This is a genomic window from Acidovorax sp. 1608163 (assembly GCF_003669015.1).
Lineage (GTDB): Bacteria > Pseudomonadota > Gammaproteobacteria > Burkholderiales > Burkholderiaceae_C > Acidovorax.
This window is the reverse complement of record NZ_CP033069.1, coordinates 285,215-370,000: the sequence shown is the minus strand read 5'-3', so window position 1 is coordinate 370,000 and position 84,786 is coordinate 285,215. Positions and strand designations below refer to the sequence as shown.

At 65.7% G+C, this 84,786-nt stretch carries 79 protein-coding genes and 1 pseudogene (2 of these 80 only partly in view); 30 read left to right on the top strand and 50 right to left on the bottom strand.

Translation table 11 applies throughout. The features are described 5' to 3' along the window. From EAG14_RS01615 to EAG14_RS01590, 6 genes are all read right to left on the bottom strand, one after another. Positions 1-587 carry the 5' portion of a benzoate/H(+) symporter BenE family transporter gene (locus EAG14_RS01615; protein ID WP_121727873.1) on the bottom strand. The gene continues 607 nt to the left of window position 1, outside the view, so only the first 587 of its 1,194 coding nucleotides appear in the window; its start codon is at positions 585-587; the stop codon falls past the left edge of the window. 68 nt (positions 588-655) lie between these two features. Beyond that, a complete protein-coding gene (locus tag EAG14_RS01610; RefSeq protein ID WP_121730246.1) occupies positions 656-2,569 on the bottom strand; it encodes a potassium transporter Kup in 1,914 nt (637 codons plus the stop codon). A gap of 155 nt (positions 2,570-2,724) precedes the next feature. Then, positions 2,725-4,020, bottom strand: a complete 1,296-nt coding sequence (gene gshA, locus EAG14_RS01605) for a glutamate--cysteine ligase (protein WP_099656960.1) — start codon at positions 4,018-4,020, stop codon at positions 2,725-2,727. Positions 4,021-4,153: 133 nt separating this feature from the next. Further along, positions 4,154-5,620, bottom strand: coding sequence for a TrkH family potassium uptake protein (locus EAG14_RS01600; protein WP_121727872.1), 1,467 nt, complete (start codon positions 5,618-5,620; stop codon positions 4,154-4,156). A gap of 18 nt (positions 5,621-5,638) precedes the next feature. After that, entirely contained in the window at positions 5,639-7,102 is a 1,464-nt protein-coding gene (gene trkA, locus EAG14_RS01595) for a Trk system potassium transporter TrkA (protein ID WP_121727871.1), read from the bottom strand. Positions 7,103-7,204: 102 nt separating this feature from the next. Further along, on the bottom strand, positions 7,205-8,485 hold the full coding sequence (locus EAG14_RS01590) for a glutamate-5-semialdehyde dehydrogenase (protein WP_121727870.1): 1,281 nt from the start codon (positions 8,483-8,485) through the stop codon (positions 7,205-7,207). Positions 8,486-8,550: 65 nt separating this feature from the next. Here EAG14_RS01590 and EAG14_RS01585 point away from each other — a divergent pair, with 65 nt between their 5' ends. Both EAG14_RS01585 and EAG14_RS22585 read left to right on the top strand, forming a co-directional pair. Further along, positions 8,551-8,841 (top strand): hypothetical protein, encoded by a 291-nt coding sequence (locus EAG14_RS01585; protein WP_121727869.1) that lies wholly within the window; start codon positions 8,551-8,553, stop codon positions 8,839-8,841. After that, positions 8,838-9,161 (top strand): hypothetical protein, encoded by a 324-nt coding sequence (locus EAG14_RS22585; RefSeq protein ID WP_143226001.1) that lies wholly within the window; start codon positions 8,838-8,840, stop codon positions 9,159-9,161. The genes EAG14_RS01585 and EAG14_RS22585 overlap by 4 nt, the downstream gene beginning before the upstream one ends. Before the next feature lie 265 nt (positions 9,162-9,426). On the opposite strand, the gene EAG14_RS01580 is transcribed toward EAG14_RS22585, so the two are convergent. From EAG14_RS01580 to EAG14_RS01570, 3 genes are all read right to left on the bottom strand, one after another. After that, positions 9,427-10,800: an FAD-binding oxidoreductase gene (locus EAG14_RS01580; protein ID WP_240456901.1), complete on the bottom strand. Its 1,374-nt coding sequence runs from the start codon at positions 10,798-10,800 to the stop codon at positions 9,427-9,429. Continuing rightward, complete coding sequence (gene holA / locus EAG14_RS01575; protein WP_121727867.1) at positions 10,773-11,828, bottom strand: DNA polymerase III subunit delta; 1,056 nt, start codon at positions 11,826-11,828, stop codon at positions 10,773-10,775. Before holA ends, EAG14_RS01580 begins: the two co-directional genes overlap by 28 nt. A 143-nt stretch (positions 11,829-11,971) precedes the next feature. Further along, a complete protein-coding gene (locus EAG14_RS01570; RefSeq protein WP_121730245.1) occupies positions 11,972-13,663 on the bottom strand; it encodes a methyl-accepting chemotaxis protein in 1,692 nt (563 codons plus the stop codon). Positions 13,664-14,005: 342 nt separating this feature from the next. Here EAG14_RS01570 and rocF point away from each other — a divergent pair, with 342 nt between their 5' ends. Then, positions 14,006-14,977 (top strand): arginase, encoded by a 972-nt coding sequence (rocF, locus tag EAG14_RS01565; RefSeq protein WP_099656966.1) that lies wholly within the window; start codon positions 14,006-14,008, stop codon positions 14,975-14,977. A gap of 125 nt (positions 14,978-15,102) precedes the next feature. Here the strand turns inward: rocF and EAG14_RS01560 are convergent, their stop codons facing one another. Together EAG14_RS01560 and EAG14_RS01555 are read right to left on the bottom strand one after the other, a co-directional pair. Further along, a complete protein-coding gene (locus EAG14_RS01560; protein ID WP_121727866.1) occupies positions 15,103-16,083 on the bottom strand; it encodes a sugar kinase in 981 nt (326 codons plus the stop codon). Positions 16,084-16,086: 3 nt separating this feature from the next. Beyond that, a complete protein-coding gene (locus tag EAG14_RS01555) occupies positions 16,087-16,476 on the bottom strand; it encodes a RidA family protein (protein ID WP_010466576.1) in 390 nt (129 codons plus the stop codon). 117 nt (positions 16,477-16,593) lie between these two features. Here EAG14_RS01555 and EAG14_RS01550 point away from each other — a divergent pair, with 117 nt between their 5' ends. From EAG14_RS01550 to EAG14_RS01515, 8 genes are read left to right on the top strand one after another with little or no spacing between them, the layout of a single operon-like run. Then, complete coding sequence (locus EAG14_RS01550) at positions 16,594-18,204, top strand: ABC transporter substrate-binding protein (RefSeq protein ID WP_121727865.1); 1,611 nt, start codon at positions 16,594-16,596, stop codon at positions 18,202-18,204. 18 nt (positions 18,205-18,222) lie between these two features. Continuing rightward, on the top strand, positions 18,223-19,173 hold the full coding sequence (locus EAG14_RS01545; protein ID WP_099656969.1) for an ABC transporter permease: 951 nt from the start codon (positions 18,223-18,225) through the stop codon (positions 19,171-19,173). Continuing rightward, a complete protein-coding gene (locus tag EAG14_RS01540) occupies positions 19,170-20,033 on the top strand; it encodes an ABC transporter permease (protein WP_121727864.1) in 864 nt (287 codons plus the stop codon). The genes EAG14_RS01545 and EAG14_RS01540 overlap by 4 nt, the downstream gene beginning before the upstream one ends. Continuing rightward, the gene (locus tag EAG14_RS01535) at positions 20,030-21,097 is read left to right on the top strand and encodes an ABC transporter ATP-binding protein (RefSeq protein WP_121727863.1); all 1,068 of its coding nucleotides are present in this window, start codon (positions 20,030-20,032) and stop codon (positions 21,095-21,097) included. Before EAG14_RS01540 ends, EAG14_RS01535 begins: the two co-directional genes overlap by 4 nt. Beyond that, the gene (locus tag EAG14_RS01530) at positions 21,094-22,116 is read left to right on the top strand and encodes an ABC transporter ATP-binding protein (RefSeq protein ID WP_205603485.1); all 1,023 of its coding nucleotides are present in this window, start codon (positions 21,094-21,096) and stop codon (positions 22,114-22,116) included. Before EAG14_RS01535 ends, EAG14_RS01530 begins: the two co-directional genes overlap by 4 nt. Then, a complete protein-coding gene (locus EAG14_RS01525; RefSeq protein WP_121727861.1) occupies positions 22,113-23,399 on the top strand; it encodes an amino acid deaminase in 1,287 nt (428 codons plus the stop codon). Before EAG14_RS01530 ends, EAG14_RS01525 begins: the two co-directional genes overlap by 4 nt. A gap of 2 nt (positions 23,400-23,401) precedes the next feature. Continuing rightward, entirely contained in the window at positions 23,402-24,364 is a 963-nt protein-coding gene (locus tag EAG14_RS01520) for a MurR/RpiR family transcriptional regulator (protein WP_121727860.1), read from the top strand. A 1-nt stretch (position 24,365) separates the two neighbouring features. Further along, complete coding sequence (locus EAG14_RS01515; RefSeq protein ID WP_121727859.1) at positions 24,366-25,847, top strand: amidohydrolase family protein; 1,482 nt, start codon at positions 24,366-24,368, stop codon at positions 25,845-25,847. Between the two features lie 103 nt (positions 25,848-25,950). On the opposite strand, the gene lptE is transcribed toward EAG14_RS01515, so the two are convergent. The 4 genes and pseudogenes from lptE to EAG14_RS23630 all read right to left on the bottom strand — a co-directional run bounded on the left by lptE (position 25,951) and on the right by EAG14_RS23630 (position 30,535). After that, on the bottom strand, positions 25,951-26,454 hold the full coding sequence (gene lptE, locus EAG14_RS01510) for an LPS assembly lipoprotein LptE (protein ID WP_121727858.1): 504 nt from the start codon (positions 26,452-26,454) through the stop codon (positions 25,951-25,953). A gap of 92 nt (positions 26,455-26,546) precedes the next feature. Then, complete coding sequence (gene leuS, locus EAG14_RS01505; RefSeq protein ID WP_121727857.1) at positions 26,547-29,240, bottom strand: leucine--tRNA ligase; 2,694 nt, start codon at positions 29,238-29,240, stop codon at positions 26,547-26,549. Positions 29,241-29,490: 250 nt separating this feature from the next. Further along, a complete protein-coding gene (locus tag EAG14_RS01500; protein WP_099656977.1) occupies positions 29,491-29,919 on the bottom strand; it encodes a biopolymer transporter ExbD in 429 nt (142 codons plus the stop codon). Continuing rightward, positions 29,916-30,535 (bottom strand): annotated as a pseudogene (locus EAG14_RS23630) (MotA/TolQ/ExbB proton channel family protein). The gene EAG14_RS01500 and the pseudogene EAG14_RS23630 overlap by 4 nt, the downstream one beginning before the upstream one ends. On the opposite strand from EAG14_RS23630, the gene EAG14_RS23035 reads away from it, so the two are divergent. Next, positions 30,480-30,617: a hypothetical protein gene (locus tag EAG14_RS23035; protein WP_205603479.1), complete on the top strand. Its 138-nt coding sequence runs from the start codon at positions 30,480-30,482 to the stop codon at positions 30,615-30,617. The pseudogene EAG14_RS23630 and the gene EAG14_RS23035 overlap by 56 nt on opposite strands. A 25-nt stretch (positions 30,618-30,642) precedes the next feature. Here the strand turns inward: EAG14_RS23035 and dapB are convergent, their stop codons facing one another. Together dapB and EAG14_RS01485 are read right to left on the bottom strand one after the other, a co-directional pair. Then, the gene (dapB, locus tag EAG14_RS01490) at positions 30,643-31,488 is read right to left on the bottom strand and encodes a 4-hydroxy-tetrahydrodipicolinate reductase (RefSeq protein ID WP_121727856.1); all 846 of its coding nucleotides are present in this window, start codon (positions 31,486-31,488) and stop codon (positions 30,643-30,645) included. Between the two features lie 159 nt (positions 31,489-31,647). Continuing rightward, on the bottom strand, positions 31,648-32,220 hold the full coding sequence (locus EAG14_RS01485) for an outer membrane protein assembly factor BamE (protein ID WP_121727855.1): 573 nt from the start codon (positions 32,218-32,220) through the stop codon (positions 31,648-31,650). A 104-nt stretch (positions 32,221-32,324) separates the two neighbouring features. Here EAG14_RS01485 and fur point away from each other — a divergent pair, with 104 nt between their 5' ends. Further along, positions 32,325-32,741, top strand: coding sequence for a ferric iron uptake transcriptional regulator (gene fur / locus EAG14_RS01480; protein ID WP_099656981.1), 417 nt, complete (start codon positions 32,325-32,327; stop codon positions 32,739-32,741). Positions 32,742-33,080: 339 nt separating this feature from the next. Here fur and hprK read toward each other — a convergent pair whose 3' ends face one another. The 4 genes from hprK to EAG14_RS01460 all read right to left on the bottom strand — a co-directional run bounded on the left by hprK (position 33,081) and on the right by EAG14_RS01460 (position 36,513). Further along, on the bottom strand, positions 33,081-34,040 hold the full coding sequence (gene hprK / locus EAG14_RS01475; RefSeq protein WP_099656982.1) for an HPr(Ser) kinase/phosphatase: 960 nt from the start codon (positions 34,038-34,040) through the stop codon (positions 33,081-33,083). A gap of 71 nt (positions 34,041-34,111) precedes the next feature. Further along, positions 34,112-34,579 (bottom strand): PTS sugar transporter subunit IIA, encoded by a 468-nt coding sequence (locus tag EAG14_RS01470; protein ID WP_099656983.1) that lies wholly within the window; start codon positions 34,577-34,579, stop codon positions 34,112-34,114. 112 nt (positions 34,580-34,691) lie between these two features. After that, positions 34,692-35,027: a ribosome hibernation-promoting factor, HPF/YfiA family gene (hpf, locus tag EAG14_RS01465; protein ID WP_099656984.1), complete on the bottom strand. Its 336-nt coding sequence runs from the start codon at positions 35,025-35,027 to the stop codon at positions 34,692-34,694. A 247-nt stretch (positions 35,028-35,274) separates the two neighbouring features. Next, on the bottom strand, positions 35,275-36,513 hold the full coding sequence (locus tag EAG14_RS01460) for an MFS transporter (RefSeq protein ID WP_121730244.1): 1,239 nt from the start codon (positions 36,511-36,513) through the stop codon (positions 35,275-35,277). Positions 36,514-36,742: 229 nt separating this feature from the next. Between EAG14_RS01460 and EAG14_RS01455 the strand changes: the two genes are divergently transcribed. Then, positions 36,743-37,663: a phosphoribosylaminoimidazolesuccinocarboxamide synthase gene (locus EAG14_RS01455; RefSeq protein WP_121727854.1), complete on the top strand. Its 921-nt coding sequence runs from the start codon at positions 36,743-36,745 to the stop codon at positions 37,661-37,663. Between the two features lie 234 nt (positions 37,664-37,897). Here the strand turns inward: EAG14_RS01455 and trxA are convergent, their stop codons facing one another. Then, entirely contained in the window at positions 37,898-38,854 is a 957-nt protein-coding gene (trxA, locus tag EAG14_RS01450; protein WP_121727853.1) for a thioredoxin, read from the bottom strand. A gap of 196 nt (positions 38,855-39,050) precedes the next feature. On the opposite strand from trxA, the gene purE reads away from it, so the two are divergent. The 4 genes from purE to EAG14_RS01430 all read left to right on the top strand — a co-directional run bounded on the left by purE (position 39,051) and on the right by EAG14_RS01430 (position 42,767). Then, the gene (purE, locus tag EAG14_RS01445; protein ID WP_121730243.1) at positions 39,051-39,545 is read left to right on the top strand and encodes a 5-(carboxyamino)imidazole ribonucleotide mutase; all 495 of its coding nucleotides are present in this window, start codon (positions 39,051-39,053) and stop codon (positions 39,543-39,545) included. Then, a complete protein-coding gene (locus tag EAG14_RS01440; RefSeq protein WP_121727852.1) occupies positions 39,542-40,711 on the top strand; it encodes a 5-(carboxyamino)imidazole ribonucleotide synthase in 1,170 nt (389 codons plus the stop codon). Before purE ends, EAG14_RS01440 begins: the two co-directional genes overlap by 4 nt. 2 nt (positions 40,712-40,713) lie before the next feature. Next, positions 40,714-41,730, top strand: a complete 1,017-nt coding sequence (locus EAG14_RS01435) for an L-threonylcarbamoyladenylate synthase (RefSeq protein WP_121727851.1) — start codon at positions 40,714-40,716, stop codon at positions 41,728-41,730. 83 nt (positions 41,731-41,813) lie between these two features. Next, the gene (locus EAG14_RS01430; protein WP_099656990.1) at positions 41,814-42,767 is read left to right on the top strand and encodes an SGNH/GDSL hydrolase family protein; all 954 of its coding nucleotides are present in this window, start codon (positions 41,814-41,816) and stop codon (positions 42,765-42,767) included. A gap of 90 nt (positions 42,768-42,857) precedes the next feature. Here EAG14_RS01430 and EAG14_RS01425 read toward each other — a convergent pair whose 3' ends face one another. The 5 genes from EAG14_RS01425 to dacB form a co-directional block, all read right to left on the bottom strand. Continuing rightward, entirely contained in the window at positions 42,858-43,541 is a 684-nt protein-coding gene (locus EAG14_RS01425; RefSeq protein WP_121730242.1) for an OmpW family protein, read from the bottom strand. A 31-nt stretch (positions 43,542-43,572) separates the two neighbouring features. After that, positions 43,573-44,715 (bottom strand): SGNH/GDSL hydrolase family protein, encoded by a 1,143-nt coding sequence (locus EAG14_RS01420; protein WP_099656991.1) that lies wholly within the window; start codon positions 44,713-44,715, stop codon positions 43,573-43,575. A gap of 147 nt (positions 44,716-44,862) precedes the next feature. Further along, the gene (locus EAG14_RS01415) at positions 44,863-46,161 is read right to left on the bottom strand and encodes a lipase family protein (protein ID WP_121730241.1); all 1,299 of its coding nucleotides are present in this window, start codon (positions 46,159-46,161) and stop codon (positions 44,863-44,865) included. Between the two features lie 152 nt (positions 46,162-46,313). Next, a complete protein-coding gene (locus EAG14_RS01410) occupies positions 46,314-46,583 on the bottom strand; it encodes a SemiSWEET transporter (protein WP_099656993.1) in 270 nt (89 codons plus the stop codon). Between the two features lie 107 nt (positions 46,584-46,690). Beyond that, positions 46,691-48,151: a D-alanyl-D-alanine carboxypeptidase/D-alanyl-D-alanine-endopeptidase gene (gene dacB / locus EAG14_RS01405; RefSeq protein WP_121727850.1), complete on the bottom strand. Its 1,461-nt coding sequence runs from the start codon at positions 48,149-48,151 to the stop codon at positions 46,691-46,693. A 210-nt stretch (positions 48,152-48,361) separates the two neighbouring features. On the opposite strand from dacB, the gene EAG14_RS01400 reads away from it, so the two are divergent. The 5 genes from EAG14_RS01400 to corA all read left to right on the top strand — a co-directional run bounded on the left by EAG14_RS01400 (position 48,362) and on the right by corA (position 53,667). Beyond that, positions 48,362-50,140, top strand: a complete 1,779-nt coding sequence (locus EAG14_RS01400; RefSeq protein WP_121727849.1) for a methyl-accepting chemotaxis protein — start codon at positions 48,362-48,364, stop codon at positions 50,138-50,140. 161 nt (positions 50,141-50,301) lie between these two features. Further along, a complete protein-coding gene (gene tsaB, locus EAG14_RS01395) occupies positions 50,302-51,051 on the top strand; it encodes a tRNA (adenosine(37)-N6)-threonylcarbamoyltransferase complex dimerization subunit type 1 TsaB (RefSeq protein ID WP_121727848.1) in 750 nt (249 codons plus the stop codon). Next, positions 51,048-51,551, top strand: coding sequence for a ribosomal protein S18-alanine N-acetyltransferase (rimI, locus tag EAG14_RS01390; protein ID WP_121727847.1), 504 nt, complete (start codon positions 51,048-51,050; stop codon positions 51,549-51,551). Before tsaB ends, rimI begins: the two co-directional genes overlap by 4 nt. A 37-nt stretch (positions 51,552-51,588) precedes the next feature. Further along, the gene (locus tag EAG14_RS01385) at positions 51,589-52,413 is read left to right on the top strand and encodes a uracil-DNA glycosylase family protein (RefSeq protein WP_162995872.1); all 825 of its coding nucleotides are present in this window, start codon (positions 51,589-51,591) and stop codon (positions 52,411-52,413) included. A 264-nt stretch (positions 52,414-52,677) separates the two neighbouring features. Continuing rightward, positions 52,678-53,667: a magnesium/cobalt transporter CorA gene (gene corA / locus EAG14_RS01380; RefSeq protein WP_099656999.1), complete on the top strand. Its 990-nt coding sequence runs from the start codon at positions 52,678-52,680 to the stop codon at positions 53,665-53,667. A gap of 191 nt (positions 53,668-53,858) precedes the next feature. On the opposite strand, the gene EAG14_RS01375 is transcribed toward corA, so the two are convergent. From EAG14_RS01375 to EAG14_RS01330, 10 genes are all read right to left on the bottom strand, one after another. Then, entirely contained in the window at positions 53,859-54,608 is a 750-nt protein-coding gene (locus EAG14_RS01375; RefSeq protein WP_121727846.1) for a 5'-methylthioadenosine/adenosylhomocysteine nucleosidase, read from the bottom strand. Between the two features lie 174 nt (positions 54,609-54,782). Further along, the gene (locus tag EAG14_RS01370; RefSeq protein ID WP_121727845.1) at positions 54,783-56,462 is read right to left on the bottom strand and encodes a long-chain-fatty-acid--CoA ligase; all 1,680 of its coding nucleotides are present in this window, start codon (positions 56,460-56,462) and stop codon (positions 54,783-54,785) included. Positions 56,463-56,592: 130 nt separating this feature from the next. Beyond that, positions 56,593-58,017 carry an NAD(P)(+) transhydrogenase (Re/Si-specific) subunit beta gene (locus EAG14_RS01365; RefSeq protein WP_121727844.1) on the bottom strand — a complete coding sequence of 475 codons (1,425 nt, stop codon included), beginning with the start codon at positions 58,015-58,017 and terminating at the stop codon, positions 56,593-56,595. Positions 58,018-58,029: 12 nt separating this feature from the next. Further along, complete coding sequence (locus tag EAG14_RS01360) at positions 58,030-58,359, bottom strand: NAD(P) transhydrogenase subunit alpha (RefSeq protein WP_099657003.1); 330 nt, start codon at positions 58,357-58,359, stop codon at positions 58,030-58,032. Between the two features lie 23 nt (positions 58,360-58,382). Beyond that, on the bottom strand, positions 58,383-58,934 hold the full coding sequence (locus EAG14_RS01355; protein ID WP_121730239.1) for a phenylacetic acid degradation protein: 552 nt from the start codon (positions 58,932-58,934) through the stop codon (positions 58,383-58,385). 78 nt (positions 58,935-59,012) lie between these two features. Then, the gene (locus EAG14_RS01350) at positions 59,013-59,801 is read right to left on the bottom strand and encodes a hypothetical protein (protein ID WP_240456900.1); all 789 of its coding nucleotides are present in this window, start codon (positions 59,799-59,801) and stop codon (positions 59,013-59,015) included. A gap of 14 nt (positions 59,802-59,815) precedes the next feature. After that, on the bottom strand, positions 59,816-60,931 hold the full coding sequence (locus EAG14_RS01345) for a Re/Si-specific NAD(P)(+) transhydrogenase subunit alpha (RefSeq protein WP_121727843.1): 1,116 nt from the start codon (positions 60,929-60,931) through the stop codon (positions 59,816-59,818). A gap of 420 nt (positions 60,932-61,351) precedes the next feature. Then, the gene (fba, locus tag EAG14_RS01340; protein ID WP_121727842.1) at positions 61,352-62,416 is read right to left on the bottom strand and encodes a class II fructose-bisphosphate aldolase; all 1,065 of its coding nucleotides are present in this window, start codon (positions 62,414-62,416) and stop codon (positions 61,352-61,354) included. A 113-nt stretch (positions 62,417-62,529) separates the two neighbouring features. Then, on the bottom strand, positions 62,530-63,936 hold the full coding sequence (locus EAG14_RS01335) for a histidine kinase dimerization/phospho-acceptor domain-containing protein (RefSeq protein WP_121727841.1): 1,407 nt from the start codon (positions 63,934-63,936) through the stop codon (positions 62,530-62,532). Further along, positions 63,933-64,625, bottom strand: a complete 693-nt coding sequence (locus EAG14_RS01330) for a response regulator transcription factor (protein WP_099743628.1) — start codon at positions 64,623-64,625, stop codon at positions 63,933-63,935. Before EAG14_RS01330 ends, EAG14_RS01335 begins: the two co-directional genes overlap by 4 nt. Positions 64,626-64,766: 141 nt before the next feature. Between EAG14_RS01330 and EAG14_RS01325 the strand changes: the two genes are divergently transcribed. Then, positions 64,767-65,519: a phosphatase PAP2 family protein gene (locus tag EAG14_RS01325; protein ID WP_121727840.1), complete on the top strand. Its 753-nt coding sequence runs from the start codon at positions 64,767-64,769 to the stop codon at positions 65,517-65,519. Further along, entirely contained in the window at positions 65,506-66,087 is a 582-nt protein-coding gene (locus EAG14_RS01320) for a phosphatase PAP2 family protein (RefSeq protein WP_121727839.1), read from the top strand. Before EAG14_RS01325 ends, EAG14_RS01320 begins: the two co-directional genes overlap by 14 nt. Here EAG14_RS01320 and pyk read toward each other — a convergent pair. Together pyk and EAG14_RS01310 are read right to left on the bottom strand one after the other, a co-directional pair. Further along, complete coding sequence (gene pyk, locus EAG14_RS01315; RefSeq protein WP_099657008.1) at positions 66,020-67,456, bottom strand: pyruvate kinase; 1,437 nt, start codon at positions 67,454-67,456, stop codon at positions 66,020-66,022. The genes EAG14_RS01320 and pyk overlap by 68 nt on opposite strands. A gap of 114 nt (positions 67,457-67,570) precedes the next feature. Further along, a complete protein-coding gene (locus tag EAG14_RS01310) occupies positions 67,571-68,962 on the bottom strand; it encodes an aminopeptidase P N-terminal domain-containing protein (protein WP_121727838.1) in 1,392 nt (463 codons plus the stop codon). A gap of 162 nt (positions 68,963-69,124) precedes the next feature. Between EAG14_RS01310 and EAG14_RS01305 the strand changes: the two genes are divergently transcribed. Then, on the top strand, positions 69,125-70,000 hold the full coding sequence (locus EAG14_RS01305) for a hypothetical protein (protein WP_205603477.1): 876 nt from the start codon (positions 69,125-69,127) through the stop codon (positions 69,998-70,000). A 30-nt stretch (positions 70,001-70,030) separates the two neighbouring features. Here EAG14_RS01305 and EAG14_RS01300 read toward each other — a convergent pair whose 3' ends face one another. Together EAG14_RS01300 and speD are read right to left on the bottom strand one after the other, a co-directional pair. Beyond that, on the bottom strand, positions 70,031-70,759 hold the full coding sequence (locus tag EAG14_RS01300) for a nucleotidyltransferase family protein (protein WP_121727837.1): 729 nt from the start codon (positions 70,757-70,759) through the stop codon (positions 70,031-70,033). A 71-nt stretch (positions 70,760-70,830) separates the two neighbouring features. After that, positions 70,831-71,259 (bottom strand): adenosylmethionine decarboxylase, encoded by a 429-nt coding sequence (gene speD, locus EAG14_RS01295; protein WP_121727836.1) that lies wholly within the window; start codon positions 71,257-71,259, stop codon positions 70,831-70,833. Between the two features lie 139 nt (positions 71,260-71,398). Between speD and tkt the strand changes: the two genes are divergently transcribed. After that, positions 71,399-73,492, top strand: a complete 2,094-nt coding sequence (gene tkt / locus EAG14_RS01290; RefSeq protein WP_121727835.1) for a transketolase — start codon at positions 71,399-71,401, stop codon at positions 73,490-73,492. 91 nt (positions 73,493-73,583) lie between these two features. Further along, the gene (gene gap, locus EAG14_RS01285; protein ID WP_099657013.1) at positions 73,584-74,582 is read left to right on the top strand and encodes a type I glyceraldehyde-3-phosphate dehydrogenase; all 999 of its coding nucleotides are present in this window, start codon (positions 73,584-73,586) and stop codon (positions 74,580-74,582) included. Between the two features lie 189 nt (positions 74,583-74,771). Here gap and EAG14_RS01280 read toward each other — a convergent pair whose 3' ends face one another. Then, a complete protein-coding gene (locus EAG14_RS01280; RefSeq protein ID WP_121727834.1) occupies positions 74,772-75,782 on the bottom strand; it encodes an aldo/keto reductase in 1,011 nt (336 codons plus the stop codon). 644 nt (positions 75,783-76,426) lie between these two features. On the opposite strand from EAG14_RS01280, the gene EAG14_RS01275 reads away from it, so the two are divergent. Together EAG14_RS01275 and EAG14_RS01270 are read left to right on the top strand one after the other, a co-directional pair. Next, positions 76,427-76,735, top strand: a complete 309-nt coding sequence (locus tag EAG14_RS01275; RefSeq protein ID WP_099657015.1) for a luciferase family protein — start codon at positions 76,427-76,429, stop codon at positions 76,733-76,735. Between the two features lie 97 nt (positions 76,736-76,832). Next, a complete protein-coding gene (locus tag EAG14_RS01270; protein ID WP_121730237.1) occupies positions 76,833-78,146 on the top strand; it encodes a flavin-dependent oxidoreductase in 1,314 nt (437 codons plus the stop codon). A gap of 110 nt (positions 78,147-78,256) precedes the next feature. Here the strand turns inward: EAG14_RS01270 and EAG14_RS01265 are convergent, their stop codons facing one another. From EAG14_RS01265 to EAG14_RS01230, 8 genes are all read right to left on the bottom strand, one after another. After that, positions 78,257-79,219: a Gfo/Idh/MocA family oxidoreductase gene (locus EAG14_RS01265; RefSeq protein ID WP_099657017.1), complete on the bottom strand. Its 963-nt coding sequence runs from the start codon at positions 79,217-79,219 to the stop codon at positions 78,257-78,259. Between the two features lies 1 nt (position 79,220). Then, a complete protein-coding gene (locus tag EAG14_RS01260) occupies positions 79,221-80,111 on the bottom strand; it encodes a class III extradiol dioxygenase subunit beta (protein ID WP_121727833.1) in 891 nt (296 codons plus the stop codon). 2 nt (positions 80,112-80,113) lie between these two features. Continuing rightward, positions 80,114-80,554 carry a protocatechuate 4,5-dioxygenase subunit alpha gene (ligA, locus tag EAG14_RS01255; RefSeq protein WP_099742328.1) on the bottom strand — a complete coding sequence of 147 codons (441 nt, stop codon included), beginning with the start codon at positions 80,552-80,554 and terminating at the stop codon, positions 80,114-80,116. 4 nt (positions 80,555-80,558) lie between these two features. Continuing rightward, a complete protein-coding gene (locus EAG14_RS01250) occupies positions 80,559-81,485 on the bottom strand; it encodes an amidohydrolase family protein (RefSeq protein ID WP_121727832.1) in 927 nt (308 codons plus the stop codon). A 120-nt stretch (positions 81,486-81,605) separates the two neighbouring features. Then, positions 81,606-82,640 carry a tripartite tricarboxylate transporter substrate binding protein gene (locus tag EAG14_RS01245; protein WP_240456899.1) on the bottom strand — a complete coding sequence of 345 codons (1,035 nt, stop codon included), beginning with the start codon at positions 82,638-82,640 and terminating at the stop codon, positions 81,606-81,608. A 4-nt stretch (positions 82,641-82,644) separates the two neighbouring features. Then, complete coding sequence (locus tag EAG14_RS01240) at positions 82,645-83,673, bottom strand: tripartite tricarboxylate transporter substrate binding protein (protein WP_121727831.1); 1,029 nt, start codon at positions 83,671-83,673, stop codon at positions 82,645-82,647. A gap of 61 nt (positions 83,674-83,734) precedes the next feature. Continuing rightward, a complete protein-coding gene (gene ligK / locus EAG14_RS01235) occupies positions 83,735-84,418 on the bottom strand; it encodes a 4-carboxy-4-hydroxy-2-oxoadipate aldolase/oxaloacetate decarboxylase (protein ID WP_121727830.1) in 684 nt (227 codons plus the stop codon). A gap of 2 nt (positions 84,419-84,420) precedes the next feature. Next, positions 84,421-84,786, bottom strand: the final stretch of a protein-coding gene (locus EAG14_RS01230) for an amidohydrolase family protein (RefSeq protein WP_121727829.1). It continues 669 nt past the right edge of the window; 366 of the gene's 1,035 nt are visible here — the last part of the coding sequence; its start codon lies off the right edge, out of view; the stop codon is at positions 84,421-84,423.

Here is an 84,786-nt window from a genome sequence, read left to right as displayed (position 1 = left end):
GGCCCCATGGACCACGCCACCTGCCCCGAAGCCGCCACCCAGGCGATGGCCGCCGCCAGCGTGATCACCACGGCATAGCGCGGCAACAAACGGCGTGCCACCAGATAGGAACCCACCATGAGCAAGACCAGAGGCAGCGCGGTCTGCAGCGCGGCAAAGGTCTGGATGCCAAACCGGGTCAATACCCCGGCCAACAACGCCGAGGCAATTTCGGAAGGAATGCGATCGGCCACACGCTCCAGCAGGCCGGTGACACCCACCAAGACCACCAGCACCGAGCACACCATGAACGCACCCACCGCCTCGCCCATGGAGAAACCACCCGCCACGCCTGCCGTCGCCAGCACTGCGGCGCCAGGGGTAGACCACGCCACCATTACCGGTTTGCGCAGAACAAGCGAGGGAAGCAATGAACACAGGCCCATCCCCAGGCCGAGGGCCCAGATCCAGGAGGTGATTTGGGCAGGCGTTGCCCCAAAACCTTGGGCCGCTTGAAACACGATGGCGACCGAACTGGTGAAGCCCACCAGCACGGCCACAAAGCCTGCGACAAAGGCCGACAGGCTGATATCTTTGAAAAATTGCATGGGGGCGCATTCTGGCACCCCGCTGCGGACCACCCGGCCCGACAGCCGGAGGACCGAGGCAAACGGTGTCAGATTTCGATTTTGGAGCCCAGCTCCACCACCGAGTTGTTGGGCAGGTGCAGGAAGTCGGCGGCGCCGCTGGCGTTGTGGTGCATCTGGGCAAAGAGCTTTTCGCGCCAGTGGGCCATGCCGCTGCCAATGGTGGGAATGACGGTATCGCGCGACAGGAAGTAGCTGGTGGTCATGGGCTCCACATCGCAGCCCCGCCCCCGCAGCGCCTCCAGCGCCCGGGGCAGGTCGGGGTCATTTTTAAAGCCGTAATGCACCACCACCTGCCAGCAATCGTGCCCCAGCGACTCCACCTGCAGCCGCTTGTCCAGGCCGATCCAGGGCACCTCATGGTTGCGCACCGTCACAAACAGGTTTTGCTGGTGCAGCACCTTGTTGTGCTTGAGGTTGTGCAACAGCGCATTGGGCACCGCGCCGGGCTCGGCCGTCAAAAAGATGGCCGTCCCATCCACCCGGGTGGGCGGGCTGATGAACACGGACTCCAGGAAGTCCTTGAGGTCGATGGCATCGGCGCGCAGCTTCTCATTGAGCAGGCGGCGGCCCTCTTTCCAGGTCATCATCAGCGTAAACACCGCGCCACCAATCATCAGCGGGAACCAGCCGCCCTGCAGCAGCTTGAGCAGGTTGGACGCGAAGAACGCCAAATCCACAATGAAGAAGCATCCCGTGGCCGCCACGCACAGCGCCAGCGGGTACCCCCAGCCGTAGCGGATCACGAAAAACGTCAGCGTGGTGGTGATCAGCATGTCCAGCGTCACCGCAATACCGTAGGCCGCGGCCAGATTGCTCGACGAGCGGAACATCACCACCGCCAGCACAATGGCCACAAACAGGCCCCAGTTCACCAGCGGCATGTAGATCTGGCCCGTGTCGCGCACGCTGGTGTGCTGGATGTTCAGGCGCGGCAAGTACCCCAGCTGAATGACCTGCTTGGTCACACTGAAGGCCCCGGTGATCAAGGCCTGCGATGCAATGACCGTGGCCAACGTAGCCAAGCCCACCAGGGGGATCAAAGCCCAATCGGGCGCCATCATAAAGAAGGGGTTTTTGACGGCCTCTGGCTCGGCCAGCAGCAGAGCACCCTGGCCAAAGTAGTTGAGCGTGAGCGAAGGCATGGCCACGCTGAACCAAGCCAGGCGGATGGGACGCTTGCCAAAATGCCCCAAGTCGGCATACAGCGCCTCGGCACCGGTCACGCACAAAACCACGGCGCCCAAGATGATGAAGCTGGTGCCTGGCTGGTGCCACATGAACAGCAGCGCGTGGTGCGGGCTCATGGCCCACAGAATTTCAGGGTGCCCCTGGATGTGGAAGACCCCCAAGACCGCCAGCGTCAGAAACCAGACCAACGTGATGGGCCCAAAGAACTTGCCAATACCGCCGGTGCCCCGCTTTTGCACGGCAAACAGGCCAAACAACACGACCAGGGTGATGGGGATGACGTACTGTTTGAAGTGGGGAGAGACCACCTCCAGCCCCTCGACCGCAGACAGCACCGAGATGGCCGGTGTGATCACCCCATCCCCATAGAACAGCGAAGTGCCAAAAATCCCCACCGCCAACAACACACCGCGCAGCTTGGGCTTGTCTTTGACCGCTTGCGAAGCCAGGGCCAGCATGGCGATCAGCCCGCCTTCGCCGTTGTTGTCGGCCCGCAGCACCAGCACCACGTACTTCAGCGAGACGATGACCGTGAGGGTCCAGAAGAAAATCGAGAGGATGCCGTAGATGTTTTCGTGCGTGAAGGGCACATGCCCCGAGCCGAACACCTCTTTGACTGCGTACAGCACGCTGGTGCCGATATCGCCATAAACGACGCCGATCGCGCCCAGCGTCAGGGCTGCGAGCGAGGATTTGGAAGAGCTTTGCACTGGAGCGACCCCGCCGCACTCGTGCGCCGGACAGGGTTCCATAATTTGGGAGAGCGCTATTTTGCGCTGCATGGCTACGCCCCCCATCAAGGCGTATCCAGATGTTGCACCGCAGCAACTGCCCTCTGGCGCCTGCCGTCAAACAATGGCAAGCATTTGAAGCGGGCACGCCACAGCGGCCCCTTCACACCCCAGCGTCAGTCGTAGACCTCGGCATCCGGGTCGGTGGCCTCCAGCTCGTAGCTGGCCGCCAGCATGGCCAGGCGGGCCACCACTCCATACATATAGAAGCGGTTGGGTGCGCTCACCCCAGGGCGCACGCCAGGCTGGGGCATGTGCGTGCTGTGCTCAAAGGCCAGCGGCACAAAGCTGGCGCCGGGGGAGTTGAGGTTTTCGTCCACGCCGCGCTCAGCGTGCATGCGGTAGAAGCCGCCCACCACATAGCGGTCCATCATGTAGACCACGGGCTCGGCCACGGCATCGTTCACCCGCTCCTGGGTCAGCACGCCTTCCTGAATGATCACGTCCGAAACCGTCTGGCCGTCTTTGATGACGGCCATCTTGTTCTTGGTCTTGCGGTTGAGCGCATCCAGCTCCTTGGCGTCGCGCACCGTCATGATGCCCATGCCATAGGTGCCGTTGTCCGGCTTGACCACCACAAACGGCTTTTCGTTGATGCCGTATTCCTTGTACTTGCGGCGCACCTTGGTCAGCAGTGCATCCACTGACGCCTGCAGTGCGTCCATGCCCGAGTCTTCGGCAAAGTTGAGCCCACTGCACTGGCTGTACATCGGATTCACGAGCCAAGGGTCGATGCCCAGCATCTTGCCAAAGCGCTTGGCCACCTCTTCGTAGTTCTTGAAGTGCGTGCTCTTCTTGCGCACGCTCCAGCCAGCGTGCAGGGGCGGCAGCAAATACTGCTCGTGCAGGTCTTCCAGAATGCCCGGGGCACCGGCCGAGAGGTCGTTGTTGAGCAAGATGGTGCAGGGGTCAAAGTTCTTGAGCCCCAAGCGCCCCTTGTTGCGCACCACGGGCTCCAGCGTCACCGAATCGCCGTTGGGCAACTCGATCAGCGTGGATTTCTTGATCTCCGGGCTGATGGAGCCCACCCGCACATTCAGGCCCGCCATGTTGAAGATGCGCTGCAGCTGCACCACATTGGCCAGGTAGAAGGTGTTGCGCGTGTGGTTCTCGGGAATGATCAGCAGGTTGCGCGCCTCGGGGCAGATCTTCTCGATGGCCGCCATGGCCGCCTGCACCGCCAGCGGCAGCATTTCCTTGGTCAGGTTGTTCCAGCCACCAGGAAAGAGGTTGGTGTCCACCGGGGCCAGCTTGAAGCCCGCATTGCGGATGTCCACCGAGGTATAGAACGGGGGCGTGTGCTCCATCCACTCCAGGCGAAACCAGCGCTCGATGGCGGGCATGGAATCCAAAATGCGCTGTTCAAGCTCGTTGATCGGCCCGGTGAGGGCCGTGATGAGATGCGGAACCATAAAAGCCCTCGGGGGACACAGTTGAAACCGATTGTAGGGAGGTGGGATTTCGGGATATGGGGACGCCCGCCACTTTCGCAATGCCAACCCCTGGCATCCTGCGCAAAAAATGCCGGTGCCCTGCCGCCAGCGATCAACGCCGCCAGAACGCGGGGGTGAGCACCGCCATGAAGCTCAAAATCTCCAGCCGCCCCAGCAGCATGGCCAGCGTGCACACCCAGATCTGAAAATCCGTCAGCACCGCAAAGTTGGACGCAGGCCCCACGCTGCCCAGCCCTGGCCCCGCACAGTTCACGCTGGCCAGCACAGCAGAAAACGCGGTCAACGGGTCCAGGTCGGTCAGCAGCAGCACCATGCTCAGGCCGATCACCGTGGCGCCGTACACCAGCATGAAGGCCAGCACCGAGAAGATCACCCGGTTGTCCACCACCGCATCGCCCAGGCGCACCGGCTGCACCGCGCGCGGGTGCACCAGCCGCGTCATCTCGCGGCGGGCCTGTTTGACCAAAATGAGCATGCGCACCATCTTGATGCCGCAGCCAGTGGAGCCCGCACTGGTGGCCACGCCCGACATGAGCAGCATCAGCACCGGCGCAAACACCGGCCAGCCCAGGTAGTCCACCGTGGCGTAGCCCGTGGTGGTGGCCAGCGACACGGTGTTGAACATGCCGTGCCGCAGGGCGGCCAGCGGCTCGTACACCCCCTTGGCCCACAGCAGCAGCGACACCACCAGCCCGCCGCCGATCAGCGTGCCCAGCGTGGCGCGCAGCTCCGGGTCGCGCCAAAAGCCGCGCCAGTCGCCCTTGCGCAGGGCCACAAAGTACAGCGCAAAGTTGCAGCTGGCCACCAGCATGAAAACGATGGCAATGGCTTCGAGCAGCGGCGACTGAAAATGCCCAAAGCTCGCGTCGTACGGCGACAGGCCACCCAGGCTCACCGTGGTGAACATGTGCATCACCGCATCCAGCGGCGCCATGCCGCCCAGCCAGTAGGCCAGCGCACAGGCCACCGAGAACAGCGCATACACGCCCCACAGCCCCTTGGCGGTGCCAGTCATGCGCGGCGTGAGCTTGGCATCCTTCACCGGCCCGGCGGCCTCGGCCTTGAAGAGCTGGCTGCCGCCCACGCCCAGCAGCGGCAGCACGGCCACCGCCAAAATCAAAATGCCCATGCCGCCCAGCCACTGCAAAAAGGTGCGCCAGATGTTGACGGACACCGGCAGCGCGTCCAGCCCGCTCATCACCGTAGAACCGGTGGTCGTGAGGCCCGACACTGCCTCAAAGTACGCGTGCGTGAACGACAGCGGCCGCCCGATGAAATGCCCCGCCAGCGTCAGCGGCAGCGCGGCAAACAAGGGCAGCAGCAGCCACACCAGCGAGACCAGCATCACCCCGTGGCGCGGCTGCAGCTCGCGCCGAAAGACGCGAAAGCTCCACCACAGCCAGCCCCCGGCAAACGCCGTGGCAGCCATGGACAGCGGGTACACAAACCAGATGCCGTCCTGCATCCACCACGACACGGCCGTGGGCAGGGCCAGGGACGACGCAAAGATCATCACCAAAATGCCCAGCACGCGCAGGACGGGAAACATGTCGGTCATGGTCGTCGCCCCACTGCGTCAGAAAAACGTCGCACTCACGCGAAACAGCTTTTCCACCTCGCGCACCAGGCGCTTGTGCGGCAGGAAGAAGACCACATGGTCGTTGCTCTCCAGGACCGTGGCGCTGCGCGGGATGATCACCTGCGGCTCGGGCAGCACAGCGCCGCCCTCGCCCGCAGGCGCCGTGGCGTCCGGCAAGCCCCGCACGATGAGGCCGATGTGCACATCGCGCGGCAGGTGCAGCTCGCTCACCTTGCGGCCCACCACGCGCGAACTCTTGCGGTCGCCGCGCACCACGATCTCCAGCGCCTCGGCCACGCCCCGGCGCAGGCTGTGCACGGCCTGCACATCGCCCTGGCGCACAAAGGCCAGCAGCTCGCCCAGCATCGCCTGCGCGGGCGACAGCGCAATGTCGATCTGTGTGCCGTGCATCAAATCGGCATAGCTGCGGCGGTTGATGAGCGCCAACACCCGCTGTGCGCCCATGCGCTTGGCCAGCAGGCAGGACATGATGTTGTCCTCATCGTCATCGGTCACGGCCAGGAACAGGTCCACCTCTTCCACGCCTTCGTCGCCCAGCAGGTCTTCATCGGTGGTGTCGCCCTGCAGCACCAGCACGTCGTGCGGCAGCACCGAGGCCAGCTCCACGCAGCGCTGCGGGTCCGACTCGATGACTTTGAGGTGAAACCGCCCCTCTTGCTGGCCCAGCTGCTGCGCCAGGCGCAGGCCCACGCGCCCGCCCCCGGCAATCATGATTCGGCGCACGGGGTGCGCATGGCGCGCATCGCGCCGGTGCAGGGCCGACAGCACATGCGCAATGTGCTCTTGCGCGGCCAGCACAAACACCTCATCGCCGGGCTCAATGCGCGTGTCGCCCGCACAGGCCACAAAGCGATCGGGCTCGTCAGGAAAGCGGCGGTAGATGGCCACCAGCCGCACCGCCACCTCGGGCGCACTGGCGCGCAACGCGGCAATGGTGCCGCCCACCATCGGCGCCCCGTGGCGCGCACGCACGGACACCAGGCATGCGCGGCCGCCCGCAAACTCGCGCACCTGCATGGCCTCGGGGTAGTCAATGAGCTTGCCGATGTAGCGCGTGAGCGATTCTTCGGGGCAGATGATGCGGTCCACCGCAAAACCCTCGGCGCCCAGCAGGCGCACATCGCCCTCCAGCCCCGTGGAGCGCACCCGCGCAATGCGGGTGGGCACGTTGAACAGCAGCTGCGCAATCTTGCAGCACACCAGGTTGGTCTCGTCCTGCGCCGCGCAGGCGATCAGCAGGTCGGTGTCGCGCGCCCCGGCCTCGGCCAGCACGGCGGGCTCGATGCCGTTGCCCACCACACCGCGCAGGTCAAAGCGCGACTCCAGATCGCGCAGGCGCTCGGCATCGGTGTCGATGACGGTGATGTCGTTGCGCTCGGACACCAGGCTGTCGGCCACGCTCTCGCCCACACGGCCCGCCCCGAGGATGATGATTTTCATGAGGGGTCAGCGATTGAGGCGAAAAAGGCCGCTAGCGCTTGATGGATAAGCGCAAGCAGCTACAAAAACAGGAGCAAATGCCACACACCGGCCCAGCGCCGCTCAGGCGCGCACTTCGCCTTCGCCCAGCACCACGTACTTGAGCGAAGTCAGGCCCTCAATGCCCACCGGCCCGCGCGCGTGGAACTTGTCGGTGCTGATACCGATTTCCGCCCCCAGCCCGAACTCAAAGCCATCGGCAAAGCGTGTGCTGGCGTTCACCATCACGCTGGCCGAATCCACCTCGCGCAGGAACTGCTGGGCGTGCATGTGGTCGCGCGTCAGGATGGCATCGGTGTGGTGGCTGGAATAGTGGTTGATGTGCGCAATGGCTTCATCCACACCCGCCACCACCTTCACACTGATGATGGGAGCCAAGTATTCCTCGCTCCAGTCCTGCTCCGTAGCAGGCACCAGCTTGGCACCAGCCACCGATTGCAGAATCGCCAGCGACTCGGGGCAGCCGCGCATCTCCACGCCCTTGGCGGCATACACCGCGCCGATCTTGGGCAGAAAATCTGCCGCCACACCGCGCGCCACCAGCAGGCCTTCGCTCGCATTGCAGGGGCTGTACTTGTTCGTCTTGGCGTTGTCGGCCACCTTCACCGCCATAGCGATGTCGCAGGGGTCGTCCACATAGGTGTGGCAGTTGCCGTCCAGGTGCTTGATGACGGGCACCTTGGCATCGCGGCTGATGCGCTCGATCAGCCCCTTGCCGCCACGGGGGATGATCACATCCACAAACTGCGGCATGGCAATCAGCTGGCCCACGGCCTCGCGGTCGGTGGTCTGCACCAGCTGCACCGCATCTTGCGGCAGGCCCGCCTCGGCCAGCGCCTGCTGCACCAGCTTGGCGAGGGCCCGGTTGGAATCAATGGCTTCGGAGCCGCCGCGCAAGATGCAGGCGTTGCCGCTCTTGATGCTCAAGGACGCGGCCTCGATGGTCACGTTGGGGCGGCTCTCGTAAATCATGCCGAACACGCCAATCGGCACGCGCATCTGCCCCACGCGGATGCCGCTGGGCTGCTGCTTCATACCAATGATCTCGCCAATCACATCGGCCATGGCCGCAAGCTGCTCACAGCCCTGGGCGCAGGTCTCCAGCACCTTGGGGCTGAGCTTCAAACGGTCCACCATCGGCTCGGCCAAACCCGCAGCGCGCGCACGCTCCAGATCGCGGGCGTTGTCCACCTGCAGCGCCTCGGTCTGCTCGCGCAACAACCGGGCCAGGGCCAGCAATGCTTTGTTTTTGATAGCTGCCGGCGCTTTCGCCATCAGCGCAGAGGCCGTTTTTGCCTGGAAACCGAGGGTGTGCGTGTATTCAGCGACGTTGAGGGCATTCATCCTGCGATTTTGCCGCAGTTGGCTTTACCCTTGCGCCCTGCCCCGCTGCACACCACCGCACCACCATGACCGACACCGCATCAGCCCAGCTCACCACCCTGGCCCAAGCCCTGCAAGCCTTTGAACGCGGCGACCACACCGCCGCCGCCCTGAGCACCCTGGCCCGCCAGCAAACCACCTTGCTCACCACCCTGCCCCCACGCTACAGCGAGGTGCTGCTGAACCTGCTGGACCGACTGGAATCGAGCGCGCTGTTCTCAGAAGAAAGCTGCTCATTCAGCCAAAAAGACCTGGTGGCGAACTTAACGGTGTGGGTAGAAAAAGCCCAAGGCACGCTAGACGTCATTGCACGATGAACCATAACCTACTCTTGTGGCGCTGGTCAGAAGCCTTTGATACGCCTGCGAAGCGAAAACAAGCGAAATTGAAGTTCGGTGATATCACCGAAAGTTTTGCGACGCACGGCCACCATCCGGCCATTGGTCATGCAGATATCAATGATTTCAAAAATGAGATTGAGGCGGTATTTGGGTCGGATGAAGTTGCTCGTCCGTTTGTTCTAGAGCTGTATGAACAATGTGCGGTCATAAGCTATTCATCATCAGTACGGTTTGATCTTGTTCCCAAGGTGGCAGGCATCGGGAAGAAGTTTGGCCTGAACGCATCGGAGTTTTAAGTTGAAAACCATGCGTCAAATCACCCAACCGTGTAGGTCGGGTTAGCGCAGCGTAACCCGACATCAACTCCGCTTCCCACGGGGGCGTCGGGTTACGCCCTTGCGGGCTAACCCGACCTACGACGATGTCTGGGCGGAGCGCCCGAACTTGGACGAGCCCAGCCCGAACGGATGGGGTGTGACCGAGGGACAAGAAACAAGGGCAACCACTACCAATTTCATAGCTGCTAGCGCTTATTCCACAAGCGATAGCAGCCAAAACCCATCAAACCTCCGCCCGCCCCAACCACTTCTCCCGCGCAATATAAGCCCGCACCCCCAGCCCCATGAACGGCTGCGGCGGCATGCGCGTCGGCCCACCCAACGCCAACGCATGCGCGAGCAACGGGTGGTCCTGCCCCAGCGCCAAATCTGCCGCCAACGCCCCCAGCGCAGTGAACTTCACCACCCCCGCCCCATTGCACCCGGCGACGCCATGCACCTGCGGGGCCACCCGCCCCCAACGCGGCGCGCCATTGCGGGTGATGGCAATCGAGCCTTCCCAGAAATGCTCCAACGCCACATCACCCAGCTGCGGAAAACGCGCCGCAAACACGGCCGCATGCTCGCGCCGCACCCGCTCGCGCACCGCAGGGCTGACGCGGAACTGCGGCGCATATTCAAAGCCCTGGCGCACCAGAATGCGGTGGTCGTCCGTGTAGCGCAGCGTGGCCCCCGTGACGGCGCTGGCGGGCGTCACGCCCCAGCCCTCGGGCGCGCCCAGGCGGCTGCGCTGCTCGGGCGTGAGCGGGGCTGTGAGCGATCCAAAAGTGACCAGCGGAAACGTCTCCGCCCCCCAGGCGCTGCCAAACAAGCCCAACTGCTGCGCAAAGCCATTGGCCGCCAGCAACAGTTGCGGCGCACGCACACGGCCCTGCGGCGTGTGCACCACCACCTGGCCGCCCGACAGATCCAGCCGCTGCACGGGTGTGTGCTCGTGCAGGGTGACGTTGGCAGGCAGCGCATCGGCCAGGCCCCGGCACAGCGCGGCGGGGTTGAGCAGCACGGTGCCCGGCGTGTAGAGCCCGGCCGCAAAGTAGCGGGTGCCCAGGCGCGCGGCCAGGGCGTTGCGGTCCAGCAGCTCGTGCGGCGCACCCAGGGCGCGCAGCTCCTGCACATGGTGCTGCAGCGTGCGCTCGGCGGCAGGCGACACGGCGCAGTGGTACTTGCCTGCGCGGCGCCATTGGCAGTCGATGCGGTGCTGCGCCACCAGCAGCTCCAGGTCGTTCATGCCCGCCGTGAGCAAGGCCTGGTAGTGCGCGGCCTGGCGCAGTTCTTCGAGCGAGCTGCCGATGTTGTGCGGCACATCGATCGCAAAGCCCGAGTTGCGGCCCGATGCGTTGTCGCCAACACTGCCTGCATCCACCACCACGATGTGGGCGTGGGGGCGCAGCTCGGCCAGGCGGCGCGCGGCGGCCAAGCCCGCAAAGCCCGCGCCCAGCACCAGCCAGTCGGCCACCACCTCGCCCTGCAGCGCAGGGCGCGGCGTGCGCGGGGGCAGGATGGCGGACCAGCCGTTGGTGGCGTCGTCGTTGGGCAGGCGCAAAGGCTGGGAGGCAGCAGCGGCCGCCATCACCGTGCCGCGCTGGTCAGGCGGCACAGCTGAAAGGCCAGGCGCTGCAGGGCCTGCCAGCCGTCCTGCGGCCAGTCGGGCTGCTTGAGGCCTTTGACGATGCCGTCCACCGTGTGGGCCGACTGCAGCAGGCGAGCCAAAGCGGCGTCGCTGGCCTTGGGCAGGATGCGTTCAAACAGCCGCTCCTTGGGGCCCCAGATGCGGTTCTCGCGCAGCGCCATGGGCAGGGGGCGGCCGGCGTTCATGGCGTCTTTCACGCGCTTGAGGGCCCGGATGTCTTCGGCCAGCGCCCAGTGCACCAGCACTTCGGCCTCGCCCTCGGCCTGCAGGCCGTCAAGCATGCGCTGCACGCGGGCCGTCTGCCCGGCCAGCACCGATTCAGACAGCTTGAACACGTCGTAGCGCGCCACGTTGAGCACGGCGGCTTCGACCTGGGCCTGGGTCAGTTCACCCGCCGGATGCAACAAAGCCAGTTTCTGGATTTCCTGGTGCGCGGCCAGCAAATTGCCTTCCACGCGGTCGGCAAAGAACTGCAGCGTGCGCTGGCCTTCCTCGCCCGCCACCACGCGCTGGCCTTGCTGGGCCAGGCGCTGAGCAATCCATTGCGGCAGCATGCCGCGCTCGATGGGGTCGATCTGGATCGATGTGCCGCTGCCCTCCAGCGCGGCAAACCAGGCACCGGTTTTGGTGGCTTTATCAAGGCGCGGCAGCATGACGATGGTGAGCGTGCTGTCGTTGCCCCGGGCCGATTCGGCCACATGCTGCAGGGCCACGCTGCCGTCTTTGCCGGGCTTGCCCGAGGGGATGCGGATTTCAACAATCTGCTTGTCGGCAAACAGGCTGAGTGAGCCGCCTGCGGCCAGCACGGCGCTCCAGTCAAAGTGGGCACCGGCCACGGTGTAGCTGCTGCGCTCGGTGTAACCCTGGGCTCGGGCGGTGGCGCGGATGGCGTCTGCGGCTTCCTGCTGCAACAAGGGCTCATCGCCGTGCAGCACGTAAAGCGGCGACAGGGCCCGTTGGAGGTGGGTGGAGAGTTGGGCCAGGGCGACTTGCATGGGCAAAGTTTATCGCCCTGGCTGGCCGGGCAAGGCGGGCGCCGGGCCCGTGCGGCCATTTCATAGAAAAAACAGGCTCCAGCGCTTTATTTATAAGCGCTAGCAGCTATCACTTCAATAGCAAACCCTTGCCCCGCACTGCCTCAGAAGCTCTCCCACTCATCGTCATTGCCCTTGGCTGCCGCTGGCGCCGCCTTGCTGCCCGCCACTGCGGCCCGGGCGGGGGCCGGAGCAAAGCGCTGGGCAGGCGCAGGCCGGGGGGCCGGGGCGCTCGCGCTCGCGCGGGTGCTGGCGCCCACGTTGAAGACGCTCACCACTTCGGCCAGCCGCTGCGCCTGGTCGCGCATGGAGGCGGCGGCTGCGGTGGATTCCTCGACCAGCGCGGCGTTTTGCTGGGTCATCTGGTCCAGGTTGGCCACGGCTTGGTTGACTTGGCCGATGCCGTCGCGTTGTTCGGTGGACGATGCCGTGATTTCTCCAATGAGGTCGCTCACGCGGCGCACGCTGGCGACGATTTCGTCCATGCTTTTGCCTGCCTGGGTGACTTGTTCGGAGCCGCTTTCAACGTTTTCGACCGATTTGCCGATGAGGGTTTTGATTTCCTTGGCGGCTTCGGCGCTGCGCCCGGCCAGGCTGCGTACTTCGCTGGCCACCACGGCAAAGCCTCGGCCTTGCTCTCCGGCCCGGGCGGCTTCCACCGCTGCGTTCAGCGCCAGGATGTTGGTCTGGAAGGCGATGCCGTCGATCACGCCGATGATGTCGCTGATCTTGCGGCTGCTTTCGGTGATCTGCTGCATGCTGGTGACCACTTGGCCCACCACTTCTCCGCCGCGGGCTGCCGCCTGGGCGGCGGTGCCTGCGAGCTGGTTGGCCTGGCGGGCGGTGTCGGCCGATTGGGTGACGGTGGCTGTGAGCTCTTCCATGCTCGATGCGGTCTCTTCCAGGTTGGCGGCGGTTTGCTCGGTGCGGGCCGAGAGGTCGTGGTTGCCGTTGGCGATCTGTACCGAGGCGCTGGAGACGGAGTCCACGCCCTGGCGCACTTCGCTCACCACGCCGCGCAGGCGCGCAGACATGTCCGAGAGGGCACGCAGCATCTGGCCGAGTTCGTCTTTGCGGGTGGATTGCAGCTCGCGGGTGAGGTCGCCTGCGGCGATGGCGTTGGCGGTGTCTACCGCTTGCTGCAGCGGCGCGGTGATGGAGCGCACCAGCCACCAGGCCAGCAGCGTGCCCACGCCAAACACCAGCAACGCCGTGATGGCACCGATGACCCCGGCGCGGATGCGCTGGGTGGTGGCGTCTTCACGCACCGCGTCGCGGCGGCGTTCCAGCAGGGCGATGAACTCGTCTTGCGCACCTTCGTACTGGTTGATCAGCGCGGTGAACTCTTCCTTGGCAAAGCGCTGCGAAGCGGCGATATCACCCGCCCCGCGCAGCTCGCGGATCTTGCCAACACCGGCCAGCACGCGTTTGCGGATTTCCTGGATCTTGTCCATGGCGGCTTTGTCCGCCGGGTCGGAGATACCGGCACTGATGCCCTCCTGGATCTTCCCGATCCCGGCGATGGCCTCTTTGAGTTGCGCGCCGTATTGCTTCTCCAGCGCCTCGTCGGTGGTGATGGCGATGCCATGCACCATCAAATTGGCCGTACCGGTGGCACCGCGCCAGCGGATGACCGAGGCCAGGCGCCCATCGATGTCGGCCACGGCGTCAATGGCGCGCGACATGGCCGTGTTGCTGCGGTTTTGCGCCAAGCCCGACACCACGGCCATGGCCACCATCAACCCCAAAAACGCAAACCAAAGCTTGCGAGAAACGCGGATATTGTCGAGCTGCATGTTGTCTCCTGCGGTGTGCTGCGCTTCGCGGAATGCTTGCCGGGCCATGCGCCCTTGCTGAAACATTCCATTACAAACAGGTGACAAGCCTAAGCGAGACGGCGGCCCAATGGCACCTGCCAGGCACGGGGACAAACCCTCAGCCCCGGCAGGCATTCGTGCAGCCCCCCGCAGTCAACAGAGCCCCATGGCGGCATGTGGCGTCAACTGCGCAATCTGCCGCACTAGGCTACACAAATTGTGCGCCAGAGCATGCAAAGTGCGCAGCCTGGGCGCTGTTCTTTGGCGGGGCAGTGCAGGACAATTCCACGACTCCTCCCCCAACACACCCCAGAGCCCGCAATGACCCAACAGCCCCCGCCCCCCCACCCGGCCCTGCGTCCCGCCCACCCCACCAGCCTGATTGGCGCGCCCACCGACATTGGCGCGGGCGCACGCGGCGCATCCATGGGCCCTGAGGCCCTGCGCGTGGCGGGGCTGCAGGCGGCGCTGGAGTCGCACGGGCTGCAGGTGTTTGACCGGGGCAACCTGAGCGGCCCCTCCAACCCCTGGCAGCCCCCGGTGGACGGCTACCGCCACCTGCCCGAAGTGGCACAGTGGAACCGGCTGGTGTACGACGCCGTGTATGCCGAGCTGCAACTGGGCCACCTGCCCATCCTGCTGGGCGGCGACCACAGCCTGGGCCTGGGCAGCATCAGCGCCGTGGCCCGCCACTGCGCAGAAAGCGGCAAGAAGCTGCGCGTGCTCTGGCTCGATGCGCATGCCGACTTCAACACCAGCGAACTCACCCCCAGCGGCAATGTGCACGGCATGCCCGTGGCCTGCCTGTGCGGCTTTGGCCCGGCCGAGCTGACCCAGCTGGCGGCCATGCCCGGCGGCGGCCCGGCGCTGCACCCTTCGCAAATCCGACAGATTGGCATCCGCAGCGTGGACGAGGGCGAAAAGCGCTTTGTGCACGAGCAGGGCCTGGAGGTGTTTGACATGCGCGCCATCGACGAGGTGGGCATGCGCCAGGTGATGGAGCGCGCGCTGGCAGGCATGGACGCACACACCCACCTGCATGTGAGCTTTGACGTGGATTTTCTGGACCCCGACATTGCGCCCGGCGTGGGCACCACCGTGCCCGGCGGCCCCACCTACCGCGAGGCGCAGCTGTGCATGGAGATGATCGCCGACAGCGGCCGCCTGGCCTCGCTCGACATCGTGGAGCTGAACCCCGCGCTGGACGTGCGCAACAAGACCGCTGTGCTGGCGGTGGACCTGGTGGAGTCGCTGTTTGGCAAGAGCACCCTGATGCGCACGCGGCCTGTGTGATGGCCTGCGTGCGTGCTTAGACAGTACAAATCACTATCAAAACAATAGCTTCTAGCGCTTACCTCATAAGCGCTAGCAGCTATTTTTACTTCAATCCCCGCTTACACAGGGCAAAGCAAGGCTTGTCAGAGCCCCGGCATTACCGCCCGCACCTGCTGCGCCGTGGGCAGCGGCGCCACGGCGCCAAAGCCCTGCACGGCCAGCGATGCCGCCGTGTTGGCATAGGCCACCGCAGCGGCCAGGTCGTCGCCCAGCGCCAGGCGCGCGAGCAGGTTGCCGTCAAAGCAGTCGCCCGCGCCGGTAGCATCCACCAGCACAACACTGCGGCCCGGCACCCGCTGGCGCGGCACGGCGGGGTCGGCACTGCTCAGCAGCACGCCATCGGCCCCCAGCTTGACGACCACCGTGGCCGCGCCCTGCGCGTGGCCCCAGTCGGCAATCGCATCGGCATCGTGCAGGCCCAGCAGCGCAGCCATGTCATCGAGCCCCGGCAGGAAGATGTCGCACAGCGACACCGCATGCGCAATGCAGGCCCGCGCACGCGCCAGGGGCCAGAGTTTCAGGCGCAGGTTGGGGTCGAACGCCACGCGCGCACCGGCCGCCCGGGCCACGCGCATGGCCTCGTAAGCCGTGTCGCAGGCCGAGGCCGACACCGCCAGCGAGATGCCCGACACATGCAGGATGCGGCACTGCTGTAGCACGGCAGCGGGCCCATTCGCCGGTGCATCCGTCGACGTCTGTTCCAGCCACGCCGGTGCCATGCGGCTCGCGGCCGAGCCCGCGCGCAGGTAGCTGAACTCGTGCCCGGCCGCACCGTGCGCCACAAAGTAGATGCCCGTGGGGTGCTGCGCATCGCGCTCCACCGCCGAGGTGTCCACGCCCTCACGCGCCCACAGGTCCAGCAGCGCCTGGCCAAAGGCATCGCTGCCCAGGCGCGTGAGGTACGCGGTGCGTGCGCCTGCGCGGGCGGCGGCAATCACCGCGTTGCTGGTGTCGCCCCCAAAGCCCTGCAGGTACTGCGGCTCGCCAGGGCGCGTCTGGTTGAACTCCACCAGCGCCTCGCCCAACGCCACCACGTCCCACACGGGTTGTTTGGCCGCAGTCATGGCTCAGCCGCGCGGCTTGTAGGCCGTCACGTCGATCTCGACCTTGGCGTCGATCATCAGGCGCGATTCGACCGTGGAGCGTGCGGGGCGGTGGTCGCCAAAACACTCCATGTACACGCGGTTGAAGCTGCCAAAGTCCCGCGCATCGGCCAGCCAGACGCTGACCTTGGCCACATCGGCCAGGGTGCAGTCGGCCAGGGCCAGGGCGTCCTTGACGCGTTGGAACACCTGGCGCGTCTGCGCCTCGATGCCACCAACAACGACCTGGCCCTGGTCGTCGGTGGGCACCTGGCCCGAGACAAAAACGAAGTCGCCTGCGCGGGTGGCGGGCGAGAGGGGGCGTGCGAGGCGATCGGACGCGAGCGGCGCTTGGCCGAGGGTTTCTACTGGCATGGAAAACGCTCCTTTGAGTAAAGATATTACACAATTCCTTCCAGAAATGCCCATCTCGTTCGCAATTCTGGCATCGAATGTGCTTATTCGTGTAATCCTATTACTTCGAGGTGTGCAATGCAAACGTCTGGAACCAACCTGGTGCAGCATCCGCTGCCAACGCTTGAACTGCGGGGCCGCCGCAACCTGCTGGGTGCAGCGGCGCTGACCGCCGCCCTCACCCTGGCCTGCAGCGCCAGCTGGGCCCAAACGGCCCCCGCCACCCCGTCCAAGGGCGGCGCCGCCAACCTCGCCATGGTGGGCGAGCCCCAGGGCCTGGACCCCATGGTGAGCACAGCCGACCTGGTGGGCACCATCATGCAGCACGTGTACGAGCCGCTGTACACCTTCGATGCCAACTGGGCCATCGCCCCCATGCTGGCGGAGGGCCTGCCCACCGTCTCCAAAGATGGGCTGACCTACACCATCCCCCTGCGCAAGGGCGTGAAGTTCCACAACGGCCGCGAGATGACGGCCGATGATGTGGTGGCCTCGCTGCAGCGCTGGATGGAGCTGAACCCCCGTGGCAAAGCCGTGGGCAAAGAGGTCGCCTCGCTCACCGCCAAGGGCGCACTGGCCGTGGAGCTGAAACTGAAAACCCCTTACGCACCGCTGCTGGCCCAGCTGGCCCTGCCCAGCGGCATGGCCGCCATCATGGCCAAGGAGAGCATTGCGCCGCAGCTCAAGGACTTCGTCGGCACCGGCCCCTACCAGTTCAAGGAACGCCGCCCCGACCAATTCACCGTGCTGGTGCGTTTTGACGGCTACGCCAGCCGCAAGGAAGCCGCCAGCGGCTACGCAGGCAAGCGCGAGGCGCTGCTTGATGAGCTGCGCTTTGTGCCCGTGCCCAGCGCCAACACACGCGTCGAAGGCGCGCTCTCGGGCCAGTTCCAGTACGCCGACCTGCTGCCCGTGGAGGCTATTGGCCGCATCGAAAAAGGCGCCCCTGCCGTGGTGCCCATCGTGACCAAGAACTTTGGCTTTCCGTACATCGTGTTCAACACCAAGGAAGGCGTGCTGGCCTCGCAGCCGCTGCGCCGCGCGGTGCAAACCGCCGTGGGCACGGGCGAGCTGCTGGCCGCAGGCTTTGGAGACAACCGCTTCTTTGTGGTGGAACCCAACTTCTTCCCCAAGGGCACGCCCTACTACTCGGACGCGGGCAGCAAGCTCTACAACGAGCGCAACCCGCAAGCCGCCAAAGAGCAGGCGGCCAAGGCCAGCTACGGCGGCCAGCCCGTGCGCATCATGGCCAGCCGCCAGTACGAGTTCCACTACAACATGGCGCTGGTGATGTCCGAGCAGCTCAAGAAGGCGGGCTTCAAGACCGAGCTGCAGGTGGTGGACTGGGCCACGCTGGTGCAGCGCCGCAACGACCCCAAGCTGTGGGACGTGTACTTCACGCACTCGGGCCTGTTCCCCGAGCCCATGCTCTCGCCCCCGCAGCTGGGTGACGGTGCGCCCGGCTGGTGGGAGTCTGACGCCAAGAAATCCAGTCTGGCCGCCTTCAACCAGGAGACCGACCCGGCCAAGCGCGGCCCGCTGTGGGGCAAGGTGCAGCAGGTGGTGTACGACGAAGTGCCGTTCATCGAGGTGGGCAAGTTCAACGGCCTGTCGGCCCGCTCGGCCAAGCTGCAAGGCTACACACCGGCCATCTGGCCGTTCTTCTGGAACACGGGACTGGCCAAGTAAGCAGGGGCAGACAGCACCATGATGCGATTTCTGTTGAAGCGCCTGGGCGGCGCCGTGGTGGTGCTGGCCCTGGTGGCGGTGCTGGTGTTCTGCCTCACGCGGCTGGCCTCTGGGGACCCCGTGGCGCTGCTGCTGGGCGACCAGGCCACCGCCGCCGACATTGCCCAGGCCCGCGCGCAGTATGGGCTGGACAAACCCCTGCCCGTGCAGTTTGGGCTGTGGGTGGGCGAGCTGCTGCAGGGCAACCTGGGGCAGTCGCTGTTCCTGCAGCGCCCCGTGGCCCAGGCCCTGCTGGAGCGGGCGGAGCCCACGTTGTTCCTCGCGCTGTTTGCCGTGGGCATTGCGGCGCTGGTGGGCGTGCCCTGCGGCATGGCCGCCGCTGTCTGGCGCGGCAGCGCCACCGACCAGGCCGTGAGCGGCGTGGCCATGCTGGGCGCCAGCGTGCCCAGCTTCTGGCTGGGCCTCATCCTCATCCAGCTGTTTGCGGTCAAGCTGGGGTGGTTTCCGGCCTCGGGCTACGGCGACCCCACGGCCACGCTGGGCGAGCGATTGCAGCACCTGATGCTGCCCGCGCTGGTGCTGGGCCTGCTCAACTCGGCGCTCATCATCCGCTTCACGCGCGCCTCCATGCTCGACATCCTGGGCGAGGACTACGTGCGCACCGCCCGCGCCAAGGGCCTGCCCGAGGGCACCATCATGGTCAAGCATGTGCTGCGCAACGCGCTGGTGCCCATCGTCACTGTGCTGGGGCTAACCATGGCGCTGATGATTGGCGGCACCGTGGTGACCGAGACCGTCTTCAACCTGCCCGGCGTGGGCAACCTGGTGGTGCGGGCCGTGCTGCGGCGCGACTACCCCGTGATCCAGGGCACGCTGCTGGTGATTGCCGCCATCTACGTCTTCATCAACCTGGCCATCGACTTTCTCTACACGCTGGTGGACCCCCGTATCCGCCTGGAAGCCCCATGAACCCGAGCCCTTCCTTCTGGCACCGCCTGCGGGCCGTGCTGCGCCGCCTGTTCGCCCGCAAGGTGGTGCTGGCCTCAGCCATCGTGATTGTGCTGGTGGCCAGCATCGCTGTCGTCTTCCCCTGGGTGTCCGATGCGGACCCCAACGCCCTGTCGATCAGCGAACGGCTGCACGCGCCTTCGGGCACGCACTGGGCGGGCACCGACGAGCTGGGCCGCGATGTGCTGCTGCGCATCGTGCACGGCGCGCGCTACTCGCTGCTGATTGGCCTGGTCACCGCCGCAGGCGCCGTGCTGCTGGGCACGCTGCTGGGCATGTTTGCGGGGTTCTTTCGCAAGCTGGATGCACCGCTGATGCGCGTGGTGGACGCGATGATGTCCTTCCCCGACATCCTGCTGGGCATCGCCCTCGTGTCCATCCTCGGCGTGTCGCTGTGGAACGTGATGCTGGCGCTGGTCATCGTCTACACCCCGCGCGTGGCGCGTGTGGTGCGCGCCACCACGCTGGTGCTGCGCGAGCTGCTGTTTGTGGACGCGGCCCGCGCCCTGGGCGTGCGCACGCACCTCATCCTGTGGCGCCATATCCTGCCCAACCTCATGTCGCCCATCCTGGTGCAGGTGACCTTCATCTTTGCCTACGCCATCCTGGCCGAAGCGGGCCTGTCCTTCCTCGGCGTGGGCGTGCCGCCTGATATCCCCACCTGGGGCACCATGATCGCGGGCAGCCTGGACTATGCCGACAAGGCCTTCTGGACCATTTTTGCCCCCGGCGTGGCCATCGTGCTCACGGCCCTGTCGCTGCAAATGCTGGGCGACGGCGTGCGCGACCTGCTCGACCCCAAACTGAAGAAGACCGTATGACCTCCCCCACGATGAGCGCCGCGCCCCGGCTCGAAGTCAGCGGCCTGTCCACCTCTTTTGCCACCGATGCGGGCCGCATCCAGAGCGTGGCCGATGTGTCCTTTGCCATCCACCCCGGCGAGACGCTGGCGCTGGTGGGCGAGTCGGGCTCGGGCAAGTCCGTCACCAGCCTCACCCTCATGGGCCTGCACGCCCGCACCTCGCAGGCGCAGGTCACGGGCCAGGCCTGGTTCGTGCAGCGCGACGGCCGCAAAGTCGATTTGCTGGCCATGCCCGAGGCCGACAAGCGCACGCTGCGCGGCAACGAGCTGGCCATGATCTTCCAGGAGCCCATGACCAGCCTGAACCCGGTGCTGACAGTGGGCGAGCAGATTGCCGAGTCGGCCCGCCTGCACCTGAAGATGGACCGCAGCACCGCGCTGGCCCACGCCCGCCGCATGCTGGAGCTGGTTGAGATTCCCGCCGCTGCGCAGCGCGTGCATGAGTACCCGCACCAGCTCTCGGGCGGCATGCGCCAGCGCGTGATGATCGCGCTGGCCATGGCCTGCAACCCCACGCTGCTGATCGCCGACGAGCCCACCACGGCGCTCGACGTGACCATCCAGGCGCAGATCCTCGCGCTGATGGGCCGGCTGCAGAAGGAGACCGGCATGAGCATGCTGTTCGTCACGCACAACCTGGGCGTGGTGGCGCAGTACGCCGACGCCGTGGCGGTGATGTACGCCGGCCGCATAGTCGAATCAGCCCGCGTGCACGACCTGTTCGCGCGGCCCGAGCACCCCTACACGCGCGGCCTGCTGGCCTGCCTTCCCGGTGTGGCGCGGCGGCAAGCGCAGGCAACTGACCATGCAATAGCTGCCGGGCGGCGCAAGCTGGTGGCCATTCCGGGCCAGGTATCGAGCCCCCTCGCGCCCCCGCCCGGCTGTGCCTTTGCGCCGCGCTGCACACGCCAGCAGGCCGACTGCACCCACGCCATGCCTGCGCTGGAAGCCACCGGCCCGCGCCGCATGGTGCGCTGCCTGCACCGCGAGGAACACGCCGAACCCACCGAGGTGAGCGCATGAACGCCGTCCTGAACACCCCACAGCCCATGGCACCGACCGACACCGCCGCACCGCTTTTGGAAATTGCCCACCTGCGCAAACACTTTGGCAGCGGCCCGCACCCCGTGCGCGCGGTGGACGATGTGAGCTTCACCATCCGCCGGGGCGAGACCCTGGGCCTGGTGGGCGAATCGGGCTCGGGCAAGAGCACCATTGGCCGCCTGCTCACGCGCCTGGTGGACCCGACCAGCGGGCAGATGCGCTACCACGGCGGCGCCGCACCGCAAGACCTGGCTCAGCTCTCGCAGTCGCAATACCGGCCGCTGCGCTCGCAGATCCAGATCATTTTTCAGGACCCCTACGCCAGCCTGAACCCGCGCATGCGCATCCGCGATGTGCTGGCCGAGGCGCTGGATACGCACGGCTTGGCCAAGGGCGCCGCGCGCCTGCCGCGCATCCACCAGCTGCTGGAGCAGGTGGGCCTCAGGCCCGAGCATGCCGAGCGTTTTCCGCACGAGTTTTCGGGCGGGCAGCGCCAGCGCATCGGCATTGCCCGCGCGCTGGCGGTGGAGCCCCAGTTCATCGTGGCCGACGAGCCGCTGTCGGCGCTGGATGTGTCCATCCAGGCACAGGTGGTGAACCTGCTGGGCGAACTGAAGGAGCAGCTGGGCCTCACGCTGCTGTTCATCTCGCACGACCTGGATGTGGTGGAGTACCTGTGCGACCGCGTAGTGGTGCTGTACCTGGGCCGGGTGATGGAGATCGCCCCCACCGAGGCGCTGTACGCCCAGCCCCAGCACCCCTACACCCAGGCCCTGCTGGCCGCAGCACCCATCCCCGACCCCGCCCAGCGCCGCAGCATTGCGCTGCTGCAAGGCGACCTGCCCAGCCCGGCCAACCCGCCCTCGGGCTGCGTGTTCCGCACCCGCTGCCCCCAGGCCGAGGCGCGCTGCGCCAGCGCCGACATGCAGCTGCGCGAAGTGGCCCCCGGCCACCTGCACGCCTGCTGGAAAACCGCACCCTCTCACCCCGCACCATGACCGAAGAATTCCTGCTTGACCACCGCTGCAAGGGCTACCCGCTGCACGCAACGCCCTGCCGCCCCGCCGACCTGGGCCAGCGCGGCTGGAACGTGCTGGCGGGCGACCTGCCCTTGCCCATCGCCGTCATCCGCGAAAGCGCCCTGGCCCACAACCTGGCCTGGATGCAGGCCTATGCCGAGCGCAAGGGCGTGGCCCTGGCGCCGCACGGCAAGACCACGCTGTCGCCCGAGCTGTTTGCCGAGCAGCTGCAGGCGGGCGCCTGGGGCCTGACCTTTGCCACTGTGTACCAGCTCAGCGTAGGGGTGGAGGCCGGTGCGCGCCGCGCCATCATTGCCAACCAGGTGCTGTGCGATGCTGACCTGGACGGGCTGCACGCGCTGCTGCAGCGCCACGCCGACCTGCGCGTGTGGTTCCTCATCGACAGCCTGGCGCAGCTGCGCTGCATTGAAGACTGGGCCGAGCGACGCGGCCACACTGCGCGCGGTGAAAAGCGCCTGGACACCCTGCTGGAGATGGGCGTGCCCGGCCAACGCACCGGCTGCCGCACGCTGGAAGAAGCCCTGGCGCTGGCCCAGGCCATGGCCCAATCGCCCGCCGTACAGCTGGGCGGTGTGGAATGCTACGAAGGCGGCGTGGCCCGCTGCGACAGCGAGCACGATGCACGCGAAGTCACGGCCCTGGTGCGCCGCGTGACCGAAGTGGCCCGCGCGTGCGATGCGCAGGACCTGTTTGCCGATGCGGAGATCCTGCTCACCGCAGGCGGCTCGGCCGTGTTCGACCTGGTCATCCCGCTGCTGCGCACCCAAGGGCTTTCCCAGCCCGTGCTGGGCGTGCTGCGCTCGGGCTGCTACGTCACGCACGACCATGGCAACTACCAGCGCTTTTTGAAGCATGTGGAGCAGCGCGAGGGACTGGACGCCTCGCTGCGCCCCGCGCTCGAAGTCTGGACCATGGTGCAATCGGTGCCCGAGCCCGGGCTGGCCCTGCTCACTGGCGGGCGGCGCGATGTCTCGTACGATCTGGAGATGCCCGTGCCCGTGCGCTGGGCGCCGCGCCACGAGCGCCGCGCTGCCAGCACCCCCACCGGGTGGACGGTGAGCGCGCTCAACGACCACCACGCCTACCTGCGCTACGACCCTTCGGCAGGCCCCGCCCCCGCCGTGGGCGACCGGGTGGCCCTGGGCATCTCGCACCCCTGCACCACTTTTGACAAATGGCGCTGGCTGCCGCTCGTGAACGACGAAGGCACCATCACCCGCGCCATCAGCACCCGTTTTTGACCATGTCCAAACCAACCCCTACCAGCCTGCTACAGCAACTGCGTGAGCGCCAGCCCGACCTGCCCGAGGCGCAGCGCAGCGTGGTGCGCGTGGTGCTGGACGACCCACGCGCCGCCGTGGTCGCCACCGTGGAGCAACTGGCCCAGCAGGCGGGCGTGTCCATGCCCACCATCGTGCGCACCTGCCGCAGCTTTGGCCACGACTCGGTGCGCGAATTCATGGTCGCCCTGGCGCAGGATCTGGCTGTGTCGGGCTCGCACCTGCACCGCAGCGTGCTGGCCGATGACAGCGCGCAGGACGTGGCCAGCAAGATCGTGCACGCGGCCGTGTCGTCGCTGACCGAGCTGGGCCGCAACCTCGACGCCGAAGTGCTCGACCGCGTGGCCGAGCGGCTGGCGCAGGCGCGGCGCATCGACTGCTACTCGGTCGGTGCCGCCTCCACCTTCATGGCCAGCGAGCTGCAAAGCCGCCTGTTCCGCCTGGGCTGCACGGCCAACGCGATTTTTGATGCGCACCAGCAGCTCGTGTCGGCCAGCACGCTGGGGCCCGATGGCGTGGCCTTTGTCATCTCGCACGTGGGCCGCATGCCCTATGCACTGGAGGCGGCCCGGTTTGCAAGATCCCAAGGCGCCACCGTGGTGGCGCTGACGCAGCCCGGCACGCCGCTGGCGGAGGTGGCCGACCTGGTGCTGGCCGTGTCGGTGCCGCAGGACGCCGTGATGCGCGTAGGCACCGAGGCCTATCTGGCCCACCTGGTGGTGATTGAAATCCTGACCGTGCGCCTGGCGCAAAAGCTGGGCCCCGTGGCCACCCGCGGGCTGCAGCAGTTCAAGCAGCTGCTGCACAAACACGGTTTTGACAGCGCCGAGTACGTCGGTGCCTTTGACAGCCACGCGGGCCAGAGCCACTCCAGCGCCGCCAGCCAAGCCCCTAACCCATCGCGCGGCCTGGCCGCAGAGGAATGACATGGCGCACGCAACGCTGCTGAGCAATGGCCGCATCGTGGACGGCACCCCCCGCCCGGGCTGGGTGGGTGATCTGCTGATCGAAGGTGACCACATCACCGCCCTGGCCCCGCACGGCCAGATCGACCCCGCCGCCCTGGCCCGTGCGCGGGCCTGCGAACACTTCACCGAGGTGGACTGCACCGGCCGCGTGATCGCCCCCGGCTTCATCGACGTGCACACGCACGACGATGCTGCCGTGCTGGACGCGCCCACCATGCTGCCCAAGCTCTCGCAGGGCATCACCACCGTGATCGTGGGCAACTGCGGGATCTCGCTGGCGCCGGTGGTCACCGACAGCCCGCTCGCCCCGCTCTCGCTGCTGGGGCGCCTGCAGTTTCGCCACGCCAGCATGGCCGACTACGCCCGCGCCGTGGACGCCGCCCTGCCCGCCGTGAACGTGGCCGCGCTGATGGGCCACACGGCCCTGCGCATGCGCCACCTGGCCGACCTGCGCCAGACGGCCACCACCAACGAGCGCGCCGCCATGGCCGCCGACATGGAAGAAGCCATGGCCGCCGGGGCCCTGGGCCTCTCGTCGGGCATCTTCTACAGCGAGGCCTATGCGGCCGATGTGGAGGAGTTGGTGGCCGTGGCCTCGGTGGCGGCGCGCCACGGCGGCGTGTATGCCACGCACATCCGAGACGAGCTGGCGGGCATCCTGCCTGCGTTGCAAGAGGCCGCGCTCACGGCCCGCCAGTCGGGCCTGCCGCTGGTGATCTCGCACCACAAATGCGCCGGGCCCGCCAACTGGGGCCGCACGCGCGAGACCCTGCCGCTGATCGACCAGTTGGCACAGGGCCAGGAGATTGCGATGGACGTGTACCCGTACACCGCTGGCTCCACCGTGCTGCGCGAGGACCTGGTGGACGGCATCATCGACATCCTCATCACCGGCAGCCAGCCGCACCCTGAGATGGCCGGGCGCTACCTGGCCGACATTGCGCGCGAGTGGGGCGTGCCCCAACAGGAGGCCGCCGTGCGCCTCAAACCCGGCGGGGCCTGCTACTTTCAGATGCGCGAGGACGATGTGGAGCGTGTGATTGCGCACCCGCTGTCCATGATCGGATCGGACGGGCTGCCACACGACGAGCGCCCGCACCCGCGCCTGTGGGGCGCCTTTCCGCGCGTGTTGGCCTGCTACTGGCGCGACAAGGGCCTGCTGCAGCTCGAAGAGGCAGTGCACAAGATGACAGGCTTGTCGGCCCAGCGCTTTCGCCTCGGCGGGCGCGGCCTGCTGCAGGCGGGGCACATGGCCGATGTGGTGGTGTTTGACCCCGAGCGCGTGCGCGACCTGGCCACGTTCGAGCAGCCCCAGCAGTTCAGCGAAGGCATCGAGCAGGTGTGGGTGAACGGCGTGCTGAGCTACACCGCTGCGCAGCGCGCCACGGGCGCGCGGGCGGGCCGATTTGTGCGGCGGGCCCACAGCACAACAGCCCCCTAATATGCGCCCAAGAAAGAACAGACAGCTATCAAAACAATAGCTGGCTGCGCTTTATGAATGCGCCCTAGAGGCGTTTTCTATAGAGAACCGAGACACCGCACCGTCACTGCGGCAGCTTGGCCACCGACAGGCGACGCAGCAGTTGCTGCACGATGTCGGTCTGCATGTTGCGGTACAGCAAGGCTTCTTCGGCCTCTTTCGACAGCGCCTGGGTTTCGCTGTACGTCATGTCGCGCTGCTGCTGGATCTCGGTCTCGGGGATCATCTCCACGCTGCCCGGCGTGCGCAGGCGAAACTTCACCCTCAATCGCAACTGCACTTCGCGCACCTGGCCCGAGGCGTTCTGCCCCACCACCACGCGATCGCGCTGCTCCGAGAGGAGGTCGATCACCACCTGCGCGGTGGGCAGGTCGGCCGCATTGCGCAGCACCTTGAGCTGACTGCCCGAGCCATCGAGCGTGCGCTGCAACTCGCGCGCCAGCGACGAGCCCGTGGGCGCCGCAATGTAGAGCGACGAGAAAGCGAACTCCGGCACGCCACGCAGGCGAAAGCCGCAGCCCGCCAGCACGGCAGTAGGAACCAGGGTCAGCAGAGTGCGTCTTTGCATATCAGTTGTTTGTTGCGTTGGCTGGGCCCGCAGGCCCCTCATGGAACGCAGCCCGCAGCGCCTTTCTTTTGGAGAGCGCGGGCTGCTTCACCTCACACGACCACGTTCACCAGGCGACCTGGCACCACGATGACGCGCTTGGGCGCGGCACCGGCAGCCTGGGCGATAAAAGCCTCGCTCGCCAGGGCCACGCGCTCGATCTCGGCCTTGTCGGCTTGCGCGGGCACTAGGATCGAGCCACGCAGCTTGCCGTTGACCTGCAGCATGAGTTCGATCTCGTCCTGCACCAGCGCATTGGCATCCACCTGGGGCCAGGCGGCGTCCAGCAGGTCACCCAGGGCACCCGCGTAGCCCAGGCTTTCCCACAGGCTGTGGGCGATGTGCGGGGTGGCGGGGTACAGGCTGCGCAGCAGGATGCCAAAGCCTTCGATCAGCGCCACCTGGGCGCCGGCCGAATCGGTGGCCTTGAAGTCTTCGAGCGCGTTGATCATCTTCATCGCGCCGGAGACCACGGTGTTGTACTGCATGCGCTGGTAGTCGTAGTCCACCTGCTTGAGCACGTTGTGGATCTCCAGGCGCAGGGCCTTGGCTTCCTTGCCAAACTGCACGTCTTGCAGGCTGCTGGCACCGGCCACGCTGGCGATGGCGGCATCGCGGTCAATGGCGGCGAGCTTGACGCCGAAATTCCACACCCGGCGCAGGAAGCGGTAGCTGCCTTCCACGGCGGCGTCGTTCCACTCCAGGGTGGCTTCAGGCGGGGCGGTGAACATGGTGTACAGGCGGGCCGTGTCGGCGCCGTACTTCTCGATCAGGTCCTGCGGGTCCACACCGTTGTTCTTGGACTTGGACATGGTGCCCACACCCTCGTACTCGATGGGCGTGCCCACGGGCAACATGCCGTCGCCGCTGGTGGCTTCGTTCTTGAGCTTGGCACCGATGATCTTGCCGCCTTCATCGAGCACATGCTCCACGTCGTGCGGCCAGAAGTAGTCCTTGCCGCCCTTGGCGGTGCGGCGGCTGTAGATGTGGTTGAGCACCATGCCCTGCGTAAGCAGCTTGGTGAAGGGCTCGTCCACTTTCACCAGCCCCAGGTCACGCATGACCTTGGTCCAGAAGCGCGCGTACAGCAAGTGCAGGATGGCGTGTTCAATGCCGCCGATGTACTGGTCCATCGGCATCCAGTAGTCGGCACCACCGGCCACCATGGCGTCCGCATTCTTGGGGTCGCAATACCGCATGAAGTACCACGAGCTGTCCACGAACGTGTCCATGGTGTCCGTCTCGCGGCGCGCAGCCTTGCCACACACGGGGCAGGTCACGCCCGCGTGGAAGCCTTCGTGCTTGTGCAGCGGGTTGCCCGAGCCGTCGGGGATGCAGTCTTGCGGCAGCACCACGGGCAGGTCTTTTTCGGGCACGGGCACGGCACCGTGCTCGTCGCAGTGGATGATCGGGATCGGCGTGCCCCAGTAGCGCTGGCGGCTCACGCCCCAGTCGCGCAGGCGCCAGGTGGTCTTCTTCTCGCCCAGGCCCTTTTGCTCCAGCGCATGGGCCACGGCGTTCACGGCTTCCTTGTACGACAGGCCGCTGAAGCTGTCGGAGTTGATGGTCACGCCGCGTTGCTTGTCGCCATACCAGTCGTTCCACTGGTGGTAGTCAAAGTGCTCGCCATCGACCAGCACGACCTGCTTGATCTCGATGCCGTACTTCAGGGCGAATGCGAAGTCGCGCTCATCATGGGCAGGCACGCCCATCACGGCGCCGTCGCCATAGCCCATCAGCACGTAGTTGCCGACCCAGACCTCGACTTTTTCGTCGGTCAGCGGGTGCGTGACGAACAGGCCCGTGGGCACGCCCTTCTTCTCTTGCGTGGCCAGCTCGGCTTCGGTGGTGCCGCCGCTCTTGCATTCTTCGATGAAGGCCTTGAGCGTAGGATTGGTCTTGGCGGCATGGGCGGCCAGCGGGTGCTCAGGCGCCACGGCGCAGAAGGTCACGCCCATGATGGTGTCGGCACGCGTGGTGAACACGTACATCTTGCCTTCGCCGATCAGCGCGCCGTCATCACCCCGGATGTCGTGCGGGAAGGCGAAGCGCACGCCTTCGCTCTTGCCGATCCAGTTTTCCTGCATCAGCTTCACACGCTCGGGCCAGCCGGGCAGCTTGTCGCCGGTCACAAAATCGAGCAGCTCTTCGGCGTAGTCGGTGATCTTGAGGTAGTAGCCAGGGATCTCACGCTTCTCGACCGTGGCGCCGGTGCGCCAGCCTTTGCCGTCAATCACCTGCTCGTTGGCCAGCACGGTCTGGTCCACCGGGTCCCAGTTCACGACCTGGGTCTTGCGGTAGGCAATGCCCTTTTCGAGCATTTTCAGGAACAACCACTGGTTCCACTTGTAGTACTCGGGGTCGCAGGTGGCCACCTCGCGGCTCCAGTCAATGGCCAGGCCCATGGCCTGCATCTGCTTTTTCATGTACGCGATGTTTTCGTACGTCCACTTGGCCGGGGGCACACCGTTCTTCAGCGCAGCGTTTTCGGCGGGCAGGCCGAAGGCGTCCCAGCCCATGGGCATCAAGACGTTGTGGCCGTTCATGCGCAGGTAGCGCGTGAGCATGTCGTTGATGGTGTAGTTGCGCACGTGGCCCATGTGCAGCTTGCCGCTGGGGTAGGGCAGCATGGAGCAGGCGTAGAACTTCTTCTTGCTGGTGTCTTCCGTCACGCGGTAGGCGTCGCGGGCAGTCCAGTGGCTGTGCGCGGCGCGTTCAACCTCTTGGTGGGAGTATTTGTCTTGCATGGGAGCTTGAAGGTGAGAGAACGGAGCAAGCCCACTCTGGGCTGCAATCGGTGGATTTTAGGCGGTGAAGCGGACCGACACGGGGCAAACGGCACGGCGAGCGAGCAGTGTCAGGGCCAAGCCGCTCCTGCACCTGGATGCCCAAGCGGTCTCGCTGCTGGCAGATCAAAGCCCTACCCGAAGCCTTATTGGGCCGCAGCGCTTGACTGATAAGCGCAAGCAGCTACAAATTAAATAGCAACCAAGAACACTAAGGCGCACCGGCCTTGGCAGGATCGGCCACAAAGCCAATGCGCTGCAGCCCGGCCTGGTGGGCTGCGCCCATGACTTCGACCACGCGGCCATAGGGTACGGTGGCATCGGCGCGCAGCTGCACTTCGGTGTCGGGCTGGGCCGCGCCAATGCGCTGCAGGCGCACGGCCAGGGCTGCTTGCGACACGGGTTGGTCGTCCAGATACGCCTGGCCTGCGGCGTCCACCACCACGGTCACAAACTCGGGGGCCACGGCAGGGCCGGTGCCCTCGGCCTTGGGCAGATCGAGCCGGATCGAGCTGGCCAGCAGCGGCGCAGTCAGGATGAAGATCACCACCAGCACCAGCATCACATCCACCAGCGGGGTCATGTTGATGTCGCTCATGGGCTGGGCGCCCGTGGTGCGTTCGAGCCGACCGAAGCTCATGGCTGTGCGCCGTCAGAGGACGAAGGCCCGGCCTGGGGAGAGGAGATGCCCGGGCTTGCCAGCAGCTCACGCAAATCCAGCGCAAAGCCTTCCAGATCGGCCTCGATGCGGCCAATCAAACGGCCAAACACGTTGTAAGCCAGCACAGCCGGAATGGCCACGGCCAGCCCGGCGGCGGTCATGACCAGGGCCTCGCCCACAGGGCCGGAGATGCGGTCGATGGTGACGGGGCCGCCCCCACCCAGCGCCGTGAGCGCATGGTAGATGCCCCACACCGTGCCCAGCAGGCCCACGAACGGGGCCGTGGCGCCCACGGTGGCCAGCAGCACCTGCCCGTATTGCAGGCGGCCCAGCACGCCGTGCAGTGCATCGCGCAGCACGCGCGTGAGTTGTTGCGACAGGGGGCCTGCCGAAGCCAGGGTGGCTGCAGAGCTTGAAACCGCAGGAGACTGGGCCACGCCCTGCGCGGCCACCACCAGGGGAGCACCAGCGCCTGCGGGTCCAGCGCAGCCAGCCGTTGTGCGGCCACGTCAAGCGAGGGCGACTGCCACACGGCAGCGGTGCAGCGGGCCACATCGCTGCCTGCGCGCAGCACCAGGCGCGCCTTCCAGAGCATGACCACCCAGCTGGCCACCGACATGGCCAGCAGCAGCACGGCGGCGCCCTGGGTCACGGCATCACCCTGGCGCCACCAGTGAAGGGCGTCCATCGCGGGGGCCTGCGTCAGTTCTTGAGGTTCAGCACGTCGAACATGTCGAACATGCCAGTCTTGTGGGCCGCCAGGAAGCGCACGGCACGCAGGGCGCCCTGCGCATAGGTGGCGCGGCTGGAGGACTTGTGCGTGACCTCGATGCGCTCGCCAATGCCCGCAAACAGCACGGTGTGGTCGCCCACGATGTCACCACCGCGAATGGCGGCAAAGCCGATGCTCGACGGGTCGCGCTCGCCCGTCACACCTTCGCGGGCGTACACGGCGCAGTCCTTGAGGTCGCGGCCCAAAGCCTCGGCAATCACCTCACCCATCTTGAGCGCGGTGCCCGAGGGCGCATCGACCTTGTGGCGGTGGTGGGCTTCGATGATTTCGATGTCGTACCCCGTGGCCATGGCCTTGGCGGCCATTTGCAGCAGCTTGAGCGTGACGTTCACGCCCACGCTCATGTTGGGCGAGAACATGATGGCCGTGCGCTGTGCGCAGGTGTCGAGTTCGGCCTTTTGCGCATCGGTGAAGCCGGTGGTGCCGATGACGGCCTTCACGCCCAGTTCTGCGCACACCGCCAGGTGGGCCAGGGTGCCTTCGGGGCGGGTGAAGTCGATGAGCACGTCGGCGTTTTGCAGGCCTGCCTTCAGGTCGGCCGTGATGGCCACGCCGCTGGCATAGCCCAAAAAGGCGCAGGCATCCGAGCCCACGGCGGGGCTGGAGGCCTGGTCGAGCGCTCCGGCCAGCACGCAGTCGTCGCTGGCACGGATGGCTTCGATCAGCATGCGGCCCATGCGGCCCGAGGCGCCGGCCACCGCAATGCGGCAAAGGGTGGAGGGGGTGGCCGCAGTGGCAGAGGGGTTCACGGACATGTCAATCCTGCAATAAAGGCTGCCATCAAAACGGCAGCAAGTCTGGCCAACGCAGGGGCTGCAAGCGGCAGCGCGGCGCGCGGGCACTGGGCAAAAGGCGGGGCCCGTTCAGGCCGGGCCCGCGCGGGCAATCAAGTCAGCGCCGGGGTCTGCGCCCCATCAGCGGGCAGTCGATTCCAGCGGTGGGTAGCGTGCGGGCTGTGGCTCGGACGGCATGGCCGCAGCCGGTGCCTGGGGTGCCGCTGCCTCGGCCTTGCGGGCGGGGTAGCGGGCCAGTTGGGCTTCGGTGGCCTCCAGCGTGGGCACCTTGGGCTTGCCTTTGTGCGAGCCCAGCGTGGCCACGAACTCCGTCTCCGACGGCATCTCGTCGCCCTCATGGCGCGCCAGGGCATCGCCCTGGAAGAACACGGTGAGCTTGCGCGACTCCATCTCGGCCGAGGGGCGTTTGATGGTGAAGACGTACTCCCAACGGTCCGCGTGGAACAGGCTGGTCATCAGGGGCGTGCCCAGCAGCTCGCGCACTTGCTGGCGGCTCATGCCGGGCTGCAAGGCCTGCACCTGTTCGCGCGACACGAAGTTGCCCTGCACGATGTCGATCTTGTAGGGGGTGACGACGCTGGCCACACGGCGGCTGGCGCCGTCCAGGCTGCCGCATGCCGCCAAGGCAGCGAGCGCAGCGCTGGCCAAAAGAATGCGACCCAGGCGGGCGTTGCAACAAGCTTTGTCTGGCATGGGGAAAAGGGCAAAGGATATGATCAAACCATTGTAGCGGCAGCCTTCCCTTGCATGGGCGGGCCCCTCTCCCGCAACCGCACAGCCGCAAGGAGCCAGCAGCCATGACCAACATCGACGAACTCAAGAGCACGGGCCTCAAAGCCACCCTGCCCCGCCTGAAGATCATGGAGATCTTCCAGAAGGGCGCGCAGCGCCACATGACGGCGGAAGATGTGTTCCGGGTGCTGCTGGAAGAGCGCTCGGACATCGGGCTGGCCACGGTGTACCGCGTGCTCACGCAGTTTGAGCAGGCGGGCATCCTGATCCGCAGCAACTTTGAAAGCGGCAAGGCCGTCTACGAGTTGAACGAAGGCCAGCACCACGACCACTTTGTGTGCACTGCCTGTGGCAAGGTGGAAGAGTTTTACGACGCTGAAATCGAAAAGCGCCAGCAGGCCGTGGCCAAGTCCAAGGGCTGGGTGGTGCAAGACCACACCATGGCCTTGTACGGCCAGTGCGCTGCCTGCGCTAGCAAATAACTCCCCCCTGAGTCGCCTTCGGCGCCTTCCCCTCAAGGGGACGCACCCGGTGGCCCGGCGGAGCCGGTTCCACGGGTGCACTGGCGTTGGGGGAGCGCCAGTATTTACGGCCTCGGGGCGCAAATGGGTTGTGACGCTTGGGCACTCTGGGCACTCTGGGCACTCTGGGCGCTCTGGTGCTGGTGTCTTCGCGCTGGGGGTGGGGATGTCCTGTTTCAGCGAATCCCGGGGCGAGGGTTCGGTGGGCAAAGGCACTCTGGCAGGCCCGATTTGAGCCAAAACAGGCTCTACCGCTTGTCCATCAAGCGCAAACAGCTACCAAATCAATAGCAATCTGATTTAGCCACCCGTGTCGCGTTCCATCGCACGGCGGTGGCGGTCGACAAACTCCTGGTAGGTGTCGATGCCGCGCAACTGCAGGATGGTGTTGCGCACCGCGGCTTCGACCAGCACGGCGATATTGCGACCGGCCACCACCTGGATGACGACCTTGAGCACGGGCACGCCCAGCACATCCTGCGTGAGCGGCTCATAGGGCAGGCGTTCGTAGTCGCGCTCCAGCGTCTCTTTGCGCACCAGGTGCACGATGAGCTTGAGGCGCATCTTGCGGCGCACCGCCGTCTCGCCAAAGATGGCGCGGATGTCGAGCAGGCCAATGCCGCGCACTTCCAGCAGGTTTTGCAGCAGCTCGGGGCACTTACCCTCGATGGTGGTCTGGTTGATGCGAAACAGGTCCACGGCATCGTCGGCCACCAGGCCATTGCCGCGCGAGATCAGCTCCAGGCCCAACTCGCTCTTGCCCAGGCCTGACTCACCCGTGATCATCACGCCCAGGCCCAGAATGTCCATGAACACGCCATGCATGGTGATGCGGTCGGCAAAATGCTTGGACAGGTAGGCACGCAGCACATCGATGACGAAGGCCGAGGACTCGTGCGTGGAGAACATTGGAATCTGCGCGCGCTCGCACATGGACACCAGCGCATCGGGGGCCACCTGGTTGTCGGCCAGCACCAGCACGGGCGGCTCCAGCGTCACGATGCGGGCAATGCGGCGCTTGCAATCGTCGGGCGATTCGCTGCTGCTGAGGTAGGCGACCTCTCGCTCACCCAGAATTTGAACCCGGTAGGGGTGGATGTAATTGAGGTAGCCCACCAAATCGGCGCCCGAGCGCGCGGAGCGCACAGCCACCTCATCGAACCGGCGCTCAGAGGCGCCCAGGCCTGCGACCCACTCCCATTTGAGGGAGCCGCGAAATTCTTCAAACAGGACGTCGGCGCTGACTACGTTAGGTTTCACGGCAACTCACAGCAGTTCACAGCGACAGGGCGCTGGGTGGAACGAGAAACGCGCCGGGCAGATCGGAAGGATCAGGCGGTCTGGGTGGATTGCCATCCGGCAATCATGCCGTGCAGCTCGGCCGCATCGGTCGATGCCTTGAGCCGCTCGCGCAGGGCAGAGTCGCTCAGCAACTCGGCAATTTCAGAGAGGATTTCCAGGTGCTTCTGGGTGGCCGCTTCAGGCACCAGCAGAAAAATCAGCAGATTGACCGGCATTTCGTCCGGGGCATCAAAGCCGATGGGCTGCAGCAACTGGAACACCGCCGCCATAGGCGCCTTGAGCCCCTTGATGCGACCGTGGGGGATGGCCACGCCATGACCGAGGCCGGTAGACCCCAGGCGCTCACGGGCAAACAGGCTGTCCGTGATGAGCGCCCGCGAGAGGCCGTGCTGGCTCTCGAAAAGCAGCCCCGCTTCTTCAAAAGCACGTTTTTTGCTAGTAGCGTCCACGCTCACAAGGACTTGAGCGGCGGGGAGGATGGAGGCGAGTCGGTTCATGGAGGTAACAATTATGCACACACTGGCGAAAACCCTGAGTAAAGCCGCGTGGCCCAGAAAAAAACCGCCCCCATGGGGCGGTTGCTGTGTGGGCACCTGACGGGCAGGTGCATCAAGCGTGCAGTTCGCGCTTGGCCGCTTCGTGGTGGTGGTCTTGCAGGCGATCCTTGTGACGCACTACCTGGCGGTCCATCTTGTCGACCAGCTCATCCACAGCGGCGTAGAGGTCAGAGTGCGAGCTTTCGGCAAACAGGTCGCTGCCCTTGACGTGGATGTTGCATTCCGCTCGTTGGCGCTTTTCCTTTTCCTTTTGCTTCTCAACTGTCAGCAGTACCTTGACATCAACCACTTGGTCAAAATGGCGCGTGATCCGATCGAGCTTGGTGGTGACGTAGTTGCGCAAGGCAGGGGTAACTTCGAGGTGGTGACCGCTGATCGTCAAATTCATAGGTAAGTCTCCTGTGGCTCTCGGTGAAAAACATTTGCCGCACTGGATCAGAGTGGCGGCCCGGCGAACTGGATGCATCCGTTGACGTGACTTCACTATGCCCCTGGACTGTGCTAATTGCAATCCCATTCCGATGTGCATCGGCGGGTTATCGGGCCGAAGGTGCCAAACGGCCAAAAACCCCTCACAATGCGTGAGTCAGCACAGTTCTGAAGGGGCGTGAGCCGCTGCAGCACCCCCTTTGTGCTCAAGGGCGCACAGCCCCCGGCGCCCCATGCAAATGCAGGCGCCCCGCCACCCACACGGCCCCCAGGCTGGCGGCCATGCCCACCACGGCGGCCATCCAGTAGTTCTGCACCAGGCCCTGTGCGTCGCGGCCAATCAGCACCCCACCCACCAGAGACGCCACGCCCATGGCAGCCGACTGCACCGAGGCATTGAGCGTCATGAACGTGCCGCGCAGCGCAGGCTGGGCGGCCGAGGTGACCAGGGCCATGCCGGGGATCATGCGGCCGCTCATGAAGGTGAACATCAGCGTGGACACCACCAGCACCGCCCACAGCGGCACGCCCCGCACAAGGGTGATGCCCAGCAAGGTGGGCATGACGGCAAAGGCCAGCCAGCGGAAGGTGATCACCTTGCCCCGGCGGTCGGTCAGGTGGCCAAAGAAACGGGCGGTAAAAAGCGTGACAACCCCGCCGCACAGGTACACCAGCGGCATCTGGTCGGCCCGCACGCCCGCATTGGCCTGCAGATAAATGGTGATGTACGGAATCACCGTGAACCCGGTGAACATGAGCAGCGCCGAGAACAAAAACGCCCAGCGGTGGTTCACATCGCGCAGCACCTGCCCGATGCCTCCGAAGGCGGTGCGGGCCTGCCCTGCCGCCAGGTGGTGGTCCATGGTGGGCAAAGAGCGGGCCGCACACACCAGCAAGACACCGCACAGCACGGCAATCGACACAAACGGCATGTGCCAGCCCCAGTGCTCGGCCAGGATGAGCCCCAGCGGCACGCCCGCCACGGTGGAGACAGAAAACGAGGTCATCACAATGCCCATGGCCCGGCCGCGCCGCTCAAACGGCACCACGTCGGCCACGATGGTCTGGCACAGCGCAGACAGCACCCCGCCAAACGTGCCCGCCAGCACCCGCGCCACCATGAGCGTGGCATACGTGGGCGCCACACCGCAGGCCAGCGTGGCCAGCCCGAACAGCGCATACAGCACCAACAAAAGGCGCTTGCGGCCAAACCGGTCGATGTAGGTCGATGCCAGCAGCCCCGACACCCCGGCCGACAGCGTGTACGCCGACACCAGCAGCCCGAACTGCGCATCGCTGATGCCAAACAACTGGGTGAACTGCGGCCCCAGCGGCATCATGATCATGAAGTCCAGGATGTGGGTGAACTGGATGCCGGCCAGGGTCAGCAACAGCCAAAGCTCGCGCCGCGCAGTGAGGGGGGTGGGTGTAGAAGGTGGGTTCACAAACAGTGCCTGAGCCAAAGCAGAGAGGGGCGCCCAATGTGCCACAACGGTGCCACAGCGGCTGGCTGTTCGCTGGTCGGGGCGCGGGCGAGCAAGCCAAGTAAAATCCTGCTGCTGCGGCACATGCCACGAACACCCCGGCCCGCCCGCCGTGCACCGCTGCAGCGACCGACCCTCCGTTGCCTTCGTATGCTGCGCGCCCACCGGCGCAGATTGCCCAACCGACACCATGACACAGCCCAGCAACCCCGCCCTGCACACCTCTGCCCTGACATCGCTGCCCCTGCTGGCACGCGGCAAGGTGCGCGACAACTACGCCGTGGGCGACGACCGCATCCTGATGGTCGCCAGCGACCGCCTCTCGGCCTTTGACGTGATCATGGGCGAGCCCATTCCGGGCAAAGGTGCGCTGCTCACGCAGATGGCGCTGTTCTGGTTCGACAAACTTGGCCACATTTGCCCCAACCACCTCACAGGCGACGCCCCCGAGAGCGTGGTGAGCCCCGCCGAGGTGGAGCAGGTGCGCGGCCGCTCAATGCTGGTGCAGCGCCTCAAGCCCATCCCGGTCGAAGCCGTGGTGCGCGGCTACCTGGCCGGCAGTGGCTGGAAGGAATACCAGGAGTCGCAAGCCGTGTGCGGCGTGCCCCTGCCTGCCGGACTGACCAACGCGGCCAAGCTGCCCGAGCCCATCTACACCCCCGCCGCCAAGGCCGCGATGGGCGAGCACGACGAGAACATCACCTTTGAGCGCACCGTGGAGATGATTGGCCTGGACTTGGCCACCCGCATCCGCGACCTGAGCATCGCCATCTACAAGGCCGCCGCCGAGATTGCGCTGACCAAAGGCATGATCATTGCCGACACCAAGTTCGAATTTGGCCTGGCGCCCGACGGCACGCTGGTGCTGATGGACGAAGTGCTGACCCCTGACAGCTCGCGCTACTGGCCCGTGGAAGGCTACGAAACCGCCCTGACCGCTGGCGCCAACCCACCCAGCTACGACAAGCAGTTTGTGCGCGACTGGCTGGAGCAAGCCCAGGTGAACGGCAAGCCCTGGGACAAGACCGCCCCCTCGCCCCGCCTGCCCCAGGCCGTGATCGAAAAAACCGCCGCCAAGTACCGCGAAGCGCTGGAGCGGCTGACGGCCTGATCAAGCCCCGCCAGGCGCTATGCAAAAGATAGCTGCCTGCGCTGATTGCACGATGCATTCAGCCTAAAAAGGCTTGAAACTGCCGCCAAACAAGCGCAAACAGCTATAAATACAATAGCACCACAGAGCGATGCAACCGCACACAAAAAAAAGGAGGCCCTGCCTCCTTTTTTTGTGCCCGCCCCCAGCGCATGCCTGGGTGCTCAGGGATCGGTGCAACGGCCTTACTGCTGCTCAGTTCAGCGCCATGCTCAGCTTGCGGCGGTAGCCGTTGAGCATCACGGTGACCTCGTCCTGCTCCAGGGCGGCCTTGCCCATCACTTCGATGCCACCCGCCGTTTTGCCCGCAGCCGCCGGGTCGGCCTTGGGCTGGGGTGGGGTGAGCAGCTCCAGGATGGCCACATAGGTCTTGCGCGGCGCCTCGGCATTCCAGGCCTTGTCGCGCATGATGATCTCCAGCAACTCTTCCATGGCCGGGGCCCATTCGCCTTCGGCCATGAGCACGCGGGCCTTGGCAAAGCGGGTGTCAAAGTCGCGCTTGTTCTGGGCGATCAGCGCATCGAACTGCTCCAAAGGCCAGTTGCCCCGGTCGTCGTTCTGCACAAACTGCAAGGCGTCCAGCCAGCGCCACAGCGCATCAAAGCGCAGCGGCTGTGGAATGCGCTTGAGGGGTTCTTGCAGCAGGGCTTCGGCCTCTTCGTAGCCGCCGGTGGCAATCAGCAGGCGCACATAGTCAAAGCGGGCATCGTCGTTGGCCGGGTCGGCGGCCAGGGCGTCGGCCATCTTGGCCAGCGCGGCCTGGGTGTCGCCGGATTCGAGCAACTCGTGCGCCTCGTCCACCTCGGCCTCGGCCACCAGTGCGCTCTCGCTGGGCACATGCTTGTCCAAAAAGGCACGCACCTGGCCCTCGGGCAGCGCGCCCATGAAGCCGTCCACGGGTTGGCCGTTTTTGAGCAGAACGCAGGTGGGAATGCTGCGGATGCCGAACATGCCCGCCAGCTGCTGCTCCTGGTCTGAGTCGATCTTGGCCAGCTTGAAGCGGCCGGCGTACTCCACTTCGAGCTTTTCCAGCACCGGCCCGAGGGACTTGCAGGGGCCGCACCAAGGCGCCCAGAAGTCCACCAGCACGGGCACGGTCATCGAGGCGGCAACCACCTCGGCTTCAAAATTCTCTACGGTGATGTCGATCATGGGAAAAGCGGGCCGGGTAGGCCTGTGAAAGGCTCGTCAAGAGCGCCGTTGAAGGGCAAGTTCGCGCTATTTTGGCGCATCCCCATGACCCAATGCCCCGCACGGCAAAGCAAAAAGTAAAATCGCGGGTTCCACCCATTGCGGGCGGATGCCCGGGGCCGGTCCCCAGGGCCACCGCTTCGCCACCCCACACACCATGAAACCCATTCAGATCGGCGTCGTCATGGGTTCCAGCAGCGACTGGGACACCATGCAGCACGCAGTGCAAATTCTTGAGCAGTTCGGCATCGCCCACGAGGCCCGCGTGGTCTCGGCCCACCGCATGCCCGACGACATGTTTGCCTACGCCGAAGCCGCTGCAGGCCGGGGCCTCAAAGCCATCATCGCGGGCGCCGGTGGCGCCGCCCACCTGCCCGGCATGATCGCCGCCAAAACCACCGTGCCCGTGCTGGGCGTGCCCGTGGCCAGCCGCCACCTGCAAGGCGTGGATTCGCTGCACAGCATTGTGCAAATGCCCAAGGGCATTCCCGTGGCTACCTTTGCCATCGGCACCGCAGGCGCTGCCAATGCCGCCCTGTTTGCCGTGGCCCTGCTCGCCAGCGAGAGCCCCGAGCTGCGCCAGCGCCTGGAAACCTTCCGCGCCGAGCAGACCGAGGTGGCCCGCAACATGACCCTACCGCCCGCCGCATGACCGACGCGACACAGCCCCTCCTGCCGGGATCCACACTGGGCGTGCTCGGCGGCGGCCAGTTGGGCCGCATGTTTGTGCACCAGGCGCAGGCCATGGGCTACTTCACCGCCGTGCTCGATGCCGACCCGACCAGCCCCGCCGGGCTGGTGAGCCACCACCACATCCAGACCGGCTATGAAGACCCCCAGGGCCTGGCCGAGCTGGCCCGTGTGGCCGATGCGGTGACCACCGAATTCGAGAACGTGCCCGCTGCCGCCCTGGCCGCACTGGCCGCGCAGCGCCCTGTGTCGCCCGCCGCCAGCGCAGTCTCAGTGGCACAAGACCGCGCGCGGGAGAAGGCGCACTTTGTGGCCTGCGGCGTGCCCTGCGCGCCGTATGCGGTGATCGAAACGGCCGGCCAACTCGAAGCCGTTTCCGCTGATTTGCTGCCGGGTATCCTGAAAACCGCCCGCATGGGCTACGACGGCAAAGGCCAGGTGCGCGTGAAGACGCCCGCCGAGCTGGCCGCCGCGTGGGATTCCGTCGGCCAGGTGCCTTGCGTGCTGGAAAAAATGCTGCCGCTGCAGCTCGAATGCTCCGTGCTGGTCGCCCGTGGCCACGACGGTGCCATGGTGCACCTGCCCGTGCAGCGCAACCTGCACCGCGATGGCATCCTGGCGGTGACCGAAGTTTATGAAGGAAATCTGCCCCCAGCGCTTGCCACACAAGCGGTAGCCGCTGCAAAATCTGTAGCAGAGGGCCTGCAGTACGTGGGCGTGCTGTGCGTGGAATTCTTTGTGCTGCAGGACGGCAGCCTGGTGGTCAACGAGATCGCCCCCCGCCCGCACAACAGCGGCCACTACAGCCAGAACGCCTGCGACGTGTCGCAGTTTGAGCTGCAGGTGCGCACCATGGCCCGCCTGCCGCTGACGCAGCCGCGCCAGCACAGCCCCGCCGTCATGCTCAACCTGCTGGGCGATTTGTGGTTTGCCCACGGCAACGCCGCGCAGACTCCGCCCTGGGCCGAAGTGCTGGCCTTGCCCGGCACCCACCTGCACCTGTACGGCAAGCACGACGCCAAGCGCGGCCGCAAGATGGGGCACCTGAACATCACCGCCGCCACGCCCGAAGCCGCACGCGCCACAGCATTGCAGGCGGCGGCGCTGCTGGGCATTGACCCGTTTTGACCATGATTCTTGACGGCACCCAGCCTGCTTCCATTGCCGCCGCCGCACGCGCGGTGCGCAGCGGCGCCCTGCTCGGCCTGCCCACCGAAACGGTGTACGGCCTGGCCGCCGACGCCAGCAGCGACACGGCCGTGGCACAGATTTTTGCGGCCAAGGGCCGCCCCAGCGACCACCCGCTGATCGTGCACGTGGCCGACGCCGCAGGCATTGCCCACTTTGCCAGCGAGGTGCCCGCATTTGCGCAAAAGCTGGTCGATGCCTACTGGCCCGGCCCGCTCACCCTTATCCTGCCGCGCCTGCCCGGTGTGGCCACGGCCGCCACCGGCGGGCAGGACAGCGTGGGCCTGCGCTGCCCGGCCCACCCGGTAGCGCATGCGCTGCTGGTGGCCTGCGCCGCGCCAAGCGATGCCGCCGTGCCCGGAGATGCCCCCGTGTGGGGTGTGGCCGCGCCCAGCGCCAACCGCTTTGGCCGCGTGAGCCCCACCACCGCCCAGCATGTGCAGGACGAGTTAGGCGAAGCCCTGCTGGTACTCGACGGCGGCCCCTGCCAGGTGGGCATTGAAAGCACCATCGTCGATTGCACCCGGGGCGTGCCCGTGCTGCTGCGCCCCGGCGCCATCACGCGCGAGCAGATCCAGCAGGCCTGCGGTGTGGCGCCGCTGTCCAAAGAAGACCTGCCCAGCCACACCCCGCGCGCCTCAGGCACGCTGGAGGCGCATTACGCCCCTGCTGCCAAGGTGCGGCTGATGGACGCCAAGGCGCTGCAAACCGGGCTGGACCTGCTGGGCGCTGATGCGGCCCACATTGCGGTGTACGCGCGCGCTGCGCTGCGCACCCAGTCCTCCAAGCTGGTCATGCGCCGCATGCCCGACGACGCCAGCGCCACGGCCCAGCAGCTGTTTGCGGCGCTGCGCGCCTTTGACGACCAGGGCGTCAAGCTGATCTGGATTGAAACCCCGCCCGCCACCCCCGACTGGGAAGGCGTGCGCGACCGGCTGCAACGCGCAGCGGCGGCTTGAAGCTGCTTTGGGCACCACAACGGCGGTTTACACGGCTTTACTTTCGCATCGTTAAACTACCCCCCACTTTTCTGGAGAAATACATGGCAGCAAATTGGATGCGCCGCACCTTCATGGTCGCCGCATGTGCGTCGGCCGCGTTGCTCGCGGCTTGCGGTTCCAGCACCACCGAATCGGCCATCTCGCCCCAGCGGATGGTTGCCTTCGGCGACGGCATGAGCGATGTGGGCCAAAAAGGCACACGCTACACCGTCAATGACGGCACCGTGAACAACTGGACGCTGCAAGTGGCCGCTGGCTACAGCAAGGGCCTGACCGCTTCGTCGGCTGGCGGCAAGAGTTACGCAGCAGGCAATGCCCGCATCACGGCCAAACCCGACGCAGCAGGCAACAGCAGCACGCTGACGGTGAAAGAGCAGATCGACAGCTTTTTGGCCAGCAACACCTTCACCAATGACGACCTGGTGATGGTCAACGGCGGCATCAGCGACGTGATCGCCAACATGGCCGCTGTGAACGCAGGCACCATGACCACCGAGCAGATGGTCACCGCCTCGCGCCAGGCAGGCACAGACCTCGCCGCACAAGTGCGTCGCTTGGTCAATGCCGGCGGCAAGTACGTGATGGTGGCGGGCACTTACGACCTGAGCAAGACCCCCTGGGCAACCGAAATTGGCCGCACCACGGTGCTGAACCAGGCCAGCAGCGCCTTCAATGAGGGCCTGCTCGTCGGCATTGTGGACCTAGGCTCCAACGTGCTGTACGTGGACCTGGCCTACTACGTGAACCTGTACACCAGCAGCCCGTCGAGCTACGGCTTCAGCAACGCTACGGCAGCGGTGTGCAACTCGGTGGACTCCACGAACGGCATCGGCATTGGCACCGGCAAGGTGAACTCCTCGCTGTGCACCACCTCGACCCTGCTGTCTGGCGCCAGCCAGGACAAGTATGCGTTTGCTGACTCGGTGTACATGACGCCCTCGGCGCACCGCCAATTCGGCACCTACGCCTACGACCGCCTGCGCGCTCGCTGGTAATCAGCCCTCTGGGCACCACAAAAAAACCGACCCAAGGGTCGGTTTTTTTATGCCTGCTCGGCGCAGTATTTAGCGCAGCGTGCTGCAGCCTCAGAACCGGTAACCAATGCCCACCGCCAACACGTTGGGGTTGAGCTTGATGTGGATCGACTGGCCCGAAGACAGGTGCGTGGTGGTCTTCAGGAAGCTCTTGTAGTACGCCGCGTCCACAAACCAGCGCTCATTGAAGTTCCAGACAAAGCCCACCTGGGGTGTCAGGCCCCATTTGTTGTCGATGGATGCAGTGGTGGGGTTGGCTGGGTTGCCGCCGGTCACGGCCGTCAGCGCGGCGGTGGAGCGGTTCTTGAAGAACCGGCTGTACGTCACGCCCAGGCCCAGGTATGGGCGGAACTGCGCATTGGCTTCGCCAAAGCGGTACTGGGCAAACAGCGTGGCCGGCACGACCTTGGTCTCGCCCAGCTTGCCCGTGCCTGCAATGGCGCCATCGCCGTAGAAGTTGTGCTTGAACGGCAGGCCCACGGGCAGGTCCACCGCCCAGTGGTCGGTGACCATGTAGTTCAGCCCGCCAGTCAGGGCGCTGGCCGAGCCCACGTCCACCGTGGTGCCCGGAAAGCTGGGGGTCGACAGGTTGCCACTGGTGACCTGGGGCGCAATGTGGGTGACCCCAGCGCGGGCGCTGAAAGTGCCCGCCACCTGGGCGCTGGCACTGGCGCCCACCAGCACGGCGGCAAGGGTCAGAGAGGCCGTCAGGACGGTCTTGGAGAAATGCTGCATGAAGCTTCCTTGGTATGGTGCTGCGGCCATCTCAGAGCCAGCCTGCCTGGGACAACGAGCGCGAGACCAATTGGCCCATCAGCTGGTGCACGTAGGGCGAGGGGTGAAAGCTGTCCGAGAAGCCGTAGAACTTCCACCAGTCAGCCCCACCCGTCACACCCACCGGCGGCGCAGCCGACAGTGCGGCGGCCGTGCAGGTGGGGAAGCTGTAGGTGGGCAAACCGTCGCTGCCACGGCCAGTCGCTGGGCAGGCAGGCGTGGTGGTGTTGCTCAGCTGGTACTGGGCTGGGTGGTCTGCCTGGTCTTTGGAAGATTCGTTGAAGTTGACGATGGCCACACGGCTGTCGCCCGCAAAGCTGGCGCTCAGCTGGGTGTTGAAGGCCTGGATCCAGGCGTCAAACACCGCCGTGGCCTGCACGCTGGCCGCTGTGCCCTGGGCGGCGGCAATCGAAGCCACCACCAGTTTGAAGCGCGGGGTCTTGAGGATGTCAGGCACGTTCAGCACGGCGATGCGCGTAGCGCCCTTGTCCAGGGCGTTGGCCTTGAGCGTGGCGGCAAACTGCGCGGCCAAGGCCTTCATGTACGCACCACCGACTTGCGCCAGGCCAGACGAGCCCCCTGCCAGCGCGGCATTGACGGTAGCGGCGTCCAGCACCGTGCCCAGCAGCGCCTTGTAGGTAGCACCGCCGTCGGTGCCGGCACGCAGGTAGGCACCAATCAAATCTGCCGCATCGTTGGAGCCGCCATCCACCAGCAGCAGGTCGGAAGCGACGTAGCCCGCAGCGCCCGCGTCCTTGATCTGCTGGGTGATCGACACCGGCGATGTGGGTGCGTTGACGTTGTTGATGCGCCCGCCGCCCACTGCGTAGTTGGTGCAACCCGCCTTGGTGGCAAAGCTGACGCCGTCGGTCGATGCGTAGCGTGCGCACAGCGTCTGGCTGTAGCTGGCGGCCACACGGTCCACCCACAGGGCCGTGGCGCCGGTGCCGGTGGGCGCAGTGCCCTGCACGGTGAACTTGTAGCCAAACGTGCCGCTGTCGGCCAGGCTGTCGCCCACCACCTTGATGCCCCGGATGGGAGCCACAGGGGTCGTGTCTGCCCCGCCCCCGCCACACCCTGCCAGCAGCGCTGCCGCTGCCAGTGAAACCCACAATGCCTTGCGCTGGAAATTCATTGGTATCTGTCCTGCTATAAACAAAAAATAGAACGACCGTTCTATTTTCAGGCGATTCTACGCAGGAATAAAAAAAGGCCTCACCGGGAAAACACCGGTAAGGCCAGGGTCGTAAAGTGGGCCCGGCTGACGCAGGCCTGGGCCGGGCTACTTCACAGCATCAAACACGCCACGCGCCTGCGCATGGCACAGCGGCGGCTCGTACGTGCCGTGGTAGTTGCCGTAGTACGTGGCAAAAGCCGCCGAAGTCGCATCGGTGGGCGCCTTGCCGCCGGGGCCGTAGGTGGTCTGGATGGCCGCATCCACATCCACCGAGGTCACATTGGTCACGCCGCGTTTGTCAAAGTCGGCCTTCATCACCACCTGGTGCACGGCAGGGGGCACGGTGGGGTCGCCCGCACCGCCGCACAGCAGCACACGGGCCTTGGGCGTCCAGCCCAGCAGGTCGTTCTTTTTGCCTGCCAGGTACAGCGGGTTGTTGCCGCCCTGCTGCGCCGAGGCCAGGAAGGCGGGCTGAAACAACGCATCGCGCGCCTGGGTGGGGGTGCCGCCGGGCAGGTTGCCGCTGGTGACCAGGGTGGTGTAAGTCAGCGTGGGGTTGGGCAGCAGGGCTTCGATGTAGCTGGCGTAGGGCGCCTTGAAGGCCTCGGCCGGGGTCAGGTAGATGTTGCCGTACACCTTTTGCCAGGAGGTGACGATCATGGGCAGGAAGAACTGCACCCCGGCAATGGCGTTGGGCACCTGCAGCGAGCCCGACAGGTTGTACGGCCCGGCCAGGTGGGCGCCCGCCACCACGTTGAACTCGCCCGCGTGGTCGCGCTCGGCCGCCCGGTGGGCGGCCATGGAGGCATGCCCCCCCTGCGAGTACCCGGTGAACATCACCTTGCCCGAGAGCTTGGCGCCCACGGTGTCGGCTGCGTTGCGCGCAGCGCGTGCCGAGTCGATGATGGTGGTGGCCTGCGAGTCTGCGTGCAGATAGGGGTGAAAGCCGTAGGTGGACTTGGCATAGCCCAGGTAGTCGGTGGCCACCACGGCATAGCCTTGGGCGGCATACATGGCGACCAGCAAAAAGGTTTCGGGGTCTTGCGGGTTGGCCAAGGTGCGGGTTTTCAGCACCTCGGTGCCCCGCGCGTTGACCACCAGTGGCGCAGCGGCAGCGCAAGCCCCCGCAGGCACCAGCATGGCTCCGGAGGCGTTGCTCATCTCGCCGTCCTTCACGCCCGGGGTGCGGTAGTTCAGTGCCACCACCTTCACATCGCACTTGGCCTTGCCGCTCAGGGCCTGCAGGCCGCTGGCGGCCGTGGCAGCGTCGATCTGCGCCACCGTGAGCGTGGTGAGCACCGTGGGCGGGTCGATGAGCTCGCCCCGCACAGAATCGTCAGAGCCGCCGCAAGCAGCAAGCAAGGCCGCCGCCGCGGCCACACAGGTAAGGCGCAATGGAGTCATGGACATTCCCTCTCATGGATGGTGGATGGGTCACGCAGACCGCGCATGGTGCGCGCACCTGCGCTGCAGCATCCATAGGGGATAACGAGGCACCCGGGCCCCAGGTGACACCTAGGCGACAAGGCCACGCACGGCCTGCCAGTGCCGCGGGCTCAGCCCGCCGGGCGATCGCCAAAGCGCAGCTTCATCCCCAGGATGGCACTGGCCAGCACCAGGGTGATGGCATTGGCGATGACGATGGGCCAGGCCTGCAGCACCACGCCGTAGGCCAGCCACAGCGCCACGCCCGAGGTGAACACGCTGTACATGCCCAGCGAGATGCCGCTCACATCGCGTGTGCGAAACGTGTGCAGGGCCTGGGGCAGAAAGCTGCAGGTGGTCAGCGTGGCGGCAAGGTAGCCAATCAGGTCAGACAAAGGCATGGGAGGAAGTGGCGTAGAGCAACAAGGGGCAGCGCCAACCACTTTGAACCAAATAGGGCTCTAGCGCAATCAGATAAATCGCTAATAGCTATTAATTTAATAGCAAATCAATCCCGGGCCGCCCAGTCTGTGAGGGCGTCCAGCACAGGCCGGGCGGCATTGGCGTTGGGGTGGTTGACGATGGCCACCAGCACATAGCGCTTGCCGCTTTGGGCGTGCACGTAGCCCGCCACGGCCATCACGTCGCGCAGGCTGCCGGTCTTGAGGTGGGCGGCGCCCCGGCTTTGGCTGCGGCGCAGGGTGCCATCGACCCCGGCAATGGGCAGCGACGCCACCAGCTCGGGCATGACGGGCGATGCCCAGGCGGACTGCAGCATGCGCCCCAACCCCAGGGCTGTCACGCGGGCCTCGCGGCTCAGGCCTGCACCGTTGTCGGGCACGGGGGCGTCCACATCGGCAAAGCGGGCCTGCCACCACTTGCGCAGCGCCTCGCGGGCGCCGTCCATGGTGGCCACGCCGCCCTTCTGGCGGGCCAGGGCCAGAAAGACATGCTGCGCCATCACGTTGTTGCTGTATTTGTTCACATCGCGCACCACCTCGGCCAGCGCGGGCGAGGTGCTGACAAACGCGGGCTTGAGCCCAGCGGGCACCTTGCCGTCGCGCACGGTGCCGGTGATCTTGCCGCCCAGTTCGCGCCACATGCCCTCGACCGCACGGGCGGCAAAGTCACGCGGCGCCGGGTAGGCCACGGGCCACACGCGCTCGCCGCACGACGCGGGGTACGCGCCCTGAAAGCTCACCTTGAGCGGGTCGCCCAGCTCGGCCCGCAGCGCGCCGCGCCAGTCGCCGCACTCGGCCCCAGCGGCAGCCAATGCCACCGTGGCGGGCCGCTGCACCCCTGCCAGCGGCGGGTCGTACTGGATGCGTGCCACCCCGGCAGGCCCATCGGGCACAAAGGTCATGACGCTGGACTTGTAGTTCAGCAGCAGAGCGTCGGGCGACGCGTTGTAGGGCCGCAAGGGCTCGCCATCGAAGCGGCCGGGGTCTTGCTCGGGCACGTCAAAGGCCGAGCGGTCCAGCACGATGTCGCCCACGATGACCTGGATGCCCTGCGTCTGCAGGCGCCGCATCAGCAGCCACAGGCGCTCCACCACCAGCTTGGGGTCGCCCTGGCCCTGGATGTAGACGTTGCCCTTGAGGCTGCCGCCCTGCACCGGGCCCTCCACAAACACCGGCGTGCTCCAGGTGTAGGCGGGGCCCAGCTGGTCCAGCGCCGCGTAAGTGGTGACCAGCTTCATCACCGAAGCCGGGTTGACCGGCACCTGCGCCCGGTAAGACAGACGCGGCGCGGTGCGCGCACCACCCTGTGCGTCGGCCACCAGCACGCTGATGGCGTCGCGCGGCAGCTTGCTGCGGGCCAGCGCCGCCTCGATCTCAGGCGGCAGCCCCCCAAGCGCTGCCCCCACCGCCTGGGCCTGTGCCCCCACGCCCCAAGCAGCCCCGCAGGCCAGGGCACCGCACACCAACCCCTGCCGCACGGTGCGGCGCCAGGGGGCTTTGTCTGTCATTCGTTGGCTCATGCTCCGAGTCTAGAAGTTCACATTGAGCCCCCACGCGGGCCGCCAAATATTTACACTAAGCAACAAATGACCCGGCGCTTCGGAGACCGCGCGGGCCCTGCAGTGCATCGGTGAAGCCGGCCCCCAGCCGTCCACGCGGTAAGCAGCAATAGGGCCAGTCATTCCCCACAAAACCAACTGATACCACAGGGTGCCTCGATGAAACAGCTTTCCAACCTCTCCGTCGCCAAGCGCCTTGCGCTTGGGTTTGCCCTGGTCCTGCTGCTGTCCATAGGGGTGATTGCGCTGAGCATCTCGCGCCTGAACGCCCTGGCCGACGCGACCGAAGAAATGGTGCAAAACCCAGTGAAAACCGAGCGTCTGGTCAGTGACTGGTCGCGGAACCTGCGCACCGGCATCACGCGCACCGCCGCCGTCGCGCGCAGCAGTGACCCGTCCTTGGCCGACTTTTTTGCCGAGGACAGCAAGGCATCATCCAAAAGCTCGGGCGAGCTGCAAAAGGCCGTCGAGGCGCTGATGTTTCTGGACTCTGAAAAGAAGCTGTTCCAGGAAATTGGCGAGCTGCGCACGATTTACCTGAAGAACAGGGACACCATCTTTGCCCTCAAAAAAGAAGGCAAGGTGGACGAAGCCAATGCGCTGCTGGAAAAGCAGTTCATCCCCGACGCCAACAAATACGCCGCCAAGATGGACGAGCTGCAGCGCAACCAGCGCGAGCAAGTGGACCAGCTGGGCCAGGCCATTCAAGACAACCGCACCACCAGCCGCCGCCTGCTGGTGGCCCTGGGGGTATTGAGCGTGGCGCTGGGTGCGCTGTTTTCGTGGCTTCTGGCCCGCTCGGTCACGGTGCCACTGGCCCAGGCGTCTGACCTGGCCAAGCGCGTGGCCGAAGGCGACCTCACGGCCAAGGTGCCCGCGCACGGCAAGGACGAAGTGGGCGAGCTGATGTCGTCGCTAGCGCTCATGCAGAACAACCTGGCCAATGTGGTCAACAACGTGCGCCGGGGCTCGGAGTCTGTCTCCAACGCCAGCGCCGAAATCGCCCAGGGCAACAACGACCTGAGCGCCCGCACCGAGCACCAGGCCAGCGCGCTGGAAGAAACCGCCGCCAGCATGGAGGAGCTCAACTCTGCCGTGCGCAACAACGCCGACAACGCCCGCCAAGCCAACCAGCTGGCGCTCACGGCCTCGAACGTGGCCGTACAAGGCGGCGCGGTGGTGGGTGAGGTGGTCGAGACCATGAAGGGCATCAACGACGCCAGCCGCAAGATCAGCGACATCATCAGCGTGATCGACTCCATCGCCTTCCAGACCAACATCCTGGCGCTGAACGCGGCCGTGGAAGCCGCCCGTGCCGGTGAGCAGGGACGCGGGTTTGCCGTGGTGGCCTCTGAAGTGCGCAGCCTGGCCAGTCGCAGCGCCGAGGCCGCCAAGGAGATCAAGAGCCTCATCAACGCCAGCGTGGAGCGCGTGGAGCAAGGCACCTCGCTGGTCGACAAGGCGGGCGCCACCATGAACGAAGTGGTCAGCAGCATCCGCCGCGTGACCGACATCATGGGCGAGATCAGTGCCGCCAGCAACGAGCAAAGCGCAGGCGTGGCACAGGTGGGCGAGGCCGTCACGTCGATGGACCAGGCCACCCAGCAAAACGCCGCCCTGGTCGAAGAAATGGCCGCCGCCGCCAGCAGCCTGCGCAACCAAGCCCACGACCTGGTGCAGGTGGTGGCCGTGTTCAAGCTCACGGCAGACCAGAGCCACACTCCCATGGCTCACAGCAGCGCCCCTGCAGCGCGCAGCCTGCCCACCCCGGCACGCCCCGCTACCAGCACCAAAGCCCCTAGCAAGGCAGCAACCCCCAAGGTGACGCAACCCCAGGCAGCCAAAGCGCCCGCCCTGGCCGCAGCACCCAAACCCGCCGCCAAGCCCGCCAGCCGTGCGCCGCAGCCTGGCAACGACGACGAGTGGGAATCCTTCTGATCCCAGGCTGAGTCAGAGGGCGGGCGGCGGCCCTCTGCCGCCGCAGGTATCCTGTCGGATGTTTTGCAGGCACACCAGGGGGCTGAGGGCAATGGGGGACAATCCACCGCCTTCTGCCCATTTTGCGGTGCGCCACGCACCCGCCCTGACCGCCCCGGCCCATGAACCTGCTCGCCTTTGACTCCAGCACCGACACCCTCTCCATCGCCGTCCAGCGCGGCGATGCGGTGTGGCAGCACACCGCGCCCGGGGGGCCGCAAGCCTCTGCCGCGCTGATTCCGGCCATTCAGCGGCTGCTGGCCGAGGCCGGTCTCAGCTTTGACACCCTGGACATGATCGTTTTTGGCCGGGGGCCGGGCTCATTCACCGGACTGCGCACCGCCTGCGCCGTGGCCCAGGGCCTGGCCTTTGGGGCACGCCACGGCCAGGGCGTGCCGGTGCTGCCGGTCGACACCCTGCTGGCCGTGGCCGAGGAAGCCCGCCGCCAGCATGGCTGCACCCAGGTGCTGGCGGTGCTGGATGCGCGCATGAACGAGGTCTACAGCGCCCGCTGCACCTGGAGCGACGCCACCCAGCGCTGGCAGGCCGACGCCGACTTTGGTCTCTGCGCCCCTGAGGCCTTGGCCCTGCCCGATGCCGACCTGGCCACCTGGGCCGTAGCGGGCAACGCCCACACCCCGTACGGCGAGCGCCTGCTGCCCCAGGCCCGCCATGTGCTGGCCCTGCCCACGGCCGCCGCCTTGCTGCGCCTGGCCCCCGCCCTGCTGGCCGCTGGCGGCGCCGTGCCTGCCAGCGAAGCCCTGCCGCGCTACATCCGCGACAAGGTGGCCAACACCACGGCCGAGCGCGAGGCGATGCGCGCCCAGGCCAGCCTGGCCGCCAGCACCCAACCCAGCCCGCCTGCCCCATGAGCGCCGTGCCCGCCTCCCTGGCCTCCCCTGCCGCCGAGGCCCCCCCGGCGCCTGTGGAAGTGCGCTTTGAAAAGCTCACGCTGGCGCACCTGGACACCCTGCTGGACGTGGAGTTCAGCGCCTACTCGCACCCCTGGTCGCGTGGCAACTTCACCGACGCCATGGCCTCGGGCTACGAATGCCAGTTGCTGATGGCGGGTGAACACCTGCTGGGCTACTTTGTGGCCATGCTGGGGGTGGAAGAGGTGCACCTGCTCAATATCACCGTGGCCCCCACCTACCAGCGCCAGGGCTGGGCCCGGGTGCTGCTGGACGCCCTGGCCCTGTGGGCCCGGGGGCGCCAGGCCCAATGGCTGTGGCTGGAGGTTCGCGCCAGCAACCTGCGCGCCCAGCATGTTTATGAAACCCACGGCTTTCGGCGCGTGGGCGAACGCAAGCGCTACTACCCCGCCGCCCAAGGGCAGCGGGAAGATGCCGTCGTGATGAGTCTGCCGCTGTGAATGATCGCCGTAAGCCCGTTGTTGTGAGCCTGCCTGTATGAGCCTGAACCTCGATGCGCGCCAGCGCGCCATGCTGCAAGAGATGGGGGTGACCGTGTGGGCCCGCGCAGAGGCGGCCACGCCTGTGCCGGTGGCCACCCTGCCCCCCACCGCTGCGGCCAGCACGGCCCAGCCGCCTGCACCACCCCCATCGGCCACCGCACTCCCGCCTGCGCAGCACCCTCCGGCCCAGCGGCCGGAGGCCACAGCCACCCCAGCGGCCCGCGCTCCCATGGCCCCCAGTGCCGCGCCCGCAAGGCCTGCCGCTGCACCCGCCGCAGCCGCTGGCCTGGGCGCACCCGCCACCGCAGCCCCGGCCCTGCGCCTGCATGCCCCGCAGCCGCTGTACCCCACGGCCGACCCAGCGCAGACCCCAAGCACCCTGGGCGCCAGCTGGCTGATCGTGACCGAAGGCGTATCGGCCACCGAGCCCCTGGGCGGCGACACCGGCAAGCTGCTGGACAACATGCTGCGCGCCATGCAGTTGCACCGCCACCCCCGGGTGTTTCTGGCCGCCCTGGCCCGCCCCACCCCGGGCGCACGGGCGACCGAAGACGATGCCCCCACAGATGTGGCGCAAGCGCTGGAGCAAGCGGTGCACACGCTGCAACCCGCCATGGTGCTGGTGCTGGGCCACGTGGCTGCACGTGCGGCTCTGGGCCGCACCGAACCCCTGGGGCGCCTGCGTGCCGTGCCCCACACCGTGGGCGGACGCCCGGCCGTGGTCACCTATGACCCGGCCTTCTTGCTGCGCTCGCAAGACGCCAAGGCCGCCACCTGGGCCGACCTGTGCCGCGCGCTGGCGCTGGTGCGCAAGGGTTAAGCACCGGTAAACGGTCTCGCAAGGGAGCGCCCACAGGCACGTGGAGCCCCGTCCACTCCTCGCTTTTTTTGCGGCCAGGCCGCCGCAGGCCATGGGCGCGCGCGGCCGTCGGGTGCCATAATCGCGGGCTCAATCAACAAACGGAGACAGCTCCTTGGAAACCTACCCGAGTTGGTAGCTTTCAGCTCCCTGGCACGCCGCGTGGGGTTGAAAGCAACCCTATCCCCCCACACCGCAGATGCCATATGACAAGGGAGTGAGCCTATGCTCAACATCTTCACGCTCGCCAACGGCCGGCTGTTTCAGGAAGAAATTGAATCGCTGGAAGAGCTGACCAAGTTCCAGCCGATCTGGGTGGACCTGGAAGCCCCCACGCTCGAAGAAAAACGCTGGATCAAGCAGCACTATGGTCTGTCCATCCCCGAGGATGCGATGGACGAAGACATCGAAGAATCCGCCCGCTTCTACGAAGAAGACAACGGCGAGCTGCACATCCGCAGCGACTTCTTGATCGACGACGACGAGGACCCTCGCTCGGTGCGCGTGGCCTTCATCCTGAACCAGCACAACGCCAACCTCAAGAGCCGGGGCGTGCTGTTCTCCATCCACGACGAAGACGTGCCCGTGTTCCGCCTGCTGCGCATGCGCGCACGCCGCGCGCCCGGCCTGATCGAAGACGCCAAGGAAGTGCTGCTCAAGCTGTTCGACGCCGACGCCGAATACTCGGCCGACACGCTCGAGAACATTTACGACGAGCTGGAAACCGTCAGCAAGCAGGTGCTGGCCGGCGACGTGACCGACGCCCTGGCCGGTGAGGTGCTGGGCGCCATCGCCCGCCAGGAAGACTTGAACGGCCGCATCCGCCGCAACGTGATGGACACGCGCCGCGCCGTGAGCTTCATGATGCGCTCCAAGATGCTCAACGCCGAACAGTTCGAGGAAGCGCGCCAGATCCTGCGCGACATCGAGTCGCTGGACAACCACACCGCGTTCCTTTTCGACAAGATCAACTTCTTGATGGACGCCACGGTCGGTTTCATCAACATCAACCAGAACAAGATCATCAAGATCTTCTCAGTGGCCAGCGTCGCCTTGCTGCCGCCCACGCTGATCGCCAGCGTGTATGGCATGAACCTCAAGTTCCCTGAACTGGAGCTGCTGGGCGCTGCGGCCTACCCCTACGTGCTGGCACTGATGGTGACCAGCGCGCTCGGCCCGATGTGGTACTTCCGCAAGCGCGGCTGGTTGAAATAAGAAGCCCCCCTGTGGCGCTGCGCGCCTTCCCCCCTAGGGGGGACGCCTCCAGTGGACTGGCGAAGCCAGATCCACGGTGGCGCTGGTGTGGGTGCGCGCCAGTTTCTACGCCTGGCTTTCTTTGGCAGTGCCAAAACATCCATCAAAATGATCGCTAGCGCCTGCTGAATAAGCGCTAGCAGCTATTAATTTCATAGCTTTTGCAGAAAACCCAGCATGATGTGTTCGGCGTAGCGTGTTGCCACGGTGTTCACAAACGCGGGGAAGTCCACGTGCGCGGTGTCGTCGGCGCGGTCGGAGATGGTGCGCATGGCGGCAAAGGGCAGGCCGTAGTCGTGGCAGACCTGGGCGACGGCGGCGCCTTCCATTTCCACGGCCAGCACATCGTGGCCAGCGTCGCGCAGGGCGGTGCGCAGGCCCTGGGCCTCGGCGGCGGCGCTCACAAAGCGGTCGCCGCTGGCCACCAGCCCGTGGTGCACCCTTGGCTGGCTTGTTATCAATCTGGAATCAAATAGGCCCCTAGCACTTTCTACATAAGCGCTGGCAGCTTCCAAAAGCATAGCAGTCAGTGCTGCATCACAGCCCAGGCGGGTGCGGGCGTAGCCGGGCAGCTCCCAGCGCGGAAAGATGGGCGAGGCGTCCATGTCGTGCTGCACATAGTCTTGCGCCACCACCACGTCGCCCACCTGCACGCCATCGCCCACACCCCCGGCCACGCCGGTGAACACGATGCGCGCCACGCCAAACCGCTCTGCCAGTGCGGTGGCCGTGGTGGCCGCGGCCACCTTGCCAATGCCAGACAGCGCCAGCACCACGGAGCGCCCCTGCCAGTCGCCCCGCCAAAAGGCCCGCCCCGCATGCACGATGCGCTGGGGCTGCGCCAGGTGCGGTAGCAGGGAGCTTTGTTCTTCGGGCAGGGCGCTGAGGATGGCGGTGGTCATAGAGGAAATGTTCCGGGATAGGTAACGGCGCAAGCCACTGCGCCATGACAAACGGCCCCAGCGGGGCCGTTCCTTTTTCAAACGATGTGCATGTGCAACCGCTTGTGGCTGCGGCCGCTACGCTTCACGTTGCTACGCAACATGAGCCTTCGCCGCAAGAAGTGCCCCTTCGGGTCACTTCTTGTCGCGCAGCTCTCTGCGCAGGATCTTGCCCACAGGCGTCTTGGGCAGCTCGGTGCGGAACTCGATCACGCGGGGCTGCTTGTAGCCGGTCAGATTGGCCTTGCAGAATTCCTTGACCTGGGCTTCGGTCAGGGCCTGGTCTTTCTTGACGATGACCAGCTTCACGGCCTCGCCGGTCTTCTCGTCGGGCACGCCCACCACGGCGCATTCGAGCACACCGGGCAGGGCTGCCACCACTTCTTCAACCTCATTGGGGTACACGTTGAAGCCGCTGACCAGCACCATGTCCTTCTTGCGGTCCACGATCTTGAAGTAGCCGCGCTCGTCCATCACGCCCACGTCGCCCGATTTGAAATAGCCGTCTTCGGTCATGACCTTGGCGGTTTCGTCAGGGCGCTGCCAGTAGCCCGCCATCACCTGCGGGCCCTTGATGGCGATCTCGCCCGACTGGCCCAGGGTGGTGACTTCGCGGCCCTCGTCGTCCAGCAGCTTGATGAGCGTGCTGGGCAGGGGGGCGCCGATGGTGCCGGTGAATTCCTTGGCGGTGACGGGGTTGCAGCTGACGATGGGCGAGGTCTCCGACAGGCCATAGCCTTCGCAGATAGGGCAACCCGTCTTGTCCAGCCACAGCTTGGCCACCGCGCCTTGCACCGCCATGCCGCCGCCCACCGACACCTTCAGGTTCTTCCAGTTGACGGTGTTGAAGTCGGGGTGGTTGGCCAGGCCGTTGAACAGCGTGTTCACCGCAGGCAGGCTGTGGAAGGTGTGCTTGGACAGCTCCTTGAGCACCGCAGGCAGGTCGCGCGGGTTGGGGATGAGGATGACTTTGCCGCCCGTGCGCATGCCCAGCATCATGTTCACCGTGAAGGCGAAGATGTGGTACAGCGGCAGCGCGCACACGCTGGTGGGCTGCTCGCCTGCGGCCAGCGACTTCATCACCGGCTCGTTCCAGGCCTCGGCCTGCAGCACGTTGGCAATCACATTGCGGTGCAGCAGCACCGCCCCCTTGCTCACGCCGGTGGTGCCGCCGGTGTACTGCAGCAGGGCAATGTCGTCGGGCTTGATGTCGGCAGGTTTGAAGCTGCCGCGCTCACCCTGGGCGATGGCGTCGTTGAAGCGCACCGCGCCGGGCAGGCTGTACTCGGGCACCAGCTTCTTGACGTTGCGCACCACGTAGTTGACCAGCATGCCCTTGAGGAAGCCCAACTGGTCGCCCATGGCGCACAGCACCACGTGCTTGACGGGGGTGTTGGCAATGCACTGCTGCAGCGTGGAGGCAAAGTTCTCGATGATGACGATGGCCTTGGCGCCCGAGTCCTTGAGCTGGTGCTCCAGCTCGCGCGGGGTGTACAGCGGGTTCACGTTGACCACCACAAAGCCTGCACGCAGCACGGCGGCCACCACCACAGGGTACTGGGGCACGTTGGGCATCATGATGGCCACGCGGTCGCCCTTGGCCAGGCCCTGGCCCTGCAGGTAGGCGGCAAACGCACGGCTCAGCGCGTCGGTCTGCGCAAAGCTGATGTCCTTGCCCATGAAGCTGTAGGCCACACGGTCTGCGTAGCGGCCAAAGGCCTCGTCCATCAGCGCCACCAGGGAGGCGTATTGGGTGGGGTCAATGTCAGCGGGTACGCCTTGCGGATAGGCGGCCAGCCAGGGGCGGTCGGTCATGCGTGTCTCTCCAAACTTCTCTGTCGGTGGAGCCCGGTCTTGTGGTGGCCGGTGGTGCTCCGTGGTTGCTAAAAAACTCTGTGATGTCGCCCGAAGGCCATCCCTGCGGGCGGCGCTCTCGGGGAGGGCCTTACTCCAAGGCCTTTCCAATGTCTTCGACCACCTTCTTGGCGTCACCGAAGACCATCATGGTCTTGTCCATGTAGAACAGCTCGTTGTCCAGGCCCGCATAGCCCGCGGCCATGGAGCGTTTGTTCACGATCACCGTTTTGGCCTTGTAGGCTTCGAGGATGGGCATACCGTAAATCGGGCTGCCCTTGGTGTGGGCAGCGGGGTTCACCACATCGTTGGCGCCCAGAATGATAGCCACGTCTGCCTGCCCGAATTCGCCGTTGATGTCTTCCATCTCAAACACCTGGTCGTAGGGCACTTCGGCTTCGGCCAGCAGCACATTCATGTGGCCCGGCATGCGCCCCGCCACGGGGTGGATGGCGTATTTCACGGTAATGCCTTTTTCGGTGAGCTTGGCCGCCAGCTCTTTGACGGCATGCTGCGCGCGCGCCACCGCCAGGCCGTAGCCGGGCACGATGACCACGGTCTCGGCATTGCCCAGCACAAAGGCCACATCGTCGGCGCTGCCCGTCTTGACGCTGCGCTGCACCTGCGCGCCCGCCGCCGCGGTGGCGGTGTCGCCGCCAAAGCCGCCCAAAATCACGTTGAAGAACGAGCGGTTCATGGCCTTGCACATGATGTAGCTCAGGATCGCGCCCGAGCTGCCCACCAGCGAGCCCGCAATGATCAGCATGGAGTTGTTCAGGCTAAAGCCAATGCCCGCTGCCGCCCAGCCCGAGTAGCTGTTGAGCATGGACACCACCACCGGCATGTCCGCCCCACCAATCGGGATGATGATGAGCACGCCCAGCACGAACGACAGCGCCAGCATGGCGAAGAAGGCTGTCCAACTCTCGGTGGCCACAAACAGCAGCCCCAGCCCCACGGTGGCTAAACCCAGCACCAGGTTCAGCAAATGCTGCCCGGCAAACTGCACGGGGGCACCTTGAAAAAAGCGGAACTTGTACTTGCCCGAGAGCTTGCCAAACGCAATGACCGAACCACTGAAGGTGATGGCCCCGATGGCCGCACCCAGGAACAGCTCCAGCCGGTTGCCCACCGGGATGGGCTGGCCCTTGGCCACGATCTGGAACGCCCAGGGCTCGGCCACGGCGGCCACGGCAATGAACACCGCCGCCAGGCCGATCATGCTGTGCATGAAGGCCACCAGCTCGGGCATCTTGGTCATCTCGACGCGGTTGGCCATCACCGAGCCCGCCGCGCCGCCCACCAGCAGCGCACCCAGCACATACACCATGCCCTCGGCCTTGCCGCCCGACAGCTCCACGATCAGCGCCGCTGTGGTGAGGATGGCAATGGCCATGCCCACCATGCCAAAGAGGTTGCCCCGGATGGAGGTGGTGGGGTGCGAGAGCCCTTTAAGGGCCTGGATAAAGCAGACGCTGGCGACCAGGTACAGCAGCGTGACAAGGTTCATGCTCATGCCATCTGCTCCTTATTTGATAGCTTCTTGCGCTTTATCCACGGGCGCTTTACGCTCTTTTTTCTTGAACATCTCCAGCATGCGCCGGGTGACCAGGAAGCCGCCAAACACATTCACCGCCGCCAGTGCCACGGCCAGCACCCCCATGGTTTTGCCCAGCGGCGTCTCGGTGAGCGCCGCCGCCAGCATGGCCCCGACGATGACGATGGCCGAGATGGCATTGGTCACCGCCATGAGCGGGGTGTGCAGGGCAGGCGTCACCGTCCACACCACGTGGTAGCCCACATAGATGGCCAGCACAAAGATGATGAGGTTGATCAACGTGGGCGAGACAGCATCCATGGGGTTCTCCTGTGGGGACGGGGTTAACCGGGATTGGCCGAAGACCAGGGGCTTGAGGCCGCTTTCCTTTTGGCAAAGTAAGCATCCACGGCGTCCAGCAGCTTTCGCTGGGCGTCGTTGATGGGGGGCTCAATGTCGGCGGCGGCGCGCATCACAGCCTGCAGGGTTTGCACGTGGTAGTCGGTGAACTTGTCCGCACTGCGGGCCAGCACATCCGGCAATTCGCTCAGCGCCAGCGCCCGGCTGCGCAGCAAGTGGGCGCTGGCCACCCATAAATTGGCGGCATCGGACTCGTTCATTTGCAGGTGCTGCTGCAGCAAGGACTGCACACCCGCCTTCTGGGCCGTGGTGATGGCACCCGTGGTCTGCACCGTGGCCAAGGCCAACACGGCCACCACGTCTACAGGGTGGTCCAAGGCATACAGGGGCGGCGTGCTCACCTTTTTGCGCCATGCCCGGCGGTGGAAAAAAGTCAGCGGGTTGAGCCACCCCACATCAATGCCAAAGCGGCGCAAGGCCTCCATGGCCATGGTGAAGGTGATGACCAACCCCAGGATCTGCAAAATAACTCCCACGTTCCAACCCTCCGCTTTTTGATTGTTTGTTTTCTTGTGGTCCACACCGCTGCCCACCAGGGCAGCACCCCGGCACGCCTACAACTTCGACTCGGGAATCGGGAACGCTGGCAGGGCCAGGTACCCGTCCATCATGCTGACGCTCTGGCGTGCGGCCTGCGCCACTTTCTGGGCCCAGTCTTGCGCGGGGTAGCCAGCGCGCAAAAACTCTTCGTTGTTGATGGTCTTGGGGCGCACCAGGCGCTGGTCGGCGACGATGTTCACTTCCACATACGCGCCGCCTTGGGTGGCGTAGCGGTAGTTGAGGTGCGACACCGGGCGCGTGAAGGCCACCTTGTGGTCGGCCATCCAGCGCACCAACTCGGGCTGGTTCTTGTCCAGCCAGTCGCGGTTGTTGGCCCAGCGCTTGAGGCGCAGGCAGTCCACACGCACCGGGCTGGCCTGGGCGGCGTCTTCCACCCACACACCGTCCTGGCGCGGGCAGGTGCCAGTCCACAGCGTTTGCTCACGCGGGTAGTTGGTGCTGTTGGTCTGCACCAGCGCCACCGCCAGCAGTTCCTTGTCGGCACCGCGCAGCCCCACGGCACGGGTCTGCAAGGGGATGGTGCCCGGGGCGGGGCGCACGGGCAGGGCCACGGTGCTTTGGCCCAGGTCTTCCCAGGTGCCTTCCGGCAGGGCCAGCCGCGCACGGCCTACGGGGTATTCAGGGGTGGCTGCAGGCTTGACGGGGGCACAGGCCACCGTGGCCAGCACGCCCGCCGCCACCACGGCACGCAGGCCCCACTGGCGCAGCGCGCCCACAGCACGGGCGGGCTCAGAAAAAAGGGAGGCAGTGTTCAAACGGGTCAGCCGGGTAAATAAGGTCATGCGTGTCGAAAGGGTCATGCGCGTTTCAGGGTGCCTTCGTGGGCCATCAGGCAGGCGGCCACGATGTCGTCCTGCATGTCCACATGCAGGGCACCTTCCTTGTTGATGATGAGTTTCAAAAAATCCAGAACGTTGCGAGCGTACAGCGACGACGCATCGGCCGCGACCAGGGCGGGCAGGTTGGTCTCGCCCACCAGCGTCACGCCGTGCTTGACCACGGTGCTGCCGGGCTCGGTCAGCGGGCAGTTGCCGCCCTGCGGCGCGGCCAGGTCCACGATCACCGAGCCAGCCTTCATGGCCTGCACCATCTCGGGCGTGACCAGCACGGGCGCCGGGCGGCCTGGAATGAGCGCCGTGGTGATGACCACATCGGCCTGCGCCACGCGCTTGGCGACTTCCATCTTTTGCCGCTCCAGCCAGCTGGGGGGCATGGGCCGGGCATAGCCGCTCACGCCTTCGGCGGCCTCTTTTTCTTCGGCCGTTTCGTAGGGCACATCGATGAACTTGGCGCCCAGAGATTCCACCTGTTCCTTGACGCTGGGACGCACGTCCGACGCCTCGATCACCGCGCCCAGCCGCTTGGCCGTGGCAATGGCCTGCAGGCCCGCCACGCCCACACCCAGCACCACCACGCGCGCGGCTTTCACCGTACCGGCGGCCGTCATGAGCATGGGGAAAAAGCGCTGGTAGCGGTCGGCCGCGATCATCACGGCCTTGTAGCCCGCAATGTTGGCCTGGGAAGAGAGCACGTCCATGCTCTGGGCACGGGTGGTGCGTGGCGCGGCCTCCAGGGCGTAGGCCGTGACACCCGCCGCCGCCAGCCGCTGCAGACCGGCGGCATCAAAGGGGTTGAGCATGCCCACCAGGGTGGTGCCGCTGCGCAGCCAGGGGGCTTCGGCCTCTGACGGGCAGCGCACCTTGAGCATCAAAGGGGCCCCCCAGGCGCCTGCGGCGTCGGTGATCTCGGCCCCTGCGGCCTCATAGGCCGCATCGGTCACGCTGGCGGCCAGGCCCGCCCCCGACTGCACACGCAGGCTGTGCCCCAGGGCGGTGAGCTTTTTGACGGTCTCGGGCGTTGCCGCGACCCGGGTTTCCCCGGCCACCGTCTCTGCTGGCACTCCTATGAACATGTCATCTCCTCACGTTGGGGAACCCGGTGGTCGTTCAGATTTCTGAACGGCAGCTTACATGAAGTTGTTTTGGCGGCATGGGGGGTTTACCGCACTTGGCGGCGACTTTGCTGCGTTGTGTCAGCCAATGAACGCAAGGAGCCTGTCGGGCTTGGAGCGTCGACAGCGAAAACCAACGGTTTCGACAAAAGCGGCCCCAGCGAGGACAGTTTTTGCCGAATTTGCAGCCCCATAGCCGAGCTATGGGGCAAAAAGGCGGTAAAAAATGGACCGCTGTGGTCGGTTTGCAGCCGACGATTTCCAAGTCCGACAGGCTCCTGGCCCCCAAAGAAAAAGCCCGAAAGCACCAGGTGCTTGCGGGCTGTGCGGACGGGCAGACCACTGCGGGTAGCGCCCCGGCGCCTCACCCGCGTGTCCCCATCAGTTCACCACCTGGGCCAGAGCGCCCGAAGCGTATTGCGCGGCAATGGTCTGCAGGCTCAGGCCCTTGATCTTGGAGCCCTGGCCTTCGCAGCCGAACTCCAGGTAGCGCTGCTTGCACACCAGCTTGGCGGCTTCGCGGGCGGGCTTGAGCCATTCGCGGGCATCGAACTTTTCAGGGTTCTCGGCCAGGAACTTGCGCACCGCGCCGGTCATGGCCAGGCGGATGTCGGTGTCGATATTGATCTTGCGCACGCCGTGCTTGATGGCTTCCTGGATCTCGGCCACGGGCACGCCGTAGGTTTCCTTCATCTTGCCGCCGTACTGGTTGATGATGGCCAGCAGCTCTTGCGGCACGGAGGACGAGCCGTGCATCACCAAGTGGGTGTTGGGGATGCGGGCGTGGATTTCCTTGACGCGGCTGATGGCCAGGATGTCGCCTGTGGGCGGACGGCTGAACTTGTACGCGCCGTGGCTGGTGCCGATGGCAATCGCCAGTGCGTCCAGTTGCGTGGCCTTGACGAACTGGGCGGCTTCCTCAGGGTCGGTCAGCATCTGGCTGTGGTCGAGCTTGCCTTCGGCGCCAATGCCGTCTTCTTCACCCGCATCGCCGGTTTCCAGGTTGCCCAGGCAACCCAGCTCGCCCTCGACGGTAACGCCGTACTGGTGTGCCAGCTCCACCACCTTGCGGGTCACATCCACGTTGTAATCGAAGGACGAAGGCGTCTTGCCGTCTTCCATCAGCGAGCCGTCCATCATCACGGAGCCAAAGCCCAGGTCAATCGCGCCCTGGCAGATCTTGGGCGAAGTGCCATGGTCCTGGTGCATCACCAGCGGGATGTGCGGAAAAGCCTCGACCGCAGCCTGGATCAGGTGCTTGATGAAGGGCTCGCCTGCGTACTTGCGGGCGCCTGCGCTGGCTTGCAGGATGACCGGGGCCCCCACCTCGTCTGCGGCCGCCATCACGGCCTGGACTTGCTCCAGGTTGTTCACATTGAATGCAGGGATGCCATAGCCGTTGATAGCGGCATGGTCGAGCAGTTCGCGCATGGAGACGAGAGGCATGGTCGTTGGGTCCGTTGTGGGTGGGTGAGGGGGCGCCAGGGCCCTTCACGGGCTGGCAATTTTTCAGGCGGCCATTGGCAAATGCTTGGTAACCGCTTGGTAACTCTGTGATTTTACCTGGGCGCGGGGAAAGGCTCCTTCAGCAAATCCAGACGGTAGCAGGTGGTGAATGGCACTGGCGCAGGGGCTTGGCCAAACCGGGCGCGGTGCACCTGGGCCACGCGGGTCACGATTTCATGGCCCAGGTGCAGACTGTCCACCGCCACCACGGGGGCGGGCGCGCCGCCTTGGGCAGGGTGGGGCCGCGCACCGTCGTCGCACACCTGCAGCCAAGCCGCCGGGGCCCCACTGTCCTCGGCCCTGTCTTCTGCCATTTGCACCGCAATGTGGGTGCCTGGGGGCGTGTGTTTGAGGGCGTTTTCGATGAGGTTGCGCAAAACCAGGTCCAGCAGCACGGCATGCCCCTGCACCCACAGGCTGGCCGGGGCGCTGACTTCCAGCTCATCGCCCCGCTGCCAGGCCGCCTGGGCATAGTCCGCGCACACACCGCGCGCCATGGCGGCCAGGTCTACCTGGGCCGTCGCGCTGTCCAGCTCAGCACGGCTGGCGCGGGCCAGGGCCAGCAACTGGTTGAGCACATGCCCGGCCCGCAGGGCGTCTTGCCGAATGCGCGCCAAAGCCTGCGCCTGGGCGTCCGGCGCCAGGCCGCCGTCCAGCGCACTGGCTTGCAGCGCAATCGACGACAGGGGTGTGCGCAGCTCATGGGCCACTTCATTGGCCAGCCGGCGCTCGCGGGCCATGGCGGCCTGCTGGCGGTCCAGCAGGGTGTTGATGGAGGCTTCGACAGACTCGAACTCTTTCCAGGCGTTTTGGGAGGCCAGGCGGTGGTCCATGGCCGGGTCCAGCGCGGCCACGTCGTCCGACAGGGCATACAGCGGCTTGAGCCCCCGGCGCAAGGCCAGCCCCAAAGCCAGCGCAATGACAGGCAGCAGCCACAGACCCGGCTCGATCATTTGCTCGGCAATGTCTTCTGCCAGCTCATCGCGCTCGTGCACCGCCACCAGCACCATGATCTTGCGGGTGCGCTCCACGTTCCATTGCGAAAAACCGCGCCAGGCCACGGGCGGTGTGCCCAGTTGCAGGTCAATAAACCCCTCGCGTGCATCGAACGGGGGCAATTGCGCCGAGCCGCTCACCGCCACCAGGCGCCCCTGCGCATCCCACTGCGCCACGCTCAAGGACTGCTGGTAGTCGTGCGCCTTCAGGCCCGGCAGCAGGGTGCGTTCGGTGTGCACGCCATCCACGGCTTCATAAGCGCGCAGGTTCAGCAGCAAGGCGGCCACGCTGGCCAGATGCCCGTCGGTCAGCTCATCGGCCTCGTGAACGCCGGTTTTGTAACCCAGAAAGACAAAACTGCCCCACACCAACACCAGAGCCCCCAGGGACCACAGCAGCAGGTGGCGCGTGAGGGAGGCGCGCCCGCCGGATGTGGGTGCGCGGGGGTCGGCAGGGGCGGTCATGCGGGCTCCTGGGGCATGAAGTAGCCGACTCCGCGCATGGTCATGATGCTGGCGCTGCCCAGCTTGCGGCGCAGGTGGTGGATGTGCACTTCCACCGCATTGCTTTCAATGGCGGCGTCCCAGCTGTAGAGATGCTCTTCGATCTGCTGGCGTGAGAGCACCCGGCCACGCGCCTCGAGCAGCACGCGCAGCACCGAAAACTCGCGCGGTGACATGTCCACCGGCTGCCCCTGGAACCGCACCGTGCGGGCAGCCGGGTCCATCTCGATGCCTGCGTGGCGAATGGTCGGTGCCGCGCGGCCGGCGGCGCGGCGCAGCAGCGCCCTCAGCCGCGCATCCAGCTCGTCAATATCAAACGGTTTGGCCAGGTAGTCGTCGGCCCCCATGTCCAGCCCGGCAATGCGTTGCTGCACCTGGTCCCGCGCGGTCACGATCAGCACCGGCGTGGCGGGGTCCGGCAGCGCAGAGCCTGCACTGCCCGGCGCCGAGCGCAGCCGCTGCAGCAGCACCCCGCCATCGGCATCGGGCAAGCCCAGGTCCAACAAGATGGCGTCAAAGCGCTCGGTGCGCAGGGCATTCCAGGCACTGGCGACATCGCCGCACACATCCACGGCGTAACCGCGTTGCTGCAGCGTGGTGCGCAGGCCGTCGGCAATGCCTGCATCGTCTTCAATCACGAGGATTCGCATGGGGGCATTGTCGCTGCACACCACGTCGGCCCCGGCGCGCCCCAACGCCAAACTTTGGCAGCGGGAGCCCCTCCACCCACTGCCATTTGCATTTTCTTGCACTTTAAGAAGCTGTTAAGGCCCCGTTCCTACAGTGCGGGCATGCTTGATACCCCCCGCTCCAGCCTGGACTACCCCGGCAACCGCACCCTGCTGGCATGGACCCTGGCCTGCTTTGCCTGCCTGATTGCCTGGGATGCCTCAGGAAAAGACCTGGCCATGGCCCAGCTTTTTGGGTCAGAAGCCGGTTTTCCGCTGCGGGAGCAGTGGTTTTTCGTGCATGTCATGCACGAAGGGGCCCGCCGGTTGGGCTGGGTGGTCGTGTTGCTGCTGGCGCTGGGGGTGTGGTGGCCCAAGGGCATCCTGCGGCAGCTTCAGTTGAGCGAGCGGCTGCAACTGGCCAGCAGCGCCTTGCTGGCCTTGGCCGTGATCAGCATTTTCAAGAACATCAGCAATACCAGCTGCCCCTGGGACCTGGCGGAGTTTGGCGGAGTGGCCCGGCACGTGTCGCACTGGGCGCTGGGCATTCTGGACGGCGGCGGCGGACGCTGCTTTCCGGCGGGCCACGCCTCGGCAGGCTTCGCGTTTTTAGGGGGCTACTTCGCGCTGCGGCGCAGGCACCCACGGGCCGCCTGGGCGTGGTTGGGCGCATCGCTGCTGGCAGGCTTCATTCTGGGTGGCGCGCAGCAGGTGCGTGGCGCCCACTTCATGAGCCACACCCTCTGGACCGCCTGGCTGTGCTGGACGGCTGGCTGGCTGTGGGACATGGCGTTCCAGGCCTGGAGACAGCACGCCGTCTTTCTCGACAGCACCCCTGCAACCCTGGGGGCTTCGCAGCACCGTGCTCACTCTTGATCAAAGCCTCTTTGAGGCCATCAACGCGGGGCCTGCAACCCCCTTGTTTCTCATTGCCCTGGCCCGCTGGGTCTCCGTCACCCTGCCCTTGCTGGTGGGTGCGGCCCTGGCGCTGTGGTGCGTGCTGGGAACTCGCGAACACCGGTGGGTGATCGCCAAGGCGTTGGTGGCCATGGCCGTCACCTGGGTCGGCGTTCACCTGCTGCGCTGGGGGGTTCCGGCGCCTCGCCCGGCCCAGTTGGGTTTGGGCATCCAGTGGCTGGAGCATGGCGCCAGGGCGGGCTTCCCGAGCATGCATGCAGCGCAGGCCTTTGCCCTGGCCACCAGCCTCGCCTTGTGCCGCATGCCCCGGTGGGCAGGGGTGGCATTTTTAGGGGCTACCGCCATCGCCTGGAGCCGCGTCTTCCTGGGCGTGCACTTTCCGCTGGATGTGCTAGCAGGCGCCACCACCGGCATCCTGGCCGCTGGCGCCACGGGCTGGCTGGTGACGCAAGCGCCGCTCAGCTGGCAACGCAGATTTTCAGCATATTCGTCCCACCCGGCGCGCCCATGGGCTCGCCGCAGGTGATGGCGTAGACATCGCCCTTTTGCACGATGTTGCGGCTCTTGAGGTGGCGCTCTGCCTGCTCCAGGGCCGTGTCGCGGTCAGCGCTGGTGTCCATCAGCAAGGGGCGCACATTGCGGTACATGGCCATCTTGCGCTGGGTGGCGATCTTGGGGGTCAGCGCATAGATCGGGATGTGGATGCGGTGGCGGCTCATCCACAGGGCCGTGGCGCCGCTGTCGGTCATGGCGACGATGGCTTTGGCCCCCAGGTGGTGGGCTGTGAACAATGCGCCCATGGCGATGGACTGGTCGATGCGGCCAAAGGTCTGGCCGGTAAAGTCTGCGTCTTGCGGGTGGTCTTCTGCGGCTTCGGCAGCGGCGCAGATGGTGGCCATCTCGATCACCGTCTCCAGCGGGAACTTGCCTGCGGCGGTTTCCGCGCTCAGCATCACAGCATCGGTGCCATCCAGCACGGCGTTGGCCACGTCACTCACCTCGGCACGGGTGGGCACGGGGTTGGTAATCATGCTTTCCATCATCTGCGTGGCGGTGATCACGACCTTGTCGAGCTGGCGCGCCATGCGGATCATTTTCTTTTGCAGTGCGGGCACGGCGGCATTGCCCACCTCCACCGCCAGGTCGCCACGCGCCACCATGATGCCGTCGCTCACGCGCAGGATGGCTTCGAGGTGCGGGATGGCTTCGGCACGCTCAATCTTGGCGATCAGGCCGGGCTTGTGGCGGTATTCGGCCGCAGCCACGTTGCACAGCTGGCGGGCCATTTCCATGTCGGTCGCGTTTTTCGGAAAGCTCACGGCCACGTAGTCGGCCTGGAAGCTCATGGCCGTGCGGATGTCTTCCATGTCCTTGGCCGTGAGGGCCGGTGCCGTGAGGCCGCCGCCTTGCTTGTTGATGCCCTTGTTGTTGGACAACTCGCCGCCCAGCTTGACGGTGGTGTGCACCTCTTCGCCACGCACGGCGTCCACCGTGAGCACGATCAGGCCGTCGTTGAGCAGCAGCAGGTCGCCCGCCTTCACGTCACGGGGCAGCTCCTTGTAGTCCAGGCCCACACCGTTGATGTCGCCCGGCTCGGTGCGCGAAGCGTCCAGCACAAACTTGGCGCCCGGCTCCAGAAACACCTTGCCTTCGGCAAACTTGCCCACGCGGATCTTGGGGCCCTGCAGGTCGGCCATGATGGCCACTTCGCGCCCGGCACGCTGGGCCGCAGCGCGCACTGTGGCGGCGCGGTCGATGTGGTCTTGCGCCTTGCCGTGGCTGAAGTTCAGCCGCACCACGTTGACGCCCGCTCGGATCATCGCCTCCAGCAATTGCGGGTCGCTGGAAGCGGGGCCCAGGGTGGCAACGATCTTGGTGGCGCGGCGAATGGCCATGGTGTGTCTCTTTCGCGTGGATGTAATCGGGTTTCAATTTTCACACGAAATCGGTTACATCCCCGTTACCAGAAAACCCTGACACGCCGCCTGGAAACTCGCCCCGGTGACGGGTCAATCGCGCATCAGCGCTTCGATCTCATCGCCATCCACCGGCACATCGCGGGTGATCAACTCGCAACCGCTGTCGGTGACCACAGCGTCGTCCTCGATGCGGATGCCGATGTTCCAGAACGCCTCTGGCACCCCTTCGGCGGGACGCACGTACAGCCCCGGCTCGATGGTCAGCACCATGCCGGGCTGCAGCACGCGGCTGGGGCGGTTGGTGATGGTCTCGCCCGAAAGCGGGTCCTTGCGCTCGCTGGTTTGCCCCACCTCGCCGGGCTCCACGTAGCTGCCGCAGTCGTGCACGTCCATGCCCAGCCAGTGGCTGGTGCGGTGCATGTAGAACTGGAAGTAGGCACGCTTTTCGATCACGTCCTGCGCGGTGCCGAACTTGTTCTTGTCGAGCAAGCCCAGGTCGAGCAGGCCCTGCGCCAGCACGGCCACCGTGGCGTCGTGCGGGTCGTTGAAGCGGGCGCCGGCCTTGGTGGCGGCAATGGCGGCCACCTGGCTTTGCAGCACCAGGTCGTACAGCGCGCGCTGCGGGCCGGTGAACTTGCCGTTGGCCGGAAAGGTGCGGGTGATGTCGCTGGCGTAGCCGTCGAGCTCGCACCCCGCGTCGATCAGCACCAGCTCGCCATCGCGCACCGGGGCCGCGTCGGCACGGTAGTGCAGCACGCAGGCATTGGCCCCGGCCGCCACGATGGAGCCATACGCGGGGTACTGTGAGCCACCCTCGCGGAAGGCGTGTAGCAGCTCGGCATCGAGGTGGTATTCGCGCACATCCTGCCCCGCGCGCAGCATGCGGGCCGAGCGCTGCATGGCACGGATGTGGGCCTGGGCGCTGATCTGGCTGGCGCGGCGCATGGTGTCCAGCTCGTGCGCGTCTTTGATAAGGCGCATTTCATCGAGCAAGGTGCAGGCATCGCTTTGCTCGGTGGGGCACAGGGCCCCGTAGCGCACACGGGCCCGCACGGCGTTGAGCCAGCCCTCCACGCGCGCGGCCAGGCCTGCATGCGTGGCAAACGGGTACCAGACGCAGCTGCGGTTTTCCAGCAGGCGGGGCAGCTGGGCGTCCAGCACGGCGGCCGACTGTGCAGCGTCCACTCCCAAGGCCTCGGGCGCGGCGGCGGGGCCCAGGCGGTAGCCGTCCCAGATCTCGCGCTCCAGGTCTTTGGGCTGGCAAAACAGCGTGCTGTGCCCCTCGGCCGTGAGCACCAGCACCGCGCCGGGCTCGGTAAAGCCGGTCAGGTAATAAAAGTAGCTGTCGTGGCGGTAGATGAAGTCGGTGTCCCGGTTGCGCGGGCGTTCGGGCGCGGTGGGAACGATGGCGATGCCGCCAGCGCCCAGCATCGAGGCGAGGCGGGCACGGCGCTGGGCGTAGATGGATTGCGTTGCATTCATGCGCACATTTTGAGCCCAACCGACACCGCCCCCGGGTTGTCGCAGAGAATCCACTCCCGTTGGTCCAGATACTCACGGCCCAAAACCTGCCGACCCCTGCTGGCAAAGTCCCTGATGCGGACGCCCGGGGCACCACGGCCTTCTTCCCATTTGCACCTATCCATGTCGAACTTTTTCCTGACGACTTTCGTGCCCGCCCTGGGGGTGGTGATCACAGCCCTCTTGCTGATCTACGGCGTTTACTACCGCTGGGTTGATGTGCCGCAGAAGTGGCTGCTCACCCCAGCGGCTGTGGCGGGGTTGGTGGTAGTGGCGGTGCTGTGCAATGGCTGGCTGGGCGTGAAGATGTACCTGTCGCAAAGCGCCCAGCAAGCCTGGCACGACAGCGCCGCCGTGCGCGCCAGCCGCGAGCGCTTTGTGCTGCCGCAAGACTTCCAGTACGGCGAGTTGCTGATCCCGGCGGGCAGCCTCGTCAACCGCACCGACCCGTTTGACCGGGGCGAACCCACCCGCCCGCTGGCCCTGCATGGCTTGGATGCGGTGCGATTCCCGCAGCCGGTGGAGGTGGCGGGCGTGCAGGTCAACGCGCTGCAAGCCCTGCCCATGCGCATGGAGTTGGCAGAGAACCAGCGCATCGGCCCGGTGTACCGCTATGACACCGCCAGCCAAAGCTGGGTGCCTAACAAGGTCGTCCCCTACATCAACTGCAAACAAGGGCAGATCGCCACCTTCCAGGTGCCGCACATCGACTACGACGTGCGCGCCGAAGTGGGCAAGGCACCACCGGACGGCCCCAATGCGCGCTTTGCGCCCAGCCAGTGGCTGTTCAAAACCTGCGAAGCCGCGCCGCCCGTCACCGTGCAGCCCGCTGCGCCAGTTGAAGGCGACACGGTGTGGGTGCTGCCCGCCCCCGTAGCTCCTACCGCCCCCGAAACCGCAGAGGGCGCCAGCGCAGCCGCCAGTGCACCGGCGTTGCCGACCCAACCAGCCGCATCGGCAGCGACCGCCGTGCCACAATCCCCCGCCGCATCCAAATGACGGTCTGGGCCACCGATGGCCCAGGCGATGTCAACGCTGAAGCTGGGCCAAACGCTCGGGCGTGCCCACATCGGTCCACCGGCCGGTGTAGAGCGATGCGCTGACGCGGCCGAGGTCCATGGCGCGGCGCAACAAGGGCGCCAAGGGCTGGGCCACGCCACCTGGGTTGCCCGGCGGGATGTCACACCACGGCAGCCCAAACAACTCGGCGCGCAGCAAGGCGATGGTGCTGTAGGTGAACCGGGGGGTGGGGTCGTCTGCAGGCAGGTTCAACGCCAGGCCTTCGGGCGAGAGGCCAAAGTCACCACGCAGATGGTGCCCAGGGTTGGGCACCAGCCACAGGTGGGCCAGGTGGTTGCTGGCCTCAAAGGCCTGCACGGCAGTGGCTTCAAACGTGAAGTCGGGCGCAAACACATCGCCCGCCGCCAGCCAGAACACCGGCCCCAATTGCGGCAGCGCACGGGCAATGCCGCCCGCCGTCTCCAGCGCCCCGCCAAAGTCCACGCCCTCGTGCGAGTATGAAATTGATAGCTGCTCGCGCTTATCCAGTGCGCCCTGGAGGCCAAAATGACTTAAAAATCGGTCGCTGATCTGCTCGCCCAGCCACGCCGTGTTGATCACTGCCTGGCGCACCCCGGCATGCGCCAGAGCCTGCAAGTGCCACTGCAGCAGCGGCTGGCCCTGCACCACCAGCAAGGGCTTGGGGCAGGTATCGGTCAGCGGGCGCATGCGCTCGCCACGGCCAGCGGCCAGCAGCATGGCGGGCACCTGGTGAGCGCCGGAGAGAGAGGAAAACTGGGGCGACAAAAGGGACTCCAAAGCGATGGGGATCAGACCACGGCAGCGCCGGGCGCAGTTGGCGATTGAGGGGCACTGGGCTCAGGGGCCAACTCGCCCCGCTGCAAGGCATGGCGCTGCACGGTGGTTGCGTCCAGCAAAGCCAGCAGCGCGTTCATCAACGCATGGGCCTTGGCGCTGTGGTCGGCGCCAAAGTTGCACACGTACACGTCCAGCGTCACGGCGGCCTGCTCGGGCCAGGTGTGCACGCACAGGTGCGACTCGGCCAGCAGCACGGTGGCCGTGACGCCGCCGGGGCCATGCACCGTGGCCGGAAAGGCATGAAACACCTGCCCCACCGCCTGCAACCCCGATGCCTGCACCGCCTCCAGACAGGCGCGCCCCAGGGCGGCGGCATCGGTCAGCCACAGCGGCGCGCAGCGGCATCCGTGAAGGTCGGCGGTGAGGTGCAATCCGTGCATGGGGCTGCACTGTAGTGCATCGACTGCCCCCAACGCGGGGTACCGACACGGTGCGCAGGGCAAGCCGAGCGAAGTGAGCGCTGCGGCCCCGGTAAAATAGGCGGTTTCCCTGATTCCACCCACCTGAACCCCAGACCCCATGGCCAACACCCAGCAATCTCAACAGATGGCAAATGCGATCCGCGCATTGGCCATGGACGCCGTTCAACAAGCCAATTCCGGCCACCCCGGCGCCCCCATGGGCATGGCCGACATGGCCGTGGGCCTGTGGGCTCGCCACCTCCAGCACAACCCCACCAACCCCCACTGGTTTGACCGCGACCGTTTCGTGCTGTCCAACGGCCACGGCTCGATGCTGATTTATGCGCTGCTGCACCTCACGGGCTACGACCTGCCCATGAGCGAGCTCAAGAACTTCCGCCAGCTGCACAGCAAGACCGCAGGCCACCCCGAAGTGGGCGTGACCCCCGGTGTGGAAACCACCACCGGCCCGCTGGGCCAGGGCATTACCAACGCTGTGGGCTTCGCGCTGGCCGAAAAGCTGCTGGCCGCTGAATTCAACCGTGACGGCCACGCCATCGTCAACCACAACACCTACACCTTCCTGGGCGACGGCTGCCTGATGGAAGGCATCAGCCAGGAAGCGATTTCTCTGGCAGGCGCCTGGAAGCTGAACAAGCTGATCGCCCTGTACGACGACAACGGCATCTCCATCGACGGCCAAGTGGCCCCCTGGTTTGCCGACAACACCGCCCTGCGCTTTGTCTCGGCCGGCTGGAACGTGATTGGCCCCATCGACGGCCACGACGCCGACAAGGTGGCCGATGCCGTTGCCGAAGCCAAGAAGCAAACCGAGCGTCCTTCGCTCATCATCTGCAAGACCCACATCGGCAAGGGCAGCCCCAACCGGGCCAACACCTCCAAGGCCCACGGCGAGCCCCTGGGCGCTGAAGAAATCAAGCTCACCCGCGAAACCCTGGGCTGGACGGCGGAGCCCTTCGCCATCCCCGAAGACGTGTACGCCGGCTGGGACGCCAAGGCCAGCGGCCAAAAGGCCGAAGCCGCCTGGAACGACCGCTTTGCCGCCTACAGCAAGGCCTTCCCCGAGCTGGCTGCTGAGTTCACCCGCCGCATGAAGGGCGACCTGCCCGCCCACTTTGCCCAAGTGGCCGTGGACACCGTGGTGGCCGCCCACACCAAGGGCGAAACCGTGGCCAGCCGCAAGGCCAGCCAGATCGCACTGGAAGCCTTCACCGCCGCCCTGCCCGAGCTGCTGGGCGGCTCGGCCGACCTGACCGGCTCCAACCTCACCAACACCAAGAGCACGCCCAACCTGCGCTTTGACCAGCAAGGCGCTGTGGTGCAGACCGAAGTGGCCGAAGGCAAGAAGATCGGTGGCCGCCACATCAACTACGGCGTGCGCGAATTCGGCATGGCCGCCATCATGAACGGCGTGGCGCTGCACGGCGGCTTCATCCCCTACGGCGGCACCTTCCTGACCTTCAGCGACTACAGCCGCAACGCCATCCGCATGGCCGCGCTGATGAAGCAGCGCGTGATCCACGTGTTCACGCACGACTCCATCGGGCTGGGTGAAGACGGCCCTACGCACCAGTCCATCGAGCACGTGGCCAGCCTGCGCCTGATCCCCAACCTGGACGTCTGGCGCCCTGCCGACACGGCCGAAACCGCCGTGGCCTGGAGCGTGGCGCTGTCCAACCGCACCAAGCCCACCGTGCTGGCCCTGTCGCGCCAAAACCTGCAACACCTCTCGGCCGTGGCCCCCAAGCGCGTGCTGGGCGACATCAGCCGTGGCGCCTACGTGCTGTCCGAGCCTGCCGACGTGGGCCTCAAGAAGAAGGCCCAGGCAGTCATCATCGCCACCGGCTCTGAAGTGCAGCTGGCCATCAAGGCCCAGCGCCTGCTGGCCGACAAGAAGATCGCCGTGCGCGTGGTCTCCATGCCCAGCACCACCACGTTCGACCGCGAAGACGCCAAGTACAAGAGCAGCGTGCTGCCCGCTGGCGTGCCCCGCGTGGCCGTGGAAATGGGCGTGAGCGACGGCTGGTGGAAATACGGCTGCGCCGCCGTGGTCGGCATCGACACCTACGGCGAATCGGCCCCTGCGCCGGTGCTGTTCAAGCACTTCGGCTTCACCGAAGAAAACGTGGCCGACACGGTGCTGGTCGCCATCGGTGCTGCACGCCTGAAGCCCGCCAAAAAGGCCCGCTGACACTCTTCCTGCCCGCTGCGCCCCGCTGCCAGCGGGCGCGGGGCGGCAGGTTTCTGATTTCGACTTTGCAACCTTGGAGAGACTACTAGCTATGACGATCAAGATTGGTATCAACGGTTTCGGCCGTATCGGCCGCAACGTGCTGCGCTCGGCCATCCAGAACTTCAGCGACATTGAAGTGGTGGGCATCAACGACCTGCTGGAGCCCGACTACCTGGCTTACATGCTGCAGTACGACTCGGTACACGGCCGCTTTGACGGCACCGTAGCTGTCGAGGGCAACACCCTGATCGTCAACGGCAAGAAGATCCGCCTGACGCAAGAGCGCGACCCCGCCAACCTGAAGTGGAACGAAGTCGGCGCCGACATCGTGATCGAATCCACCGGCCTGTTCCTGGACAAGGCCTCGGCCCAGAAGCACATCGATGCGGGCGCCAAGAAGGTGCTGCTGTCGGCCCCCTCCAAGGACGACACCCCTATGTTCGTGTTTGGCGTGAACCACACCAGCTACGCTGGCCAGGCCATCGTGTCCAACGCCTCGTGCACCACCAACTGCCTGGCCCCCGTGGCCATGGTGCTGAACAACAAGTGGGGCATCAAGCGCGGCCTGATGACCACCGTGCACGCAGCCACTGCCACGCAAAAGACCGTGGACGGCCCATCGAACAAAGACTGGCGCGGCGGCCGCGGCATTCTGGAAAACATCATCCCTTCGAGCACTGGCGCTGCCAAGGCCGTGGGCGTGGTGATCCCAGCGCTGAACAAGAAGCTGACCGGCATGTCCTTCCGCGTGCCCACCTCCGACGTGTCGGTGGTGGACTTGACGGTGGAGCTGGACAAGGCCGCCACCTACGAAGAAATCAAGGCCGAAATGAAGGCGCAGTCCGAAGGCGCACTCAAGGGCGTCTTGGGCTACACTGAAGACAAGGTAGTGGCTACTGACTTCCGTGGCGACACCCGCACCTCCATTTTCGACGCCGACGCAGGCATTGCCCTCGACGGCACGTTCGTGAAGATCGTGAGCTGGTACGACAACGAATGGGGCTATTCGAACAAGTGCCTGGAAATGGTGCGCGTGATTTCCAAGTAATTCATGCCCTGCCGAAGATTTGAGTTGAAGAAGCGATAGAGAAAACTACCACCTTTAAAGCCGGGGCTCCGTCAGGGGCTCCGGCTTTTTTTTGCCTGCACCACAGCGGGTGCAAAAGGCCCTGGGCATCGCGCCTTGCCCCGCACAACGTTGTGCCGAGGCCAGGCCCCTAGGCCTTGCTCACGGCCCTCAGGCCGCAAAGTTCTCGGTATCCACCTCGCTGGCACTTTGCGCGTTGTAGCGCCCGCCCACCACGGCCTGCGGTGTGTACAGCGCCTGCAGCCGCTCGATCACCCCGGAAGACAAATGCACCTGCGCCGCGCCCAGGTCATCGTGCAAGTGCTCTACGCTGGTGGTGCCGGGAATGGGGATGATGTGCTCGCCCTTGTGCAGCAGCCACGCAATGGCCAGCTGCGCCAGCGAGCAACCCACCTCTTGGGCAATAGCGCGGTAGCTGTCCAGCAGCTTCAGGTTGGCCGCATAGTTGTCAGGCGCAAAGCGCGGCATGCTGCGGCGGATGTCCTTGGCGTCCAGGGTCGATACGTCCGTCAAATCACCGCACAGGTAGCCACGCGCCACCGGGCTGAAGGCCACAAAGGCCACGCCCAGATCGCGGCACGCATCGAGCACAGCAATCTCAGGGTTGCGCGTCCACAGCGAGTATTCGGTTTGCAGGGCCGCTATCGGGTGCACGGCATGGGCCCGGCGCAGCGTGGCGGCAGACACTTCTGACAGACCGATGCTGCGGATCTTGCCCGCACGTACCAGGTCGGCAAGCGCGCCCACGCTGTCTTCAATGGGCACGCTCTTGTCCCAACGGTGCAGGTAATACAGGTCAATCACATCCGTCTGCAGGCGGCGCAGGCTGTCTTCACAGGTCTGGCGCAACGTGGCGGGGCGCCCGTCAATCACACGCACCAGCTTGCCATCGCCATTCACATCCACACCCTGCATGCCGCATTTGCTGGCCAGGGTGAAGCGGCTGCGGTGCGGCTTCATCACACGGCCCACCAGGGTTTCGTTGGCGCCAAAGCCGTAGAGCATGGCCGTGTCGAACAGCGTCACGCCCGCATCCAGCGCGGACAGCAGCACGCGTTCGCCCTGCTCGGCAGACACCGGCGTGCCATAGGCGTGCGAGAGGTTCATGCAGCCCAGGCCAATGGCCGAGACGGAGAAGGGTCCAAGGTTTCTTTGTTGCATGGCGTGAGCTTACGGCAAGCGCGGCAACCCAGCGGGTGGCTAGGGCTTGGGTGTGAAGGGGTGATGACCGCCAGACGCAGAGCGCAGGCCATCAAGCTATAGTGGGCAGCGGTGAAGCCTGCAGGGCTTCACGGATTTTTATACCTGCTCTTTGAGCAGTGCATCGACCGCAATGCCAAGCTGCAAGCCGCTTTCAGGAGGAAGCCGTGTCCAGAATACCCCGCGCGCCCCAGTTGATCCCGCAGGTTTTACTGTCTAAATTGCGTTAAATGGCATGAGACATCTGGCGCGCGTTCGCGGCGTTCTTAGCCGGATCCCGTCGGGAGTAGCCACGTTTCTCGCCTTCGCGCTGCTCATCGGAGGAGCCCTGGCACTTGTGCCCTTTCTACCGCCGCTCCGAGACGCTCATACTGAGTGCCGTACACGGTGTGCGCCTCGAGTGGGGAAGGTAGTCTCGGACAAAGAATACCCAATGTCTGCCCGGGGCGTGTATCGAGAGAAATGCACATGCTCCTAACCGCTGGCTTCCACTCAACATGTCAGTCAACCGGACAGCCTTCGGCGGCCGATCACTTTCATGTTAAGCCGCAAGCACGTCGCCACACCAGACCTTCAAAACTCCAAACCCCACGCAGCCCACGCCCATGCTCAAGCAACAACTTCTGCAGGCACTTGCCACCATCGACGGGCTGACGGCCGAACCCTCCCCCGTGTCGGGCGGAACAGCCCTTTTCTATCAGGGGCGCGAGTTTGCGCACTTTCACAATGACAACGAGCTTGATGTGCGACTGACCAAGAAGGTCATCCAAGCCGAGGGATTGGCTCACCCCACTGGTTCCGTTCACCACCCAACCCGCTCGCCTTCCTCACCCTGGATCGAAGTGCGCTTCAGAACAGCGAGTGAAGTGGACCGAACTGCTGAGCTGGTCAAGCTTGCTATCGGCCAGCTCTAGACCGCCTCGCTAAACCCCCACCCATTCTCCCCATTCTCCCCATTCGCCTGCGGCGTTCGCGACAAGCCTCGCCCGCCATTGCATGGACAATCTCGCCATGTCTGGCACCACTCCCTCCCACACCTCCTCCCCCCGCCCCGTGCTGATTGCCGGTGGCGGTATCGGTGGCATGGCCACGGCCCTCACCCTGCACCAGATCGGTGTGCCTTGCATCGCCTTTGAAACGGTGCCAGAGCTGCAGCCGCTGGGCGTGGGCATCAACCTGCAGCCCAACGCCGTGCGGGAGCTGCACGACCTGGGGTTTGGCAACGATGTGCTGGACACGATTGGCCTGCAGGCGCGTGAGTGGGCGCTAGTGGGGCGCAATGGGAACGAGGTGTATGCCGAGCCACGGGGCCTGGATGCGGGCTACCACTGGCCGCAGTATTCGGTGCACCGGGGGCAGCTGCAGATGATGCTGTTCAACGCCGTGCGAGAGCGCCTGGGAAACGATGCTGTGCAACTGGGGCAGCGGGTGGTGGGCTACCGGCAGGATGCGGAGGGCGTGACGGCCATCATCGAGACGCGCGATGGCGAGCGGCGCGAAGTGGCGGGCTCGCTGCTGATTGCGGCCGATGGCCTGCACTCGGCCGTGCGGGCGCAGATGCATCCCACGCAGCCGCCCATCCAGTGGGGTGGCGCCATCATGTGGAGGGGCACCACGCCGGGGGTGCCGGTGCGCACGGGCGCGTCGTTTGTGGGCGTGGGCTCACTGCGGCACCGCGTGGTGTGCTACCCCATCACACCGCCCGACCCGGCCACGGGCCTGGCCACCATCAACTGGATTGCCGAGATCACGGTGGACAACCAGGGCGGCTGGCAGCAAGGCGACTGGAACCGGCGCGTGGCGCTGGAAGAGTTCATTCACCACTTTGACGGCTGGAACTACAGCTGGCTCGACGTGCCCGCCATGCTGCGCGGCGCGAAGGACGTGTTTGAGTACCCCATGATCGACCGCGACCCGGTGCCTACCTGGGTGGACGGCCGCGTGGCGCTGCTGGGCGATGCGGCGCATGTGATGTACCCCGTGGGCTCCAACGGTGCGAGCCAGGCCATTGTGGATGCGCGCGTGCTGGGCGCTCAATTGGTCGCGCATGGCGTGGGCCCGCAGGCGCTGCGCGCCTACGACGACAAGCTGTGCAAGGACATCTCGGCGCTGGTGCTGCGCAACCGGGGCTCTGGCCCCTTTGGCCTGCTGGGGCTGGTGGACGAGCGCTGCGGCGGGGTGTTCGACCACATCGACGACGTGCTGCCGCGCGAGGAGCGCGAGGGCTTCATGGCCCGCTACAAGGCGGCGGCGGGCTTTGCGATCGAGACGCTGAATGCGGCACCGCCCACCATTGCGCCGGGGCAGCGTGTGGCCGGGGGCTGAAAGAAACCCTGGCAGCGGAGCTGGCGGCATGCAGCCCACCTGCATTTGCTATCAAATATATAGCTTCTAGCGCTTATTCAATAAGCGCTAGCAGCCTATCTAACTTGAAATCAAGCGGCGTTGAGCTGCTGCTCCAGCTGGTGCAAGACCTGGTAGCAGGCAAACACCCGGCCCACGCTGGCGTTGGGCTCGCGGCCTTCCTTGATGGCGGCGAAGAACTCGCGGTCTTGCAGCTCGATGCCGTTCATCGACACATCCACCTGGCTCACGTCGATCTTCTCGTCCTTGCCGTTGTACAGGTCGTCGTAGCGCGCCAGGTATGTGGCCGTGTCACCGATGTAGCGGAAGTACGTGCCCAGCGGGCCATCGTTGTTGAAGCTCAAGGAGAGCGTGCAGATGGCGCCATTGGCGGCCTTGAGCTGGATGCTCATGTCCATGGCAATGCCCAGCGTGGGGTGGATGGGGCCCTGCATGGCGTTGGCCTGCACGATGGGGCTGTTGGCCTGGTAGGCGAACAGGTCCACGGTGTGGGCAGCGTGGTGCCACAGCAGGTGGTCCGTCCAGCTGCGGGCCTGGCCCAGCGCGTTGGTGTTGGTACGGCGGAAGAAGTAGGTCTGCACATCCATCTGCTGGATGTTGAACTCGCCCTTCTGAATCTTGTGGTGCACAAACTGGTGGCTGGGGTTGAAGCGACGGGTGTGGCCGCACATCGCCACCAGGCCCGTCTGCTTTTGCAGGGCCACGACTTCTTCGGCGCCCTTCAAGCTATCGGCCAGCGGAATCTCGACCTGCACATGCTTGCCCGCCTTCAGGCAGGCGATGGTCTGCTCGGCGTGCATTTGCGTGGGGGTGCACAGGATGACGGCGTCCACCTCGGGCAGCGCCAGGCTGTCAGCCAGGTCGGTGGTGACGTGGCCAATGCCGTACTTGGCGGCCACCTCACGGGTCTTTTCCAGATCGCGACTGATCAGCGAGACGACTTCCACGCCGTCGATGTTTTGGATGCCGTCCAGATGCTTGATACCGAAGGCGCCAGCGCCCGCCAGGGCGACTTTGATGGTTTTGGTGGTCATGTCAGTTGTTCTCCAGAATCAGGTGGCCGACGGCCGTGTTGGATGCGGGCACATGGTAGAAGCGGTGCACCAGCTTCGGGGGCTTGCCACCGGCTACATCGGCCGTTGCGCCGCGGGCAACATCGGACATCGCACCCCGCGCGATGAGCCACATCACCAGCTCAATGCCTTCGCTTCCCGCTTCGCGCACGTAGTCGATGTGCGGAATGCTGGCGGCGGCCTCAGGGTCGTTGATGAGCTTGTCGAGGAAGTCGTTGTCGAAATCCTTGTTGATGAGCCCCGCACGCGGGCCCTGCAGTTGGTGGCTCATGCCACCCGTGCCCCAGATGTGCACATTGAGGTCTTCGTCGTAGCTCTCCACGGCCTTGCGAATCGCCTGGCCCAGGTTGTAGCAGCGGCGGCCGCTGGGCACGGGGTACTGCACCACGTTGACGGCAAACGGAATCACCGGGCAGGGCCAGGCACCCGTCTTAGGGTCTTGTGGGCCGCACATCAGCGACAACGGCACGGTGAGGCCGTGGTCCACGTCCATCTTGTTGACGATGGTGAGGTCAAAGTCCTGCTGGATGACCGACTGCGCAATGTGCGCGGCCAAGTCGGGGTGGCCCTGCACCACAGGCACGGGGCGTGGCCCCCAGCCTTCGTCGGCGGGCTGGAACTGCGCGGCCGTGCCGATGGCAAACGTGGGAATCATCTCCAGGCTGAAGGCCGTGGCGTGGTCGTTGTAGACCAGAAAAATCACGTCGGGCTTGTTGTCCTTCATCCACTGTTTGGAGAAGTCGTAGCCCGCAAACACGGGCTTCCAGTAGTCTTCTTGTGTCTTGCCCAAGTCGAGTGCGGCGCCAATGGCGGGCACGTGCGATGTGAACACGGAGGCGGTAATTTTGGCCATGGTCAAGTTCCTTTTTTGCCCGCAGCGCCCTGTGGCTGGCGGTGGGCCTGCGCGTCGCCGTCTTCGCCGATCACGCGGTTGCCCTCGGCCGAGCGGCCACCGCCGATCATCATGGCGCGGTATTCGTCTTCGGTCATGCCGGTCATGCTGCCCGCCATTTGCTGAAAGCTCTTGCCATCGGTCGCGCCGATCTTGGCCAGAAAATAGATGTTGCCGCCCAGGCGGATGCACCAGTTGAGGTCGCGCGCCAGCACGGCCTGCTTTTGCTCTTCGGTCATCGCCCACTCGTCCAGATAGGCGCGCTCGTTGGCCTTGAAGCGCTCGCGGTTCTCGGCCTTCATCAGGCTCATGCAGAACTGGTTGAGCCAGTAGCCTTTGCGGCTTTGCTCGGCATCAAAAATGGTCGTGCCGGGCACGTCCAAGTAGGGTTTATCAAGGGACATGGTGTCAGTCTTTCACAGTGACTTCTTCAGGCCAGTACAGGCGCATGGGGTTGTCCACCAGCAGCTTTTGCTGCTGCTCGGCCGTGGGCGCGATGTGCGGGATGAAGTCCACCAGCAGACCATCGTCGGGCATGTGGTCCTTGAGGTTGGGGTGCGGCCAGTCGGTGCCCCACAGCACGCGATCGGGGAACTCCTCCACCACGCGGCGGGCGAACGGGATCACATCGGTGTAGGCGTTCTGCTCGCCGTTCAGCGCCTTGGGGCCGGTCACGGAGAGGCGCTCGGGGCAGCTCACCTTGCTCCACACATTGGGGTGCTGGCGCATGAACTTGAGGAACAGCTCAAACTCTGGTCCGTCCACGGGCTTGTTCACATCAGGGCGGCCCATGTGGTCCACCACCACGGTGGTGGGCAGTGCGGTGAAAAAGTCCCACAGCTCGGGCAGGTCGACCGCCTCAAAGTAGATCACCACGTGCCAGCCGAGCTTGTGGATGCGCGCGGCAATTTCCATCAACTCGTCCTTGGGCGTGAAGTCCACCAGGCGCTTGACGAAGTTGAAGCGCACACCGCGCACACCGGCGTCGTGCATGGCTTGCAATTCATCGTCGGTGACCGAGCGCTTGACCGTGGCCACGCCACGTGCCTTGCCGCCCGAGTGGACCAGCGCATCGACCATGGCGCGGTTGTCCGCACCGTGGCAGGTGGCCTGCACCACCACGTTGCGCGCAAAGCCCAGGTGGTCGCGCAGGGCGTACAGCTGGTGCTTGCTGGCGTCGCAGGGGGTGTACTTGCGCTCGGGGGCGTAGGGAAACTCCGCGCCGGGGCCGAACACATGGCAGTGGGCGTCCACCGCACCGGCAGGCACCTTGAACTGCGGCTTGGCCGGACCGGCGTACCAGTCGAGCCAGCCTGGGGTTTTTTCAAATTGCATGGATTTGCTCACTTGCTAGGTTTGTTAAAAATCGGACCGGGCACCACGGCTGCGCACCGCACGAACGTGCTGCCGCTGGGCTCTGCCATTCCATTCAGGTTCAGGTGGCACGGGCCTTGGTCAATCGGGTTGGATGTTGGCTTCACGCACCAGCTTTTCATAGCGCTGGCGCTCCGCCTTGATCAGCGCCGCAAACATCTCGCTGCTGCCTGGGATCACTTCGCCCCCCACCTGGGTCATGCGCTCGCGCACTTCCTTGGTCTGCAGGGCTTTTTGCACCTCGGCGTGCAGCTTGGTCACCACGGCCTTGGGCGTGGCGGCCGGGGCCACCAGGCCGTACCACACCGAGGCCTCAAAGCCGGGAAAGCCCGACTCCGCCATGGTGGGCGCGTCCGGGAAGATCGCAGACCGGTTGGGGCTGAGCACCGCCAGCACCCGCAGCTTGCCGCTTTTGACATGCGGCTGCACCTCCAGGGCGTTCACCGCAATCAGCGGGACCTGCCCGCCAATCACGTCGGTGATGGCCGGCGAGCCGCCACGGTAAGGCACGTGCTGCAACTGGATGCCTGCGGTGCGCTCAAACAGCTCCAACGCCATGTGGGGCGTGGAGCCATTGCCCGGGGAGGCGAAGGAGATGCTGCCGGGCTTGTCTTTTGCGGCACGGAGCAAGGCCGCCACGTTGGCATAGGGCGCCTGGGCATTGGCGGCCAGCACCACCGGCACACGCCCGACCAGGGACACGGGGACCAGGTCGCGCTCGGCATCAAACGGTGCAGGCTGGTACAGGGCCATGTTCGCAGCCAACGCATTGGCGGCCATCAACAAGGTGTGCCCATCGGCCTCTGCCGCAATCACGGATTTGACGGCGATGTTTGTGCCCGCACCGGGCTTGTTTTCCACAATGAAAGGCTGGCCCAGGCTGGCAGAAAGCGCCTGCCCGATGGTGCGGGCCACCGCATCCACCGCCCCCCCGGCGGCATAGCCCACGACCACTTTCACGGGCTTGGTGGGGTAAGCAGCCTGCGCAAAGCCCCAGTTGGGCAGCAGCAGCGCAGCACACAGGGCTGCAGCCTGCACCACGCCACGGCGGGTGCCTTCGGTGTTCCACACGGTCATCGGGTTGTCTCCCATGGCTTCAAATTTTTGTGCAGGCACCACATCAGTCCATCTCGATCTTGGCGCGCTGGATGATGGTTTCATGGCGCGCGGATTCGCTCTGGATGTAGGCCTGCAGCTTGGCCCGGTCCAGGGTCAAGGGTTCGTAGCCAAACGAGTCGAACTTCTCTTTGACATCGGGGGTGGAAAGCGCCTCGGCAATGTCTGCACGCACCTTCTCGGCCACGGCTGGGGGCACCCCCTTGGGGCCGGCTATCGCGTTCCAGCCACTGACCTCATAGGGTGCTGCGGGGCCACCGGCCTCGGCCACGGTGGGCACATTGGGGTAAGCCGACAAACGGTAGGGCGCTGCCACCGCCACAAAGCGCACCTTGCCCGCGCGGTACAGCGGGCCAGCTGTGCCCGCCGTGCCCAGGGTGAAAGGCAGCTCGCCATTGGCCACTGCCACATACAGCTGGGTGGTTTCCTTGAAGAGCACATGCTCCATCTTGGTTCCGGTGCGCTGCTGCAGCTCCTCAATGCCCAGGTGCACGGGGTTGCCAATGGACCACGAGCCATAGTCGAGCTTGCCGGGGTTGGCCTTGGCATCGGCCACGATGTCAGCCACGGTCTTGTACTTGCTGTTGGTGGGCACCACAAAGAACATGTAGCTCTTGAACATGGTGGCCAACACGTCAAAGTCTTTGCCCGCGTCGTAGGGCAGCTTCTTGAACATGTACGGGTAGGCGGCCAGGTGCACGCTGTCGAGCTGGATCAGGTCATGCCCGTCCTTGGCCCCGCGCTTGAACGCATCGATGGCGATGAAGCCATTGCCGCCCGGCCGGTTTTCCACCACCACCGGCTTGCCCCACTTGCGCGAGAGCTTGTCGGCCAGCAGGCGCGCCACGCCGTCGGGCCCACCCCCGACCGGATAAGGCGAAATAAGCCGCACGGGCTTGGTAGGCCAGGCAGCATCTGCCGCAGCGCCTTGGGCATGCGCCGTGGTGGCGCAGGCCAGAGCCGCGGCCAGCGCCAAGCCGCCCACAAGGGCGCTGCGGCGGGTGGCTAAGGGGTGGTCGGCTTGGGGGTACATGTTCACAGCTTGTCTCCTGGTCGTGGAATCGTCGGTATTGTTTTTGCTGTCTTGAACCGGGTCAGTCGATGTAGCGCAGGCCCTTCTTTTCGAGCGGCTCGCGCATCTTGTACATGTCCAGGCCCAGCACGCCGCTGGCCAGTTTGGCGCGCTTTTCACCTTCAAAGCTCTCGCGCTTTTGCGCGGCTTCCAGCGTTTGCACCGCGCGGGCGGCGGGCACGCAGACCACGCCATCGTCATCGGCCACGATCACATCGCCGGGCGTGACGAGCATGCCAGCGCACACCACAGGAATGTTCACGGAGCCGATGGTTTCCTTGATGCAACCTTTGGACGAGATGCACTTGCTCCACACCGGGAAGTTCATCTCGTTGAGCGTGCGCACATCGCGCACCCCCGCGTCGATGATGAGTGCGCGTGCGCCACGCGCCTGGAACGATGTGGCCAGCAGGTCGCCAAAGTAGCCATCAGTGCATTCGGCGGTGATGGCAGCCACCACGATGTCGCCGGGCTGGATCTGCTCTGCGGCCACATGCATCATCCAGTTGTCGCCGGGGTGCAGCAGCGCCGTGACGGCCGTGCCGCTGACCTGCACACCCGTCTGGATGGGGCGCATGTAGGGCTTGAGCAGGCCCACGCGGCCCATGGCTTCGTGCACGGTGGCTGAGCCCAGGGCGGCCAGGCCATCGGCCGCTGTGCGGTCCGCGCGGGTGATGTTGCGGTAAACAACGCCGAGTTCGTACATGGTCACAGTCCTTTGGCTTGCAGGCGGGAGTTGAGGCGGGAGAACACGCGGCGCACGTTGCCTTCGTAGATCTGGTGCTTGTCAGCAGCGCTCAGGATCTTGGAGGCTTCGATGTAGCGCTTGGTGTCGTCGTAGTAGTGGCCGGTGGTGGGGTCGATGCCGCGCACCGCGCCGATCATTTCGCTGGCGAACAGCACGTTCTTCACCGGGATCACGGTGTTGAGCAGGTCGATGCCGGGCTGGTGGTACACGCAGGTGTCAAAGAACACGTTGTTCATCAGGTGCTCATCCAGCAGCGGCTTTTTCATCTCTTGCGCCAGGCCACGGAAACGGCCCCAGTGGTAGGGCACCGCTCCGCCGCCGTGCGG

Excerpts from the sequence above, each read along its gene's own strand:
- EAG14_RS01590 (WP_121727870.1), bottom strand. The coding sequence starts at position 8,485 with ATGAATGCCCTCAACGTCGCTGAATACACGCACACCCTCGGTTTCCAG.
- EAG14_RS01535 (WP_121727863.1), top strand. The coding sequence starts at position 20,030 with ATGACCTCCCCCACGATGAGCGCCGCGCCCCGGCTCGAAGTCAGCGGC.
- EAG14_RS01455 (WP_121727854.1), top strand. The coding sequence starts at position 36,743 with ATGACACAGCCCAGCAACCCCGCCCTGCACACCTCTGCCCTGACATCG.
- tkt (WP_121727835.1), top strand. The coding sequence starts at position 71,399 with ATGGCCAACACCCAGCAATCTCAACAGATGGCAAATGCGATCCGCGCA.
- EAG14_RS01370 (WP_121727845.1), bottom strand. The coding sequence starts at position 56,462 with ATGACCGACCGCCCCTGGCTGGCCGCCTATCCGCAAGGCGTACCCGCT.
- EAG14_RS01280 (WP_121727834.1), bottom strand. The coding sequence starts at position 75,782 with ATGCAACAAAGAAACCTTGGACCCTTCTCCGTCTCGGCCATTGGCCTG.
- EAG14_RS01330 (WP_099743628.1), bottom strand. The coding sequence starts at position 64,625 with ATGCGAATCCTCGTGATTGAAGACGATGCAGGCATTGCCGACGGCCTG.
- EAG14_RS01265 (WP_099657017.1), bottom strand. The coding sequence starts at position 79,219 with ATGACCACCAAAACCATCAAAGTCGCCCTGGCGGGCGCTGGCGCCTTC.
- EAG14_RS01335 (WP_121727841.1), bottom strand. The coding sequence starts at position 63,936 with ATGACCGCCCCTGCCGACCCCCGCGCACCCACATCCGGCGGGCGCGCC.
- EAG14_RS01360 (WP_099657003.1), bottom strand. The coding sequence starts at position 58,359 with ATGGATGCTGTCTCGCCCACGTTGATCAACCTCATCATCTTTGTGCTG.
- EAG14_RS01500 (WP_099656977.1), bottom strand. The coding sequence starts at position 29,919 with ATGAGCTTCGGTCGGCTCGAACGCACCACGGGCGCCCAGCCCATGAGC.
- EAG14_RS01470 (WP_099656983.1), bottom strand. The coding sequence starts at position 34,579 with ATGAACCGACTCGCCTCCATCCTCCCCGCCGCTCAAGTCCTTGTGAGC.
- dacB (WP_121727850.1), bottom strand. The coding sequence starts at position 48,151 with ATGACAGACAAAGCCCCCTGGCGCCGCACCGTGCGGCAGGGGTTGGTG.
- EAG14_RS01345 (WP_121727843.1), bottom strand. The coding sequence starts at position 60,931 with ATGTTCATAGGAGTGCCAGCAGAGACGGTGGCCGGGGAAACCCGGGTC.
- fba (WP_121727842.1), bottom strand. The coding sequence starts at position 62,416 with ATGCCTCTCGTCTCCATGCGCGAACTGCTCGACCATGCCGCTATCAAC.
- EAG14_RS01250 (WP_121727832.1), bottom strand. The coding sequence starts at position 81,485 with ATGCAATTTGAAAAAACCCCAGGCTGGCTCGACTGGTACGCCGGTCCG.
- EAG14_RS01600 (WP_121727872.1), bottom strand. The coding sequence starts at position 5,620 with ATGACCGACATGTTTCCCGTCCTGCGCGTGCTGGGCATTTTGGTGATG.
- EAG14_RS01375 (WP_121727846.1), bottom strand. The coding sequence starts at position 54,608 with ATGACCACCGCCATCCTCAGCGCCCTGCCCGAAGAACAAAGCTCCCTG.
- EAG14_RS01415 (WP_121730241.1), bottom strand. The coding sequence starts at position 46,161 with ATGACTCCATTGCGCCTTACCTGTGTGGCCGCGGCGGCGGCCTTGCTT.
- EAG14_RS01610 (WP_121730246.1), bottom strand. The coding sequence starts at position 2,569 with ATGGAACCCTGTCCGGCGCACGAGTGCGGCGGGGTCGCTCCAGTGCAA.
- EAG14_RS01305 (WP_205603477.1), top strand. The coding sequence starts at position 69,125 with ATGTCGAACTTTTTCCTGACGACTTTCGTGCCCGCCCTGGGGGTGGTG.
- rocF (WP_099656966.1), top strand. The coding sequence starts at position 14,006 with ATGACCCAACAGCCCCCGCCCCCCCACCCGGCCCTGCGTCCCGCCCAC.
- EAG14_RS01240 (WP_121727831.1), bottom strand. The coding sequence starts at position 83,673 with ATGTACCCCCAAGCCGACCACCCCTTAGCCACCCGCCGCAGCGCCCTT.
- corA (WP_099656999.1), top strand. The coding sequence starts at position 52,678 with ATGCTCAACATCTTCACGCTCGCCAACGGCCGGCTGTTTCAGGAAGAA.
- EAG14_RS01400 (WP_121727849.1), top strand. The coding sequence starts at position 48,362 with ATGAAACAGCTTTCCAACCTCTCCGTCGCCAAGCGCCTTGCGCTTGGG.
- EAG14_RS01435 (WP_121727851.1), top strand. The coding sequence starts at position 40,714 with ATGATTCTTGACGGCACCCAGCCTGCTTCCATTGCCGCCGCCGCACGC.
- EAG14_RS01270 (WP_121730237.1), top strand. The coding sequence starts at position 76,833 with ATGTCTGGCACCACTCCCTCCCACACCTCCTCCCCCCGCCCCGTGCTG.
- EAG14_RS01310 (WP_121727838.1), bottom strand. The coding sequence starts at position 68,962 with ATGAATGCAACGCAATCCATCTACGCCCAGCGCCGTGCCCGCCTCGCC.
- EAG14_RS01430 (WP_099656990.1), top strand. The coding sequence starts at position 41,814 with ATGGCAGCAAATTGGATGCGCCGCACCTTCATGGTCGCCGCATGTGCG.
- tsaB (WP_121727848.1), top strand. The coding sequence starts at position 50,302 with ATGAACCTGCTCGCCTTTGACTCCAGCACCGACACCCTCTCCATCGCC.
- hpf (WP_099656984.1), bottom strand. The coding sequence starts at position 35,027 with ATGAATTTGACGATCAGCGGTCACCACCTCGAAGTTACCCCTGCCTTG.
- lptE (WP_121727858.1), bottom strand. The coding sequence starts at position 26,454 with ATGCAAAGACGCACTCTGCTGACCCTGGTTCCTACTGCCGTGCTGGCG.
- EAG14_RS01410 (WP_099656993.1), bottom strand. The coding sequence starts at position 46,583 with ATGCCTTTGTCTGACCTGATTGGCTACCTTGCCGCCACGCTGACCACC.
- EAG14_RS01365 (WP_121727844.1), bottom strand. The coding sequence starts at position 58,017 with ATGAGCATGAACCTTGTCACGCTGCTGTACCTGGTCGCCAGCGTCTGC.
- EAG14_RS01520 (WP_121727860.1), top strand. The coding sequence starts at position 23,402 with ATGTCCAAACCAACCCCTACCAGCCTGCTACAGCAACTGCGTGAGCGC.
- holA (WP_121727867.1), bottom strand. The coding sequence starts at position 11,828 with ATGCAAGTCGCCCTGGCCCAACTCTCCACCCACCTCCAACGGGCCCTG.
- EAG14_RS01485 (WP_121727855.1), bottom strand. The coding sequence starts at position 32,220 with ATGCCAGACAAAGCTTGTTGCAACGCCCGCCTGGGTCGCATTCTTTTG.
- EAG14_RS01440 (WP_121727852.1), top strand. The coding sequence starts at position 39,542 with ATGACCGACGCGACACAGCCCCTCCTGCCGGGATCCACACTGGGCGTG.
- leuS (WP_121727857.1), bottom strand. The coding sequence starts at position 29,240 with ATGCAAGACAAATACTCCCACCAAGAGGTTGAACGCGCCGCGCACAGC.
- EAG14_RS01550 (WP_121727865.1), top strand. The coding sequence starts at position 16,594 with ATGCAAACGTCTGGAACCAACCTGGTGCAGCATCCGCTGCCAACGCTT.
- EAG14_RS01525 (WP_121727861.1), top strand. The coding sequence starts at position 22,113 with ATGACCGAAGAATTCCTGCTTGACCACCGCTGCAAGGGCTACCCGCTG.
- EAG14_RS22585 (WP_143226001.1), top strand. The coding sequence starts at position 8,838 with ATGAACCATAACCTACTCTTGTGGCGCTGGTCAGAAGCCTTTGATACG.
- rimI (WP_121727847.1), top strand. The coding sequence starts at position 51,048 with ATGAGCGCCGTGCCCGCCTCCCTGGCCTCCCCTGCCGCCGAGGCCCCC.
- EAG14_RS01420 (WP_099656991.1), bottom strand. The coding sequence starts at position 44,715 with ATGAATTTCCAGCGCAAGGCATTGTGGGTTTCACTGGCAGCGGCAGCG.
- ligK (WP_121727830.1), bottom strand. The coding sequence starts at position 84,418 with ATGTACGAACTCGGCGTTGTTTACCGCAACATCACCCGCGCGGACCGC.
- EAG14_RS01275 (WP_099657015.1), top strand. The coding sequence starts at position 76,427 with ATGCTCAAGCAACAACTTCTGCAGGCACTTGCCACCATCGACGGGCTG.
- gshA (WP_099656960.1), bottom strand. The coding sequence starts at position 4,020 with ATGGTTCCGCATCTCATCACGGCCCTCACCGGGCCGATCAACGAGCTT.
- EAG14_RS01350 (WP_240456900.1), bottom strand. The coding sequence starts at position 59,801 with ATGACCTTATTTACCCGGCTGACCCGTTTGAACACTGCCTCCCTTTTT.
- EAG14_RS01260 (WP_121727833.1), bottom strand. The coding sequence starts at position 80,111 with ATGGCCAAAATTACCGCCTCCGTGTTCACATCGCACGTGCCCGCCATT.
- EAG14_RS01385 (WP_162995872.1), top strand. The coding sequence starts at position 51,589 with ATGAGCCTGAACCTCGATGCGCGCCAGCGCGCCATGCTGCAAGAGATG.
- speD (WP_121727836.1), bottom strand. The coding sequence starts at position 71,259 with ATGCACGGATTGCACCTCACCGCCGACCTTCACGGATGCCGCTGCGCG.
- fur (WP_099656981.1), top strand. The coding sequence starts at position 32,325 with ATGACCAACATCGACGAACTCAAGAGCACGGGCCTCAAAGCCACCCTG.
- EAG14_RS01425 (WP_121730242.1), bottom strand. The coding sequence starts at position 43,541 with ATGCAGCATTTCTCCAAGACCGTCCTGACGGCCTCTCTGACCCTTGCC.
- EAG14_RS01540 (WP_121727864.1), top strand. The coding sequence starts at position 19,170 with ATGAACCCGAGCCCTTCCTTCTGGCACCGCCTGCGGGCCGTGCTGCGC.
- EAG14_RS01560 (WP_121727866.1), bottom strand. The coding sequence starts at position 16,083 with ATGACTGCGGCCAAACAACCCGTGTGGGACGTGGTGGCGTTGGGCGAG.
- purE (WP_121730243.1), top strand. The coding sequence starts at position 39,051 with ATGAAACCCATTCAGATCGGCGTCGTCATGGGTTCCAGCAGCGACTGG.
- gap (WP_099657013.1), top strand. The coding sequence starts at position 73,584 with ATGACGATCAAGATTGGTATCAACGGTTTCGGCCGTATCGGCCGCAAC.
- EAG14_RS01515 (WP_121727859.1), top strand. The coding sequence starts at position 24,366 with ATGGCGCACGCAACGCTGCTGAGCAATGGCCGCATCGTGGACGGCACC.
- EAG14_RS01545 (WP_099656969.1), top strand. The coding sequence starts at position 18,223 with ATGATGCGATTTCTGTTGAAGCGCCTGGGCGGCGCCGTGGTGGTGCTG.
- EAG14_RS01555 (WP_010466576.1), bottom strand. The coding sequence starts at position 16,476 with ATGCCAGTAGAAACCCTCGGCCAAGCGCCGCTCGCGTCCGATCGCCTC.
- EAG14_RS01325 (WP_121727840.1), top strand. The coding sequence starts at position 64,767 with ATGCTTGATACCCCCCGCTCCAGCCTGGACTACCCCGGCAACCGCACC.
- EAG14_RS01585 (WP_121727869.1), top strand. The coding sequence starts at position 8,551 with ATGACCGACACCGCATCAGCCCAGCTCACCACCCTGGCCCAAGCCCTG.
- pyk (WP_099657008.1), bottom strand. The coding sequence starts at position 67,456 with ATGGCCATTCGCCGCGCCACCAAGATCGTTGCCACCCTGGGCCCCGCT.
- EAG14_RS01530 (WP_205603485.1), top strand. The coding sequence starts at position 21,094 with ATGAACGCCGTCCTGAACACCCCACAGCCCATGGCACCGACCGACACC.
- ligA (WP_099742328.1), bottom strand. The coding sequence starts at position 80,554 with ATGTCCCTTGATAAACCCTACTTGGACGTGCCCGGCACGACCATTTTT.
- dapB (WP_121727856.1), bottom strand. The coding sequence starts at position 31,488 with ATGTCCGTGAACCCCTCTGCCACTGCGGCCACCCCCTCCACCCTTTGC.
- trkA (WP_121727871.1), bottom strand. The coding sequence starts at position 7,102 with ATGAAAATCATCATCCTCGGGGCGGGCCGTGTGGGCGAGAGCGTGGCC.
- EAG14_RS01570 (WP_121730245.1), bottom strand. The coding sequence starts at position 13,663 with ATGCAGCTCGACAATATCCGCGTTTCTCGCAAGCTTTGGTTTGCGTTT.
- EAG14_RS01300 (WP_121727837.1), bottom strand. The coding sequence starts at position 70,759 with ATGCTGCTGGCCGCTGGCCGTGGCGAGCGCATGCGCCCGCTGACCGAT.
- trxA (WP_121727853.1), bottom strand. The coding sequence starts at position 38,854 with ATGATCGACATCACCGTAGAGAATTTTGAAGCCGAGGTGGTTGCCGCC.